Annotated in this window: 106 protein-coding genes (2 of these 106 cut by a window edge); 85 read left to right on the top strand and 21 right to left on the bottom strand. The window is 62.4% G+C overall.

What is annotated here, in order from left to right; translation table 11 throughout:
• Positions 1-1,035, top strand: the 3' portion of a protein-coding gene (locus tag GTP55_RS14035; RefSeq protein WP_161045547.1) for a methyl-accepting chemotaxis protein. Its footprint begins 441 nt before the window's first position; the window shows 1,035 of its 1,476 coding nt (coding positions 442-1,476); its start codon lies off the left edge, out of view; it ends in the stop codon at positions 1,033-1,035.
• A 73-nt stretch (positions 1,036-1,108) separates the two neighbouring features.
• Here GTP55_RS14035 and GTP55_RS14040 read toward each other — a convergent pair whose 3' ends face one another.
• The gene (locus GTP55_RS14040) at positions 1,109-1,921 is read right to left on the bottom strand and encodes a class I SAM-dependent methyltransferase (protein ID WP_161045548.1); all 813 of its coding nucleotides are present in this window, start codon (positions 1,919-1,921) and stop codon (positions 1,109-1,111) included.
• A gap of 313 nt (positions 1,922-2,234) precedes the next feature.
• Between GTP55_RS14040 and GTP55_RS14045 the strand changes: the two genes are divergently transcribed.
• The 13 genes from GTP55_RS14045 to GTP55_RS14105 all read left to right on the top strand — a co-directional run bounded on the left by GTP55_RS14045 (position 2,235) and on the right by GTP55_RS14105 (position 18,241).
• Positions 2,235-3,872: a TldD/PmbA family protein gene (locus GTP55_RS14045; protein WP_161045549.1), complete on the top strand. Its 1,638-nt coding sequence runs from the start codon at positions 2,235-2,237 to the stop codon at positions 3,870-3,872.
• Between the two features lie 18 nt (positions 3,873-3,890).
• Positions 3,891-5,228, top strand: a complete 1,338-nt coding sequence (locus tag GTP55_RS14050; protein WP_161045550.1) for a TldD/PmbA family protein — start codon at positions 3,891-3,893, stop codon at positions 5,226-5,228.
• Positions 5,229-5,333: 105 nt separating this feature from the next.
• Positions 5,334-6,971 carry a TldD/PmbA family protein gene (locus tag GTP55_RS14055; RefSeq protein ID WP_161045551.1) on the top strand — a complete coding sequence of 546 codons (1,638 nt, stop codon included), beginning with the start codon at positions 5,334-5,336 and terminating at the stop codon, positions 6,969-6,971.
• 3 nt (positions 6,972-6,974) lie between these two features.
• Positions 6,975-8,312, top strand: coding sequence for a TldD/PmbA family protein (locus GTP55_RS14060; protein ID WP_161045552.1), 1,338 nt, complete (start codon positions 6,975-6,977; stop codon positions 8,310-8,312).
• A gap of 8 nt (positions 8,313-8,320) precedes the next feature.
• Entirely contained in the window at positions 8,321-8,944 is a 624-nt protein-coding gene (locus tag GTP55_RS14065) for a DUF4159 domain-containing protein (RefSeq protein WP_161045553.1), read from the top strand.
• A gap of 5 nt (positions 8,945-8,949) precedes the next feature.
• Positions 8,950-9,951 (top strand): AAA family ATPase, encoded by a 1,002-nt coding sequence (locus GTP55_RS14070; RefSeq protein ID WP_110846353.1) that lies wholly within the window; start codon positions 8,950-8,952, stop codon positions 9,949-9,951.
• Positions 9,952-9,958: 7 nt separating this feature from the next.
• Positions 9,959-10,873 (top strand): DUF58 domain-containing protein, encoded by a 915-nt coding sequence (locus GTP55_RS14075; protein WP_161045554.1) that lies wholly within the window; start codon positions 9,959-9,961, stop codon positions 10,871-10,873.
• Positions 10,870-12,021 carry a BatA domain-containing protein gene (locus tag GTP55_RS14080; protein WP_202423708.1) on the top strand — a complete coding sequence of 384 codons (1,152 nt, stop codon included), beginning with the start codon at positions 10,870-10,872 and terminating at the stop codon, positions 12,019-12,021. Before GTP55_RS14075 ends, GTP55_RS14080 begins: the two co-directional genes overlap by 4 nt.
• Complete coding sequence (locus GTP55_RS14085; protein ID WP_161045555.1) at positions 12,005-14,035, top strand: DUF4175 family protein; 2,031 nt, start codon at positions 12,005-12,007, stop codon at positions 14,033-14,035. The genes GTP55_RS14080 and GTP55_RS14085 overlap by 17 nt, the downstream gene beginning before the upstream one ends.
• Positions 14,032-15,735: a hypothetical protein gene (locus tag GTP55_RS14090; protein WP_161045556.1), complete on the top strand. Its 1,704-nt coding sequence runs from the start codon at positions 14,032-14,034 to the stop codon at positions 15,733-15,735. Before GTP55_RS14085 ends, GTP55_RS14090 begins: the two co-directional genes overlap by 4 nt.
• A 34-nt stretch (positions 15,736-15,769) precedes the next feature.
• Positions 15,770-16,663, top strand: coding sequence for a dihydrodipicolinate synthase family protein (locus tag GTP55_RS14095; protein WP_161045557.1), 894 nt, complete (start codon positions 15,770-15,772; stop codon positions 16,661-16,663).
• A 96-nt stretch (positions 16,664-16,759) separates the two neighbouring features.
• Complete coding sequence (locus GTP55_RS14100; protein WP_161045558.1) at positions 16,760-17,587, top strand: helix-turn-helix transcriptional regulator; 828 nt, start codon at positions 16,760-16,762, stop codon at positions 17,585-17,587.
• A 12-nt stretch (positions 17,588-17,599) separates the two neighbouring features.
• Positions 17,600-18,241 carry a glutathione S-transferase family protein gene (locus tag GTP55_RS14105; protein WP_161045559.1) on the top strand — a complete coding sequence of 214 codons (642 nt, stop codon included), beginning with the start codon at positions 17,600-17,602 and terminating at the stop codon, positions 18,239-18,241.
• Positions 18,242-18,243: 2 nt separating this feature from the next.
• Here GTP55_RS14105 and GTP55_RS14110 read toward each other — a convergent pair whose 3' ends face one another.
• Positions 18,244-18,882 carry a pyridoxamine 5'-phosphate oxidase family protein gene (locus GTP55_RS14110; protein WP_161045560.1) on the bottom strand — a complete coding sequence of 213 codons (639 nt, stop codon included), beginning with the start codon at positions 18,880-18,882 and terminating at the stop codon, positions 18,244-18,246.
• A gap of 83 nt (positions 18,883-18,965) precedes the next feature.
• Between GTP55_RS14110 and pdxR the strand changes: the two genes are divergently transcribed.
• Entirely contained in the window at positions 18,966-20,498 is a 1,533-nt protein-coding gene (gene pdxR / locus GTP55_RS14115; RefSeq protein WP_161045561.1) for a MocR-like pyridoxine biosynthesis transcription factor PdxR, read from the top strand.
• Here pdxR and GTP55_RS14120 read toward each other — a convergent pair.
• The 8 genes from GTP55_RS14120 to GTP55_RS14155 form a co-directional block, all read right to left on the bottom strand.
• A complete protein-coding gene (locus GTP55_RS14120) occupies positions 20,446-22,878 on the bottom strand; it encodes a TonB-dependent receptor plug domain-containing protein (protein WP_161045562.1) in 2,433 nt (810 codons plus the stop codon). The genes pdxR and GTP55_RS14120 overlap by 53 nt on opposite strands.
• Positions 22,879-23,147: 269 nt before the next feature.
• A complete protein-coding gene (locus GTP55_RS14125; protein WP_161045563.1) occupies positions 23,148-23,924 on the bottom strand; it encodes a spermine/spermidine synthase domain-containing protein in 777 nt (258 codons plus the stop codon).
• A 12-nt stretch (positions 23,925-23,936) separates the two neighbouring features.
• Positions 23,937-25,262 (bottom strand): sensor histidine kinase, encoded by a 1,326-nt coding sequence (locus GTP55_RS14130; RefSeq protein WP_202423713.1) that lies wholly within the window; start codon positions 25,260-25,262, stop codon positions 23,937-23,939.
• Positions 25,263-25,408: 146 nt separating this feature from the next.
• The gene (locus GTP55_RS14135; protein ID WP_161045564.1) at positions 25,409-26,785 is read right to left on the bottom strand and encodes a sigma-54-dependent transcriptional regulator; all 1,377 of its coding nucleotides are present in this window, start codon (positions 26,783-26,785) and stop codon (positions 25,409-25,411) included.
• Between the two features lie 50 nt (positions 26,786-26,835).
• The gene (locus GTP55_RS14140; protein WP_161045565.1) at positions 26,836-28,071 is read right to left on the bottom strand and encodes an FtsX-like permease family protein; all 1,236 of its coding nucleotides are present in this window, start codon (positions 28,069-28,071) and stop codon (positions 26,836-26,838) included.
• 12 nt (positions 28,072-28,083) lie between these two features.
• On the bottom strand, positions 28,084-29,394 hold the full coding sequence (locus GTP55_RS14145; protein WP_161045566.1) for an ABC transporter permease: 1,311 nt from the start codon (positions 29,392-29,394) through the stop codon (positions 28,084-28,086).
• A gap of 10 nt (positions 29,395-29,404) precedes the next feature.
• Positions 29,405-30,118, bottom strand: a complete 714-nt coding sequence (locus tag GTP55_RS14150) for an ABC transporter ATP-binding protein (RefSeq protein ID WP_110846365.1) — start codon at positions 30,116-30,118, stop codon at positions 29,405-29,407.
• Positions 30,119-30,134: 16 nt separating this feature from the next.
• Positions 30,135-31,403 (bottom strand): efflux RND transporter periplasmic adaptor subunit, encoded by a 1,269-nt coding sequence (locus GTP55_RS14155; protein WP_161045567.1) that lies wholly within the window; start codon positions 31,401-31,403, stop codon positions 30,135-30,137.
• A 214-nt stretch (positions 31,404-31,617) separates the two neighbouring features.
• On the opposite strand from GTP55_RS14155, the gene GTP55_RS14160 reads away from it, so the two are divergent.
• The 5 genes from GTP55_RS14160 to GTP55_RS14180 all read left to right on the top strand — a co-directional run bounded on the left by GTP55_RS14160 (position 31,618) and on the right by GTP55_RS14180 (position 37,491).
• Positions 31,618-33,111, top strand: a complete 1,494-nt coding sequence (locus GTP55_RS14160; protein ID WP_161045568.1) for a MutS-related protein — start codon at positions 31,618-31,620, stop codon at positions 33,109-33,111.
• 42 nt (positions 33,112-33,153) lie between these two features.
• Positions 33,154-33,681, top strand: a complete 528-nt coding sequence (locus GTP55_RS14165; RefSeq protein ID WP_161045569.1) for a GbsR/MarR family transcriptional regulator — start codon at positions 33,154-33,156, stop codon at positions 33,679-33,681.
• Between the two features lie 52 nt (positions 33,682-33,733).
• The gene (locus GTP55_RS14170; protein ID WP_161045570.1) at positions 33,734-34,354 is read left to right on the top strand and encodes a DUF4166 domain-containing protein; all 621 of its coding nucleotides are present in this window, start codon (positions 33,734-33,736) and stop codon (positions 34,352-34,354) included.
• On the top strand, positions 34,351-35,799 hold the full coding sequence (locus tag GTP55_RS14175) for a TIGR01777 family oxidoreductase (protein ID WP_161045571.1): 1,449 nt from the start codon (positions 34,351-34,353) through the stop codon (positions 35,797-35,799). The genes GTP55_RS14170 and GTP55_RS14175 overlap by 4 nt, the downstream gene beginning before the upstream one ends.
• A gap of 90 nt (positions 35,800-35,889) precedes the next feature.
• Entirely contained in the window at positions 35,890-37,491 is a 1,602-nt protein-coding gene (locus GTP55_RS14180; protein WP_161045572.1) for a methyl-accepting chemotaxis protein, read from the top strand.
• Positions 37,492-37,569: 78 nt separating this feature from the next.
• Here the strand turns inward: GTP55_RS14180 and GTP55_RS14185 are convergent, their stop codons facing one another.
• Positions 37,570-39,438 (bottom strand): phosphoethanolamine transferase, encoded by a 1,869-nt coding sequence (locus GTP55_RS14185; RefSeq protein ID WP_161045573.1) that lies wholly within the window; start codon positions 39,436-39,438, stop codon positions 37,570-37,572.
• A gap of 295 nt (positions 39,439-39,733) precedes the next feature.
• Between GTP55_RS14185 and rpsL the strand changes: the two genes are divergently transcribed.
• The 6 genes from rpsL to GTP55_RS14215 all read left to right on the top strand — a co-directional run bounded on the left by rpsL (position 39,734) and on the right by GTP55_RS14215 (position 45,574).
• Positions 39,734-40,117 (top strand): 30S ribosomal protein S12, encoded by a 384-nt coding sequence (gene rpsL, locus GTP55_RS14190; RefSeq protein WP_092281397.1) that lies wholly within the window; start codon positions 39,734-39,736, stop codon positions 40,115-40,117.
• 106 nt (positions 40,118-40,223) lie between these two features.
• Positions 40,224-40,694, top strand: coding sequence for a 30S ribosomal protein S7 (gene rpsG, locus GTP55_RS14195; RefSeq protein ID WP_110846374.1), 471 nt, complete (start codon positions 40,224-40,226; stop codon positions 40,692-40,694).
• 114 nt (positions 40,695-40,808) lie between these two features.
• Complete coding sequence (gene fusA, locus GTP55_RS14200; RefSeq protein ID WP_161045574.1) at positions 40,809-42,914, top strand: elongation factor G; 2,106 nt, start codon at positions 40,809-40,811, stop codon at positions 42,912-42,914.
• 71 nt (positions 42,915-42,985) lie between these two features.
• Positions 42,986-44,176 carry an elongation factor Tu gene (tuf, locus tag GTP55_RS14205; RefSeq protein ID WP_154370132.1) on the top strand — a complete coding sequence of 397 codons (1,191 nt, stop codon included), beginning with the start codon at positions 42,986-42,988 and terminating at the stop codon, positions 44,174-44,176.
• A 125-nt stretch (positions 44,177-44,301) separates the two neighbouring features.
• A complete protein-coding gene (gene rpsJ, locus GTP55_RS14210; RefSeq protein WP_005663509.1) occupies positions 44,302-44,619 on the top strand; it encodes a 30S ribosomal protein S10 in 318 nt (105 codons plus the stop codon).
• A gap of 112 nt (positions 44,620-44,731) precedes the next feature.
• Entirely contained in the window at positions 44,732-45,574 is an 843-nt protein-coding gene (locus GTP55_RS14215; protein ID WP_161045575.1) for a DUF817 domain-containing protein, read from the top strand.
• A gap of 71 nt (positions 45,575-45,645) precedes the next feature.
• On the opposite strand, the gene GTP55_RS14220 is transcribed toward GTP55_RS14215, so the two are convergent.
• Positions 45,646-46,857, bottom strand: coding sequence for an ROK family transcriptional regulator (locus GTP55_RS14220; protein WP_161045576.1), 1,212 nt, complete (start codon positions 46,855-46,857; stop codon positions 45,646-45,648).
• Between the two features lie 236 nt (positions 46,858-47,093).
• Here GTP55_RS14220 and GTP55_RS14225 point away from each other — a divergent pair, with 236 nt between their 5' ends.
• The 35 genes from GTP55_RS14225 to GTP55_RS14390 all read left to right on the top strand — a co-directional run bounded on the left by GTP55_RS14225 (position 47,094) and on the right by GTP55_RS14390 (position 74,891).
• The gene (locus GTP55_RS14225; RefSeq protein ID WP_161045577.1) at positions 47,094-50,084 is read left to right on the top strand and encodes a TonB-dependent receptor; all 2,991 of its coding nucleotides are present in this window, start codon (positions 47,094-47,096) and stop codon (positions 50,082-50,084) included.
• A 53-nt stretch (positions 50,085-50,137) separates the two neighbouring features.
• Complete coding sequence (locus GTP55_RS14230; protein WP_229257932.1) at positions 50,138-51,148, top strand: cupin-like domain-containing protein; 1,011 nt, start codon at positions 50,138-50,140, stop codon at positions 51,146-51,148.
• Positions 51,149-51,400: 252 nt separating this feature from the next.
• Positions 51,401-54,178 carry a TonB-dependent receptor plug domain-containing protein gene (locus GTP55_RS14235; protein ID WP_161045578.1) on the top strand — a complete coding sequence of 926 codons (2,778 nt, stop codon included), beginning with the start codon at positions 51,401-51,403 and terminating at the stop codon, positions 54,176-54,178.
• A gap of 170 nt (positions 54,179-54,348) precedes the next feature.
• Positions 54,349-56,337, top strand: a complete 1,989-nt coding sequence (locus GTP55_RS14240; protein ID WP_371868351.1) for a TonB-dependent receptor plug domain-containing protein — start codon at positions 54,349-54,351, stop codon at positions 56,335-56,337.
• Positions 56,288-56,809: a TonB-dependent receptor domain-containing protein gene (locus GTP55_RS30060; RefSeq protein WP_371868356.1), complete on the top strand. Its 522-nt coding sequence runs from the start codon at positions 56,288-56,290 to the stop codon at positions 56,807-56,809. The genes GTP55_RS14240 and GTP55_RS30060 overlap by 50 nt, the downstream gene beginning before the upstream one ends.
• Before the next feature lie 356 nt (positions 56,810-57,165).
• On the top strand, positions 57,166-57,822 hold the full coding sequence (gene rplC, locus GTP55_RS14245) for a 50S ribosomal protein L3 (RefSeq protein WP_110846388.1): 657 nt from the start codon (positions 57,166-57,168) through the stop codon (positions 57,820-57,822).
• 3 nt (positions 57,823-57,825) lie between these two features.
• The gene (gene rplD, locus GTP55_RS14250) at positions 57,826-58,446 is read left to right on the top strand and encodes a 50S ribosomal protein L4 (RefSeq protein ID WP_090192447.1); all 621 of its coding nucleotides are present in this window, start codon (positions 57,826-57,828) and stop codon (positions 58,444-58,446) included.
• The gene (gene rplW, locus GTP55_RS14255) at positions 58,443-58,757 is read left to right on the top strand and encodes a 50S ribosomal protein L23 (RefSeq protein ID WP_110846389.1); all 315 of its coding nucleotides are present in this window, start codon (positions 58,443-58,445) and stop codon (positions 58,755-58,757) included. The genes rplD and rplW overlap by 4 nt, the downstream gene beginning before the upstream one ends.
• Entirely contained in the window at positions 58,757-59,587 is an 831-nt protein-coding gene (rplB, locus tag GTP55_RS14260) for a 50S ribosomal protein L2 (protein ID WP_110846390.1), read from the top strand. The genes rplW and rplB overlap by 1 nt, the downstream gene beginning before the upstream one ends.
• Positions 59,588-59,596: 9 nt before the next feature.
• Positions 59,597-59,872: a 30S ribosomal protein S19 gene (rpsS, locus tag GTP55_RS14265; protein ID WP_050409767.1), complete on the top strand. Its 276-nt coding sequence runs from the start codon at positions 59,597-59,599 to the stop codon at positions 59,870-59,872.
• Positions 59,869-60,201: a 50S ribosomal protein L22 gene (gene rplV, locus GTP55_RS14270; RefSeq protein ID WP_174864456.1), complete on the top strand. Its 333-nt coding sequence runs from the start codon at positions 59,869-59,871 to the stop codon at positions 60,199-60,201. The genes rpsS and rplV overlap by 4 nt, the downstream gene beginning before the upstream one ends.
• Before the next feature lie 9 nt (positions 60,202-60,210).
• Positions 60,211-60,990: a 30S ribosomal protein S3 gene (rpsC, locus tag GTP55_RS14275; protein WP_110846391.1), complete on the top strand. Its 780-nt coding sequence runs from the start codon at positions 60,211-60,213 to the stop codon at positions 60,988-60,990.
• A 2-nt stretch (positions 60,991-60,992) separates the two neighbouring features.
• Positions 60,993-61,412 carry a 50S ribosomal protein L16 gene (rplP, locus tag GTP55_RS14280; RefSeq protein ID WP_090192443.1) on the top strand — a complete coding sequence of 140 codons (420 nt, stop codon included), beginning with the start codon at positions 60,993-60,995 and terminating at the stop codon, positions 61,410-61,412.
• Between the two features lie 12 nt (positions 61,413-61,424).
• Complete coding sequence (gene rpmC / locus GTP55_RS14285; protein WP_092280170.1) at positions 61,425-61,616, top strand: 50S ribosomal protein L29; 192 nt, start codon at positions 61,425-61,427, stop codon at positions 61,614-61,616.
• Positions 61,613-61,879 (top strand): 30S ribosomal protein S17, encoded by a 267-nt coding sequence (gene rpsQ, locus GTP55_RS14290; RefSeq protein ID WP_055937633.1) that lies wholly within the window; start codon positions 61,613-61,615, stop codon positions 61,877-61,879. The genes rpmC and rpsQ overlap by 4 nt, the downstream gene beginning before the upstream one ends.
• A gap of 267 nt (positions 61,880-62,146) precedes the next feature.
• Positions 62,147-62,515, top strand: a complete 369-nt coding sequence (gene rplN, locus GTP55_RS14295) for a 50S ribosomal protein L14 (protein ID WP_008444317.1) — start codon at positions 62,147-62,149, stop codon at positions 62,513-62,515.
• Between the two features lie 10 nt (positions 62,516-62,525).
• Complete coding sequence (gene rplX, locus GTP55_RS14300) at positions 62,526-62,840, top strand: 50S ribosomal protein L24 (RefSeq protein ID WP_056151015.1); 315 nt, start codon at positions 62,526-62,528, stop codon at positions 62,838-62,840.
• A 6-nt stretch (positions 62,841-62,846) separates the two neighbouring features.
• Positions 62,847-63,386 carry a 50S ribosomal protein L5 gene (gene rplE, locus GTP55_RS14305; RefSeq protein ID WP_019923483.1) on the top strand — a complete coding sequence of 180 codons (540 nt, stop codon included), beginning with the start codon at positions 62,847-62,849 and terminating at the stop codon, positions 63,384-63,386.
• Positions 63,387-63,392: 6 nt separating this feature from the next.
• Entirely contained in the window at positions 63,393-63,698 is a 306-nt protein-coding gene (gene rpsN / locus GTP55_RS14310) for a 30S ribosomal protein S14 (protein WP_110846392.1), read from the top strand.
• 14 nt (positions 63,699-63,712) lie between these two features.
• A complete protein-coding gene (gene rpsH / locus GTP55_RS14315; protein WP_110846393.1) occupies positions 63,713-64,108 on the top strand; it encodes a 30S ribosomal protein S8 in 396 nt (131 codons plus the stop codon).
• Between the two features lie 10 nt (positions 64,109-64,118).
• Positions 64,119-64,652 carry a 50S ribosomal protein L6 gene (gene rplF, locus GTP55_RS14320; RefSeq protein ID WP_110846394.1) on the top strand — a complete coding sequence of 178 codons (534 nt, stop codon included), beginning with the start codon at positions 64,119-64,121 and terminating at the stop codon, positions 64,650-64,652.
• A gap of 13 nt (positions 64,653-64,665) precedes the next feature.
• Positions 64,666-65,028: a 50S ribosomal protein L18 gene (rplR, locus tag GTP55_RS14325; RefSeq protein WP_072786821.1), complete on the top strand. Its 363-nt coding sequence runs from the start codon at positions 64,666-64,668 to the stop codon at positions 65,026-65,028.
• A 9-nt stretch (positions 65,029-65,037) separates the two neighbouring features.
• On the top strand, positions 65,038-65,556 hold the full coding sequence (gene rpsE, locus GTP55_RS14330; protein ID WP_072786822.1) for a 30S ribosomal protein S5: 519 nt from the start codon (positions 65,038-65,040) through the stop codon (positions 65,554-65,556).
• Between the two features lie 10 nt (positions 65,557-65,566).
• Complete coding sequence (gene rpmD / locus GTP55_RS14335) at positions 65,567-65,749, top strand: 50S ribosomal protein L30 (RefSeq protein WP_110846687.1); 183 nt, start codon at positions 65,567-65,569, stop codon at positions 65,747-65,749.
• A 27-nt stretch (positions 65,750-65,776) separates the two neighbouring features.
• Positions 65,777-66,208, top strand: coding sequence for a 50S ribosomal protein L15 (rplO, locus tag GTP55_RS14340; RefSeq protein WP_161045579.1), 432 nt, complete (start codon positions 65,777-65,779; stop codon positions 66,206-66,208).
• Positions 66,209-66,238: 30 nt separating this feature from the next.
• Complete coding sequence (secY, locus tag GTP55_RS14345) at positions 66,239-67,573, top strand: preprotein translocase subunit SecY (RefSeq protein WP_110846396.1); 1,335 nt, start codon at positions 66,239-66,241, stop codon at positions 67,571-67,573.
• 21 nt (positions 67,574-67,594) lie between these two features.
• A complete protein-coding gene (gene infA, locus GTP55_RS14350; RefSeq protein WP_005663428.1) occupies positions 67,595-67,813 on the top strand; it encodes a translation initiation factor IF-1 in 219 nt (72 codons plus the stop codon).
• A 34-nt stretch (positions 67,814-67,847) separates the two neighbouring features.
• On the top strand, positions 67,848-67,961 hold the full coding sequence (gene rpmJ / locus GTP55_RS14355; protein WP_005663407.1) for a 50S ribosomal protein L36: 114 nt from the start codon (positions 67,848-67,850) through the stop codon (positions 67,959-67,961).
• 27 nt (positions 67,962-67,988) lie between these two features.
• Positions 67,989-68,354, top strand: a complete 366-nt coding sequence (gene rpsM, locus GTP55_RS14360) for a 30S ribosomal protein S13 (protein ID WP_090192434.1) — start codon at positions 67,989-67,991, stop codon at positions 68,352-68,354.
• A 14-nt stretch (positions 68,355-68,368) separates the two neighbouring features.
• A complete protein-coding gene (gene rpsK / locus GTP55_RS14365; protein ID WP_072786827.1) occupies positions 68,369-68,773 on the top strand; it encodes a 30S ribosomal protein S11 in 405 nt (134 codons plus the stop codon).
• A 190-nt stretch (positions 68,774-68,963) separates the two neighbouring features.
• A complete protein-coding gene (rpsD, locus tag GTP55_RS14370; RefSeq protein WP_110846397.1) occupies positions 68,964-69,587 on the top strand; it encodes a 30S ribosomal protein S4 in 624 nt (207 codons plus the stop codon).
• A gap of 138 nt (positions 69,588-69,725) precedes the next feature.
• Positions 69,726-70,703: a DNA-directed RNA polymerase subunit alpha gene (locus GTP55_RS14375; RefSeq protein WP_026637581.1), complete on the top strand. Its 978-nt coding sequence runs from the start codon at positions 69,726-69,728 to the stop codon at positions 70,701-70,703.
• A gap of 195 nt (positions 70,704-70,898) precedes the next feature.
• Positions 70,899-71,294 carry a 50S ribosomal protein L17 gene (rplQ, locus tag GTP55_RS14380; protein WP_110846398.1) on the top strand — a complete coding sequence of 132 codons (396 nt, stop codon included), beginning with the start codon at positions 70,899-70,901 and terminating at the stop codon, positions 71,292-71,294.
• 137 nt (positions 71,295-71,431) lie between these two features.
• Positions 71,432-73,600 (top strand): TonB-dependent siderophore receptor, encoded by a 2,169-nt coding sequence (locus GTP55_RS14385; RefSeq protein WP_161045580.1) that lies wholly within the window; start codon positions 71,432-71,434, stop codon positions 73,598-73,600.
• A 37-nt stretch (positions 73,601-73,637) separates the two neighbouring features.
• A complete protein-coding gene (locus tag GTP55_RS14390) occupies positions 73,638-74,891 on the top strand; it encodes a PepSY-associated TM helix domain-containing protein (RefSeq protein ID WP_229257933.1) in 1,254 nt (417 codons plus the stop codon).
• Positions 74,892-74,941: 50 nt separating this feature from the next.
• On the opposite strand, the gene GTP55_RS14395 is transcribed toward GTP55_RS14390, so the two are convergent.
• Positions 74,942-76,549 (bottom strand): M20/M25/M40 family metallo-hydrolase, encoded by a 1,608-nt coding sequence (locus GTP55_RS14395; RefSeq protein WP_229257934.1) that lies wholly within the window; start codon positions 76,547-76,549, stop codon positions 74,942-74,944.
• 181 nt (positions 76,550-76,730) lie between these two features.
• On the opposite strand from GTP55_RS14395, the gene dsbD reads away from it, so the two are divergent.
• Positions 76,731-78,722, top strand: a complete 1,992-nt coding sequence (gene dsbD / locus GTP55_RS14400; protein WP_161045581.1) for a protein-disulfide reductase DsbD — start codon at positions 76,731-76,733, stop codon at positions 78,720-78,722.
• On the opposite strand, the gene GTP55_RS14405 is transcribed toward dsbD, so the two are convergent.
• A complete protein-coding gene (locus GTP55_RS14405) occupies positions 78,723-79,271 on the bottom strand; it encodes a Spy/CpxP family protein refolding chaperone (RefSeq protein ID WP_161045582.1) in 549 nt (182 codons plus the stop codon).
• A gap of 193 nt (positions 79,272-79,464) precedes the next feature.
• Here GTP55_RS14405 and GTP55_RS14410 point away from each other — a divergent pair, with 193 nt between their 5' ends.
• The 6 genes from GTP55_RS14410 to GTP55_RS14435 all read left to right on the top strand — a co-directional run bounded on the left by GTP55_RS14410 (position 79,465) and on the right by GTP55_RS14435 (position 88,994).
• Entirely contained in the window at positions 79,465-80,193 is a 729-nt protein-coding gene (locus tag GTP55_RS14410; protein WP_110846404.1) for a response regulator, read from the top strand.
• Positions 80,190-81,548, top strand: coding sequence for an ATP-binding protein (locus GTP55_RS14415; protein WP_371868352.1), 1,359 nt, complete (start codon positions 80,190-80,192; stop codon positions 81,546-81,548). The genes GTP55_RS14410 and GTP55_RS14415 overlap by 4 nt, the downstream gene beginning before the upstream one ends.
• 126 nt (positions 81,549-81,674) lie before the next feature.
• Entirely contained in the window at positions 81,675-82,841 is a 1,167-nt protein-coding gene (locus GTP55_RS14420; protein WP_161045583.1) for an efflux RND transporter periplasmic adaptor subunit, read from the top strand.
• Between the two features lie 3 nt (positions 82,842-82,844).
• Positions 82,845-85,994, top strand: a complete 3,150-nt coding sequence (locus GTP55_RS14425; protein ID WP_161045584.1) for an efflux RND transporter permease subunit — start codon at positions 82,845-82,847, stop codon at positions 85,992-85,994.
• A 69-nt stretch (positions 85,995-86,063) separates the two neighbouring features.
• On the top strand, positions 86,064-87,935 hold the full coding sequence (locus GTP55_RS14430; protein ID WP_161045585.1) for an FAD/NAD(P)-binding protein: 1,872 nt from the start codon (positions 86,064-86,066) through the stop codon (positions 87,933-87,935).
• A gap of 147 nt (positions 87,936-88,082) precedes the next feature.
• The gene (locus GTP55_RS14435) at positions 88,083-88,994 is read left to right on the top strand and encodes a hypothetical protein (protein WP_161045586.1); all 912 of its coding nucleotides are present in this window, start codon (positions 88,083-88,085) and stop codon (positions 88,992-88,994) included.
• Positions 88,995-89,172: 178 nt separating this feature from the next.
• Here the strand turns inward: GTP55_RS14435 and hemB are convergent, their stop codons facing one another.
• The gene (gene hemB, locus GTP55_RS14440) at positions 89,173-90,186 is read right to left on the bottom strand and encodes a porphobilinogen synthase (protein WP_161045587.1); all 1,014 of its coding nucleotides are present in this window, start codon (positions 90,184-90,186) and stop codon (positions 89,173-89,175) included.
• On the bottom strand, positions 90,179-90,886 hold the full coding sequence (gene yihA / locus GTP55_RS14445) for a ribosome biogenesis GTP-binding protein YihA/YsxC (RefSeq protein WP_161045588.1): 708 nt from the start codon (positions 90,884-90,886) through the stop codon (positions 90,179-90,181). Before yihA ends, hemB begins: the two co-directional genes overlap by 8 nt.
• A 148-nt stretch (positions 90,887-91,034) precedes the next feature.
• Here yihA and GTP55_RS14450 point away from each other — a divergent pair, with 148 nt between their 5' ends.
• From GTP55_RS14450 to msrQ, 5 genes are all read left to right on the top strand, one after another.
• Positions 91,035-91,709: a c-type cytochrome gene (locus GTP55_RS14450; protein ID WP_161045589.1), complete on the top strand. Its 675-nt coding sequence runs from the start codon at positions 91,035-91,037 to the stop codon at positions 91,707-91,709.
• 125 nt (positions 91,710-91,834) lie between these two features.
• Positions 91,835-93,931 (top strand): cytochrome c biogenesis protein ResB, encoded by a 2,097-nt coding sequence (locus tag GTP55_RS14455; RefSeq protein WP_161045590.1) that lies wholly within the window; start codon positions 91,835-91,837, stop codon positions 93,929-93,931.
• Positions 93,932-93,940: 9 nt separating this feature from the next.
• The gene (ccsB, locus tag GTP55_RS14460; RefSeq protein ID WP_161045591.1) at positions 93,941-95,095 is read left to right on the top strand and encodes a c-type cytochrome biogenesis protein CcsB; all 1,155 of its coding nucleotides are present in this window, start codon (positions 93,941-93,943) and stop codon (positions 95,093-95,095) included.
• Between the two features lie 69 nt (positions 95,096-95,164).
• Positions 95,165-96,142 (top strand): protein-methionine-sulfoxide reductase catalytic subunit MsrP, encoded by a 978-nt coding sequence (gene msrP, locus GTP55_RS14465; RefSeq protein ID WP_161045592.1) that lies wholly within the window; start codon positions 95,165-95,167, stop codon positions 96,140-96,142.
• Positions 96,142-96,744: a protein-methionine-sulfoxide reductase heme-binding subunit MsrQ gene (gene msrQ / locus GTP55_RS14470; protein ID WP_161045593.1), complete on the top strand. Its 603-nt coding sequence runs from the start codon at positions 96,142-96,144 to the stop codon at positions 96,742-96,744. Before msrP ends, msrQ begins: the two co-directional genes overlap by 1 nt.
• A 36-nt stretch (positions 96,745-96,780) precedes the next feature.
• On the opposite strand, the gene lysA is transcribed toward msrQ, so the two are convergent.
• Together lysA and lptM are read right to left on the bottom strand one after the other, a co-directional pair.
• Positions 96,781-98,058 carry a diaminopimelate decarboxylase gene (gene lysA, locus GTP55_RS14475; protein ID WP_161045594.1) on the bottom strand — a complete coding sequence of 426 codons (1,278 nt, stop codon included), beginning with the start codon at positions 98,056-98,058 and terminating at the stop codon, positions 96,781-96,783.
• 5 nt (positions 98,059-98,063) lie between these two features.
• The gene (gene lptM / locus GTP55_RS14480; RefSeq protein ID WP_202423709.1) at positions 98,064-98,243 is read right to left on the bottom strand and encodes an LPS translocon maturation chaperone LptM; all 180 of its coding nucleotides are present in this window, start codon (positions 98,241-98,243) and stop codon (positions 98,064-98,066) included.
• Between the two features lie 43 nt (positions 98,244-98,286).
• On the opposite strand from lptM, the gene cyaY reads away from it, so the two are divergent.
• Together cyaY and GTP55_RS14490 are read left to right on the top strand one after the other, a co-directional pair.
• Positions 98,287-98,622: an iron donor protein CyaY gene (gene cyaY, locus GTP55_RS14485; RefSeq protein ID WP_161045595.1), complete on the top strand. Its 336-nt coding sequence runs from the start codon at positions 98,287-98,289 to the stop codon at positions 98,620-98,622.
• Between the two features lie 150 nt (positions 98,623-98,772).
• The gene (locus GTP55_RS14490) at positions 98,773-99,915 is read left to right on the top strand and encodes an acyltransferase family protein (protein WP_161045596.1); all 1,143 of its coding nucleotides are present in this window, start codon (positions 98,773-98,775) and stop codon (positions 99,913-99,915) included.
• A gap of 4 nt (positions 99,916-99,919) precedes the next feature.
• Here the strand turns inward: GTP55_RS14490 and GTP55_RS14495 are convergent, their stop codons facing one another.
• Positions 99,920-102,289: a penicillin-binding protein 1A gene (locus GTP55_RS14495; RefSeq protein ID WP_161045597.1), complete on the bottom strand. Its 2,370-nt coding sequence runs from the start codon at positions 102,287-102,289 to the stop codon at positions 99,920-99,922.
• Positions 102,290-102,616: 327 nt separating this feature from the next.
• Here GTP55_RS14495 and GTP55_RS14500 point away from each other — a divergent pair, with 327 nt between their 5' ends.
• From GTP55_RS14500 to GTP55_RS14545, 10 genes are all read left to right on the top strand, one after another.
• Positions 102,617-103,693 carry a pilus assembly protein PilM gene (locus GTP55_RS14500; RefSeq protein WP_161045598.1) on the top strand — a complete coding sequence of 359 codons (1,077 nt, stop codon included), beginning with the start codon at positions 102,617-102,619 and terminating at the stop codon, positions 103,691-103,693.
• Complete coding sequence (locus GTP55_RS14505) at positions 103,693-104,304, top strand: PilN domain-containing protein (protein ID WP_161045599.1); 612 nt, start codon at positions 103,693-103,695, stop codon at positions 104,302-104,304. The genes GTP55_RS14500 and GTP55_RS14505 overlap by 1 nt, the downstream gene beginning before the upstream one ends.
• Positions 104,304-104,984 (top strand): type IV pilus inner membrane component PilO, encoded by a 681-nt coding sequence (locus GTP55_RS14510; protein ID WP_161045600.1) that lies wholly within the window; start codon positions 104,304-104,306, stop codon positions 104,982-104,984. The genes GTP55_RS14505 and GTP55_RS14510 overlap by 1 nt, the downstream gene beginning before the upstream one ends.
• Complete coding sequence (locus tag GTP55_RS14515) at positions 104,981-105,517, top strand: pilus assembly protein PilP (protein ID WP_161045601.1); 537 nt, start codon at positions 104,981-104,983, stop codon at positions 105,515-105,517. The genes GTP55_RS14510 and GTP55_RS14515 overlap by 4 nt, the downstream gene beginning before the upstream one ends.
• Entirely contained in the window at positions 105,514-107,703 is a 2,190-nt protein-coding gene (locus GTP55_RS14520; RefSeq protein WP_161045602.1) for a type IV pilus secretin PilQ, read from the top strand. The genes GTP55_RS14515 and GTP55_RS14520 overlap by 4 nt, the downstream gene beginning before the upstream one ends.
• A gap of 34 nt (positions 107,704-107,737) precedes the next feature.
• Entirely contained in the window at positions 107,738-109,909 is a 2,172-nt protein-coding gene (locus GTP55_RS14525; protein WP_161045603.1) for a beta strand repeat-containing protein, read from the top strand.
• 12 nt (positions 109,910-109,921) lie between these two features.
• Positions 109,922-111,565, top strand: coding sequence for a bifunctional shikimate kinase/3-dehydroquinate synthase AroKB (aroKB, locus tag GTP55_RS14530; protein ID WP_161045604.1), 1,644 nt, complete (start codon positions 109,922-109,924; stop codon positions 111,563-111,565).
• A 2-nt stretch (positions 111,566-111,567) separates the two neighbouring features.
• The gene (locus GTP55_RS14535; protein ID WP_161045605.1) at positions 111,568-112,704 is read left to right on the top strand and encodes a deoxyguanosinetriphosphate triphosphohydrolase; all 1,137 of its coding nucleotides are present in this window, start codon (positions 111,568-111,570) and stop codon (positions 112,702-112,704) included.
• An 87-nt stretch (positions 112,705-112,791) separates the two neighbouring features.
• The gene (locus GTP55_RS14540) at positions 112,792-113,052 is read left to right on the top strand and encodes a hypothetical protein (RefSeq protein ID WP_161045606.1); all 261 of its coding nucleotides are present in this window, start codon (positions 112,792-112,794) and stop codon (positions 113,050-113,052) included.
• Between the two features lie 9 nt (positions 113,053-113,061).
• Entirely contained in the window at positions 113,062-113,229 is a 168-nt protein-coding gene (locus GTP55_RS14545; protein WP_161045607.1) for a hypothetical protein, read from the top strand.
• Here the strand turns inward: GTP55_RS14545 and mutY are convergent.
• Together mutY and GTP55_RS14555 are read right to left on the bottom strand one after the other, a co-directional pair.
• Positions 113,226-114,356 (bottom strand): A/G-specific adenine glycosylase, encoded by a 1,131-nt coding sequence (gene mutY, locus GTP55_RS14550; protein WP_161045608.1) that lies wholly within the window; start codon positions 114,354-114,356, stop codon positions 113,226-113,228. The genes GTP55_RS14545 and mutY overlap by 4 nt on opposite strands.
• 12 nt (positions 114,357-114,368) lie before the next feature.
• Positions 114,369-115,343, bottom strand: partial view of a dynamin family protein gene (locus tag GTP55_RS14555; RefSeq protein WP_161045696.1) — the 3' portion only. The gene runs 954 nt beyond the window's last position; the window shows 975 of its 1,929 coding nt (coding positions 955-1,929); its start codon lies beyond the right edge, outside the window; the stop codon is at positions 114,369-114,371.

Raw genomic sequence — 115,343 nt, forward strand, 5'->3', positions numbered from 1 at the left:
GACGAAGCCATCGCCGCCGCCTTCCGCAAGCTACTGAAGGTGAACGATGCGGAAACCCAGAAGGAATCGGCGGCCATGACGGACGTGACCAACTCCGCCAAGCAGATGATATTGGCGGTGGATGTGGTGATCGCCATTCTCGGTTGCGTGCTGGCGGTATGGCTGGCGCGCAGCCTGTCTTCGATTGTGCGGGATGTGCAGATGGTGGTTTCCGGATTGTCCGGTGCATCGCAGGAGGTCAGCGCGACGGCGCAGTCCCTGTCGCAGGCGGCCAGCGAGCAGGCCGCAGGCGTGGAAGAGACCAGCGCCTCGATCGAGCAGATGACGGCGTCGATTGCGCAGAATACCGAGAACGCCAAGATCACCGACGGCATCGCCACGCAGGCGGCGGTGGAAGCGGCGCGCGGCGGCGAGGTGGTGAAAGCCACCGCATCGGCCATGAAGCAAATCGCCGGCAAGATCGGCATCATCGACGATATCGCTTACCAGACCAATTTGCTGGCGCTGAACGCGGCGATTGAAGCGGCGCGCGCGGGCGAGCATGGCAAGGGCTTTGCGGTGGTGGCGGCCGAGGTGCGCAAGTTGGCCGAGCGCAGCCAGGTGGCGGCGCAGGAGATCAGCGCGGTGGCGGCGGACAGCGTCAAACTGGCGGAGCAGGCGGGCGAGATGTTCGATCACCTGGCGCCGAATATCCGCAAGACCTCGGAGCTGGTGCAGGAGATTACGGCGGCGTCGGAAGAGCAGTCGTCCGGCGTGCGGCAGATCAATAGCGCGGTCATCCAGCTGAGCGAGACCACGCAGGTGAATGCGGCCAGTTCGGAAGAGCTGGCGGCGACGGCGGAGGAGATGAGCGCACAGTCGGATCAGCTGCGGCGCCTGATGGCGGTGTTCAAGCAGTACGCAGTGGACGACGCGCCGCGCGTGGCGCTGCGGCGCCCGACGGTGTTGAAGAACGCCGCCGCCGCGAGGCCGGTGCGCACGGTCGGTTTGGTGTCCGACAGCACCCCGGACGAAACCAAATTCACGCGGTTCTGACTATTACCCCGCAGGTCGATCAGCGGCGGGGTCTGACCCCGTACGGGGTCAGACCCCTCTCACGCAGTGCGGGTTACGGCTTGACGAATTTGAGCGTCATGCGGTCGCTCTCGCCGATGGCCTGGTACTTGGCGCGATCCTCATCCTTATTGGCATAAGTCGGCGGCAGTGCCCACACGCCGCCCTTGTGATCGGCCGTATCCTTCGGGTTGGCGTTGACCTCCGACTTGCCAGCCAGCTTGAAGCCGGCCGCTTCCGCCAGCTTGATCACATACTGCTCATGCATATAGCCGCTGCTGGCCGTCGCATCCTGCGTCTTCGACGCTGGCAGGCGATGCTCTTCCACCCCCAGCACGCCGCCCGGTTTCAGCACCGTGTACAGGTTGCCGAACAAATCCTTCATCTTGTCCGGACCCAGCTCGATCCAGTTGTGGATATTGCGGAAGGTCAGCACCATGTCGACGCTGTTCGGCGGCGCCAGCTCGTATTTGCGGCCCGGCGAGAACACGCCGATCGCCACCTTGTTGTAGGCCTCCGGCTTGGCGTTCAGGCGCGCCATGAAGCGTTCGGCGCCACGGCGCTCGCCCTCGTTGGGCGACGCCATGTCATTGCCGCCGGTGATCAGCTTGCCGTGATCGCGCAGGTACGGCGCCAGGATCTCGGTATACCAGCCGCCGCCCGGCGCCAGCTCAACCACCGTCATGGTCGGCTTGATGCCGAAAAAGCTCAGCGTCTCGTACGGATGGCGATAGACATCGCGCTTGACGTTGTCCGGCGTGCGCGTTGGCGCGGCGATGGCGGCCTTCAGCGCGTCGTCGGCCTGCGCGGCGGTGTTCACGCCGACCAGCGTCATGGTGGCGACAGCCGCCAGGATAAATCGTTTCATGCACAGTCTCCTGATGTGTGGTGGTGAGCGCGATCATCGGCCAAGCACGCAAACAGGTCAAGCGAAACGACATATCCGCACCGCCCCGGTGCGCGGACAAGCCTCGGACACTCTGCGGACACTTCGCGGACACTGTGCGGACACTTCGTCGGCCACGCAACACTAATAAAACAGACACTTGCACAACACTTGTCGATGGCATACATTTTGCAATCCGTGTTCTTAATCCGCCGCTAATATTGGCAAATCACTAGAACAGGCGACGGATATTTTGCCAAATGGGCGGCTGGCCCACAACAATGTTGGAGATACTATGGAACGACGTGCTTTCCTCAATATCAGTAGTCTGGCGCTGGGCACGATGCTGCTGCCCTCCTTTGGCCGCGCCATCGCTGCCGAAGAACTGCTGACGCAAGTGGATGTGAAGTTCAAAAAAGCCCTGGCCGACACCGCGATGACGGCCGCCACCCAGGCCGGCGCTTCCTACTGCGACGTGCGCGTGGGCCGCTACCTGAATCAGTTCATCACCACGCGGGACCTGAACGTGGAAAACGTCACCAACACCGAGTCGGCCGGCGTCGGCGTGCGCGTGATCTCCGGCGGCGCCTACGGCTTTGCCGCCACCAACGACATGACGCCGGACGGCGTGGCAGCCGCCGCGCGCCAGGCAGTCGCCATCGCCAAGGCCAACGCCAAGCTGCAAACCGAACCGCTGATCCTGGCGCCGGTCAAAGGCGTGGGCGAAGTGGCGTGGGCCACGCCGATCACCAAGGACTGGCGCACGGTGCCGATCAAGGAAAAGGCCGAGCTGCTGATCGCCGCCAACAAGGCCGGCATGGACGGCGGCGCCAGCTTCATGCAGTCCTTGCTGTTCCAGGTGAACCAGCAGAAGTACTTCGCATCGACCGACGGCTCCTACATCGACCAGGACGTGCACCGTTTGTGGGTGCCGTTCTTCGCCACCGCCGTCGACCAGAAAGAGAACAAGTTCCGTTCGCGCCAGGGCCTTTCGGCGCCGGTCGGCATGGGCTACGAATACCTGGACGCGCGTCCCGAGCACAAGCTGCAGGCGGCAGGAGGCGTGACCACGCTGTACACCAAATCCTACGACATCATTGAAGACGCGCGCCTGGCCGGCAAGCAGGCCAGGGCCAAGCTGAAAGCCAAGTCGGTGGAACCGGGCAAGTACGATCTGGTGCTGTCGCCGGAACACCTGTGGCTGACCATTCACGAATCGGTCGGCCACCCGACCGAACTGGATCGCGTGCTGGGCTACGAGGCCAATTACGCCGGTACCAGCTTCGCCACGCTGGATAAATGGCAGTCGAAGAAATTCAAATACGGTTCGGACCTGGTCAACATCGTGGCCGACAAGACCACGCCAGGTTCGCTCGGCGCGGTCGGCTACGACGACGAAGGCGTCAAGTGCAAGAACTGGGACATCATCAAGGACGGCATCCTGGTCAACTACCAGGCCACGCGCGACCAGGCCCACATCATCGGCGAGAAGGAATCGCACGGCTGCTCGTACGCTGACAACTGGGCCAATGTGCAGTTCCAGCGCATGCCGAACGTGTCGCTCAAGGCCGGCGCCAGGAAGCAGACGCCGGACGAAATGATCAAGGACGTCAAGAAGGGCATCTACATCGTCGGCGACGGCTCGTTCTCGATTGACCAGCAGCGCTACAACTTCCAGTTTGGCGGCCAGCTGTTCTACGAAATCAAGAACGGCAAGATCGGCCAGCAGCTGGAAGACGTGGCCTACCAGTCGAATACCCAGGAGTTCTGGAACGCCTGCGTGGGCATCTGCGACGAGCGCGATTGGCGCATGGGCGGCTCCTTCTTCGACGGCAAGGGCCAGCCGCCGCAAGTGTCCATCGTGTCGCACGGCGCGGCGACGACGCGCTTCAACGGCATCAACGTGATCAATACCGCCCGCAAGATCGGCTAAGTCCTGGAGAGAGACAAGATGAAATTCCTGAGTCAAGAAGAGACCAAGCGTATCAGCGATAAACTGCTGGCGCTGACCAAGGCCGACCAGTGCGAGGTCACCATCAACGGCAGCCGCAAGGGCAACATCCGCTATGCGCGCAACGCCGTTTCCACCGCCGGCCTGATTGAAGACACGCAGCTGGTGGTGTCCGTCGCCTTCGGCAAAAAACAGGGTACGGCTTCGGTCAATGAGTTCGACGACAAGTCGCTGGAAAAAGCCGTGCGCCGCGCGGAAGACCTGGCGCGCCTGGCGCCGGAAAATCCGGAGTTCATGCCGACGCCGACCAAGCAGGAGTACAAGGCGTCGCAGACCTTCTTCCAGAAGACCGCCGACATCGATCCTGAATTCCGCGCACAGGTGGCGGCCTACAGCATCGAGAACTCGCGCAAGAATAAGCTGGTGGCGGCGGGCTTCTTCACCGACGGTACGCAGTTCACCTCCATCGCCAACTCCAACGGCGTGTTCGGCTACCAGACCGATACGGGCCTGGACTTCACGCTGACGGTACGCACCGAAGATGGCCGCGGTTCCGGCTGGGTCAAGCGCAGCGTGGGCGATGCCAGCAAGTTCGATGCGCGTGCTGCCTCGGATGTCGCCATCGAAAAGGCTTTGCGTTCGGTCGATGCCAAGGCGCTGGAGCCGGGCCGCTACACGGTGATCCTGGAACCGGCCGCCACCTCCGACGTGCTGGCGTATATGTTCAACTCCTTCGACGCGCGTTCCGCCGACGAGGGCCGCAGCTTCCTGTCGAAAAAAGGCGGCGGCAATCGCCTGGGCGAAAAGCTGTTCGATGAGCAGGTCAATGTGTGGGCCGACCCGTGGGACAAGGACGTCGCCGTGCTGCCGTGGGATACCGGCAGCATGCTGGCGCGCGAACGCCAGGACATCATCAAGAATGGCCGCATCGCCAACCTGGATTATTCGCAGTACTGGGCCAAGAAGCAGGGCAAGCGCGCCATCGGCACGCCGGGCAATATCATCATGGCCGGCACCAACAAGTCGACCGAAGAGCTGATCGCCAATACCAAAAAGGGCATCCTGGTCACGCGTACCTGGTATATCCGCATGGTGGACCCGCAGTCGGTGCTGCTGACCGGCCTGACGCGCGACGGCACGTTCTACATCGAGAACGGCAAGATCAAGCATCCGATCAAGAACTTCCGCTTCAATGAAAGCCCGGTATCGATGCTGAACAATATCGACGAAATCGGCAAACCGGAGATTCTGTCGGGCGACGAGTCGCAGTTCCAGTTGCTGATTCCGGCGATGAAGGTTCGCGACTTTAACTTTACGTCGCTTTCGGACGCAGTGTAACCAACGTCACTCCCGCGCAGGCGGGAGTCTATACCGCGCGTCTGGATCGGCGTGGGATGGATCCCCGCCTTCGCGGGGAGGACGTGCGCAGGCCTGGAGAATTTTATGGAACGTCGTTCATTTTTAAAAGTAGGCGCGGTCGCTGGCGGCAGCCTGCTGGTGCCGGTCTTCGGTAACGCGATTGCAGCCGAGGAGCTGCTCAATCCCATGGCGGTGCAATTCAAGAAATCGCTGGCCGACGCCGCAATGAACGCCGCGACCAAGGCCGGTGCCTCGTACTGCGACGTACGCATCGGCCGCTATCTGAACCAGTTCATCACCACGCGTGACCTGAACGTGGAAAACATCGTCAACACCGAATCGTCCGGTGTCGGCGTGCGCGTGATCGCCGGCGGCGCTTACGGCTTCTGCTCGACCAACGTGATGACGCTGGACTCGGTGGCCGATGCGGCGCGCCAGGCGGTCGCCATCGCCAAAGCCAACGCCAGGCTGCAAACCGAGCCGGTGGTGCTGGCGCCCGTCAAAGGCGTGGGCGAAGTGGCGTGGGCCACGCCGTTCAAGAAGGACTGGCGCGCAGTGCCGATCAAGGACAAGGCAGACATGCTGCTGGCCGCGAACAAGGCCGGACTGGATGCGGGCGCCAGCTTCATGGCGGCCAACCTGTTCCAGGTGAACCAGCAGAAGTACTTTGCGTCCACCGACGGTTCGTATATCGACCAGGACATCCATCGTCTGTGGTCGCCGTTCACCGCCACCGCCGTCGATAAGGCCAGTGGCAAGTTCCGCACCCGCGACGGCCTGTCGTCGCCGGCCAGCATGGGCTTTGAATTCTTCGACTGCAAAGCGGAGAACCGCATCAAGGCGGCGGGTGGCGTCACCACGCTGTACAAGGGCGCTTACGATCTGATTGAAGATGCACGGGCGGCGGGCCGACAGGCGCGTGAAAAACTGACCGCAAAGACGGTCGATCCGGGCAAGTACGATCTGGTGCTGTCGCCGGAACACTTGTTCCTGACCATCCACGAATCGGTCGGCCACGCCACCGAACTGGATCGTGTGCTGGGTTACGAGGCCAATTACGCCGGTACCAGTTTCGCCACGCTGGACAAGTGGAAGTCGAAGAACTTCAAGTATGGCTCGGAGCTGGTCAACATCGTCGCCGACAAGACCACGCCGGCTTCGCTGGGCCTTGTAGGCTATGACGATGAAGGCGTCGCCTCCAAACGCTGGGACTTGATCCGCAACGGTATCCTGGTCAACTACCAGGCCACGCGCGACCAGGTAGCCATCATCGGCGAGAAGGAATCGCAAGGCTGCTCGTATGCGGACAGCTGGAGCAGCGTGCAGTTCCAGCGCATGCCCAACGTGTCGCTGGAAGCGGGCAAGAAGCAGCTGACGCCGGACGAGATGGTCAAGGACGTCAAGAAGGGCATCTACATTTTGGGCCGCGGTTCGTACTCGATCGACCAGCAGCGCTACAACTTCCAGTTTGGCGGCCAGCTGTATTTCGAAATCAAGAACGGCAAGATCGGCCAGCAGCTGGAAGACGTGGCCTACCAGTCGAACACGCAGGAGTTCTGGAACGCCTGCACCGCGCTGTGCGATGAACGCGACTGGCGCATGGGCGGCTCGTTCTTCGACGGCAAAGGCCAGCCTAGCCAGGTGAGCGCCGTGTCGCATGGTTCGCCAACGACGCGCTTCAACGGCATCAACGTAATCAACACCGCTCGCAAGATTGGATAACAGATGAAGATGCTGAATCAGGAAGAAGCAAAACGCGTTTGCGACAAGCTGATGTCGCTGTCCAAGGCAGACGAATGCCGGGTGCAGATCAGCGGCTCGCGCAACGGCAATATCCGCTATGCACGCAATGCGGTGTCGACGGCCGGCCTGGCGGAGAATACGCAGCTGACGGTGAGCGTCGCTTTCGGCAAGCGGCAGGGTACGGCCTCGATCAACGAGTTTGACGACAAATCGCTGGAAAAGGTGATCCGCCGCGCCGAAGATGTGGCGCGCCTGGCGCCGGAAAACCCGGAGTTTCAGCCGGCGGTGAAGAAGCAGGATTACAAATCGTCGGCCACCTTCAGCGAGGCCACTGCGGCCATCGATCCGGAGTATCGCGCCGAAGTGGCGGCGCTAAGCATCAACTCGGCGCGCAAGCACGGACTGGTGGCGGCGGGCTTCTTCAGCGATACCAGCGGCTTTGAAACGGTGGCCAACTCCAACGGCGTGTTCGGCTACCAGACCTTGAGTAACCTGGGCTTTACCGTCACCACCCGCACCGAAGATGGCCGTGGCTCCGGCTGGGTGACGCGCTCCGCCAACGATGCGCGCAAGTTCGATGCGCGCGAGGCCTCCGAGATCGCTATCGAAAAGGCGCTGAAATCGGTCGACGCGAAAGCGCTGGAGCCGGGCCGCTACACGGTGATCCTGGAGCCGGCGGCGACGTCGGAAATCATCGGCCGCATGTTCGGCGCCTTCGATGCGCGCCAGGCCGACGAAGGCCGCAGCTTCCTGTCGAAAAAGGGCGGCGGTAATCGCCTGGGCGAAAAGCTGTTCGATGAACAGGTCAATATCTGGGCCGATCCGTGGAATCCGGACGTGCCGGTGCTGCCGTGGGATGGCCAGGCCATGCTGGCGCGCGAGCGCGCGGACGTGGTCAAAGGCGGCAAGATCGCCTCGCTGGACTACACGCGCTACTGGGCCGAGAAACAGGGCCAGCGCGCCACCGGCCGTCATGGCAACATGATCATGGCGGGCGGCGGCAAGTCGACCGAAGAGCTGATTGCGTCGACCAAGAAGGGCATCCTCGTTACGCGCACCTGGTATATCCGCATGGTCGATCCGCAGTCGCTGCTGCTGACCGGCTTGACGCGCGATGGCACCTTCTACATCGAGAACGGCAAGATCAAGCACCCGGTGAAGAACTTCCGCTTCAACGAAAGCCCGGTGTCGATGCTGAACAATATCGATGAACTGGGCAAGCCGGTGGTGATTGGCGGCGACGAGGTGCGCTATCAGATGCTGATTCCGCCGATGAAGGTGCGCGACTTTAACTTCACGTCCTTGTCGGACGCGGTGTAAGGACGGCTGTGGCCTCGTACGATTTTTATTTCACCCGCCTGACCTACGAGTCGGGCGACTGGGATGTGGATGTCCGCATGCCCAGCAACGTGCTTAACTCGCTGGTGGAGTACACCACCTTGCGGGTCGATCCCGTTGAGCGCATCGTCGCGCTGTCCGATCCCAAGATGCTGGAGGCGCCGTTCTGCTATTTCGCCGGCCACAAGCTGGTGCAGTTCACGGCGGCCGAGCGCAAGAACCTGGAGCGCTATATCAAGGGCGGTGGCTTTTTGTTCGTGGACGACTGCAACCACGACATCGACGGGCTGTTTGCGAAATCGTTCGAGGCTGAAATCGGCCGCATCTTCGGGGCCAAGGCGCTGCACAAGATCCCCAACAACCATCCGATCTATTCGAGCTTCTTCAAGTTTGAAGACGGCCCGCCGAATACCGGCGTGGAGCTGAACGGCTGGGGCGACGATCTGGTGCACGACTATCTGAAGGCGATCGAGGTCGGCGGCCGCGTGCGGCTTTTGTACAGCAACAAGGACTACGGCTGCGAGTGGGACTATGACTTCCGCAACAAACGATTCCTCGCGGTCGACAATACCCGCTTTGCGGTCAATATCATTCAATATGCGTTGGGAGCGTAGTTATTATGGCTGATGGTGCAATCGCCTGGAGCGAAAATGAAATCGGCGCGCTGACCGCCAAGGTGAAGGCGCTCAAGGCCAGCATGGCGCGCGTGATCATCGGCCAGGAGAACGTGATCGATTCGCTGATCATCTGCCTGCTGGCCGGCGGCCATGCGCTGGTGGAGGGCGTGCCGGGACTGGGTAAGACGCTGCTGGTCAAGTCGCTGTCGCAGGCGACGGAGCTGGACTTCCATCGCGTGCAGTTCACGCCGGACCTGATGCCGTCGGATATCGTCGGCACCGAAATCCTGGAAGAAGACCATGCGACGCGCAAGCGCGAGTTCCGCTTCCAGCAAGGGCCGGTGTTCACGCAGGTGCTGCTGGCGGATGAAATCAACCGCGCGCCGCCGAAGACGCAATCGGCTTTGCTGGAAGCGATGCAGGAGCGCTCCGTCACCTTTGCCGGCCAGACGCACAAGCTGCCCAAGCCGTTCTTTGTGCTGGCGACGCAGAATCCGATCGAGCAGGCCGGCACTTATCCGCTGCCGGAGGCGCAGCTGGACCGCTTCCTGCTGCGCATCGATGTGGTGTATCCGACCGAGGCCGAGGAAATCGCCATGGTGTCGGCCACCACGCACGCCGGTCTGAAAGACGCCGAGCCGGTAATGGATGTCGCCACGCTGCTGCGCCTTCAGCAGCTGGTGCGCGATATCGAAATCGGCGAGCATCTGCTGGCGTATGCCACCCGCCTGGTACGGGCGACGCGGCCGGCGCTGACCACGGTGCCGGCGGTGAAAAAACATATCGCCTGGGGCGCAGGGCCGCGTGCCGGCCAGGCGCTTGTGCTGGCCTCCAAGGCGCGCGCGCTGATGCAGGGCCGTCTGGCGGTCACACGAGAAGACATCGCCGAGATGCTGCTGCCGGTGCTGGCGCACCGTGTGCTGCGCAACTTTGAAGCGGAAGCGGATGGTGTGGCAATCGCCGACATCCTGCAGGCGCTGCGCGAACATATCCGCCCGGACTAAACTGCCGATGCAATCGACCGCAACGCAGCCCGCTGGTGCAATGACCGCCATGCTGGCCCAGACCAGGGATCTGGATCTGGTGATCCGTCACGTGCTGGCTGGCCTGGGCCATGGCATCCATATTGGCCGCGAGCGCGGCGCCGGTGTTGAGTTCTCCGAGTACCGTGCCTACGCTCCCGGCGACGAATGGCGCCGCGTGGACTGGAAGCTGCTGGCGCGCGCCGACCGCTATTTCGTTCGCGAGGCCGAGCGCGACAGCCATGTCGCAGTCTGGCTCTGGCTCGACGCCACGGCATCAATGGCGGAGCCGAGCCGCGAGATCAACGGCATCGACAAGCTGTGGTTCGCGCGCACCGTGCTGGCCTGCGTGGCCGCTATCGCTCAGCGCCAGGGCGACGCTTTCGGGCTGGTGGTGTGCAGCGCGGGCAAGGTTAACTACATGCCGGCCGCGCGTGGACCGCGCCAGCTCCAGCGCGTGCTGGCGGCGCTGAACAGGGCGACGCCGCAGGGCGAACTGCCATCGGCCGAAACGCTGCGCGCCAGCCTGCACTTCGCGCGCGCGCCGGGCATGATCTTCGCTGCCAGCGATTTCCTCGACTGGCCGTCGCCGCTGAGCGAGGCCTTGCTCCGCTTGCGGAATATGCGGCACGACGTGCGCCTGCTCACGCTGCGCACGCAGGCGGAGGTGGACGCCAGCTTCAAATCCGGCGGAGGCTATCGCGATCCGGAGCGCGACGATGGTCTGCACCGCATGAGTAACGCCGACCGTGAACACTACAAGCAGCAAAGCCGCGCGCACTTCGGCAGCGTGGCGGCAAGCTGTCGCCAACATGATATCGTCCACTACGAGGCGCGCATCGAGCAGCCATTGACTGGCGTCTTGCGCAGCTGGTTGCAGCTGGCGGGAGCGCGGGCCAGATGATTTTGAGTTCTTATCCCTGGTGGTGGCTGGCGTTGCCGCTGTTATTGCTGCCGATCTGGTGGCATCGCCAGAAGCGCCAGCGCCTGAAAGCCGAACCGCTGGCCACTGCGCGTTTCCTGCCATCGGCGCCACCGGAACAACTGCGCGTCTGGCAGTGGCGCGACAAGTTGCTGCTGGTGGTGCGCTGTTTGCTGTTGGTGATATTGATCGCCTGGCTGGCCGCCACCATCTTCCCGTGGCGTGGCGACACCGTGCTGGTTGATGCCGGCGCTGACAAGGCGTGGGCCGAGCAGCAAATCTCCGCCGCAGGCTTTGCCGCCGCCGCGCGCATCGACCTGCCGCCAAACCCACTGGCATGGCTACGCGCCAACGAACGCGATTGGCGTCCGACCGCGCGACTGCTCATCGTCGCCCGCGCCGATCAAATCGCGATGCCGGCCCGCGTGCCGCAATTCAGCCACCAGCTAGAACTGCGTACAGCCAACGCGCCAGCCGCACCGCTCACGCCGACCACGTCAGTCGCACCTGTGACGCCATCCGTGCCACCTGCCGCGCAGCTGACCGCAACTACGCACCACATCGTACTGGCCGCACCAGCCGCCCGCACGCCAGCATGGCAATCACTGTTCGCCGCCTTCGACGTAGCAGGCAAAGCAGCCATACGCCACCAACTCGCCACCGAACAAGACGTCGGCACGACGCTGATCGTATGGGACACGCCCGCCACTGCGCCGCCCGCCAACTGGCACGCTCCACACTGGTGGATCGCGCCGTCCGCCGCCGCGACTGCGAGCGCCAACGCTACTGGCACAGCTGCCGCCAGCGCCGGCTTCCCCGAGTTGGCCTCTGCGACCAGGCTGACAATTAACGGCATTGCGCTGCGCTACGCCGACTCACCGCACGGCCGCCTATGGACGTCGGACGCTTTCCCGCCACGCGACGCCGACACTGCCCGTGCGCTGTACGAAGCCTGGCAATTGCTCTCCGCCTCGCCTGCGCCAGCCTACGCCACGCCATCCCAGACCTTCAGCGCCGCCCGCAGCGCGCTGCCCGCCATCACCAACGCCAAGCCCGCCTACTGGCTCGCCCTGGCGCTGCTGGCGCTCTTCATCCTTGAACGGACCCTCACGCATGCACGGCGAAACTGACCACCTGCGCCGCCGCCTCTGGACCGTCATCTGGCGCCGCCGCGGCCCGCAATGGCTGGCCGCACTCCTGCCAATGCTATTGGCCGGCTGGATGCTGCCCGCCATCCGCATCGCCATGGCAGCAACCATCACCCTCTGGGGAGTCTGCGCCATCGCCGACGGCTACCGCTGGAAGCAACGCATCGCCGCCCAATGGCAATCGTGGCTCAACGCCGCCATCCCCTCACTGGAAGACAGCAGCGAACTACTGACAAGCGACGCCAAAACGCCCATCGCCAGACTTCAGCAACAACGCCTGCAAGCCCGCCTTGCCGGCGCGCTCACAGACGCCGACTACCAGCGCATTGCCCGCACCCAGGCACGCTTCTCCATCTGGCCGCTGCTGCTCGCCACCCTCGCCGCCGGCGCAGCCATCGCATGGCAAGGCCAATCCGCACCGACGCCAACACCAGTGGCAGCGGCCGCCCACGCCAACAAACCTATCATCGACGGCGAGGTATACCTCAGCATCACACCGCCAGCCTACACCGGTATCAAACCCTTCGAGACCGGCGCGCGCGACCTCCAGATCCCGCAATACGCCGAGGTCCGCTGGTGCATCCGCAACGCCACCGGCGCCGAACCCACCGTCGAACTGGGCGACGGCCACACGCTCACCTTCGGCAAAGACTGCGCCACACTCCGGGTTGAAGACTCGCTGTTCTGGCGTGTACGCGGAACATCCGCCACCCGCTACAACATCCGCGTCACACCGGATCAGGCGCCGCAAGTCACCGTCAGCGAACCGACAGAACTGATCCACCTGCTGCAAAAAGACGCCAGGTCGGTACAAATCTCCGTCAGCGCTCGCGACGACTACGCCATCGTCCGCGCCAGCCTGCACATGACCCTCGCGCGCGGCAGTGGCGAAAACATTCGCTTCAGCGACAAGGAAGTGCCGCTGCCGCAATCCAGCGATCCCAAATCGCGCAGCTGGAAAAAACAATGGACGCTGGCGGAACTCGGCATGGAGCCGGGCGATGAACTCTACTTCTTCGTCCGCGCCACCGACAACGCGCCGGAGAACCCGCATACCGCCCAGTCGCCAACCTACACGCTACGCCTGCCCGGACCGGAAGCGGAAAACCTGGATTCCACAGCATTACCTTCCATGAGCAAACCGGAAAACCTGCGCAGCCAGCGCCAGATCATCATCGACACCGAACAACTGGTCGCCGACCTGAAAGCCAATCCCGGCATGCCGGCCGCCACCCAGCGCTCGCGCAGCGAAGGCATTGCCGCCGACCAGGCAGCGCTACGCCTGCGCTATGGCCAATTCCTCGGTGAAGAATCCAGCTTGTTCGGCGACGAAGAACATGAGCATGAACATCACGGCCAGGAAAAAGCCGGCAGCGAAATCAGCGTCATGAAGGAATTCGGCCATGCGCACGATGTGGAGGACAACGCCACCATCTTCGACCCGCAGACGAAAGCGGTCCTCAAACGAGCGCTGTCCGCGATGTGGGACGCGGAAAAGTCGCTGCGCGCGGTATCGCCCAAGACCGCGCTGCCGCCGGAATACAAGGCGCTGGACGCCATCAAGGAACTGCAGGCGGCGGAACGCGTCTATCTGCACCGCACCGCTTTTGTGCCGCCGGCGCTGAAGGAAGAAAAACGCATGACCGGGGACATCGTCGGCGCCATGAGCTACAAGCGTGCGCAAGGCGCGGCCAGCGACACGGTACCGGCCGAAGTGCGCGATCTGGTCCAGGCGCTGTCGCAGGATGGGGCGTTACCCGCCTTGTGGAGCAAGGCTGCGCGTGAGGCGATTGCCGCGCGCATCACCGATCAGGAACAGAAGCTGAGCGCACAGCGCGCCGTGCAGGATGTTCAGGATGGCTGCGTTCCATGCCGTGCCGAGTTGCGCGCATGGCTGCGCGGCACGCTGACCGATGCGCCGGTGCTGCTGCAAGCACACCCTTCGGCGGATACGCCGTTCCGCCAGGCGTGGAGCGGTAAGGAGCAGGTTAAATGATTATTTCTACTGACCTGGCGAATATTGCGCCACCGTTGGCCGCGCTGGCTGCTGGCTTGATCAGCGCCGTGCTGTATGGCCGCAAGCGCCGCTGGATCGACGCGGCGTTGGCTGGCGTGGCAGGCGCCACGTTGGCGGTGGCGCTTGCGGATGTGCGCTTGCCTGCTGGCGCGGCGGCGCCGTTGGCCGTCAGCACAGAAGCGGGCCGCATCAGTGCGTCCGATCTGTATGCGATTCCGGCGGCTTCCAGCATTGTGCTGAGCGGCGATGGCGTGCGGGAGGCGGAGTGGCGCGATTTGCCTGCGCGTCCGCTGCAATGGAAGCCGGCGGCGGCGGATCTATTGTGGCTGGATTTCCCTCGTTCGATGTCGGTGGGCCGCATCTTTACGCTGACTGTGCGGCGCTCATGGGCGCCGGGGCAGTGGCGCTTGCAACTGCTGGCTGAGAACAAGCAGGTGCTGGCGGATTCCGGCCTGGCGGCGGAGACGCAGTTGTCCGTGCAGTGGCTGCCGCCGGTGGCCGAGACCATGGTGCTGCAAGCCCGCTTGCTTGACAAGAACGGCAAAACGATTGCGCAGGGACCGGTTCCGTTGCAGGTGAAGGATGCGGTGCCGTTGCAGATTCAGGGGCGTTTCGATGCGCCGTCTTTTGATGCGCGGGCGTTGAATCAGTTGCTGTCCGATGGCGGTGCGGTATTGGACTGGAATGTCACGCTAGGCAAATCAATTACGCGCAGCGAGACGGCGCGCGCGCCACTGGTAGCGGCCAATGCGATGTTTGTCGATGCGGCGTATGTGGAGCATTTGACCGCCGTTGCGCGTGCGGCTTTGCTGGCGCAGGCTGGCAAGGGCGTGCCGCTCGTGGTCTTGGGCGGGAATGCTTCGGATGCCGGTATGTGGCAGCGGGATTTTGGTTTGTCGCTGCGCCAGCAATCGCCAACGACGGAGAAGGAGGATATGCGCCAGTTTGGTGCGTTGTCGCTGCCGCCGGCGCAGTTGAATCCGGCGGAGAGCGTCGCCGCGCCTTGGTCCGTGTTGGCGCGGGATGGCCGGAAGCAGCCGTGGTTGTGGCAGCGGGGCGTTGCTCGGGGACGCGTGGTGTGGGTAGGCGTGGCGGACTGGCATAAGTATGCGATCAGTGCGCCGCAGGCATTGGCGTTATGGTGGCAGTCAGCGATGGATTTGATTGTGCTGGATGGCGTGCAAAAAACGGTTTGGCAGATGAGTGATCCGCTGCCTGCGCCGGGATTGCGCAGTGAAGTATGCGCGCAGGGTGTAAAGGCGGGGACGGCGCTGGCGGCCGAAGGCTATGCGGCGATGGCACTGGCTGCGCGCGCGGACAAGGCGGATGCTGTGTGTGCGGCGTTTTGGCCGCAGAAGGCTGGCTGGGTGAAATTCAGCGCGGAAGGCATGGCGGAGCAGGGCGAGGAATACGTCTATGCCGCCGGCGATTGGCCCGCGTGGCAGAAGGCGCTGCGCCGTGACGCGACGTTGCAATATGCCGCCCGCTCCGCGCCAAGGGCCGCCGGCCAACGCGCCGACGCCACCGCCGCGATGGCCGAGCCCAACGCCTCCGCTGGCGTCGCGGATGGCGGCAACTGGCCGGGCGTGCGGGCGGCTGGCGTGTTGTTTGCGCTGATGCTGCTTGCTCTTTGGTGGCGCGAGCAGCGGCAGATCGGCGGCGCTGACGATAGGTTATGATATCCGGCACATCAGCCACGACGGAGTTGTCGCCATGTTTTCCGGACTCAGTGCATTCCCTTTAACGCCTATGAACGAAGACGGTATCGATACCGTCGCCTACGCGGCTCTGGTCCGGCGTCTTGCCGATGCCGGCGTTGACTCCATCGGCGCGCTTGGCTCTTCGGGCGGCTACGCTTACCTCTCACGCGACGAGCGCGCGCAGGTTGCGCGTATTGCGGTGGAAAACGCGGGTCCCGTTCCAGTCATGATCGGCATCGGCGCGCTGCGCACGCGCGATGTTTTACTGCTGGCGGAAGACGCGCAAAAGGCCGGCGCCAGCGCCGTCTTGTTGGCGCCTGTCTCGTACAACAAGCTAATCCCCGAAGAGGTGTACAGCCACTTTGAAGCGGTAACGCGCAATCTGTCGATTCCCCTCTGCGTTTACGACAACCCCGGAACCACCAATTTTCAGTTCACCGACGAACTCCATGGCCGCATCGCGCAACTGCCGAATGTCCGTTCGATCAAAATCCCCGGCATGCCTCTTGACCCGCAGGAGGCCAAGGCGCGTGTCGATCGTCTGCGTGCATTGATTCCCGCGCATGTATCGATCGGCGTCAGCGGCGACTGGTTTGGCGCCATCGGCTTGAATGCCGGTTGCGAAGTCTGGTATTCAGCCTGGGGCGGCCTGTTTCCGCGCACCCTGCTGGAGATCACGCGGGCGGCGCAACGTGGTGATGCGCAGGAAGCCAGTCAGCTGCTGGAGCGCCTGCGTCCATTGTGGGATCTGGTCGCCAGGCAGGGTGGTAGCCTGCGCGTAATGGCCGCCGCCGCCGAGTTGCTTGGACTGACGAAGTCACCCTGCCTGCCGTTGCCGCTGAAGGCAATCCATGGCCACGACCGCGCCATTCTTGCACAGCTGATCGCGTCGCTGGAGCTTCAATAACGTTTGAGCGGATCGGCACCGAATCCGACTGATACGGCACCGACGCGACACCGGGCGGCGGCTACACTATGCGTGTTCCCACTAACGGACGCTGATATGCAAGCTCCTTCCAATGCAGACCGCAATATCCACGCCATACCCGGCGTGGGCGCTGCCGCGCATGTCCTGCAGGGACGTGAGTTGGAGATACTGCGCGTCCACGTGCAGCAGCCTGCGCTGATCCTGGTTGACCGGGGTACCAAGACGGTACGCACCTCGCAGGGACTCAGCGTGCACGCGTGTCCAGCCCAGGCGCTGGTTCTTGGCGGCGGCCAGACAGTCGATTTCACAAATGCCGTGAGCGAGGGCGATCACTACGAGGCGCGCTGGCTGGTGTTCGATCCAGTGCTGCTGGACGATCCGTTTTATCGCGGCGAGGCTGTCGGCAAAGCCGTTCCGGCACGCGCGGTGACGAAGGTAGCAGATGGCCTGACCGATGCATTTGGTCGCGCCACTCAGGCATTGACGCACTGCCTGCCCGCAGCAGTGGCGCGCCAGCGCCTGCTGGAGGTGATGCACTGGCTGCTGGAGGCTGGCGTCGCGTTGTCCGCTCCAGCAGTAGCCGCCGACATCTCATGCAAGGTGCGCGCGCTGATCGGCGCGAGGCCGCAACAGGACTGGAACGCCGGTCGCGTGGCCAACGAGCTAGCTGTGTCGCAGGCCACGCTGCGCCGCCGCCTTGCCGCCGAAGGCAACTCGCTGACAGAACTGTTGGTGGATATCCGCATGGCGACTGCACTCACGCTGCTGCAGGCCACCACGCAGCCTGTCTCCCACATCGCGCTCTCGGTGGGCTATGAATCTCCATCGCGCTTTGCTGTACGGTTTCGCCAACGTTTCGGCTTTGCGCCGACGGCGGTGCGGGGCCACGAGCGCACATTATGAAAGCAGTCAGCCATGATCAAAATCCACCACCTCGGCCATGCCCAATCTGAACGCGTCGTCTGGCTCTGCGAAGAGCTGGATGTGCCGTATGAGATTGAGCACTACACGCGCGATCCGGTCACGATGCTGTCGCCGCCGGAACTGAAAGCGCTCCATCCGCTCGGCGCTGCGCCGGTAATTGAAGACGGCGACTTGATGCTGGCGGAATCGGCTGCCATCGTCGAGTACATCATTGTCAAGCATGGCGGCGGGCGGCTCAAGCCTGGGCCGGAGCGCCCGGACTATGCGGACTTTCTTTACTGGTTCCACTTCGCGAACGGGAACCTGCAACCGGCGATCGGCAGGGTTCTGTTCATGCGGCGCACCGGTCTGCCGCCGGACCATCCGGCGCTGGCGGCGGTGCAGGCACGCATGGACCGTGTTCTGGCATTGATGGAGGCGCGGCTTGGAGAAGCCGCTTGCCTTGCTGGTAGCGAGTTCTCCGCAGCAGACATCATGACCGTTTTTTCATTGACCACCATGCGTATGTTCCAGCCGTTTGACCTGACGCCGTATCCGCACATCAGGGCTTACCTGCAGCGCATCGGCGCGCGTCCTGCTTATCGCCGCGCCATGAGCAAGAGCGATCCGGACCTGACGCCGATGCTGGACTGACGTCAGCCCTGCTGCCAGCGCTGCACGTAGTCCGGCGCCGGGAGCGTGCAGGCGGGATCGGTGATCGGCGCCTGTTGGGTGCGGGCGAAGGGCAGCACGCCGGCCCATGCCGGCCAGCTCAGGTCTTCTTCATCGTCGCCGGGCAGGCCGCTGCGGATCTTGCAGGCTGCTTCTGTCAGCGGGATGCGCATGACGGTGGTGGCGGCGTATTCCTTGTCCGAGCCGGGACGAATCTCCGCCTGCCGGCCAGGCACCAGTTTTTCCATGAAGGCTTCCATTGCATGCCGCGCGCCGGCTGCGTCAACCACCTCAAAGCGCCCGTAGATCATGGCCGAGCGGTAGTTCATCGAATGATTGAACGCCGATCGCGCCAGCACCAGGCCGTCCAGATGCGTGATGGTCACGCAGCATTCGCCGTCCATCAGGCGCTTGAGCATGCGGCTGCCGTTGGAGCCGTGGATGTACAGGTAGTCGCCCTCGCGCCAGCAGGCCGTGGGGATGCAGTGCGCGCCTTTGGCGTCGCCGAAGGCGATGTGGCACAGGTAGGCGTCGTCAATGATGGCGTGCAGCGTGGCGGCGTCGTAGTGGCCGTTGGTGGCAATGCGGCGGATGCGGGTGCGGTCGGTCGGTGCTTCGTTCATGGTTCTCCTCGTAAAAATACCAATATAATGAAACGCTGGCTCCATAAGTAGAGCCATGCATAACTATTTTGATGGAGCCACGAATGGATCTAGCCCTGTTGATCAACGACTACGCGGAACAGCATCGCGATCAGGGCTGGCCGCGTCAGCGCATGCTGCACGAATGTCTGCGGTCGGCGATTCGCAGCGGCACGCTGGCCGCAGGCGCACGGCTGGCCGCCTCGCGCGCGCTGGCGGAGGAGTTGGGCGTGGCACGCAATACGGTGCTGTATGCGTACGAGCAGCTGACCAGCGAAGGCTTTGTGGTGACGGACCGGCGCGGCACGGTCGTCGCGGCGCTGGCCGCAGAACACAAGCCAGCCAGACGCGCGCCGGCTGTGCAGGAAGCCGGCTTGTCGCAGCGCGTGCGGAATCTGCGCGCGGTGCCGGGGCCGGCGGACCGCATGGGCGCTTTCGTGCCCGGGGTGCCGGCGCTGGAGCAGTTCCCGATGGCGCTGTGGCGGCGCATGATGGAACGCGCACTGCGTACGATAACGGTGGAGCAGCTGAACTACGGCGAGGCGGCCGGCGAACCGCAGCTGCGCGAGGCGATTGCCGACCATCTGCGCGCCTCGCGCGGCGTAGTGTGCGAAGCGGCGCAGGTGTTCATCACGGACGGCACGCAGAGCAGCCTGGATATTTGCATGCATGCGCTGGCCGACGTGGGCGACACGGTGTGGATCGAGAATCCCGGCTACGGCGGCGCGCTGGCTGCGGCCCGTGGCGCCGGCCTCGCGGTAGCCGGTATTGACGTCGATGACGATGGCATGTCGCCCACGCCGGAAGACTGGCTGTTGCGGCCACCGCGCCTGATCTACACCACGCCATCGCACCAGTACCCGGTGGGCAGCGTATTGAGTTTGCGCCGGCGGCTGGCGTTGATCGAGTCTGCGCGCGCGGCCGGCGCCTTGATCATCGAGGACGATTACGACAGCGAGTTCCGGCATGACGGCGCGCCGCTGCACGCCATGCAGGGCCTGGCGGCGAATGCGCCGGTGGTCTATCTCGGCACCTTCAGCAAGACCATGTTCCCGTCGCTGCGCATCGGCTTTGTGGTGGTGCCGGCATCGCTGGCCGAGGCGTTTTTGCAGATGCGCGAACAGTCGTCGGCGCGCGGGCGCGTGGCCGAGCAGTTGGCGCTGGCCGAGTTCCTGCGCAGCGGCCAGTTCGCGCTGCACCTGCGGCGCATGCGGCGACTATACCGGCAGCGGCGCGATGCGCTGGTAGGGGCGCTGCGGCAGCATCTGGGATCGGTGGCGACGGTGCACGGCGGTTCGGCCGGCATGCATCTGTCGTTGCGCTTCAACGATGCGGCCATTGATGACGAGGCCATCGTGGCGCAGGCGCTGGAGCGCGGCATTGCGGTCAATGCGCTGAGCGCGCATGATACGCAAGGCGAGTCTGGCTGGAAGGGACTGATGCTCGGCTACGCACAAGTGCCGGCCGAGCAGATGGAAGGATTGGTGAAACAGCTGGCGGCGCTGGTGCACCTTGCGGCGTATGCCGCCAACTGCTCCAGGACGTTTAAAACGCCGTATCCGCCCGCACGTAGAACGAGCGGCCGTTCACGCCGATAGGGCAGGTTTCCCAGCAGCGGGTGAAGCCCAGTTTCGGGAAGTCGCCGCCGTTGGCCCACAGGTTAGGCAGCTGGTTGAAGGCGTTGTTGACGCCCGCACTGAGGAAGGTGCGTTTGCTGAAGCCATAACGTACCGTCGCATCCACCAGCCAGCGCGCATCCCATTTTTGCAGAGGGCTGAAGTTGGAAGCCTCCACCGGGCCGTAGTAGTTGGCGCGGGTGTTCAGGTTCCACGGGCCCATGGTGTAGTCAGCGGCCACCACGTGGTGTTTGCGCGGCTGGCCATGTTCGATCAGGGTGACCTGCGACTGGTCGAACAGCTTCTCGCCGCTCAGCACCGTGGACGTCGAATGACGCTTGGTCACTTCGGTTTTGTTGAAGCCCAGTTGGCCCGACAGTACCAGCGTGGACGCATCAAATTTGGTGGTGTTCTCGGCCACCACGTCCAGGCCACGGGTGCGGGTGTCCACCGCATTGGTGAAGAACTGCGCCTGGCCCACGCCCAGCGGTTTGAGGATGTTGGCGATCGGGCCGCCGCCGGATTCCGGTGCGATCTCGCTGGAGAACACAATGCGATCCTTGATCTTGATCTCGTACACATCGGCCGTCAGCGAGAAGTTCTTCACCGGACGCAGCACCACGCCCATGCTGCCGTTGGTGGAGGTTTCCTCCTTCAGCGGCTTGATGCCGAAGGCCTGGGTCACGGTGCTGCCCTGGCGCGCGGTCAGCGTTTCGGTCAGCACGCCGTTATTCAGGTTGGTGGAGACGGAGCTGTAGAACTCCTGCTGCACGCTTGGCGCGCGGAAGCCGGTGGACAGGCTGGCGCGGAAGCCGACTTCCTTGGTCGGGTCGAAGCGGCCACTCAGCTTGCCGGTGACGGTGCTGCCGAAGTCCGAGTATTTTTCGTAGCGCACCGCGCCGCCCAGCGTCAGCGTGTCGACCGGCTTGGTCTCGGCGTCGAGGAACAGGGCGATGTTGTGGCGGCCCGAATCCACCGCTGTTCCCGGCGTATAGCCAGGGAAGCCCTGGATGCCGGCGGCAGCGGTGGCGCCGCTTGGCGTGGTGATGGCGATGGCCGGGTTGTTGGTGCGGCCGTACTGGTAGGAGACCGGATCGCCGGCGATGATCTGGTAGTTGTCCTGGCGGTACTCGAAGCCGGTGGCCAGCGAGACCACGGTGTTGCCCAGCGTGACCGGGCCTTTGACGTCGGCGTTGAAGGTCAGCTGCGAGAACTTCAGCGTGCCGGTGTCGGCTTCGCGCGGCGAGTCGGCGTAGATGCCGCCGCCCGGTTTCGGTTCGTACCAGTAGGAGACGTTCAAGCTGTTCGACTCGTGGAACGCCAGTTCGCTCTGGCCGTAGTTGATGCTGATGTCGGCCTTCCAGTCGCGCGGCAGGTCGCGGCGGTACCCGAAGGCGAACGAGGCGTCCTTGATGTCGGTGCTGATCGCCGGCAGGAAGCCGTTGGGATACACGGCCGGCACGGTGCGATCGTCGCCGGCGGAACGGAAGAAGCCATACGAATCGCTCTTACGCTTGGAGACGCCGCCGAAGGCGTAGATCTCGCTCTCTTTATCGATCGGCAGCGCGCCGTTCCACCAGAAGTAGCCGTCCTTGGTGTTGCTGTCGCCGATGTGCTGCGTCACGCGCGGCGGATTGACGCGCAATGAATCGGGTCCGGCGCGGTTGGTTTCGCCGCGCTTGCGGCCTTCCAGCGTCAGGTTGATGTAGCCGCCGTTTTCGCCCAGCGCGAAGCCGCGGTTGGCGCTGGCCGAGTACAGGTCGCCGTCGCCTTCGGAGGTGGTACCCAGCTGGCCGCTCAGCGACGTCTCGCCGGTGTTGGACTTGAGGACGATGTTGATCACGCCTGCAATCGCATCCGAGCCGTATTGGGCCGCCGCGCCATCGCGCAGCACTTCGATGTGGTGGATGGCGGCCAGCGGAATGGCGTTGATGTCGGTACCGGCCGAGCCACGGCCAATGGTCTGCTGCACGTTGACCAGCGCCTGCTGGTGGCGGCGTTTGCCGTTGATCAGCACCAGCACCTGGTCCGGACCCAGCGAACGCAGGGTGGCCGGGCGGATCGAGTCGGTGCCGTCGCTGATGAAGGTGCTGGAGAAGTTGAACGACGGGTCCAGCGTTTGCAGCAGCTTGCCCAGTTCCAGCGGGCCGGCGGTTTGCAGGTCCTTGAGGCCGATCAGGCCGACCGGCGACGAGGTGTCCAGCGCCGTCTTGGCCACCGAGCGCGAGCCCAGTACCACCACGGTTTGTTCGTCTGCCTTGGCGCCGCTGTCGGTAGACGTTTGCGCGCTGGCGGTTTGTGCCGCCAGCAGCAGGATAGCGCTGGCAAGCATGGTGCGTTTGAATTGCGGAGCTCTTGTCATTGTTCTCTCTCGTGGTATTTTCCAAAGACGGCCCGCGGGGGGTAAGGCCGTTGGAAAAATACTAATGGGAGGAGTCGTGTAACGACAACGCGGCACGCACCACAATGTTGCGAATTATGCACATTTGCACATACTTCGTGCACTGTAACGTAATGTATCGTAAGCTGGCCGGCGACCCGGCACGTGTCTGCGCAATGCAGGTGCAAAAGTGTGGCGCGCGCGCATCGGTATGATGCGCTTGCATATCGATAGACGGAAACCGGCGCGGCTTATTGCTGGTCGCGCATCCACTCTTTCAGGCCGTTGACCCATGACTTTGCCGGCAGATTAAGCGTTTTCTTGATCTCGCCGGCGCGCTCATACAGCACGCTGAAATCCAGCGATGGCGCATTCTTGAAGGCGATGACGACGATGTTTGCGTCGTGCACTTCCGGCAGCCACACCACGGCGTCGAACACCATTTCCATGGTTTGCAGGTTCTTGTCGTAGTTGGAGAAGTCGTCGCCGAAGACGTTGGTGGTCATGATGCCGCCGTCGCGCAGCACGTCGGCGCAGCCCTGGTAGAACTCCGGCGAGTCCAGCACCGGGCCGCGCGCTTCTTCGTCGTACAGGTCCACTTGCAGGATGTCGACGGTGTTGCGGTTGGCCGGATCGAGCACGAAATCCATGGCGTTCATCTCGCGCACGTCCAGCCGCTCGTCATTGGACGGCAGGGCAAACTGCGCCTGGCACATGGCGATCACGTTGGGATTGAGTTCGATGGCGGTCACGCGCGCCTGCGGCAGGCGGCGGTAGCAGAACTTGGTCAGCGCGGCGCTGCCCAGGCCCAGTTGCACGATGTGCTGCGGGTTCTCGTTGAAGAGTAACCACATCATCATCATCTGGATGTATTCCAGCTCGATGTTATCGGGTTTGGCGATGCGCATCGCACCCTGCACCCAGGAGGTGCCAAGGTGCAGGCTGCGCACGCCCTGGAATTCGGTGACGGTGGCGGGCGGGTGGCCAGGTTGATCGAAGCGGGGGGAGGGGGATGGAGACTTGGACATCCCGCTAGTTTATCAGGCCAGCGGCAAAATGATGGTCACGGTCAGGCCGCCGCCTTCGCGGTTGGTGAGGGTGATGCGGCCGCCGTGCGCTTCGGCGATTTCGCGCGCCAGCGCCAGACCGAGGCCGGTGCCGCTGCGTTTGGTGGAGTAGAACGGCACCAGCGCGTTGGTCAACACCGCTTCGCTCATGCCGGGGCCACGGTCCAGCACATCGATGCGCACGGCGTCGTGCAGGCGGCGTATCTCCAGGCTGACTTCATCCGTGGGCGAGCCGGATTCGTGGGCGTTCTTCAGCAGGTTTAGCAAGGCTTGCTCCAGCTGCGCCGGATCGAAGGCGCACGGCTCGGCCGGCGGCTCGCCCACTAGCTTGAACATGACCTGCTCACCCAGCTGCGTCAGGAAGCCTTGCCAGTGCTGGGTTTCCAGCCGTGGCGTCGGCAGCTTGGCGAAGCGCGCGTAGCCGAGGATGAAGTTTTCCAGGTGGCGGGTGCGCTCTTCGATGGTGCCCAGGATTTGCGGCAGGCGCTCGGTCTGCCCACGCCGCACCAGCTCCGCGCCGGAGTGGGCCAGCGAGGTCAGTGGCGCCAGTGAGTTATTCAGTTCGTGGCTGATCACGCGGATGACTTTTTTCCATGTCTGCACTTCCTGGCGGCGCAGTTCCATCGTCAGTTGGCGCAGCAGCAGCAGTTCGTGTCTACGGCCATTCAGTTTGAAGCTGCGGCGCGCCAGGTGGTAGACATCTTCTTCGTCGATGTCGGTATTGGCGCCGGTGGCTTTGGTGGTGAACAGGCCGTCGCCGCCGCGTGCCAGTGCTTCCAGCAGCGCCGGCGAGGCGTGGGCCAGGATGTCTTCGAGCTGATGGCCTTCCAGCCGGCGGCCCTGGTTCAGCAGCTGGCGCGCGGCGAGGTTGGCGTAGACGATAGGGCCGGCGTCGCTGACCAGCAGCATGGCCACCGGCGTGTTTTGCACCATGGTGTCCAGCAGCAGTTCGCGCTGTACCAGGTCGAGGCGCTGTTTGCGCAGCACGGCGCCGAGCGCGTTGTGGGCGGCTACCAGGTCGCTCAGTTCATCGTTTTGCGGCCAGTGCAGGCTGAAGGAAAAGTCGCCGTCCTGGTAGCTGGTGACGGTGCCGGTCAGCGCGCGGAACAGCGATAGCATGCGCTCCAGCTCCGCGCGGATGGTGATGATGGAGATAGGCAGCACGCACAGCAGGCAGATCGCCAGCACCAGGCTGGAATTGTCTGGGAAGACGCGGGTGAGTTCGAGCGCGATCAGGATGCCGACGGTGAGCAGCGTACCAATCAGCGCGGTCCAGCGGGTAAGCAGCGAGAGGCGCAGGCCGCGCCGTGGTTGCGCCGCGCCGGCGGCGGCAGGCTCGCGGTCGCGTGATGTCTGCCCGGCGGCTTTGCCGGACCCCGCCGGCGCCTCGGCCGCATTTCCTGCCGCGGCGTCGGCTTCGCGATCAGTGTTGTCGCGGTGCCCGGTCACGGCCGCACGATGCCCAGCCGCTCCATGCGCCGGTACAGCGCCTGGCGTGACAGGCCCAGTTCCGCCGCCGCTTGCGCCACCACGCCGCCGGCCCGGCTCAGCGCCAGGCTGATGGCGTCGCGGTCCGGTTCACGGTTGCCTTCATCGGCGCTGGCCGCTGCTGTGCCGACCGATGCCGACATCGCTGCCGAAGCGGACGCCGGCGGCAGGCCCAGGTCGGCCACTTTGATGACGTCGCCGCTGGCCAACAGGCCGGCGCGCATCATGACGTTTTTCAGTTCGCGTACGTTGCCCGGCCACGCATGCGCCAGCAGCGCCGCCTGCGCATCGGCATGCAGTTGTTTGCCGGCGCCGAGGAAGTGCATCGCCAACGGCAGGATGTCCAGCGGCCGCGCCGCCAGCGGCGGCAGCCGCAGTTCGATCACGTTGAGGCGATAGAACAGATCTTCGCGGAAGGTGCCGGCCTTGATCATGGCCTGCAGGTCGGCATTGGTGGCGCTGATCACGCGCACCTTGACCTGGCGCTCGCGGTTGGAGCCGAGACGTTCGAAGCGGCCGGTCTCCAGCACCCGCAGCAGTTTCATTTGTCCGGCCAGCGGCAGGTTGCCGATTTCGTCGAGGAACAGCGTGCCGCCGTCGGCCGCTTCAAACTTGCCCTCGCGCGCCTTGGAGGCGCCGGTGTAGGCGCCGGCATCGGCGCCGAACAGCTCCGCCTCAATCAGCTCGGACGGGATGGCGCCGCAGTTCAGCACCACGAATGGTCCACCGCGCACGGCGGAATTGGCCTGGATGATTTCTGCGATGCGTTCCTTGCCGGTGCCATTCGGGCCGGAGATCAGCACCGGCACGTCGGCGCGCGCCACCTGGCAGGCCAGATGGATCACGCGTTCGGTGGCCTGGTCCTGAAACACCATGCCGCGCAGGTCGTGGCCGTTTTCCAGTTCGCGCCGCTGGCGCAGGTCGGCCTGCACGCGCTGCTGCAAGGCGCGCTTGGCCTGTCCCAGTTCGATCAGGTTGTTGACAGTGGCGATCAGCTTGTTGTCGTCCCACGGCTTGGCCAGATAGTCGGCGGCGCCGGCCTTGATCAGGTCCACCGCCGCATTCAGGTGGGTCCAGGCGGTCAGCAGGATCACCGGCAGGTCCGGATGGCGGGCGCGGATGGCGCCGAACAGCGCCGTGCCTTCCTCGCCGGAAGTGGTGTCGGCGCTGAAGTTCATGTCCTGCAACACCAGGTCCACGCTGTGCTGCTCCAGCAGCGCCAGGCCGGCTTCGGGCGAGGCGGCGCGCAGCGCCTCGATGTCGTGCAGTGAAAACAGCACTTCCAGGGCCACCGAAACGGCGGCGTTATCGTCGATGATGAGTACAGTAGGCATGCCGCAAGCATAACATTGTCGCGGCATGCCTTGGGCTCCGGTTGCCGTCATTACGCGGTGCGGGTGGCAGTGGCCGGCGAGATGCTGGCCGCGCGCCATGCCGGGCCGTAGACGGCGAACACGCCCAGCGCCAGGAATACGCCGGAACCGATCAACAGGTAGCTGGCCGGCAGCCGCGCCATTTCCAGCTTGCTGACCAACAGCTGGTTCAGCCCCAGTGCCAGCAGCACGCCGGCGGCGACGCCGGCACTCGTAATCAGTACGTTCTCGGTGATGAAGTAGCGCAGGATATCGACCCGGCGCGCACCCAGTGCGCGGCGCACGCCGATCTGCTTGCGGCGCTGCGTGACCCACAGGCTGGCCATGCCGACGATGCCGCTGGCGGTGATCAGCAGCAGCAGCACGCTGACCGTCACCAGCATCCACGCCAGCGCCAGGTCGGCGCGATAGCGCAGCTTGCGGAATTCCGACAGGGTCTTGGTCTTGATGATCAGCGGTTCCGGCGAGGCGGCGCGCAGCGCCGCTTCGATTTCCTTGGTCACCCGGTCCCGCTGGCCCGCCTCGGCGCGCACCGTGTAGCCGTAGCCGGCATCGCCGGTGGTGCGCACCGGCACGATGAACGATTGCTCGCCTTTGGCGCCGATTTGCGCATTCGGCGTCTGCAGCTTTTCAACCACGCCAACGATGCGCAACGGGTTGGCGTCGCTGCCGGTACCGTTCAGCATCTGTTTGCCGACAAAGCTGGTGGCGCCGGGCCACAGCTTTTCGCCCAGCACCCGCGTGATGATGGCCACCTTGGGGAATTCCTTGCTGGTGTTGCCGTCGATTTCCAGCAGCTCGTTGGACAGGAAATCGCGGCCCTCCACCAGTTGCAGCCCCCAGGTTTTCACCAGCGATTCGGCGGATTGGTAGGTCGAGCCCAGCGTGGTCGAGGTGACCTGCTTGTAGTCGGTGGCCAGGCCGGTGGTATTGCCGGAGCGGCTAAGCGGATTCTGGCTGACCTGGGCCACCGAGGTGACGCCGGGCACCGCGCGGATGGTGGCGATTTCGGCGTGCTGGCTGGCCAGGCTGGCCTCGTGCGGCAGCGTCTTCAGATGGCGCACCTGGACGCTGACGATCTGCTCTTCGTTGGCGACGCCGCTGGCGCGCGCCGACATGGCCTGGCGGTCCTTGACGATGTAGATGGCGTTGGACAGGATCGCCAGGCTGAGGGCGACCTGCACCGCCACCAGCAGCGGGCCGGTTTTATTGCGCAGCAGCGCGGACAGGATAGGACGGATTTCCATGATGGACCTCGCTTATTGGGATTTGAGTTGCAGCGCCGGCGTCACCTGGCAGGCGCGCCAGGTCGGCAGCAGGCCGGCCAGCACCGCCGCCAGCACCGCCAGCGCAAAGGTGGTGAGCAGCATGATCCAGTCCATCTGCGCCACCACCGACAGCGTCTTCGATTGCATGGCGATCAGCGACAGCGCGCCGAACGCCAGCAGCAGGCCCAGCACGCCGCCGACCAGGCCGACCACCGTGGTCTCGATCAGGAACTGGGTGAAGATCTCGCGGCGCGAGGCGCCCAGCGCGCGGCGGATGCCCACTTCGGCGGCGCGCACCGAAAACTTGGCCAGCAGCAGGCCGATGGTGTTGACCAGGCAAATCAGCAGGAAGCCGGACGACAGCCACACCGACAGCTTGTTGTCGTTGTCGACCACCTTGTTAAACTCCAGCCATTCCATCACGTTATACAGCTTGTTGGGCGAGTGGCGCAGCAGGCGGCCGAGCTTGCGCTGCTCGGCGGTGTAGCTATCCAGGTAGCTTTGCAGCGCCGCGCGGTCGGCGCTGGCGGTCTCGAACCAGAACTGGATCCAGGTGCACTCGGAATCGAGAAAGCCCTGGTAGCCCGGCTCCACGTTGCCCTGGCAGCCGGTGCTGCCGTTGCGGTCCACCTGGTGGCGCACCGCGGTGGCGAAGGGCACATACATATCGTCCTCGTCGCCGAAGGCGCCGTCGGCGCTGTCGAGGTGCTGGTAGCGCGGCACCACGCTCCAGGTATCGAGCACGCCGACGATCTGGTAATCGAAGCCGCCCATGCGCACGCGGCGGCCGACCGGATCGGCGTCGCCGTACAGTTTCTCCGACAGCTTGCGGCTGATGACGACCACGTCGTCGCCGCGCTGGTCGGCGGCCGGCGCCCAGCCCTGGCCGTGCAGGAACGGGGTTTCGAACATGTTGAAGTAATCGCCGCCGGTGGCGATGCCGCGCACGATGAACACCGCCATGTCCTTACGCTCCGGCTCCAGCGGCATGCCGATGCCAAACAGCGCGGTGCGCCGCTCGCCGGCCTTGCCGGCCATGAGATTGACGGCGTCGCGGTAGCTCATTTGCTGGTCGTTGGCGCGGTCGCCGGGCTTGTAGCTTTCCAGCGGACCGTTGTCGAACTGCGGCACGAACAGGCGGTCGCTCTTGTGCGGGATCGGATTCCCGGACATCACGTGCAGGATAGTCAGCGTCGACACGCTGGCCGCCACGCCGATGGCCAGCGTCAGCACCATCAGCGCGGTCAGGGCCGGATTGCGGCGCAGGCTGCGCACGCCCAGCAAAAAGTAGTATTGGAACATGCTGCGCTCCTTACGCTTGGGCGGCGTGGCCGACGGTGCTCAGCGACGGCGACTTGCGCACCAGGTCGGACACCTGGCCGTCGATGATGTGGACATTGCGCTGGGTGCGCACCGCCAGTTCGGGATCGTGGGTCACCATCAGGATGGTGGTGCCGGCGGCGTTGATCTCTTCCAGCAGCTCCATCACACCGCGCGCCATTTGCGTATCCAGGTTACCGGTCGGTTCATCGGCCAGCAGCAGCTTGGGCGAGCCGGCCAGCGCGCGGGCGATCGCCACCCGCTGCTGCTGGCCGCCGGACAGTTCGGCCGGATAGTGCTTCATGCGCGAGGCCAGGCCGACCTTGGCCAGCGCGTCCTCGATGCGCTCCTTGCGCTCGGCCGCGTTGAAGCCGCGATAGCGCAGCGGCACGTCGACGTTATCGAACAGCGACAGGTCGGGAATCAGGTTGAAGCCCTGGAAGATGAAGCCCAGCTTTTCATTGCGCAGGCGCGAGCGGGCATTGTCGTCCATGCCGCGCACGTTGACGCCGTCCAGCACATACTCGCCGTCAGTGAATTCTTCCAGCAGGCCGGCGATGTTGAGGAAGCTGGTCTTGCCGGAGCCGGACGGGCCGGTAACGGTGACGAATTCGCCTTGCTTGACGTCGATCTCGAAACCGCGCAGCGCGTGGGTTTCGATCATGTGGGTGCGATACACTTTGCTCAGGTTTTTCATGCGCAGCATAGGAGCCTCTCAGAGTTTAGTTATTGATCGAGACGCGTTCGGCGTTCTCAAAGGTTTCGGTACCGGAGATCACAATCTTGTCGCCTTGTTTCAGGCCGCCGAGGATTTCCACGGCGGAGACGCTGGTGGCGCCCAGCTTGATCGGCGTGCGGATGGCGACGCCGTCGCGCACCACGTAGGCATAGCGGCCGCCTTCCGATTCGACGAACGGGCCGCGCTGCACCATCAGCGCGTCGTGCTTCTCGTCGATCAGCAGGCGCGCGGTGATGCGCTGGCTCTGGCGCAGGCCGGCCGGCTGCTCGCCGTTGAAGCGCACCCGCGCCAGCACCTGGTTCTTCACCACTTCCGGCGACAGCGCCGACAGCTTGCCGTTGGCGATGCCAGTGCCGTAGTTGACTTCCGCCGTCATGCCCAGGCCCAGGTCGGACACATAGGTCTCCGGCACTTCCAGCTCGACTTCAAGGCGCGACAGGTCCACCAGCGTCATCAGCGGCGTGTTGGCCGGCACCACGCTGCGGTTGGCCACCGACAGCGTGCCGATGAAGCCATCGACCGGGGCCCGCACCGTCAGTTCATCGACCCGGCGCTGGGCGTTGGACAGCGTGCTGCGTTGCTGCTCCAGCTGCTTGATCTTGGACTGCAGCTCCAGCGCCACGTTGTCGCTCTCCAGCGCCGAGGCCTGATCGGCGTGTTTGGCGCGGATGGCGGCGGAGTTCAGCGCGTCCTTGGCCTTCTGGTATTCGATCTTGGCGATGATGCCTTCGTTGGAGACGGCGTCGTAGCGCTCCAGCGTGCGTTGCGCCGACAGGCGGTCGATTTCGGCAGTGTCGGCGTCGCGCTGCGCCAGCAGCTTCTGTTTGCGGGCCAGGATGCGCTGGCGGGCCACATCGGCTTCGATCTGCGCGTAGGCCGCCTGTTCCTTCTTCAGCGCGTCGGACAGGTCGGGCGATTCCAGCACGGCCAGCACGTCGCCCTTCTTGACGGTATCGCCGGCGTGGGTCTGCAGCGTGACGGTGGCCAGCGACGGCGCGTACAGCGTCGGGCTGACGGCGGCGACGATGCGGCCGTTGACGGCGGCGTCGCGGATCAGGGTGCCGCGGCCCACTTCGGCGATGCGCAGGCGCGACATGTTGACCGAGTGGTCGGTGTTGCGCCAGTTGTGGAACAGGTACCAGCCGACTGCCAGCAGCACCACGGCGCTGCCGGCGATGATCAGGCGGCGCCTGGTGGCCTGGCTTTTGGGCGCGGCGATTACGGCGTCTTGGGAGGAGGTGTCACGTATCATGATGGTCGTATGGTGTCTGGATAGTCAACATTATGCAGAAAGCGTGCCAGCGGCTAAGTCATTGATTTACATGGTATATCCAGTGGCGTGTCCGCTGTCCGCACGCGTCCGATAACGTCCGGGAACGTCCGTGATGTCCGCGTTGCCCGGCCGGGCTTGAAAATCTGTCAATTGTGCTCAATCTGGCGCAGTGTTGCCACCTGATAAGCATTTCATGACCGATTACCCGTTTGTGCCGAGCGATGTTGCGCTCTACCGCCGTACCCTGTCCGACGCGGACACCCTGCTGGACAGCGCGACCTGGGACGATCTGCTGCTGTATGACTACAGCGCCCAACTGGCGCGCGAGACCAGCATCTTCGGCCAGCAGGAATTGCACCGGCGGCTGCATGCGGAGGAGGATGTGTCCACCTCGGCCGTCCGCGTCCGCGCACTGGTGGCGGACGATGGACTGCGGACGCGCCTGACGTCCGCCAGCGCCGGCCTGCGTCAGGCCGACCGCGAGATCAGCGAGACGGTGTTTGGCGCGCCGCTGCCATCAACGCCGCGCTGGGTGCCGGTGCTGGGCTGGTTGCCGTGGGCGTTCCTGCTGTCGGTCGGGCTGGCGCTGGGCATGAACTGGCTGTGGATGTGGCTCGTGACGCTGGCGCTGTTCCTGGCGCTGTGCGCGATCCAGGCGGGCTATCACGACGCAGTGCAGGAGTGGACCAGCATTCTCAATTCGATGCAGCAGATGCTGCGCGCGCATGGACTGCTGGCGCAAATCGACGATCCGGCGACGGCGCCGTTGCGCGATGATGGCGCGGAGGCGTCGCGCCTGAACCGGGGCCTCGGCCGTTCGCTGCTGGCCTACCTGCCGGGTGCGCGCGATTACGCCGACTGGATGTTCCTGGAAAATGTGCGGCACTACTTCCGCAGCCGCGAGGTGGTGGGTGAGCACATCGACTTCCTGCGTTCCTGCTTTGCACGGGTGGCGGCGCTGGAGGCGGACCTGGCGCTGGCGCGCCATCTGTCGCAGGTGCCGGCGTTCTGCTGGGCGGAGCAGGGCGACGAGGTGGCGCTGGACGATGTGGTGCATCCGCTGCTGGCTGACGCGGCGGCGCTGTCGTTCGGCATGGCGCGGCAGGGCGTGTTCATCTCGGGCCAGAACGGCATCGGCAAGAGCACCTTGCTGCGCACGATAGGCCTGAACCTGATCACCGCGCGGGCGTTCGGCTTCTGCTACGCGACGCGCGCGGTTACGCCGCTGCAGCCGGTGTACACCAGCATGCAGAACGACGACGCGATGGACAACGGCGAGAGCTTCTATATGGCTGAGCTGCGGCGCGGGCAGGAACTGCTGGCGGTGGCGGCGCAGCGGCGCGCGATCTTCCTGATCGACGAAATCTTCCGCGGCACCAACTATCTGGAATCGGTATCGGCGGCCGGCGCGGTGCTGCACACGCTGGCGCAGCAGGGGCGGGTGGTGGTGGCGTCGCACCATCTGGTGCTGGCGTCGCTGCTGGCCGACAGCCTGCGGCCGTGGTGTGTCGGCCGCGAAAACGGACGCTGGCAGCTCAAGCCCGGCCTGCTGCAAGCGACTAACGGCATCGCCCTGCTGACCGCGCGCGGCTTCGACGCCGCCATCACCGCCAAAGCCGACCGCATCCACGCCTGGCTCAGCGACTACATGGCGCATCCAGCTGAAAAGTCTTTGACTTTGGGTTGAGCGAGGCATACTATTTCTGTGTTGACAGAAATTAGAGAAATCATGGACCTTTCGCCGACCATTCAGAAGTACATCCTCCACTGGGGCGAAATGGGTGCGCGGTGGGGCGTGAACCGGACCGTGGCGCAGATTCATGCGCTGCTGTTCCTGGTCAACCAGCCGCTGAACGCCGAGCAGATCGCCGAGACGCTGAATGTGGCGCGCTCGAATGTCAGCAATAGCCTGAAAGAGCTGCAAAGCTGGGGGCTGGTGCGCATCAGCCACGTGGCGGGCGACCGGCGCGATCACTTCCTGGCCTTGCAGGATGTGTGGGCGATCTTCCGCGTCATCGTGGAAGAGCGCAAGAAGCGCGAGATCGATCCGACCTTGACCGTGCTGCGCGCCTGCGCCGTCGAGGCGGACAGTGATCCGCTGCTGGAGCAGGCCACCAAGGTCAAAATGGAACAGGTGCTGGAGTTCCTCGAAATGCTCAGCGTGACCTATGACGATTACAAGCACCTGCCGCCGGCCACCATGCAGCGCTTCCTGAAAATGGGTGGCAAGGTGGCGCGCCTGCTCGGCAGCGACTAAAAATTTCACTCATAATTTCTGTATTTACAGAAATAACAGACGGCGGCTAAGCATGATGATTCCATCCGAAGGTGAGCTGTTCAAGAAAATCCTCGGCCCGACCTGGCGCAAGCTGCACCCCGATATCCAGGCGCGCTTCGACAAGAATCCGCTGCCGGGCAAGCCGCTGTACTACACCGGCACCTTGTCGGAGCTGAGCTGCTCGCGCGTGGGGCGCTTGCTGGGCTACCTTAGCATGCCGTTCGTCAAAGGTGCATTGATGCCATATAACGACGCGGATTTCCCGGTCGATATCCAGGTCTACTCCCGCGATAATTGCGCCTGGATTTTCAAGGAGCGCACTTACCGCCTGCACGCGCGCAAGCCAGTGATGTTCACTTCCTACATGGCGGAGAGCCCGCAGGGCGACGTGCTGGAATACGTCGGCATGGGACTGGGCATGAAGCTGGTGCTGGCGGTCCGCGACGGCAATCTGCATTTTGAAAGCGATGGCTATTTCTGGCAGCTGTTCGGGCTGCGCATTCCCTTGCCGGATGTGCTCACGCCGGGCAAGACCTTTCTCCGGCATCGCAACAACAGCGCCAACCAGTTCGATATCCACATCGAGATCCGCCATCCGCTGTTTGGCACGACCTTTACGCAAGCAGGTATCTTCAGGGAGGTGACGGTATGAACACGCATACACTGGCGTTGCAATTGATGGCGGCGCAGGGATGTCTCGGCGCCTTCGATACGCTCTACCATCATGAACTGACCGAGGCGCTGCCCGGCCGGCCCACGGCGCGGCGCGAGTTGTCCATTCACGCCTTGCGCGCGCTGATCTACAGCGCCTTGTTCATCGGCTTGTCGTCGTGGGCCTTCCATGGCTGGTGGGCGCTGGCGCTGCTGCTGGTGTTCAGCGTTGAAATTGTGTTGACGCTGTGGGATTTCGTGGTCGAGGACCGTACCCGCCTGCTGCCGCCGACCGAGCGCGTCACCCATACCGTGCTGGCGATGAACGGCGGCGCCTTCATCGCGCTGCTGGCGCTGGACGCGCCTGCCATGCTGGCCTTGCCCACCGCACTGGTGTGGGAGCCGCATGGCGCGCTCGGCGTGTTCCTGGCGCTGTGCGGCGTCGGCGTCGGCGTGTCCGGTTTGCGCGACGCCTGGGCGGCGCGCAGCATCGGCCGCATGGCGCAGCGCGATGCCGCCGCGCCCCGGGTAAGCTTTGCCGAGGGTGAGCGCAGTTTTCTGGTGACCGGCGCCACCGGCTTTATCGGCCAGCGCGTGGTGCGCGCTTTGCTGCGCGACGGGCACCGCGTCACCGTGCTGACACGGCAGCCGCGCCAGGCGGCGTGGCTGTTCGACGGCCGCGCCGAGTGCGTCGCCGGCATGGCGCAGTTGCCGCCGACACGACGCTTCGATGTGGTGATCAATCTGGCCGGCGCGCGCATCCTCGGCTGGCGCTGGAGCGCCAAACGGCGCGCGGTGCTGCGGCAAAGCCGCATCGGCCTGACCGACGCCGTGGTGCGCTGGATCGGCGCCGCCGACCACAAGCCGGCGCTGTTGCTGTCGGCATCGGCGATCGGGTACTACGGCGTGCAGCCGCGCGGCGACGCCACCGTGCTGACGGAACAACATGGGCCGCAGCCGATCTTCATGTCCGACCTGTGCCGCGAGTGGGAGCAAGCGGCCGGCGGCGCCGCAGCGCATGGCGTGCGCGTTGCCTGCATGCGCTTCGGCCTGGTGCTGGGCACGCAGGGCGCGCTGCCGATGATGCTGTTGCCGGTCAAGCTGGGACTGGGCGGGCCGCTCGGTGGCGGCACGCAGTGGCTGTCGTGGATCCATGTGGATGACCTGATCGGCGCCATGGCCCACCTATGCCGCAGCGGCGGCAGCGGCAGCTACAACTTCACCGCGCCGGAAAGCCTGACGCAGGCGCAGTTCAACCGGGTGGCGGCGTCGGTGTTGCATCGACCATACGGTATGCCGACGCCGGGCTGGCCGATGCGGCTGGCCCTGGGCGAACAGGCCGACCTGCTGCTCGAAGGGCAGCGCGTAGCGCCGGCGCGCTTGCTCGACAGCGGTTTTGTTTTCACCTATCCGCAACTGCGGCAGGCCTTGCGCAATCTGTTGTAGCGGCACCTCCGGAATAGTTATTTCCAAGGTCACAAAACTTCAAAATTTGGTATAGTGTTTCTAGTTAGAAATATCAAATTTGGAGGCGGGATGAATAAGGTTACAGTGCGGGCAAGCTTGCTTGGCGTATTAGTTCTATTTACGGCAATGTTGCTGGCGGGGGCTGCGCTGGGCATCGTCGCCTTGCAGCAGTCCAATCGGTCGATCGCGGAAGTGCACACCATTTCCAGTCAGATCATTACCATCAACGATGCGTACAAGGACACCACCCGCACCCGCTCGGCCCTGACGCGCGGCTATGCGGCGCTGAAGGAGGGCGACGACAAGGCCACCCGCGATTCCGCGCTGGGCAGCGCCAAGAAATCCTACCAGCGCACGCTGGACTTCCTCGACAAGTTCGAGAAAGCGCCGGAGTTTCCGGGCCAGGATGCGCAGCTGAAAAAAGAACTGGTGGACTCGGGCCGCAAGCTGTCGGCGGTGCTGGACCGCGCCTCCGACGCACTGGCCAAGGATGATCCGGGCACGTATTCGACCATCAATTCGAAAGAGCTGACGCCGGTGGGCGCCGCCTTCTCGGCCGCGCTGGAAAAATTCCAGAAGCTGGGCGATGAGCAGATCACCGCGCTGACCGAGAAGCGCGCCAGTGAATATTCGATCGTGATGTGGCTGGTGGTACTGGGACTGCTGATCGCGCTGGGCGTGGTGTTCGGCACACACCTGATGCTGCGCTCGACGGTGCTGCTGCCGCTGGCCGGCGCGGTCGATCAGCTGGACCGGGTGGCCAGCGGCGATCTGACCGCCAATATCGAAGCCGATGGCGACAACGAGATCCAGCGCCTGCTGAAAGCGATCCAGCGCATGCAGGGCGACCTGCTGTCGACCGTGTCGCGGGTGCGCCAGGGCGCGGACATCATCAGCACCGGCTCGCAGGAACTGGCGGCCGGCAATATGGAACTGTCCTCGCGCACCGAGACCCAGGCCAGCTCGCTGGAAGAGACGGCGGCGTCGATCGAGGAACTGACCAGCACGGTGAAGCAGAACTCGGAGAATGCGCAGCACGCGCGCACGCTGGTGGAAGGGGCGTCCGACACGGCGGCGCAGGGCGGCGAAGTGATGACGCAAGTGGTCAGCACCATGAACGCCATCAACGATGCGTCGCGCAAGATTGTCGACATCACCGGTGTGATCGACGGCATCGCCTTCCAGACCAACATCCTGGCGCTGAACGCGGCAGTGGAAGCGGCGCGTGCCGGCGAACAGGGCCGCGGTTTCGCGGTGGTGGCGACCGAGGTGCGCAATCTGGCGCAGCGTTCGGCGGCCGCCGCCAAGGAGATCAAGGTACTGATCGACGATTCGGTGCAGAAGATCCAGCTCGGCACCACGCTGGTCGAGCAGGCCGGCACCACCATGACTGCGCTGGTGGGCAACGTGCACCAGGTCACGCAGATCGTCGGCGAAATCGCCGTCGCCAGCCGCGAGCAGAGCGAGGGCATCGACCAGGTCAACCAGGCCGTGGCGCAGATGGATACGGTGACGCAGCAGAATGCCGCGCTGGTGGAAGAAGCCGCCGCCGCCACGCAATCGCTGCAGGACCAGGCCAGCGAATTGCAGCTGACCGTCAGTGTTTTCAAGATCAACGAAAGCGCCGTCGGCGCCGCCCGCCGTCCCGGCACCCAGCTGGCGTTGCGCTGATCTTTTCCGGCGGCCGTTTCAGGTCGCCGTCTTCACTGGCACGGCGCGGCCGTGCCAGCCGTTCAGCGGCGATGCGCATTATTTGTCTTGTTTGATGGGCTTGCTTTTGTCGATTACTTCGCGGCAGTCGCCCTTGAAGTCGGCATTGTCGTAGTTGGTCCAGCCGTAGCTGTCCACGTAGCGCTTGTGCTGCTTGAATTGCTGGTTGAGGAAGCTCCACTCCAGTTTTTCATCGCCGTATTCGATGTCGCCCAGGTCCAGCAGTGTGTGGAACATGTTCTCGGTGGCCAGCCGCGCCTTGCGGTGCTTCAGCAACTGGCTGACCTTGTCCGGATAGCGTTCCTTGTATTGGTCCGAATACCAGACCATGGCCGGCACGTGGAATTCATATTGGGTGTTGTGGCCGTGGAAGGCCAGCTTGCACGTGCCGTCATACAGTGTCTGGCCGTGGTCGGCCACGTAGACCATCGAGGTCAGTTGCTGCGTGTCCTTCAATTGATGGATCACCTGTGACAGGAACCAGTCGGTATAGAGGATGGAGTTGTCGTAGCTGTTGTTGAGCTGTGGCTTGATCTTGAGGTCGGTGTACACCGGCTTGTCGACGCCGAACAGCGACGGCTGCCACTTGTCGAAGTCCTTCGGATAGCGCTGGCTGTAGTTCCAGTGGTTGCCCAGCGTGTGCAGCACGATCAGCTTTTTCGGCGCCGCGTCGGCGATGGCGTGTTGCAGCGGTTCCAGCAAAATCTGGTCGAAGTTGGAGTTGTTGGTAAAGCCGCCCAGGTTCATGAACTGGATCACGTCGGCCTCCTTGGCGAACACCGACACCGGCGTGTCGAACTGGCCGAACGAGATCTGGTTCGACAGCCAGAAGGTCTTGAAGCCGGCCTCCTTATAGGCGGTGAGGAAGGATTTTTCCGAGAAACCGTCCTTCAGGCTTTGCGTGGCCGGCTTGCGCGAGATGATCACCGGCACCGACAGCCGCGTCGCCGAGACGGCGGTGATGACGTCCGGCAGCGTAACCAGGTTGGCTTCCTTGCCCAGCAGCGGGGTGGTGTCGCGCGCGTAGCCGTTGATGCCCCAGCGGTCGTAGCGCGACGATTCGCCGATCACCATGATGACGATTTCCGGCGTGTCGTTTTTGGCCGGCTGGTGCGCGTGGAAGCTGAAGTTGCGGCTGCGCTGGCCGAGGTCGGCCAGGTATGCACGCTCTTTCCAGAAATCGATGCCGCGCGCGGTCAGGCCGAACGGCCACGACGAAGCGAAGTCGCTGAATCTCAGCGGCGAGCGCAGCCGCCATGGCAGCGGGCCGAATTTCCAGTCCAGCCGGTGCTCGCCGGCGATGGCGGCGCGTTCCGGATCGCTGGCTTCTTCCGCTGCGTCTTCCTCGCTGGCGGCGGATTCGGAGGCTGACGCCGACGCGCTGGCGCTGCTGTGCACCAACGGCGCGGCGTGCACGCCGAATTCGCGGCCATACAGGCCCAGCGCGGCCAGCGCGATTAATATAGCCAGCACCGTCTTGCGGCTGGCGCCGCGCCAGTTCAGCGCCGGACTGCGGCGGGCCGCCATTTGCACCGCGATCCACCAGCCGATCACGCCGACCAGCACGGCCGCCATCAGCCACACCTTACGGCCGAGGAATTCCATCGCCTCCTTGGGGCTGGTCTCGGCGATGATGCCCAGGTGATGGGTGGAGATGCCCTGGCCGTAATAAATGAACAAGTAAATCTCGGTCGGCAGCGCCAGGAAGGCCGGGATCAGCAGCCAGTGGAACCACGCCGGGCGGCCCACCACGCCCCACACCACCAGCCAGGCCAGCAGTTCCACCAGCAGCACATGGCCCAGTTCCGGCACTGGCCGGCCCAATAGCAGGGGCACGCAGGGCACCAGCGTCAGCAACAGGTAACTGGTCAGCACGAACAGCGGGGCGGGGCGCAACGGGAATCGCATTGAGGGCTAGCAGGATGGGAATTATTTGCTATTATCAAGCGTTTTCAGACCTTTCTGCTAGTGGCGGCTTTCCCGCTGCAAGCCGCCATCCGCCGCGAAATTGATTGACTGAGCTACCGTTCACGTCTATACTCGCGAGTTCTCAATTTATTCTGCACATCGTATACGTTGAATCCGGCTGCTCCATGAGAGTGGCTGTTTGCGCCTCCTTTGGCCCAATAGATCGAGAGAAGGTTTTTTGTCCCCGGCATTTTGACCGGGTTGTTAATGTTGTTATTTAGTTGGGTTTAGAACGATGCCAACCATCAATCAACTGATTCGCCAACCACGCACCAAACTGGTCGTGAAGAGCAAATCGCCGGCGCTGGAAAACAGCCCGCAAAAACGTGGCGTGTGCACCCGTGTGTATACCACCACTCCTAAGAAGCCTAACTCGGCACTGCGTAAAGTTGCCAAAGTGCGTCTGACCAACGGTTTCGAAGTGATTTCGTACATCGGCGGTGAAGGCCACAATCTGCAAGAGCACAGCGTTGTTCTGCTGCGCGGCGGTCGTGTCAAAGACTTGCCAGGTGTGCGTTACCACATGGTTCGCGGTGCACTGGATACCCAGGGCGTTAAAGACCGTAAACAAGCTCGCTCGAAATACGGTGCCAAGCGCGCCAAGCAAGCTAAGAAGTAATCATTATTAATTGAGTTGAGCCGGTCGCGAGACCGAGTAAGTGGCTGGCTATGATGGCCGCCGCGAGTGACCGCAAGGCACTCAACTGAAGAGAAAAGGAAATGACATGCCACGTCGTCGTGAAGTACCCAAGCGCGAGATCCTGCCGGATCCAAAATTCGGCAACACCGATGTCGCCAAATTCGTGAACGTTCTGATGCTGTCCGGTAAAAAATCGGTCGCAGAAAACATCATTTACGGTGCTTTCGAGCACATCTCGGAGAAATCCGGTAAAGACCCGCTGGAAGTGTTCGCTACCGCGATCAACAACGCCAAGCCGCTGGTTGAAGTGAAATCCCGTCGCGTTGGTGGTGCCAACTACCAGGTGCCGGTTGAAGTCCGCCCAGTGCGTCGTATGGCGCTGTCGATGCGTTGGCTGCGTGAAGCTGCCAACAAGCGCAGCGAAAAATCGATGCCACAGCGTCTGGCGGGCGAGCTGATGGAAGCCGCTGAAGGCCGTGGCGGTGCGATGAAGAAGCGTGACGAAGTTCACCGCATGGCTGAAGCGAACAAGGCGTTCTCGCACTTCCGCTTCTAATAAAATCGGCCAGATCCTGCGTGATCTGGCTGTCATCTGTTGTTCGAGGCCGGGCTCATTTTTTCTCCAAAAAATGGCGCTCGGTTTTGTCCATTCAAAGATTTAGGATTAATTATGGCCCGCAAGACCCCCATCGAGCGCTACCGCAACATCGGTATCTCCGCTCACATCGATGCAGGTAAGACCACCACCACCGAACGCGTTCTGTTCTACACGGGCGTGAACCACAAGATCGGTGAAGTTCACGATGGCGCCGCCACCATGGACTGGATGGAGCAGGAGCAGGAACGCGGTATTACCATTACCTCGGCTGCGACCACGTGCTTCTGGAAAGGCATGGCGAACAACTTCCCAGAACACCACATCAACATCATCGACACCCCAGGCCACGTTGACTTCACCATTGAAGTGGAACGTTCGATGCGCGTGCTGGATGGCGCTTGCATGGTTTACTGCGCAGTGGGCGGTGTTCAGCCACAGTCGGAAACCGTCTGGCGTCAGGCCAACAAGTACAAAGTGCCACGTCTGGCCTTCGTCAACAAGATGGACCGCACCGGCGCGAACTTCTTCAAAGTGTACGAGCAGATGCGCGCACGCCTGAAGGCCAACCCAGTCCTGATCCAGATCCCGATCGGCGCCGAAGACAACTTCAAAGGCGTGATCGATCTGGTCAAGATGAAAGCGATCCTGTGGGACGACGCTTCGCAAGGCATGAAATTCGACTACGTCGATATCCCTGCCGAGCTGGCTGATTCGGCTGCCGAGTGGCGCGAGAAGATGGTTGAAGCCGCTGCTGAAGCGAACGAAGACCTGATGAACAAGTACCTGGAAGAAGGCGACCTGACCGAAGCCGAGATCAAGAAAGCGCTGCGCGATCGCACCATCGCTTCCGAAATCGTTCCTATGCTGTGCGGCACCGCGTTCAAAAACAAGGGCGTACAAGCCATGTTGGACGCCGTGATCGAGTACCTGCCATCGCCAATCGACATCGCTGACGTTAAAGGCACCGACGAAGACGAAGCGCCGACCACCCGCAAGGCGTCGGACGACGAGAAATTCTCGGCACTGGCCTTCAAGATCATGACCGACCCGTTCGTCGGCCAGCTGGCCTTCTTCCGCGTGTACTCGGGCGCCATCAATTCGGGCGACACCGTGTACAACTCGGTCAAAGGCCGTAAAGAGCGTCTGGGTCGTATTCTGCAGATGCACGCCAACCAGCGCGAAGAGATCAAAGAAGTGCGCGCCGGCGACATCGCTGCGGCAGTGGGTCTGAAAGACGTGACCACCGGTGAAACCCTGTGCGATCCATCGTCGATCATCATCCTGGAACGCATGGTGTTCCCAGAGCCAGTGATTCAACAGGCGGTGGAACCAAAAACCAAGGCCGACCAGGAAAAAATGGGCCTGGCGCTGAACCGCCTGGCACAGGAAGATCCGTCGTTCCGCGTGAAAACCGACGAAGAGTCGGGCCAGACCATCATCGGTGGTATGGGCGAGCTGCACCTGGAAATTATCGTTGACCGCATGAAGCGCGAATTCGGCGTGGAAGCGACCGTGGGCAAACCACAGGTTGCATACCGCGAAACCGTCCGCAAATCGGTAAGCGATGTGGAAGGCAAGTTCGTCAAGCAGTCGGGTGGTCGTGGTCAATACGGTCACGCCGTGCTGACCCTGGAACCACAGGAACAAGGCAAAGGCTTCGAGTTCATCGACGCAATTAAAGGCGGTGTGATTCCACGCGAATTCATCCCTGCGGTTGAAAAAGGTGTGCGCGAAACCCTGAACACCGGTGTTCTGGCGGGCTACCCAGTGGTCGACGTCAAAGTCACCCTGACCTTCGGTTCGTACCACGATGTTGACTCGAACGAAAATGCATTCCGCATGGCCGGTTCGATGGCATTCAAAGAAGCTTGCCGTCGCGCCAGCCCAGTCATCCTGGAACCAATGATGGCTGTGGAAGTTGAAACGCCGGAAGACTACGCCGGTACCGTGATGGGCGATCTGTCGTCCCGCCGCGGTATGGTGCAGGGCATGGACGAAATCCCAGGCGGCGGCGGCAAGATCATCAAAGCCGAAGTACCGCTGTCGGAAATGTTCGGTTACTCGACCACCCTGCGTTCCGCAACGCAAGGTCGTGCGACCTACACCATGGAGTTCAAGCACTACTCCGAGGCGCCTAAGCACGTTATCGACGCGATCGTTACCGCGAAAGCTAAGTAATTCTGTAATTTTTGCGGCCGGGTAGATCACCTGGCCGCACATTTAAAACTTTGTTCTGAGGAAGAATCAAAATGGCAAAAGAAAAGTTCGAGCGGACTAAACCGCACGTCAACGTAGGCACCATCGGTCACGTCGACCACGGCAAAACCACCCTGACCGCTGCGATCGCGACCGTTCTGTCGAAAAAATTCGGCGGCGAAGCTAAAGCTTACGACCAGATCGATGCAGCACCAGAAGAAAAAGCCCGCGGCATTACCATCAACACCGCGCACGTCGAGTACGAAACCGCCGGCCGTCACTACGCTCACGTTGACTGCCCAGGCCACGCCGACTACATCAAGAACATGATTACCGGTGCAGCGCAGATGGACGGCGCGATCCTGGTTTGCTCCGCAGCGGACGGCCCAATGCCACAGACCCGCGAGCACATCCTGCTGGCCCGTCAGGTTGGCGTGCCATACATCGTCGTGTTCCTGAACAAATGCGATCTGGTGGATGACGAAGAGCTGCTGGAACTGGTTGAAATGGAAGTGCGTGAGTTGCTTTCGAAATACGAGTTCCCAGGCGACGACCTGCCAATCATCAAAGGTTCGGCACGTAAAGCACTGGACGGCGACACCGGTCCGCTGGGCGAGCAAGCCATCATGGCCCTGGCCGACGCACTGGACAGCTACATCCCTACGCCAGAGCGCGCAGTGGACGGCGCCTTCCTGATGCCAGTGGAAGACGTGTTCTCGATCTCGGGTCGCGGCACCGTGGTGACCGGTCGTGTTGAGCGCGGCATCATCAAAGTCGGCGAAGAGATCGAAATCGTTGGTATCACCGACACCGTGAAAACCACCTGCACCGGCGTGGAAATGTTCCGCAAGCTGCTGGACCAGGGTCAGGCCGGCGACAACGTTGGTCTGCTGCTGCGCGGCACCAAGCGTGAAGACGTGCAACGTGGTCAAGTGCTGGCAAAACCAGGCTCGATCAAGCCGCACAACCACTTCACCGGCGAGATCTACGTGCTGTCGAAAGACGAAGGCGGTCGTCACACCCCGTTCTTCAACAACTATCGTCCACAGTTCTACTTCCGTACGACTGACGTCACCGGTTCGATCGAACTGCCGCACGACAAAGAAATGGTTATGCCAGGCGATAACGTGTCGATCACCGTCAAGCTGATCAACCCGATCGCGATGGAAGAAGGTCTGCGCTTCGCAATCCGCGAAGGCGGCCGTACCGTCGGCGCCGGCGTTGTAGCAAAAATCCTGGCCTAATTTTTAGCCTGGATTGAAACAGGGGCGGGATGGTGTGATACCATCTCGCCCTTGCGTATCAAACTCGTTCTTTTAAACATTGCTGGCGCTACAAAGTTGCCAGTTCGCTCTTTTGAGGAATTATCATGTCCGCACCAAACCAAAAAATCCGTATCCGTCTGAAAGCTTTCGACTACAAGCTGATCGACCAGTCCGCACTGGAAATCGTTGACACCGCTAAGCGCACCGGCGCCGTTGTCAAGGGCCCAGTCCCACTGCCAACCCGCATTCAACGTTTCGACGTTCTGCGTTCGCCACACGTCAACAAGACCTCGCGCGACCAGTTCGAGATCCGTACCCACCAGCGCCTGATGGACATCGTCGACCCAACCGACAAGACCGTTGACGCACTGATGAAGCTGGACCTGCCAGCTGGCGTTGATGTCGAAATCAAACTGCAATAATCGTATTGAAGCCGGTGGCGCTGCCTAGCGCTTGCCAGCTGATGATGGGGCCGGACGTGCAAACGTCCGGCCCCATTGTTTTTTATGGCTGAAACCGCTAGAGTCTGACGCCATGCTGGCCATCCTCGACACCCATCTGCTCGCCGCCACCACCCGCCACGGTCTGCGCGGCTGGCAGCGTTTTCTGCTGGAATTCCTCTACTTCGGCATCAAGAACGCCCGCGCCTGTCTGTTCGTGGCGCTGTTCTTCGCCAGTGTGCTGCTGGCGCCGCGCGCCGGGCTGTTCGGCCTGCCGCGCTACGACGTGCTGCTGCTGGCCGCCATCGCCATCCAGGTCTGGATGTTGTGGGCCGGGCTGGAAACCTGGGATGAGCTGAAGGCGGTGTGCCTGTTCCACCTGGTCGGCTTTGCGCTGGAAGCGTTCAAGGTTTCGGGCAGCATCCAGTCGTGGAGCTATCCGGACTTTGCCTACACCAAGCTGTTCGGCGTGCCGCTGTTTTCCGGCTTTATGTACGCGGCGGTGGGCAGCTATGTGATCCAGGCCTGGCGCCTGTTCGACCTGCGCATCCGCCACCACCCGCCGTACTGGATGGCGGTGACGATCGCGCTGCTGATCTATGCCAATTTCTTCACCCATCACTACATCGGCGATTTCCGCTGGTATCTGGCGGCCTGCGCGCTGGGTTTGTACGCCCGCACCACGGTGGTGTTCCGGCCGCTCGACCGCGACCGGCAGATGCCGCTGCTGCTGTCCTTCGTGCTGATCGGCTTTTTCATCTGGTTGGCGGAAAACATCAGCACGTTCTGGGGCGTGTGGCGCTATCCCAACCAGCTGGGCGCGTGGTCGGCGGTGCACGTCAGCAAATGGAGTTCGTGGTCGCTGCTGGTGGTGATGACCTTTACCATCGTCGCCCACCTCAAGCACATCAAGGCCCGCATCCACGTGCCGGACTAAAATCTCCGCGCGCTTGTCCCAGCTGCACAGCACGGCGTATGGGGCCACCGGCAAGAGCGGAATGGACTAACTCAGGCGGTGCCCAGGCCGTGCTCGGCGAACGGACGCATCAGGTAGTGGCGCGCCATGGCGGCGCCGCCGATGGCGATGGTGTTGGCGCCGAACTGCGGCGTGCGGATCACCGGCGCCGTCAGCGAGGTGGCGCTGGCGTAGTCGTGCAGCACCTGCCGCGCCGGCGTGACCAGGTGGTCGCCCAGCCGCAGCGCGGCGCCGCCCAGCACGATGCACATCGGATCGAACGCCACCCACAGATTGTTCAGCAGCACGCCCAGATGGCGGCCGGAGGCTTGCACCGCCTGCAGCGCCGGGCCGTCGCCGGCGTCGGCGGCGGTGACGAGTTGTTGCAGCTGCTCCGGCGTCGACGGCGCCTGTTTGCCGTACACGGTGTCCAGCATGGCTTGCAGACCGATCAGCGCATCGGCACAGCCGCGCCGGCCGCAGGAGCAGGGCGGTCCGCCCTGTTGCAGGATAGTGTGGCCGACCTCGCCCGCGAAGCCATACAGCCCGGTCAGCAGGCGGCCGTTGACGATGATGCCGGCGCCCACGCCGTAACCAATACTGACATAAATCAGCGGGTCGGCGCCGTGCTGGCCGGAGAATTCCACCTCGGCCAGCGCCGCCACGTTCGCTTCGTTCTGGGCGAACAGCGGCAGCGCCGCCAGCGCCGAACCGGCCAGCCCATCGCGCAGCAGGCCGGTCACGTCGATGTTGCGCCAGCCGAGGTGGGGCGCGATGTGCAGCAGGCCGGTGGCCTCGTCCACCGCGCCGGGCAGGCCGACGCCGGCCCCCAGCATGGTGCGGCCCGCCAGTTCGGCGCTGGCGCTCAGCTGGATCAGCGCCTGCGCGGTCTGGGCGATGCAGGCGGCGGCGTCTTGCGCATCGGCATACGCCAGTTCGCGCTCGGCCAGCACCTCGCCCAGCAGGTTGGTGGCGACGATGCGCAGCGCGTCAATGCCGAGGTCGGCGCCCAGCAGGGCCAGCCGTCCGCCGTCCAGGTGCAGCGGGGTGGCGCGCCGTCCCAGCGCGCCGGTGGTGCGCAAGGCGCTTTCGGTCAGCCAGCCTTCGTCCATCAGTTCCCGCACCAGCAGGCTGACAGTGGATTTGGTCAGGCCCACGGTTTCCGACAGCCCGGCGCGCGACATGCCGGGCTCGCTGCACAGCTGGCGCACCAGGGCCATGCGATTGATTTGTTTCAGTAATTGCTGGTCACCGGCGACGATCATGGGTCCTGTTCCAAGGGGATGTCGAGCGATGATACACCGTGCATGCCGTTAGCACATTATTACAACATTACGCCGTTACGTAACGGGGAAAAACACCCGGGATGAAGCGCATCAATTGACGGATGGAAGCGTTTCTCCTATCCTTAAGTTGCCGAATTTGTCACATCAATGAACTAATTCAGGTGCGTGCCGGTCGATGTTGCGCCCCCGGCATAAATCATAAATAAGGAGACAAAATGCAACGTACTTTGAAAACGATTTCAAGGGTGCCGGCCCGCCGCCGCCTGATCGCCATGGCCGTCGCCGGCGCCTGCGCCACCTTGTCGGTCGCCCAGGCGCAGGACGCCGCCAACCCCACCGACAGCACCACCAGCGCGCCGACGGTGGTGGTGACCGGCATCCGCGCCAGCATGCAATCGACGCTGAACATGAAGCGCAATTCCGACGGCATCGTCGACGGCATCGTCGCCGATGACATCGGCAAATTCCCCGACACCAACCTGGCCGAGTCGCTGCAGCGCATTTCCGGCGTGTCGATCGACCGCAGCAACGGCGAAGGGCAGAAGGTCACCGTGCGCGGCCTCGGTCCGGACTTCAACCTGGTGCTGCTGAACGGCCGCCAGATGCCGACCACCGACCTGAGCGATTTGTCGGGCCGCTCGTTCGACTTCTCCAACCTGGCGTCGGAAGCGATCTCGCAGCTGCAGGTCTACAAGACCGGCCGCGCCGACAGCCCCACCGGCGGCATCGGCGCCACCATCAATGTGATGACCGCGCGCCCGCTGGACAATCCGGGCATGCGCGCCAGCATCGGCGCCAAGGCGGTCAAGGACAGCTCCAACGACCACCTGCCGGGCATGCTGAAGGGCGACAGCGTCACCCCGGAAGTCTCGGGCATCTACAGCAACACCAGCGCCGACGGCCGCTTCGGCGTGGCGGTCAGCGCCAGCTACCAGAAGCGCGATTCCGGCTTCAACCGCGCCGGCCTGGCCAACGGCTACCAGGGGCCGTATCTGGGCTCGGCCACCACCGACGGCGTGACGCTGCCGCAGCCCGGCCAGCCGGGTTCGCAGAACATCACCAACCGTCCCGGCCCGACCGATCTGTACTCGATCCCGCAGAACTTCGGCTACAGCGTCAACGCCATCCAGCGGCAGCGCACCAACGGCCAGCTGGTGCTGCAATTCCGCCCGGTCAAGGAACTCACCACCACGCTCGACCTGACCTACTCGGAACAGAAGATCCAGACCAAGCGTAACGAACTGAGCGTGTGGTTCGGCCAGACGCCGACCTCGACCAGCAGCTGGCCGGGCGGCCATGTGCAAGCGCCGCTGACCTACGAGGAAACCTACAAGACGCCGCAGGACATCTCGGTGGTGGGCGGCGACTACGCCACCAAGACCAAGAACCAGTCGATCGGCTTTAACACCGTGTGGAAAGCCACGCCGACCCTGCGCGTCGAGTTCGATGCCCACCATTCCACCGCCGAGTCCGGCGCCGACAGCCCGTTCGGCAGCGAGAACAACCTGTCCAACGCCAGCTTTAGCCGCGGCAACACCAAGATCGACTTCACCCACGAACTGCCAGTGCTGAGCATGCCGGCGGCCGACCTGGTGAACCAGCCGATCCAGGCCGCCGGGTCGTGGTTCCACAACAGCTGGGAGAAAGCCACTATCAACCAGGCCCAGGCCAAGGGCAACCTGAAGCTGCTGGAGGCGTCCGAGCTCAATTTCGGCGTCGGCTATACCGACGCCAGCAACCGCTCGACCTATTCCAACGTGCAGAACAACACCTGGGGCGGCGCCACCAAGGCCTCGGACTACCCGGGCAGCATCTTCCAGGCCAATCCGCTGGGCTCGTATTTCCAGCAGCTGGGCGGGCATGACGCGCCACAGCTGTTCGGCACGCTGTACACCTTCGACTTTGCCACGCTGCGCGCGCTGACCGCCAAGGCCACCGGCAACGCCGCCGGCTACCTGCCGAATTTCGCCAGCGCCGACACCGACCGCGAGCTGAAGGAAAAAACCAGTTCCGGCTACCTGTCGTTCGGCACCGACTGGGACACTGCGATCCCGTTCCACTCGGCGCTCGGGGTGCGCGTCGAACGCACCAAGGTGACTTCGCGCGCCCAGATCCTGCCGGGCACCGGCATTTCGTGGGAATCGCAGAACGAGTTGCCGCTCAAGTTCGCCGGCGCCGCCTACAGCAACCAGGACGCGTCGTACACCAATGTGCTGCCGAGTCTGAACCTGGACTTCGACCTGCGGCCCGACATGAAGCTGCGCGCCAGCGCCGGCAGCACCATCGGCCGGCCGCGTTACGACCAGATGCAGGGCGGCCTGACGCTGGGCACCATCGCCAACGTCTTCACCGGCGGCACCGCCTCGGTCGGCAATCCGGCCCTGAAGCCGGTCAAGTCGAAGAACCTGGACTTGTCGTGGGAGTGGTACTATGACCAGCAGAGCGTGCTGTCGCTGGCGCTGTTCCACAAGAAGATGGACAACTACGCCGGCCAGACCGTCACCTCGCAGTCGCTGTACAACCTGCACACGCCGATCGGCGGCGCCTACTACAACGCCGCCATCGCCTCGGGCTGTACGGCGGCCGACACCAACTGCCTGCGCAACTACATCCTCAGCACCTTCGACGGCCAGCCGGGCGTGACCAAGACCGGCGTCAAGTCGGACGGCAACCTGAACGGCACCATCGTCGGCCAGCCGACCGATCCGCTGGCCAACTTCCTGGTGACCAGCTACGCCAACCAGAAGTCGGCCACCGTCAAGGGCGCCGAGCTCAACGTGCAGCACATGTTCGGCCGCAGCGGTTTCGGCGTCCAGGCCAACTACACCTACGTCAGCTCGCCGACCAAGTACGACAACGCCAACACCAACGACCAGTTCGCGATTCTCGGCCTCAGCAACTCGGCCAACTTGGTCGGCATCTACGAAGACCAGAAATGGTCGGTGCGGATCGCCTACAACTGGCGCGACAAGTTCCTGGCGGCGACGGTCGATGGCAACGGCCGCGCAGCGCCGGTGTACACTGACACCTACGGCCAGACCGACGTCAGCGTGGGCTACAACTTCAACGACCGGCTGAGCTTCCAGGCCGAGGTGATCAACCTGACCAACGCCACCCAGCGCCAGTTCGGCCGCACCGAAGCGGCGACCCTGAACGTGACGCAAGCCGGACCGCGTTACATGCTGGGCGCGCGCTACAAGTTCTGATCGGCAGCGTCTGACCGTGCCGCAGGCCGCCGTTGTCCAGGCGGCCTTTTTTCATGAGAGTCAACCCGTCCAGCATGCAACCGATTGCCGAAATAGATTGCCAGCGCAGCCGCCAGCTGCGCGCCGACCCCAGCCAGCCGCTGCCGGACCAGATCCTGCAGTCGCCAGTGCCGCTGGTGCTGCGCGGCCTGGTGGCCGACTGGCCACTGGTGCAGGCCGCGCGCCGTTCGCCGCAGGCGGCCGACGCCTACCTGCGCCGCTTCTACCGCGACGCCACCGTGCTGGCCAGCCACGCGCCGCCGGAAACGGGCGGGCGGATCTTCTATAACGACGACCTCAGCGGCTTCAATTTCCAGTCGCAGATGGTGCGCTTCGACCAGGTGCTGGACGCCTTGCGCGCCCACCTCGACCATCCGGCGCCGCCGACCCTGTACGTCGGCTCGACCAGCATCGACACCTGCCTGCCGGGCCTGCGCGCTGAAAACGATGTCAACTTCGGCGCGCGCGATCCGCTGGCCAGCATCTGGATCGGCAACCGCACCCGCATTCCGGCCCACTACGACGTGCCCGACAACCTGGCCTGCGTGGCGGCCGGGCGGCGCCGCTTCACGCTGTTCCCGCCGGAGCAGCTGGCCAACCTGTATGTCGGCCCGCTGGACTTCACGCCGGCCGGCCAGTCGGTCAGCCTGGTCGATCTGCACCAGCCCGACCTGGCGCGCCACCCGCGCTTTGCCGAGGCGCTGGCGCACGCCCAGTCGGCCGAGCTGGACGCGGGCGACGCCCTGTTCCTTCCGAGCATGTGGTGGCACCACGTCGAAGGGCTGACGCCGTTCAACATCTTGCTCAATTACTGGTGGCGGCAGTCGCCGGACTGGATGGATACGCCGTTCAACACCTTGCTGCTGGGATTGATGACGGTGCGCGACCTGCCGCCGGCCCAGCGCGCCGCCTGGCGCCAGCACTTCGATCACCACGTGTTCGATCGCGCCGACGGCGCCGCGCCGCTCGGCGCCGATGGCGCCCGCGCGCTGCGCGCGCAGTTACTGCGGCGGTTGCGGGGCTAAGCCCGCATTTAATTTGGGACTATTGCTTTAGGGATACAGTATATCCGGCTCTGAGTGATACCAGAAAACAACAAAAACCAGCCAATTCATTAACAATTGCACCACTATTGCGCATTTTTGCTTTGTGACACCGGCAATATTGTGCGAAATTGTTACCCACAACGTGAAGGTGACATCTGTCATAGAACAGCTGCGCCAAGAAGCGAATTAAAAGTATTTTCATCACTTCAGGGAGTAGTCTTGAAACACACCATGAAAAAAAGCGCCATTGCGATGGCGTTGGGCGTAGCATTTTCGCAATATTCGGTCGCACAGGAAGCGCCAGCCGCTGACGACACCAAACTGCAGCGCGTCACCATCACCGGTTCCAGCATCAAGCGCACCGAAGCCGAAGCCGCCGGCTCGGTGCAGGTCCTGACCCGCGAAGACATCGCGCGCACCGGCCAGACCACCGCCCTGGGCATTCTGAATTCGTCGTCCGCCGTCAGCACCGACATCAGCTCGGCATCGAGCAGCTCGGGCAGCTTCGCCACCGGTTCGTCCGGCGTGGGCCTGCGCGGCCTGGGCAAAGTGGCAACCCTGATCCTGGTCAACGGCCAGCGCATCGCCGAATACGGCCTGGCCGACGGCGCCCAGCAAAACTTCACCAACCTGGACGCAATTCCAGCCGGCGCCATCGACCACATCGAGATCCTGAAAGACGGCGCATCGGCCATCTACGGTTCCGACGCCATCGCTGGCGTGATCAACATCATCCTGCTGAAGGATTTCGAAGGCGCGAAACTGACCGCCAACTACAAAGAATCGGAAAAATTCAAGGACCAGCGTAACCGCAGCATTGCCGGCATCATCGGCTGGGGCGACATCGACACCAACGGTTTCAATACCTACCTGACCTATGAAGGCTACAAGAGCGACGGCTACAGCACCGGCGACCTGCAGAGCAACTACCCGGACTGGCACCGCCTGACCCCGGGCCGCTCGACCTGGGATGCGCCAAGCGTTTACTCGCCAACCGGTAATCTGTTCCTGAATACCAATAACTACGTGGCGGCACCGGGTTGCCCGGCGGATGCGATCGATCCGAAAGACAAGCTGTGCAAATATAACGTCCTGCCAGGCACCGGCCTGACCACCAACGCCAAGCGTTACGCACTGGCCAGCAACACCCACTTCCGCATTGGCAAATCGATCGACGCCAACCTGGAAATCACCAACGCTGCCGCCAGCAACGATTACATCGTCGCGCCGTTCGCCGTGCAGCCGACCACCTCGCCGAACACCTGGTATAACGCCATCGGCGGCAAGATCGTGGGCCCGTACTACTATCCGAAACTGCCGGTCGGCCACCCGAACAATCCGTACACCGTACCGGTTGAATTCCGCGCCCGCTTTGCCGATACCGGCAACGGCTTCAACTTCAACCGCACCGAATCGGAACAGTCGCGCGTCATGCTGAGCCTGAACGGCGACGTCGCCGGCTGGGACTGGAAATCGGCGGTTGGCTACATGAACTCGGAAGCGACCAAGGCCACCCGCGCCGCCAGCGCCACCGGTTACACCAACGCCATCGTCAACGGCACCTACAAGTTCGGCGGCCAGAACAGCTACACGCTGCTGGACTCGATGTTCCCGGTCCGTACCACCATCGGCAAATCGCGTACCTCGTTCGCCAACGGCACCGTGTCGGGCGAAGTGATGCAACTGCCGGCCGGTCCGCTGAACATGGCGTTCGGCGCCGACATCCGTCGCGAACACTATGAAATGGCCAGCTCGGACAACGTGCTGCGCGGTGACCTGATCGGTATCGCCGGTCTGCAAGTCAACGACAACATGGACCACTACGCACTGTTCACCGAAGCCACCATTCCGGTGATCAAGCGGGTGGAACTGAGCGCGGCCGTGCGTGCCGACAAGTCGACCAACAGCGACGTGCACTACTCGCCGAAACTGGGCCTGCGCATCAACGCCACCGACAGCCTGCTGCTGCGGGCGACCGTCTCGGGCGGCTTCCGCGCACCCAACATCGTAGAGACCGGTAACGGCCTGGGCCGTAGCTCGTTCCAGAACAACACCAGCGATCCACGTCGTTGCTCGACCGCCAGCGCGCTGAACAAGCTGGTCCAGAATGCACCGGGCGTCACTGCGGCCGACAAGGCCCAGGGCAACACCCTGCAAGATGCCGACTGCAAGGCGGGTGTCCCGACCTTCGTGTCCGCCAACAAGGACCTGAAGCCGGAAACCTCGCGTTCGATCACCGCCGGTGCGGTGTGGGAACCGATCAAGAACTGGAACCTGGCGCTGGATTACTTCCACATCGAGCGCAAGGATGAAATCGGCACCCGCTCGACGTCGGATATCCTGCGCGGCGAAGCCGGCCTGCCAGCTGGCCAGCTGATCCGTGTCGACAACACCGCATCGGACAACCTGTTCTACGCGCTGGTCAACAAATACGCACCAGGCAACACGTTGAACTTCGGCGGCGTGGGCGCCATCGGCCTGCTGTACAACCCATACGTCAACAGTGGCAAGACCCGTGCTTCGGGCTTCGACTTCGACGCCTCGGGCCGCTTCAACACCGCGCTGGGCCAGGTACGCCTGAAACTGGAAGGTACCTACCTGTGGAAGTACCAGGAATTCAGCGTGACGGACAATGCCTATGACACCAACATGGCCGGTACTTACGACCTGGGTGGCCGCCTGAACACCAAGCTGCGCGCCAGCCTGAAGAACGGTGCTTTCGACCACGGCATGACGATCAACTACAACAGTGGTTACAGCAACAACAGCCTGTCGTCGCCGACCTACTGCGCCACCAACAACGTTGCAGCGGCGTATGCCGACACCTGCGGCCACGTTGGCAGCAACACCACAGTCGACTACAACCTGGCCTACACCGGCGTGAAGAACACCACGCTGGCCCTGTACATCGACAACCTGCTGTCGAAGGATGCACCGGTCCAGTGGCGTGATGGCTACCAGCCACAGTTCCGCCGCATCGGCCTGACCGCCAGCTACAAGTTCTTCTAATGTAGCGATGCTCGCCCGGCGCTGCCGGGGGATGCCTTCGAATGCCGCGCAGTGCAAACTGCGCGGCATTTTTTTTGAGCGTAAAAGAAACCATGTAGCCGCTTCCACCCGGTGAGAGCTGGTTTTTGTGTTGTAAAAGACGGTCTTTGTATCGGACAGATACAAAGACCGTGGTCGAGCTGCTGGCCAAGCTGCCCTCCGTCAGCGTGGCGCTCGACGGCAACAGCTACAACTCGTTTGCCGGCGGCGCCAGCTCGGTGTCGCTGCGCGGCCTGGACGCCAAGTACACGCTGATCCTGCTGAACGGCCGTCGCCTGGCCAACTACGGCTTTGCCAACGGCGCCGAAAACAGCTTCGTCGACCTCAACAACATCCCGCTGGCGGCGCTGGAGTCGGTCGAGATTCTGCGCGACGGCGCCTCGGCCATTTACGGCTCCGACGCGGTGGCCGGCGTGATCAACTTCAAGACCCGCAGCAACTACCAGGGCATGGAAGCCAGCGCCAACCTCGGCGCCAACGTCAAGGGCGACGGCAGCAGCGGCGACGCCAGTCTGACCAAGGGCTGGGGCGACCTCGACAAGGACGGCTACAACGTCCTGATGACGATTGACCTGATGCGCCGCAATTCCCTGCGCAGCGATAAGCACGACGCCTTCGCGGTGCCGGACTACCGCAAGTACGGCGGCACCGACGGCCGCACCACCACCCAGTTCCAGGGCTATGTGCGCGACTACGACAACGGCGAGCCCGGCTACGCCATCCCGGGCTGCAAGGGCACGGTCGGCATCGCCGAAGGCACCGGCGACCAGGTCTGCTTCACCAACCCGGCCACCCAGCTGACGCCGTCGCTGTCGCGCGCCGGCATCTCGACCATCGTCACCAAGCGCCTTAACGGCGGCGACGAACTGTTCCTGGAACTCGGCCTGAACCACAACAAGTCGACCTACCAGCAGGGCTATCCGATCTTTGACAGCGCCACGCTGGTGCCGACCGACGGCACCACCAATCCGGGCGTGCTGGGCTTGCCCGGACCGACCGATGACACCTACGGCTTCACCCCGGGCGACCGCCTGCAGGTGTTCCATTCGATCACCGAAGCGGGCCATCAGGTCGAGACCATCACCAACAACACGGTGCGCGTGGTGACCGGCTGGCGCGGCAAGATCCAGGGCTGGGACAGCGAATTTGCGCTCAACCTCAACCACAGCAAGCTGAAGGACGACACCACCAACGCGCTGCTGAAGGACGTCTCCAACCAGCTGCTCACGCAGGGCATCGCCGGCACCGGCGGCTATGATCCGTTCAACCCGGCCAACCCGCTGAGCGTGGTGTCGCCGATGATGTACACCATGCACCACAACGCCACCTCCGAACTGGGCGTGGCCGAGTGGAAGATGAGCACGGCCGAGCTGTTCAGCTGGCAGGGCCGTCCGGTCGGCTTCGCCTGGGGCGCACAGGGCAGCCACGAGTCGATCGACGACGTGGCCGACCCGCAAACCGAGCTGGGTAACGTGGTCAACTACGGCGCCACCAGCAGCAAGGCCTCGCGCAACCTGTACTCGGTCTACGGCGAACTGGCGGTGCTGGTGCTGGCCAACCTGGATGCCCAAGTGGCGCTGCGCGGTGACCATTACAGCGACTTCGGCACCACCTGGAATCCGAAGCTGGCGCTGGCCTGGCGGCCGAGCGACAAGGTGCTGCTGCGCGGTTCGGCCACCACCTCGTTCAAGGCGCCGACCTTGCCGGAAATCGGCTCGATCACCACCGCCTACACCACCGTGGCCGACTGGGCCCGTTGCGGCCCGCTCGGCTATGTCGGCGCGCAATGTTCGTACAGCCCGAAAGACTACCTGAAGGGCAATCCGGACCTGAAGGCGGAAAAAGCCAGCAACTATTCGGCCGGCATCGTGCTGCAACCGGTCAAGGACCTGGTGGCGTCGCTGGACTGGTATGGCATCCATCAGCGCGACCATCCAGGCGCTGGACGCGCAGTACATCGTCGACAACGAGGACATCATCCCCGGCTTCGCCGCGCTGATCGGCCGCGACCCGCGCAACGCGGCGCTGGAAGCCACCCATCCGGGCCTGAACAAGGGCCGCATCAACAGCGTGACCACGCCGTTCAGCAACGTCGGCAAGACCATCATCTCCGGCTTTGACCTCGACGTGCGCTACGACCTGGCGCTGGGCAACTACGGCAAGCTGCATTTCCGGGAGGTCAACAACCACACGCTGAAATACGACCAGAGCATCGCGCCGGGCCAAGAGCCGACCAGCCGTCTGGGCGGCGTCTACCATCCGCGCTGGAACAACTCGTTCCGTACGTCGTATGAGTATGGCGTCAGCGAGTTCGCCATGACCGCGCGCACCGCCGCCGGCACGCTGAACATCGGCGACCCGACCTATGAGCAGGATCCGGCCGTGACCAACGCGCGCATCGGTTCCTACACGGTGTGGGACCTGAACTACACGCTGAAGGCGAATGCCAAGCTGACGCTGAACATGGGCGTCAACAACGTGTTCGACAAAGGCCTGGTGTACGCCAACAGCGCCTACGTCAATACCTATGTGCAGGGCTTGTCGGACGCCGTCGGCCGCTACGCCTACGTGAACGCGCGCTACGCCTTCTAGGCTGCCGTGGTCCTGAAGCCGCCGCCGCGCTCGCCGCCGCGGCGGTTTTTTTTGCGCTGTCGCGTAGGACCGGCCCGAACGCCGCCGATCTGCCCGGCGCAGCCACAGTTACAGGGCGGTTTTACGGCGGCGGACAGCCCGCCAGCCCGCATGACGGCTGGCTTTGGCGGGCATTGACCGGGTGCTGCCGGCAATGCTGCGCAAAAACTGACATACCTCGTACTAAGTTGTTGCGTCAAGCCCCAAATCACGCTACACTAGCCGGCTTCGGTATGGATTCGACTTTTTATTGGTCCGTACTAATTTTAGTAGTTCAACATATCCCCGCCCAATCGTAGGTGGGAATTGGAGAAAAAATGAGCCTTGGCCTCCTCGGTCGCAAGGTTGGTATGATGCGCATCTTCACCGATGACGGGGACTCGATCCCAGTCACCGTGGTTGACGTATCGAACAACCGTGTTGCGCAAATCAAAACCCCTGAAACTGATGGTTATACCGCGGTTCAGGTCGCATATGGTCAACGTCGCGCGTCCCGCGTGACCAAAGCTGTTGCGGGTCACCACGCTAAAGCGGGTGTCGAAGCTGGTACTCTGTTGAAAGAGTTCCGCGTTGACGCTGCTAAAGCCGCCGAACTGAAAGCTGGCGAAGTTGTCGCCGTTTCGCTGTTCGAAGTTGGTCAAAAAGTCGACGTTCAAGGTGTGTCGATTGGTAAAGGCTACGCCGGTACCATCAAGCGTCACAACTTTGCTTCGGGCCGTGCTACCCACGGTAACTCGCGTTCGCACAACGTGCCAGGTTCGATTGGTATGGCGCAAGATCCAGGCCGCGTGTTCCCTGGTAAACGCATGACCGGTCACATGGGTGATGTCACCACGACCGTGCAGAACCTCGAAATCGCCCGTATCGATGCCGACCGCCAGCTGCTGCTGGTCAAAGGTGCGATCCCTGGCGCCAAAAACGGCCAGGTAGTGGTTTCGCCTGCTGTCAAAGTTAAAGCAAAGAAGGGAGCTTAAACGATGGAACTCAAGCTCTTGAACGCCCAAGGTCAAGCCGCCTCTAACGTTGCTGCCGCCGATACCGTCTTCGGCCGTGACTACAACGAAGCCCTGATCCACCAGATCGTCGTTGCTTACCAAGCCAATGCGCGCAGCGGCAACCGTAAACAAAAAGACCGTGAAGAAGTCCACCACACGACCAAGAAGCCATGGCGCCAAAAAGGTACCGGCCGTGCTCGTGCTGGTATGTCGTCGTCGCCACTGTGGCGCGGCGGTGGTCGCATCTTCCCGAACTCGCCTGACGAGAACTTCACCCACAAAGTGAACAAGAAGATGTACCGCGCTGGTATCTGCTCGATCCTGTCGCAACTGGCCCGCGAAGAGCGCCTGGTTGTGGTGGAAGATTTCGCGATCGAAGCACCAAAAACCAAGCTGCTGTCGCAAAAGCTGACCGGCATGGGCTTTGATTCGGTACTGATCATCACCGATGTTGCCAACGAAAACCTGGAACTGGCTTCGCGCAATCTGCCGAACGTCCTGGTGGTTGAGCCACGTCACGCAGATCCAATGTCCCTGGTGTTCTACAAGAAGATCGTGGTCACCAAAGCTGCATTGGCCAAGATTGAGGAGATGCTGGCATGAGCGCATTGAAATTTAGCGAAGAACGCCTGCTGAAGGTACTGGTTGCTCCAGTGATTTCCGAGAAGGCCACCATGGTCGCGGAAAAGAACGAGCAGATCGTGTTCCGTGTTACCACCGACGCGACCAAGCCAGAAATCAAGGCTGCCGTTGAACTGCTGTTTAAAGTCGAAGTGGCGTCGGTGCAAACCGTCAACCGCGAAGGCAAACAAAAGCGTTCGGGCGCCCACATCGGCCGCCGCAACCACACCAAGCGTGCTTTCGTGTGCCTGAAGCCAGGCCAGGAAATCAATTTCACCGAGGAGGCTAAATAATGGCACTCGTTAAGATGAAGCCAACCTCCCCAGGCCGTCGCGGCATGGTGAAAGTTGTGAACTCCGACCTGTTCAAGGGTCGTCCGTTCGCAGCGCTGGTTGAGAAAAAATCGAAAACTGCTGGCCGTAACAACAACGGTCACATCACCACCCGTCACATCGGTGGTGGTCACAAGCAGCACTACCGCGTGATCGACTTCAAGCGTAACAGCAAGGATGGCATCCCGGCGAAAGTGGAACGTATCGAATACGATCCAAACCGCACCGCGCACATCGCGCTGCTGTGCTACGCCGATGGCGCCCGCACCTACATCATCGCCACCAAAGGCATGGCCGTAGGCGACAGCGTCATGACCGGTTCGGAAGCGCCGATCAAGTCGGGCAACTGCCTGCCGATCCGCAACATCCCAGTCGGCACCGTCATGAACTGCGTCGAAATGCTGCCAGGTAAGGGTGCCCAAATGGCCCGTACCGCCGGCGCCGGCGTCGTGCTGATGGCCCGTGAAGGTACCTACGCGCAAGTGCGTCTGCGTTCGGGCGAAGTCCGTCGCGTGCACATCGAGTGCCGTGCTACCGTGGGCGAAGTCGGCAATGCCGAACACAGCCTGCGCAAGATCGGTAAAGCTGGTGCGATGCGCTGGCGCGGTGTTCGTCCTACCGTTCGCGGTGTGGTCATGAACCCGGTCGATCACCCGCACGGTGGTGGTGAAGGTAAAACCGCAGCTGGTCGTCACCCTGTTTCGCCATGGGGCCAACAGACCAAGGGTAAGAAGACTCGCAGCAACAAGCGTACTTCTTCGATGATCGTCTCGCGCCGCGGCAAGAAATAAGGATAAATCATGACTCGTTCATTGAAAAAAGGGCCGTTCTGTGACGCCCACCTGGTGAAAAAAGTCGAAGCCGCGCAAGCGACCAAAGACAAAAAGCCAATCAAAACCTGGTCCCGTCGCTCGACCATCATGCCGGACTTCATCGGCCTGACGATCGCTGTGCACAACGGCAAGCTGCACGTGCCAGTGTATGTCTCCGAGAACATGGTTGGTCACAAGCTCGGCGAATTCGCGCTGACCCGCACGTTCAAAGGCCATGCCGCTGACAAGAAGGCGAAGAAATAATGGAAACCAAAGCTATCCTCAAAGGCGTGCGCCTGTCGGACCAAAAGGGCCGCCTGGTTGCTGACCTGATCCGTGGCAAGAAAGTTGACGCCGCGCTGAACATTCTGCAGTTCAGCCCGAAAAAAGGCGCCACCATCATCAAGAAAGTGCTGGAGTCGGCCATCGCCAACGCCGAGCACAACGATGGTGCCGACATCGACGAACTGTTCGTGAAAACGATCTACGTTGAAAAGGGTCCGATCCTGAAGCGCTTCACCGCGCGTGCAAAAGGTCGTGGCGATCGTATCTCGAAACAATCGTGTCACATTTATGTGACCGTAGGCAACTAAGGAGCCAAGATGGGTCAGAAAATTCATCCAACTGGTTTCCGCCTGGCGGTTACCCGTAACTGGGCTTCGCGTTGGTATGCTGGCAATGGCAACTTTGCCGCCATGCTGAACGAAGACTTGAAAGCACGTGCTTACCTGAAAACCAAGCTGAAGAACGCTTCGGTCGGCCGCATCGTGATCGAGCGTCCCGCCAAGAACGCGCGTTTCACCATCTACAGCTCGCGTCCAGGTGTGGTTATCGGTAAAAAAGGCGAAGACATCGAAGTACTGAAGTCGGCGCTGGCGAAGATCATGGGCGTGCCAGTGCACGTCAATATCGAAGAAATCCGCAAGCCGGAAATCGATTCGCAGCTGATCGCTGATTCGATCGCGCAACAGCTGGAAAAACGCATCATGTTCCGCCGCGCCATGAAACGCGCGATGCAGAACGCCATGCGTCTGGGCGCCCTGGGCATCAAGATCATGTCCTCGGGTCGTCTGAACGGCATCGAGATCGCCCGTACCGAATGGTATCGCGAAGGCCGTGTGCCACTGCACACCCTGCGCGCTGACATCGACTACGGCACTTCGGAAGCTTCGACCACCTACGGCATTATCGGTGTCAAGGTGTGGGTATACAAAGGTGACCGCGCGCCAAACGGCGATGCACCAGTCATCGATACCCCGCCGGACGAGAAAAAGCCGCGTGGCCCACGTCGTGAAGACGGCAAACCAGCTGGCCGTCCGCGCCCAGCCGGTGCTGGTGGCGCCCGCCGCGCTGCCAAGCCAGCCGAGAAAGCAGGAGAATAATCATGCTGCAACCAGCACGCAGAAAGTATCGTAAAGAGCAGAAAGGCCGTAACACCGGCATTTCGCACAGCGCCGGCACCAATGTGTCGTTCGGCGAATTCGGTCTGAAGGCAGTGGCCCGTGGTCGTATCACGGCCCGCCAAATCGAGGCAGCACGTCGCGCCATGACCCGTCACATCAAACGTGGCGGTCGTATCTGGATCCGCGTGTTCCCGGACAAACCGATCTCGAACAAGCCGGCCGAAGTCCGTATGGGTAACGGTAAGGGTAACCCAGAGTACTACGTCGCTGAAATCCGTCCGGGCAAAGTCCTGTACGAAATGGATGGCGTAGGCGAAGAACTGGCGCGCGAAGCATTCCGCCTGGCCGCTGCCAAACTGCCACTGGCGACCACGTTTGTGGTCCGTCAAGTTGGTCAATAACAGGAGTGAACTATGAAAGCATCTGAACTCCGCGGCAAAGACCAGGTAGCTCTGCAAAAAGAGCTGAATGACCTGTTGAAGGCACAATTCGGCCTGCGTATGCAAACCGCGACGCAACAGCTGAGCAACACTTCGCAGCTCAAAAAGGTACGTCGCGATATCGCACGCGTAAAAACGGTATTGAACACGAAGGAAGCAAAATGACCGAGCAAGTAAAGCTGAAGCGTACGCTGATCGGTAAAGTTGTGTCCGACAAGATGGACAAGACCGTTACCGTTCTGATCGAACGTCACGTGAAACACCCTCTGTATGGCAAGATCATCGTCCGTTCGGCAAAGTACCACGCCCACGACGAGACCAACCAGGTGAAAGCCGGTGACACGGTGGAAATCGTGGAAGGTCGTCCGATCTCCAAAACGAAGGCATGGACCGTGACCCGTGTGGTGCAAGCCGCACAAATCGTTTAATTGAAGCGGATGCCGGCCAGACTTCGGTCTGGACGGCATTTTTCAATTAGTTCTTGCAAGCCCGCGAGTTGTATGTAATACTCGTGGGCTTCGTTCATGTAACGCCGCAAAGTGTCTGGCCACAGACGCTGAACCGTGCGGTCAGTATGCAGTACGAAGGTCAAGCACCCAAGCAGTGAGGCCAGCAGGTCTCATTGGCGGGACCAAGACTGACCGTTAGGTCCGCATTGTGTGGATTCTTCGGCTTAAGTTGGGAAAGAGAATATTATGATTCAAACTGAAAGCCGGCTCGAAGTAGCCGACAACACCGGTGCCAAGGAAGTCATGTGCATCAAGGTGTTGGGCGGTTCCAAGCGCCGTTATGCTGGCATTGGCGACGTGATCAAAGTAACCGTCAAGGTTGCTGCGCCACGCGGCCGTGTCAAAAAAGGTGAAATTTATAACGCCGTGGTAGTGCGCACCGCTAAAGGTGTACGCCGCCAGGACGGTTCCCTGGTCAAGTTCGACGGCAATGCCGCCGTTCTGTTGAACGCCAAGCTGGAACCGATCGGTACCCGTATCTTCGGACCAGTGACGCGCGAGCTGCGCACTGAAAAGTTCATGAAGATCGTGTCCCTGGCACCTGAAGTACTGTAAGGAGTCAGCAATGGATAAGATTCGTAAAAACGACGAAGTCATCGTTCTGGCCGGTAAAGACAAGGGCAAACGCGGTGTCGTTTCGCGTCGCGTAGACGCAGAACACGTTGTGGTTGAAGGCGTCAACGTTGCTAAAAAAGCGACCAAGCCGAACCCAATGACTGGCGTTCAAGGTGGTATCGTCGACAAGACTATGCCGATTCACGTGTCCAACGTTGCATTGTTCAATGCAGCGACTGGCAAGGCAGACCGGGTAGGTTTCAAAGATGTCGACGGCAAAAAAGTCCGCGTCTTCAAATCGTCCGGCGAAGTAGTGAAGGCTTAAGAAATCATGGCACGTCTCCAAGAGTTCTATAAAGAAAAAGTCGTCGCTGACCTGACCGAGAAATTCGGCTACAAGTCGGTGATGGAAGTACCACGTCTGACCAAGATCACCCTGAACATGGGTGTCGGTGAAGCGATTGCTGACAAGAAAGTGCTGGAGCACGCTGTCGGCGACCTGACCAAGATCGCCGGTCAGAAACCAGTGACCACCAAGTCGCGTAAGGCCATTGCGGGTTTCAAGATCCGTGAAGGCTACCCGATCGGTACCATGGTCACCCTGCGTGGCGCCCGCATGTACGAGTTCCTCGACCGCTTCATCACCGTGGCCCTGCCGCGCGTGCGTGACTTCCGCGGTGTGAATGGCCGCTCGTTCGATGGCCGTGGCAACTACAACATCGGTGTGAAAGAGCAGATCATCTTCCCGGAAATCGAGTACGACAAGATCGATGCGCTGCGTGGTATGAACATTTCGATCACCACCACCGCTAAGACCGACGACGAAGCGAAAGCTCTGCTCGCCGCCTTCAAATTCCCGTTCAGGAACTAAGAGATCATGGCAAAACTCGCACTGATTAACCGTGAAGCAAAACGCGTGGCCCTGGCGAACAAATTCGCCGGCAAACGCGCCGCGCTCAAGGCCATCATCGATGACCAGTCGAAATCGGAAGAAGAACGTTACGAAGCGCGCCTGAAACTGCAAGCGCTGCCACGTAACTCGGCTCCGACCCGCCAGCGTAACCGCTGCGCGATCACTGGTCGTCCACGCGGCACCTTCCGTAAATTCGGTCTGGGCCGTATCAAGCTCCGTGAATTCGCCATGCGTGGTGAGATTCCGGGTATGACTAAAGCTAGCTGGTAATAGGAGAATATGCAATGAGTATGAGCGATCCTATCGCCGATATGCTGACCCGCATTCGTAACGCCCAGGGCGTGCAAAAAACGACCGTGGCCATGCCATCGTCGAAAGTCAAAATTGCGATTGCCAACGTCCTCAAGGACGAGGGTTACATTGAAGATTTCGCAGTCGCTGTAGATGGCGGCAAGTCGGAACTGAAAATCGGTTTGAAATATTATGTCGGCCGTCCCGTCATCGAGCGCCTGGAGCGCGTGTCCCGTCCGGGTCTGCGCGTCTACAAAGGCAAAGACGAGATCCCTTCGGTAATGAATGGTCTGGGTGTGGCGATTGTATCGACCCCACAAGGCGTCATGACCGACCGTAAAGCACGCGCAACCGGTGTCGGCGGCGAAGTGATTTGCTACGTGGCCTAAGGAGTAAGACATGTCCCGAGTAGCTAAAATGCCAATCGCTGTGCCAGCTGGCGCTGATGTCGCCATCTCCGCACAAGCGATCACCGTCAAGGGCCCGCTGGGCGTCCTGACCCAGAACCTGAATGGCCTGGTTAAAGTAGAAAACAACGCTGGTACCCTGAGCTTTGAGCCGTCGAATGACAGCCGCGAAGCCAACGCCATGTCCGGTACGCTGCGCGCACTGGTCAACAACATGGTAAACGGTGTGACCAAGGGCTTCGAGAAAAAGCTGAACCTGGTGGGCGTGGGCTACAAAGCCCAGGCCGCCGGCGACAAGCTGAACCTGTCGCTGGGTTTCTCGCACCCGGTCGTGCACGCCATGCCAGAAGGCGTGACCGTGACCACCGCCACCCCGACCGAGATCGTCATCAAAGGCATCGATCGTCAAAAGGTGGGTCAGGTTGCTGCAGAAGTTCGTGCTTACCGCGCTCCGGAGCCTTACAAAGGCAAGGGCGTCCGTTATTCGGACGAAGTGGTTAAGATCAAAGAAACTAAGAAGAAGTAATTAGGGGCTGACGATGGATAAAAAAGAATCTCGTCTGCGTCGCGGACGTCAAACCCGGATCAAGATCGCACAACTGAAAGTGAACCGCCTGTCGGTGCACCGCACTAACCTGCACATTTATGCGAACCTGATCAGCCCGGAAGCCAAAGTACTGGTTTCGGCATCGACCGTTGAAGCGGAAGTACGCGCTGAACTGGCCGGCCAATCGGGCAAGGGCGGCAACGCCGCTGCCGCCGCACTGGTGGGCAAGCGCGTAGCAGAAAAAGCACTGAAAGCCGGTATCACCGAAGTCGCCTTCGACCGTTCCGGTTTCCGTTATCACGGCCGTGTGAAGGCGCTGGCAGAAGCCGCGCGTGAAGCCGGTCTGAAGTTCTAAGGAACGATCATGGCAAAAATGCAAGCAAAAATGGCAAGCGACAAGCCGGACGATGGCATGCGCGAAAAAATGATCGCGATCAACCGCGTGACCAAAGTGGTCAAGGGTGGTCGTATCATGGGCTTCGCCGCGCTGACCGTAGTAGGTGACGGCGATGGCCGCATCGGCATGGGCAAGGGCAAGTCGAAAGAGGTACCGGTTGGTGTGCAGAAGGCAATGGAAGAAGCCCGTCGCAACCTGATCAAAGTACCGCTGAAAAACGGCACGCTGCACCACACCGTCCTGGGTCGCCACGGCGCCTCGAAAGTAATGATGTCGCCTGCCAAACCAGGTACCGGCGTCATTGCAGGCGGCGCGATGCGCGCAATCTTCGAAGTCATGGGTGTTACCGACGTGGTCGCGAAATCGACCGGTTCGAGCAACCCGTACAACCTGGTTCGCGCCACGCTGGACGGCCTGGCTAAACTGAGCACTCCTGCTGACATCGCTGCGAAACGCGGCAAGTCGGTAGAAGAGATCCTGGGTTAAGGTGAACGACATGACTACGAAAACCGTCAAAGTACAACTGGTCAAGGGCCTGATTGGCACTCGTCAAGATCACCGTGCCACCGTTCGCGGTCTGGGCCTGCGTCGCGTCAACTCGGTTTCCGAGCTGCAAGACACCCCATCCGTACGCGGCATGATCAACAAAGTGTCGTATCTCGTTAAAGTAGTTGCGTAAGCCTTAGGGCTTACTCACGGAGAAATCATGGAACTGAATACCATTCAACCAGCCGATGGCGCCAAGCACTACAAGCGTCGCGTCGGCCGCGGTATCGGCTCTGGCCTGGGTAAAACCGCAGGCCGTGGCCACAAGGGTCAGAAATCGCGTTCGGGCGGCTTCCACAAAGTCGGCTTCGAAGGCGGTCAGATGCCTCTGCAACGTCGTCTGCCTAAGCGCGGTTTCAAGTCGCTCAACGCCACCTTCAAAGCTGAAGTGCGTCTGTCCGACCTGAACCACCTGGCCGTCGGCGATGTCGACATCCTGGTGCTGAAACAAGCTGGCGTACTGGGCGTGCTGGCACGTGATGTACGCGTCATTCTGTCCGGCGAGATCACCAAAGCGGTGAACCTCAAAGGCTTGAAAGTGACCGCTGGCGCGAAAGCCGCCATCGAAGCAGCCGGCGGCTCGGTAGCCTGAGCCCCGCGAACAGCTTGATCGGAGCGAAAATTGGCGACTAATCCACAATTGGCTAAAAGTGCAGCAGCTGGTTTCCCCTGGGGCCGGCTCTGGTTCCTGCTTGGCGCATTGGTGGTTTATCGTATCGGCGCTCACATCCCGGTTCCCGGGATCGATCCGGTACAATTGGCCGCGCTGTTCAAGTCGCAAGAGGGCGGCATCCTGGGCATGTTGAACATGTTCAGCGGTGGCGCGCTCGCGCGCTTTACGGTGTTTGCGCTGGGTATCACGCCGTACATCTCGGCCTCGATCATCATGCAGTTGGTGTCGATCGTCTCGCCGCAGATGGAAGCGTTGAAGAAGGAAGGCGAAGCTGGCCGACGCAAGATCACCCAGTACACCCGGTATTTCACGGTGCTGCTGGCGGGGTTCCAGGCGTTGGGCATTGCGGTTGCCTTGGAGTCGCAAGCTGGTCTGGTGCTGGATCCAGGCTATGCATTCCGTTTCGTGACGGTCGTGACGCTGTTGACCGGCACCATGTTCGTGATGTGGTTGGGCGAGCAAATTACCGAGCGTGGTCTCGGTAATGGCATCTCGATCATCATTTTCGCTGGTATCGCGGCCGGTCTGCCGGGCGCACTGGGTGGCCTCGGCCAGTCGGTGAGCAACGGTTCGATCGGTGCCTTGTCGGCGATCATCATCATGATCCTGGTGGTGGCGGTGACGTTCCTGGTGGTGTTTGTGGAACGTGGCCAACGCAAGATTCTGGTCAATTATGCGAAACGCCAGGTGGGTAACAAGATTTACGGTGGACAAACGTCGCACCTGCCACTGAAGTTGAATATGGCCGGCGTGATCCCACCGATCTTCGCTTCGTCGATTATCTTGTTCCCGGCAACGATCGTGGGCTGGTTTACCACGGGCGCCGATACGGCCAACCCGGCGGTCCGGTTCCTGAAAGATTTGGCAGCATCGATGGGGCCAGGCGAGCCCATCCACGCACTGTTGTACGCCATCGCGATCGTGTTTTTCTGTTTCTTCTATACAGCGCTGGTCTTCAACAGCAAGGAAACAGCGGATAACTTGAAGAAGAGCGGGGCCTTTGTGCCAGGGATTCGTCCCGGTGAGCAGACTGCCCGTTACATCGACAAGATCCTGACGCGATTGACACTGGCTGGCGCCATCTACATCACTTTGGTGTGTTTGTTGCCGGAATTCATGCAAGCCGAGTGGAAGGTACCATTCTATTTTGGCGGTACTTCGTTGTTGATTATTGTGGTTGTTACCATGGATTTCATGGCGCAAGTACAAAACTACGTGATGTCGCAGCAATATGAATCGCTGCTGCGCAAAGCAAACTTCAAAGGCGGAATTCCGACGCGATAAGCGCGGTTTCAAACATACCGAATGGCAAAAGACGACGTCATACAGATGCAGGGCGAGATCCTAGAAAATCTCCCTAATGCAACATTTCGAGTAAAGCTGGAAAACGGGCACGTGGTGCTGGGACATATTTCAGGTAAAATGCGGATGAACTATATCCGCATCCTGCCTGGCGATAAGGTGACGGTTGAACTGACACCTTACGACCTGTCCCGCGCCCGCATCGTGTTCCGGACCAAGTAAATTTAGATAATCGAACCTTAGAAGAGAGTTCATAATGAAAGTTAACGCCTCAGTCAAGCGGATCTGCCGCAACTGCAAGATCATCAAGCGCAAAGGCGTTGTTCGCGTAATCTGCGTCGAACCACGTCATAAACAGCGTCAAGGTTAATAACCGTTATTTATCGAGGAATAACGAATGGCACGTATTGCAGGGGTTAATATCCCAAATCACCAGCACACCGTTATCGGCCTGACGGCCATCTACGGTGTAGGCCGCCCACGCGCGAAGTTCATCTGCGCGCAAACGGGCATCGCGACCAATAAAAAGGTCAAGGATCTGGACGACAGCGAACTGGAAAAACTGCGCGATGAAGTAGGTAAATTCATCGTCGAAGGCGATCTGCGTCGCGAACTGTCCATGAACATCAAGCGTTTGATGGATCTGGGTTGCTACCGTGGTATGCGTCACCGTAAGGGCCTGCCGGTCCGCGGTCAACGCACCCGCACCAATGCACGTACCCGCAAGGGCCCGCGCAAAGCCGCTCAATCGCTCAAGAAATAATCTAGGGAAATCACATGGCTAAGCAACAAAGCAGCGCAGCAGCAGCGCGCGTACGCAAGAAGGTCAAGAAGAACGTCGCCGAAGGTATCGCGCACGTTCACGCTTCCTTCAACAATACCATCATCACCATCACCGACCGTCAGGGCAATGCGCTGTCGTGGGCGACCTCTGGTGGTGCTGGCTTCAAGGGTTCGCGCAAATCGACCCCGTTCGCAGCGCAGGTTGCTGCTGAGGCCGCTGGTAAAGTCGCGATCGAATGCGGCGTGAAAAACCTGGAAGTGCGTATCAAGGGCCCAGGCCCAGGCCGTGAATCGGCTGTGCGCGCGCTGAACAACCTGGGCATCAAGATCACCGAGATCCAGGACGTGACGCCAGTGCCACACAACGGCTGCCGCCCTCCAAAGCGTCGTCGTATCTAATGGCCTAGCCGACCTGGTCGGCTACGCTGTTACACAATTCAGCTGGTGCAGGCAACCGGTAACGGTTATACTGCCCGGCTATTGTCGTCTGCCGCTTGCGGCGGACTTAAGCCACGTCTGGCTCACCCGCAGACCAGACTAGCGTTCAGCCCGTGCGGTTGGAACGTCATTATTTAAAAAAGGAAATACCGTGGCACGTTATATCGGACCTAAAGCAAAACTGTCCCGCCGTGAAGGCACTGATCTGTTCCTGAAGAGCGCCCGTCGCTCGCTGGACAGCAAATGCAAACTGGATGTCAAACCAGGTCAGCACGGCGTCAAGTCGGGCGCTCGCACCTCGGACTACGGCAACCAGCTGCGCGAAAAACAAAAAGTCAAACGTATGTACGGCGTGCTGGAACGTCAGTTCCGTCGCTACTTCGCAGAAGCCGACCGCCGCAAAGGCAACACCGGCGAAACCCTGCTGAAGCTGCTGGAAGCCCGTCTGGACAACGTCGCCTACCGCATGGGCTTCGGCTCGACCCGCGCTGAAGCACGTCAGCTGGTCTCCCACAAAGCGTTCACCGTGAACGGCCAAGTGGTGAACATCGCTTCGTACTCGGTCAAAGTCGGCGACGTCGTGGCTGTGCGCGAAAAAGCCAAGAAACAAGTGCGTATCGTTGAAGCGCTGTCGCTGGCGGAACAAGTCGGCATGCCAGCCTGGGTGTCGGTTGACGCCAAGAAAATGGAAGGCACCTTCAAGTCCCTGCCAGAGCGCAACGAAATCGCTAACGACGTCAACGAATCGCTGATCGTCGAGCTGTACTCGCGTTAATTGACGGTGTAACCGTCACCCCCGCGCAGGCGGGGGCCCAATTTGTCGTAAGCCCGCCCGCTTATTCAAGCGGGCGTTTTCACTAATGCCATCAGCCTTATCGGCTTAACGCGCCGAGGGTATTGAAGAGGACATTTCATGCAAAACAGTTTGTTGAAACCACGTATTATCGATGTAGAAGCGCTGGGCGCCGGTCACGCTAAAGTTGTGATGGAGCCATTCGAACGCGGCTACGGCCACACCCTGGGCAACGCGCTGCGTCGCGTGCTGTTGTCGTCGATGGTGGGCTACGCGCCGACCGAAGTGACCATCGCTGGCGTGGTGCACGAGTACTCGTCGCTGGACGGCGTGCAAGAAGACGTGGTTGACCTGCTGCTGAACCTGAAGGGCGTTGTGTTCAAAGTGCACAACCGTGACTCCGTCACCCTGACCCTGAAAAAGGAAGGCGAAGGCGCCGTGCTGGCTTCGGACATCGATCTGCCACACGATGTGGAACTGATCAACCCGGACCACGTGATTGCGCACCTGACCGCCGGCGGCAAACTGGACATGCAGATCAAGGTCGAAAAAGGCCGTGGCTATGTGCCAGGTAACGTCCGTCGCCTGTCGGAAGACACCAACAAGACCATCGGCCGCATCATTCTGGACGCGTCGTTCTCGCCAGTGCGCCGTGTGTCGTACTTCGTGGAATCGGCCCGTGTTGAACAGCGTACCGACCTGGACAAGCTGATCATCAACATCGAAACCAACGGCGTGATTTCGCCGGAAGAAGCGATCCGTCAATCGGCCCGCGTGCTGGTCGATCAACTGAACGTGTTCGCTGCCCTGGAAGGCACCGAAGCGGCTGCTGAAGCCCCTTCGCGCGCACCGCTGGTCGATCCGATCCTGCTGCGTCCAGTGGACGATCTGGAACTGACCGTGCGTTCGGCCAACTGCCTGAAAGCAGAAAACATCTACTACATCGGCGACCTGATCCAGCGTTCGGAAAACGAACTGCTGAAGACCCCGAATCTGGGCCGCAAGTCGCTGAACGAGATCAAGGAAGTCCTGGCTTCCCGTGGTCTGACCCTGGGCATGAAGCTGGAAAACTGGCCGCCTGCTGGTCTGGAGAAGTAATTTTTGACTCGTCACTCCCGCGCAGGCGGGAGTCCATGCCGAGCATGCTCAGTAATGGATCCCGGCCTCCGCCGGGATGACGGGCTTGCAGTACCGCTCTGGCATGTTGCTGGAGCGTTAATCATTAAAAACCGGTCCGCGCTCATGTTGAGCGATCGAAGAACTCGGATTTAAACATCATCGAAAGGAAGTACCATGCGTCACCGTCACGGCCTCCGTAAACTGAACCGTACCTCGTCCCACCGTCTGGCAATGCTGCGCAACATGACCGTTTCCCTGCTGCGTCATGAAGCCATCAAAACCACGCTGCCAAAAGCTAAAGAGCTGCGCCGCGTTGTTGAGCCAATCCTGACCCTGGGCAAGACCGACACCCTGGCTAACAAGCGTCTGGCATTTGCCCGTCTGCGCGACCGCGAAATCGTAGGCAAACTGTTCTCGGAACTGGGCCCACGTTACGCTGCACGTAACGGCGGCTACCTGCGCATCCTGAAAATGGGTTTCCGCGTTGGCGACAACGCTCCAATGGCTTACGTTGAGCTGCTGGACCGTCCAGAAGTCACCGCGATCGAAGACGCACCAACCGCTGAGTAATCTGCCGGTTGCAAGCAACACTGAAAAGCCAGGCTTTGCCTGGCTTTTTTTTCGTCCTTTTACATCCCAAACGATTGACTTTGAAATGAGAATCGTTATCATTCCTGTTTCGATAAAAATGTCAAAACGGGGAAGTGATGGATAAGCAATTCAAGATGAAGCGTCTGGCGGTACTGGTTGGCCTGGCGCTGCCGCTGCTGGCGCAGGCGCAAGCGGGGGGCGACGACGGCGCGGCGGTGATGCCGACCGTGCAGGTCTCGTCGCAGAAGCTCGGCGACGCCTCGTACACCGTCGGCAAGGCCAAGGGCGGCACGCCGCTCGACCTGTCGCTGCGCGACACGCCGCAATCGGTCAGTGTGGTGACCCAGCAGCGCATCGAAGACCAGGGCTTGCAAACCGTCACCGACGTCGTCAACAACGTGGTCGGCATCTCGGTCAACCAGTATGAAACCAACCGCGCCGGCTTCACCGCGCGCGGCTTCGACATCGACAACCTGCAGATCGACGGCGTGCCGACCACCTGGGAACAGTCGTGGTCCTCCGGCGAAGTCGCCAGCAGCCTGGCCATCTACGACCGGGTGGAAGTGGTGCGCGGCGCCACCGGCCTGATGACCGGCGCCGGCAATCCATCGGCCGCCATCAACCTGGTGCGCAAGCGCGCCACCTCGAAGGAACTGACCGGTTCAGCCGAGATCGGTATCGGCAACTGGAGCGCCCGCCGCGCTCAGGCCGACGTCTCGACGCCGCTGACCCAGGATGGTTCGGTGCGCGCCCGCGTGGTGGGCGAGTACACCGACGCCGACAGCTGGGTCGACCTGCTGAGCAACAAGAGCAAAACCATCTACGCCACCGTGGAAGCCGACCTGACGCCGTTCACCGTGCTGGACGTCGGCTTCAGCCGCCAGGAAAACAACGTCAAGGGCCCGATGTGGGGCGGCCTGTCGTACTGGTACACCAACGGCAGCCAGACCAACTGGGACGTCTCCAAGACAGCAGCGGCCGGCTGGACCCGTTGGGACAACTCGTACAACAACGCCTTCGCCAATCTGCGCCACACCTTCGACAACGGCTGGAAGCTGGATACCAGCGTCACGCGCGGCGACCGCCGCGGCGATTCGCAGCTGCTGTACCTGTACGGCTACCCTGACGCGACCACCGGCACCGGCCTGTTCCCGTTCGCCGGCGCCTACCTGACCCGCACCAAGCAGACTAACGCCAACCTTCAGCTCTCCGGCGCGTTTGAACTGGCCGGCCGCAAGCATGAAGCGGCGTTCGGCTATATGTACTCCAAGGCCGACTTTACCTCGGACCGCCGGCCGGAAGGCACGCTGGCCGACCTCGGCAACTACAACAACTGGAACGGCGCCGCCTATCCAGAGCCGACCTGGGGCGGGGCCACCTTCTACGAACAAAGCGTGACCAAGCAGGAAGCACTGTATGGCGTGGCGCGTTTCTCGCTGGCCGATCCGCTGAAACTGATCGTCGGCGCCCGCGTGACCAACTACAAGAAAACCGGCCAGCTGGTCGACAGCGCCGCGTATGAAGTGAAGAACGACAACGAAATCACGCCGTATGCCGGCGTGGTCTACGACGTCAACAACACCTACTCGCTGTATGCCAGCTACACCAGCATCTTCCAGCCGCAGAACTACAAGGACCGCAGTGGCCGGACGCTGGACCCGATCCGTGGCAAGGCCGCCGAAACCGGCATCAAGGGCGAGTTTCTGGATGGCCGCGTGAACGCGTCTCTGGCCGTGTTCCACATCAAGCAGGATAATCTGGCGCAGGCTGACGGCCTGGCGCCTGCAACGGGTGGCGGTGTGCCTCAGCCGGTCTATGTGGGCGCGGACGGCGCCACCAGCCGTGGCGTGGAGATGGAAGTCAACGGCGAACTGGCGCGCGGCTGGAACGCCAGCGCCGGGTACAGCATCTTCCGCGCCAAAGACGCCACCGGCGCCGACTTCAACAGCATCTACCCGCGCAAACTGTTCCGCGTGTTCACCACCTACAACCTGCCCGGCGAGCTGAGCAAGCTGACCGTCGGCGGCGGCGTCAACTATGAAGGCCGCACCTACACCGTCGACCCGACCGCGCCTGGCTTCGCCACCAATGGCGGCGTGATCCAGCAGGATGCCTTCACGCTGGTCAACCTGATGGCGCGGTACGACATCAGCAAAAACCTGTCGGCCCAGCTGAACGTCAACAACGTCACCGATAAAAAGCACTTCGGCATGTTTGCCGCGTACGGCGCCATCACCTACGCCGCACCGCGCACCACGTCGCTGACCTTGAAATACAAGTTCTGATCTTGTCAGCCGGGGCCTGCGCGGCCCCGGCTTTTTTATGGGGATCGCCATCATGCGAGGCTTTTGGACTTTAGTACACCGATACGCCGGCCTGCTCACTGCGGGCTTTTTGTTTATTAGCGGTTTCACCGGCGCCATCATTTCGTGGGATCACGAGCTGGACGACCTGCTCAATCCGCACCTGATGGAGGCCCACACGCCGGGCACCCCGCAGTCGGCGCTGGCGTTGGCGCAGCAAGTCGAGGCGCGTTATCCGCAGATCCAGGTGTCCTTCGTGCCGATCCAGGTGGAGAAGGGCGAGGCAATTGCGTTCGGCGTGTCGCCGCGCGTCGACCCGGTAACGCAGAAACTCTACCAGCCGGGCTTTAATCAAGTGTTTGTGGACCCGGTCAGCGGCGTTGAATTGGGCAAGCGGGAATGGGGCGCGGTCTGGCCGATCACCAAGGAGACTTTCGTTTCCTTCTTATATCGCCTGCATTACACGCTGCATATTCCAGAAATGTGGGGTATCGATCGTTGGGGTTTATGGCTAATGGGCGGCATCGCCATGATTTGGGTGGTGGATAGTTTTGTTGGTTTTTATTTGACCTTGCCGCTGCGTCGCCAGAATGCCGCCAAATCCTGGGGGCAGCGCTGGAAACCGGCCTGGAAAGTCCGCTGGAAAGGCGGTAGCAATAAACTGAATTTCGATTTGCATCGCGCCTTCAGTTTATGGACGTGGGCTTTGTTGATTATTCTGTCCTTCACCGCATTTTCGCTGAATCTGTACAGTGAAGTATTTTATCCGGTGATGAGCAAAATATCCAAAGTTACGCCAACGCCGTTTGATACGCGTCCCATGGCCGATATTCACAAACCATTTACGCCAAAAGTCGAATATGCAGCAGTTATTGAAAAAGCGGCGACAGAGGCGAAACAGCGTAATTGGTCGGAACCGGTAGGCAGCGTGTTTTATACCAATGCATTCGATGTCTACGGCGTAAGCTTTTATAAACCCGGAGATGATCACGGTTCGGGCGGCGTAGGCCCAGCGTATTTATATTACGACGGCGCCGGCAAGCTGCTGGGCCAACGTCTGCCATGGAAAGGCACGGCGGCGGATATCTTCGTCCAGGCGCAATTCCCGCTGCACTCCGGCCGCATTCTCGGCCTGCCGGGCCGCATCCTGATTTCCTTCATGGGGATCGTGGTGGCGATGCTGAGTGTGACCGGCGTCATCATCTGGTGGCGCAAACGCGCGTCTCGCGCTGTGACGGCGGCGCGCCGAACCGGTGATCTCGTCGAAGCTTGATGCTTGATCATGCCGGAAGTTGGCATGATCAAGTCAGTTTCCAGCGTGAACTACTTCAAACGGCGGTCGCCGGCGGCCTTGAATTCGGAGCCGGCATTCCAGGTTGGCGTGGCGCCTTGGGCGATTGCCAGGCCAACCTGGAACAGTAACTGGATGTCCTGTACGCCGCCGCTGAAGTCCCAGTCGTTACGTACACCGTCCGTCACCTGATGATAGTCGTGCGTGAAATAGTTATTGACGACTTTCGTCGCGTAATCATCTGGCTTATTCAAATAGCCACTGCGCGCTTTGGTATAAAGTACCGGGACACCAGCGCGCGCAAATTCCAGCTGGTCGGCACGATAAAAACTTCCCAATTCTGGACGCGAGTCTTTTTCCATTAGTCGGCCTTGGGCCTTTGCATATTGCTCCAGTAATCCATCAATATTGGAATGGCCGGACGTGACGTTTTCAATCTGTCCCGTCTTCCCCCAGGCATTGATGCCGTCGATATTAATATTGGCGACCGTATTTTTTAAAGGGTATAGCGGATGGCTGGCGTAGTATTTTGCGCCGAGCAAACCACGCTCTTCGGCTGTGGTGGCAATAAACAGAATCGAGCGTTTCGGCGCTTCCGGTAGCGCTTTATAGGCTTTGGCTAACTCCAGCAGCGCTGCCACGCCGGATGCATTATCCAGCGCGCCGTAATAGATTTTGCCAGTGGTGGCATCCACGCCCAAATGATCCCAGTGCGCGCTATAAATGACATATTCGTCTTTCAGCTTGGGGTCGCTGCCTTCGATTTTCGCCACCACATTATTGGAGGTAATCGTGCGGGCGCTATTTTCGATATGGAAATCAGCGGTGGCTTTCAGGCTGACCGGGCGGAAGTCTTTGGTCAGCGCCTGTTTTTTCAGCGTGTCGAAATCGTAGCCGCCTGCGGCCATCAGCGCTTTGGCTTTATCCAGCTGGATCCATCCCGGCACCGGCGGCGCGTCGGGATCATCGCCTTCGCGCAGCAAGCTGAACTGCTCGGCGTTGCCGCCGCTGCGCACCACGTCCCACGGATAGGCGGCCGGGATTGTTTCGTGAATGATAATGGCGGCGGCTGCGCCCAGCTTGGCGGCGATCTCATACTTGTAGGTCCAGCGGCCGTAATAGGTCATGGCTTTGCCCTTGAACATATTTGGGTCCAGCTCGGCCGGATTGTCAGGATCGGGAATGGCCGGGTCGTTAATCAGCATCAGGATGGTCTTGCCGCGCACGTCCACGCCCTTGTAATCGTCCCAGCCGTATTCAGGCGCCTGCACGCCGTAGCCGACAAAGACGATTTCCGACTTGTTCACGTTGACAATGGCCGGCTGGCTGGTTGAATGCGCAATGTAGTCGTTGGGGAAATTCAGTGCGACTTTGCGGCCGTTGATGGTGTAGCTGAAACTAGGTGTTGGCTTCTGGCCGCGCATCGGCACGGCTTGCACCCAACTGCCGTCCGGGTTGCCGGCTTGCAGGCCCAGCCTGCGGAATTCGCTCTGGATGTAGGCGACAGAATTCGCTTCACCCGGCGTGCCGGGCGCGCGGCCTTCAAATTCCTCGGAGGCCAAAGTGCGGATGTGGGCCAGCAGGTCTTGCTCGGTGATGGCGTTCAGGGCTTGGGCCGGGGCTTGCGCCAGTGCGGGCATGGCGCTCATGGCGAGCGCGGACCACAACAGGGTGCGGAGAGGGGACATGAAGTACTCCAATGCGAAGGGAAAGAGCTAGTTTCGCATAGAGCAATGTTTTAAGCCCGCATTCAGGCGTGAAAAACGTCACCGGTGTACTATGCTGTTGCTCCAATGACCAGTGCCCCTGAGAGAAGGTTTTATGTCCCGTTTTGTCCGCTTTGTCGCGCCCCTTCTGGCGCTGATCGCGCTGCTGATGCAGCCTGCCCGTGCTGAAGACTTCCTCGATCCATCGGAGGCGTTCAAGTTTTCGGCGCGCATGGTGGATGGGCATACCGTTGCGGTGACTTTCCAGATTGCCGACGGCTATTACATGTATCGCGAGCGCTTCAAGTTCAGCGCCGCCGGCGCGCAACTTGGTGCGCCGCAGATCCCGCCGGGTAAAGTGCACTATGACGAGACGTTTGCCAAGGACGTGGAGACGTATCGCAAGAGCGTGACCATCACTATTCCGGTCAACGCCAGCGGCGCGTTCACGCTGTTGGCCGGCGGCCAGGGATGTTCGGAAAAAGGACTGTGCTATGCGCCGCAGGATTACAAGGCTGCGCTGACCGGCAGCGGCTCGGTGCCATTGCCGGCCGCAGCCGCGCCAGCCACACCGGCAGCCACATTGGCAGCCACCCCGGCCGCAGCGCCGGCCAGCGTGGCCACGCAGCGCGCCTCGACGACCGCAGTCCCGACCGCAACGACGACTGCGACGGACGCCGCCACGCCAGGCGCTGCAGGGCAGGGCGCGGTCAACATCGGCGTCGACGGCGGCAAGCCTGCCGCAGCCGGTCCCGGCGTCAAGATCTATACCATCCCCAATCCTACCGCTGTCGACATCGTGCCACCGGCGCCAGCGCAGCAAGCCGCCGCACCTGTCGCCCCGGTCAATGACGCCGGCCATCTGGAAGCCGCACTGAAGAGCGGCAAGCTGCTGGTGATCCTGCCGCTGTTTGCGCTGCTGGGCCTGGGCCTGTCGTTCACGCCATGCGTGCTGCCGATGGTGCCGATCCTGTCCTCCATCATCGTCGGCGAGGGCGAGAACACCACCCGCAGCCGCGCACTGGCGCTGTCGGTCACCTACGCGCTGGGCATGGCGCTGGTCTACACCGCGCTGGGCGTGGCCGCCGGCCTGGCTGGCGAAGGTTTGGCCAGTACCTTGCAGAATCCGTGGGTGCTGGGCGCGTTTGCCCTCTTGATGGCGCTGCTGTCGCTGTCGATGTTCGGTTTCTACGAACTGCAAGTCCCGGCCGCGCTACAGAGCAAGCTGAGCACAGTTTCCAACCGCCAGTCGTCGGGCAAGCTGGCCGGCGTGTTCGTCATGGGTGCGATTTCCGCGCTGATCGTCGGCCCTTGCGTGGCCGCGCCATTGGCCGCCGCGCTGGTCTACATCAGCCAGTCGCGGGACGTCGTCATTGGCGGCAGCGCGCTGTTTGCGATGGCGGTCGGCATGAGTGTGCCGCTGATCCTGGTAGGCGTATCGGCCGGCACGCTGCTGCCGAAAGCCGGCATGTGGATGGACGCGGTCAAACGCTTCTTCGGCGTGCTGATGCTGGCGGTCGGCTGGTGGCTGGTGTCGCCGGTGCTGCCAGGCGCCGTTCAAATGATGGGCTGGGCCGCGCTGTTGGTCGGCTACGGCATGTATCTGCTACTGAACAGCGGCCAATGGATCGCTAAATCGCTGGCTGTCATTGTGATAGTGCTGGGCGTGGCGCAACTGGTGGGCGTGGTCAGCGGTAGCCGCGATCCGCTGGCGCCGCTGGCACACCTGACTGGCAAGGGCCACGATACGCCGCTGGCCTTCCAGCGCGTCAAGAACGTGCAGCAATTGGACGCCATCCTCGCGCAAACCGGCGGCAAAACCGCCATCCTGGACTTCTATGCCGACTGGTGCGTGTCCTGCAAGGAGATGGAAAAACTGACCTTCGTCGATAAGGCCGTGCGCGCCAGGCTGGCCAACACCGTGCTGCTGCAAGTGGACGTGACCGCCAACGATGACGACGATAAAGCCATGCTGAAACGCTTCGGCCTGTTCGGCCCGCCGGGCATCATCCTGTTCGACAAACAGGGCAAGGAAATCCCGAACGCGCGCGTGATCGGCTTCCAGGATGCGGCGAAATTCACCGCATCCCTGTCCGCCTTGAACTAATCAACCACGCTGTGGGCCAGGACCGCCCCAGCCTTCGTGCTGTTCGCCGCCATGGCCCCAGCCGCCGCGCTGGCCATGGTGACCACGACCCCAGCGGCCATGACGGCCGCTACGCTCGCCACCCAGGCCGTGCTCATCAAAAAGCGTCTGCTGCGCCGGGTTCAGCTGGCCGTAGAAAGCGGTGACGGCTTTCACGCGGGTTTCCAGGAACGCTTCACGTTTCTTGGTCATGTCCAGCGCCAGCGTCAGGCGTTCCGGCGCGGTCAGCTTGTCGAATGGCTTGTGCTCTGCGCGCTTGCCGTCAAACGCTGGCGGTTTGATCGCAGCCTGATAGTTGGCCCAGGCCGATTCCTGTTGCGCGGTCAGCTTCAGCAAGTCATGCAGGCGCGCCTGGCGCTTGGCATACATATCGGCCATCTTGGCCTGCATTTGCTCCTTGCTCGGATGGGCGTCGTGCTGCGTCGGCGCCGGCTTGGCTTCCTGGGCCTGCGCTGCGGCCATGCCCAGTACGGTGAAACCGATCAGTATGCTTTTGCGTAAGATGTTCATGGTTGTTCCTTCATGGTGACGAGTTAAATAATTCGCGTTGTTTTCGCGCTTGGTGCCATCTTGGTCGCCCAAGGTTGCGCTTACGTTTCGCTGCCCGAAGTTTTTGTATCCAGATGTTTCGCCTCCAAGTACCCCCTACGGACTTATACAAGACGATACAATTGGTATCTGGTCTTGCATGGATAATGGGCGCATGGAACCGACATCTACAATTTTGATCGTTGACGACGATCGCGACATCCGCACGCTGCTGGCGGATTACCTTGAATCAAACGGCTATCGCGCCTTGTGCGCGGCCGATGGCACAGCCATGTGGAAGCTATTGGACGAAGCCCGTCCGGAACTGGTGGTGCTGGACTTGAACCTGCCCGGCGACGACGGCCTGACGCTATGCCGCAAGCTGCGCGCCCACTCGACGCTGCCGGTGATCATGCTGACCGCCCGCAACGAACCGCTGGACCGCATCCTGGGCCTGGAAATGGGCGCCGACGATTACCTGCCGAAACCGTTCGAGCCGCGCGAGCTGCTGGCGCGCATCCGCAGCGTTCTGCGCCGCAGCAACGCCATGCCGGTCGGCTCCGGCACCGACAAGGCGCAGCAGATGAAATTCTCCGGCTGGACGCTGGACCTGACCGCGCGCCACCTGCTCAATCCGGACGGCATCGTCATCATGCTGTCGGGCGCCGAGTTCCGCCTGCTCAAGGTCTTCCTCGAGCATCCGAACCGCGTGCTCAACCGCGACCAGCTGCTGAACCTGACCCAGGGCCGCGACGCCGATCCGTTCGACCGCTCGATCGACATCCAGATCAGCCGTCTGCGCCAGAAGCTGGGCGAAGACGCGCGCATGCCGCAAATCATCAAAACCGTCCGCAACGGCGGTTATGTGCTGGCGGGCCAGGTCGCGGTGGAGCCGCAAGCGTGAAAGCCTTCCTCGGGTCGATGACCGGCCGCGTGTTCCTGGTGCTGTTGTTGGGCATCGTGGCGTCAGCGGCGCTGACCCAGTGGCTGGCCGTCAACGAACGGTCGCGCGCGCTGCAGCGCTACCGCGACTTCCACGCGCTGGAGCGCGCCGAACAACTGATCACCACCGCCGACGCCATGCCGGACAGCGCCCGCCCGACCTTTCTGGTGGCGGCCGCGCGCGGCACCGTGCGGCTGGAGCTGAGCGACGCACCACAGGCGCAAACGCTGGCGCCGACCGAATTCTCGACTGCGCTGCAACAGCGCCTGGGCGCTGGCTTCAAGCTGGGGCCGCTGGCCGAACACCTGGCCGCCTGCGACCAGCCGCGCCAGCCCACCAGCATCTTCGCCTCCAGCCAGTGGAAGGGCACCTGCGAAGCCATCAACATTTACCTGCATGACGGCCAGGTGCTCAAGCTGTCGGTGCTGCCGCCGCGCGCGCCGCCGGCCGCCTCCACCAACAGCGAACTGGTGTCGCTGCTGCCGTTCCTGCTGAGCATTGCCTTCCTGGCCTACCTGGTGGCGCGCATGTCGATGCGCCCGCTGAAGCAGCTGGCGCAGGCCGCCAAGGACCTGGGCAACGACATCAACCACCCGCCAGTGGTGCTGAGCGGCGCGGCCGAAATCCGCCAGGCCAGCGCCGCCTTCAACGCCATGCAGGCGCGCATCCGCCAGCACATCACCCAGCGCACGCAGATGCTGGCCGCCATCACCCACGACTTGCAGACGCCGCTGACGCGCCTGCGCCTGCGGCTGGAGAAGGTCGGCGACAAGGAACTGCAGCAACGCCTGATCGACGACCTGTCGGCCATGCAGCAAATGGTCAAGGAAGGGCTGGACCTGGCGCGCAGCATGGACTCGACCGAAACCATGCAGGCGCTGGACCTCGACGCGCTGCTCGACAGCGTGTGCAGCGACGCCACCGACACCGGCCAGCAGGTCGCGTTGCGCGGACGCGCGGCGATGGCGCTGATGGGCCGGCCGCTGGCGATCCGCCGCTGCCTGGTCAACCTGATCGACAACGCCGTCAAATACGGCCAGTACGCCAACGTGACCGTGGAGCGGCTGGTGGGCTCGTCGCGTATCAGCATCCGCGACGGCGGTCCCGGCATTGCGCCGGACCAGATGGCGCGCGTGTTTGAACCGTTTTACCGTATCGAAACCTCGCGTTCGCGCGAGTCTGGCGGCACAGGTCTGGGACTGACCATTGCCCGCAATATCGCCGAGCAGCACGGCGCCAATGTCACGCTGGCCAACCATCAGGACGGCGGACTGGAAGTCACGCTGGTGCTGCCCGAGTATTACGTCGGCAACTAACCAACACGGCGCACAAAAAAGCGTCTTGCAGTAATACTGGTGCAGTTTTTCTGGTCGATACTATGCGACAATATTCCGCCTTGTGCTTGGCGGCAATGTTTTTCGACGTGAAAATTATTATTAAAAATGAAAAAATCTTCCCTGGCGTTTCTGGTCGGCGCAATCGTGGTAGTGGGTGGCGGCATCTGGTATATGACGCATCATAGTGCGCAGCCGGCCTCCGGTAACAAGCTGAACGGCAACGGTCCGCAGGGGCCGACCACCGTCAGCATCATCGCGCCAAAGCGTCAGGACGTGCCGGTGGTGCTCCAGGCCAATGGCACGGTGACGCCGATCAGCACCGTCGACCTGCATCCGCAAACCACCAGCACCATTGCCAAGGTGCACATCAAGGAAGGCCAGTTCGTCAAATCCGGCCAATTGATGTTCACGCTGGACGACCGCACCGAGCGCGCCAACATCGACAAGGCCCAGGCCCAGGTCGAACGCGACCGCGCCGCGCTGGCCGACTACGAGCGCCAGTACAAGCGCTCGATGGACTTGCTGGCGCAGAAATTCATCGCCCAGGGCGCCGTCGATACGCTCAAGAGCCAGGTCGATTCCGCCCGCGCCGTGCTGCAGGCCGACATAGCCGCCGTGCGCGGCGCCAACGTGGACGCCAGCTACACCGCGATCCGCGCGCCGATGAACGGCCGGGTCGGCGCCATCAACGTCTATCCGGGCAGCCTGGTGCAGATGACCACGCTGCTGACTTCGGTCACGCAGCTGGACCCGATCACCGTCGCCTTCACCTTGCCGGAAACCTCGCTGAGTGGCCTGATGGCGGCGCAGCGCGAAGGCGCGGTGCCGGTGCAGGTAACGCTGGACAACTCGACGCTGGCCGTCAACGGCAAGCTCAGCTTTATCGACAACACGGTCGATCCGGTGGCCGGCGTGATCCGCGTCAAGGCCCAGTTCGATAACAGGGACACCGCGCTGTGGCCGGGCCAGTACGTCAACACCAAGCTGATTTCGCACGTCTTGAAAGACGCGACGGTGATTCCGCAAAACGCTATCATTAGCAACACCCGCGGCACCTTTGTCTACGCGGTGGACAAGGACCAGTCGGCCAAGGTGGTCAACATCAAGCGCCTGTATGCATTTGGCGAAAACGCCGCCGTCTCCGGTCTGGCCGGCGACGAACAAGTGATTGTCGACGGCAAGCAAAACCTGCGGCCGGGCGGCAAAGTCCGCGTCGCCTCGGCCGACAAGCCGGTCGATACCAAGGTTGATGATAGCAAGCAGAAGGGCTAAGCGATGAACCTTTCCGAGTTGTGCATCCGCCGTCCGGTGATGGTGGTGCTGTTGTCGGCCACCCTGATCCTGGCCGGCGTGCTGGCGTACTTCTACATCCCGGTGGCGGCGCTGCCGAGCTACAACACACCGGTGATCAACGTCTCGGCCGACCTGCCGGGCGCCTCGCCGGACACCATGGCGTCGTCGGTGGCGCTGCCGCTGGAGAAGCAGTTCTCCACCATCGCCGGCCTTAGTCTCATCACCTCCACCAACACGCTGGGCAATTCCTCGCTGACCCTGGAGTTTGACCCGAGCATCAACGTCAACGAAGCGGCGGTCGATGTGCAGGCGGCGCTGCTGCGCGCGCAACGCCAGCTGCCGATCGAGATGACCGACCTGCCGTCCTACCGCAAGGTCAACCCGGCCGACGCGCCGGTGCTGTTCATGACCATGAACTCGCCGTCGCTGACCTTGTCCGAGCTGAACGACTACGCCGAAAACCTGATCGCGCCATCGCTGTCCACGCTGCCTGGCGTGGCGCAGGTGACGGTCAACGGCCAGAAACGCTTTGCCGTGCGGGTGCGCGCCAAGTCCGACCTGATGAACGCGCGCAACCTGACGCTGGACGAACTGCAGCAGGCGATCAAATCTGCCAACGCCAACACGCCGCTGGGTATTCTCGACGGCCCGAGCCAGACGCTGACCATCACCGGCAACGCCCAGCTGATGAAAGCCGCCGACTACGCCGAGCTGATCATCGCGCAGCGCAACGGCCAGCCGGTGCGCCTGAAGGACGTGGCCGACGTGCAGGACAGTTTCCAGTCGACCAAGGCGGCCGGCAGCTACAACGGCGAGCGCTCGATCGTGCTGCTGGTGCAGCGCCAGCCGGACGCCAACACCGTGCAAGTGGTGGACGGCGTGCGCCGCCTGCTGCCGCAGTTCAAGGCGCAATTGCCGGCCTCGATCAACATCAACCTGGTCAACGACCGTTCGGTGTCGATCCGCGAAGCGATCCACGACGTCAACCTGACGCTGCTGCTGACCATCGGCCTGGTGGTGATGGTGATCTTCCTGTTCCTGCGCCGCGCCGCCGCCACCTTTATTCCGGCCATCACCATGCCGATCTCGCTGCTCGGTGCGCTGGCCTTGCTGTACGCCTTCGGCTACTCGCTGGACAACGTCTCGCTGCTCGGCATTACGCTGGCAGTCGGCCTGGTGGTCGATGACGCCATCGTGGTGCTGGAAAACATCGTGCGTCACATTGAGATGGGCAAGCGGCCGCTGGAAGCGTCGCTGATCGGCGCCAAGGAGATGGGCTTCACCATCATCTCGATTTCCGTGTCGCTGGTGGCGGTGTTCATTCCGATCTTTTTCATGCCGGGCGTGATCGGCCTGATGTTCCACGAATTCGCCGTGGTGGTGGCACTGTCGGTGCTGGTGTCGGCGGCGGTGTCGCTGATGCTGGTGCCGATGCTGGCCAGCCGCCTGCTGCCGGCCGACGCCATCGATCCGGAACACGACAAAGGCAACTTCATCGGCCGCTGGTTTGAAGCCGGTTTCGGCGCGCTGCGCGACTTTTACGCGCGCACGCTGGACGTGGCGCTGCACCACCGCTACATCGTGCTGGCGGCCGCGCTGGGTACCTTCGCGCTGACGGCGGTGCTGTACATCACCACGCCGAAAGGCTTCTTCCCGGAGGAAGACCTGGGCCAGATCCGCGTCAACACCGAAGCCTCGGAAGACATCTCGTCGTCCTCGCTGATGGAGCTGCAGGAAAAAGTCGCGGCCGTGATCAAGGCCGATCCGAACGTGCAGGACGTAACCTCCTTCGTTGGCGGCGGCAACACCGGCCGCATGTTCCTGGTGCTCAAGCCGCGCAGCGAACGCAAGCGCATGCCAGAAGTGCTGGACAGCCTGCGCAAGGCCACCAAGCAGGTGCCCGGCATCGCCGTCTACCTGAGCCCGGTGCAGAACTTGCAGCTGGGCGGACGCCAGTCCAAGTCGCGCTACCAGTACACGCTGCAATCGGTCAGTCCGGGCGCGCTGAACGACTGGGCCGAAAAATACATGGACCGCATGCGTGCCGACTCCGACTTCCGCGACGTCACCAGCGACTCGCAGAACAAGGGCCTGCAAGCCTCGCTGAAGATCGACCGCGACAAGGCCAACAACCTCGGCGTGGCGATCGGCGACGTCCGCACCGCGCTGTACCTGGCCTTCGGTGAGCGCCAGGTGTCGACGATCTACTCGCCGGCCGCCAGCTACTACGTGATCCTGGAGGCGGCCGACGCCGACCGCCAGTTCGATAGCGCGCTGACCAAGATTTCGGTGCGCAACAAGACCGGCCAGCTGGTGCAGCTGTCCAGCTTTGCCACGGTGGAGCGCACCATCGGCCCGACTGCCGTCAACCACCAGGGCCAGCTGCAGGCGATTACGCTGTCGTTCAACCTGGCGCCGGACGTGCCGCTGGGCGTGGCCACCGCCAAGATCGACCAGTGGGCCGCTGACATGCGCCTGCCGCCATCGATCATCACCAACTACGGCGGCGATGCGGCCGTGTTCCAGAGCTCGCAAGGTAGCCAGCTGATCCTGATCGTCGCCGCGCTGGGCGTGATCTACGTGCTGCTGGGCGTGCTGTACGAGAGCTACATTCACCCGCTGACGATTCTGGCCGGCCTGCCGTCGGCGGCGGTCGGTGCGCTGCTGACGCTGCGCCTGTTCAACCTCGACCTGACCATGATCGCCATCATCGGCATCCTGATGCTGATCGGTATCGTCAAGAAGAACGCCATCATGATGATCGACTTTGCGCTGCACGCGCAGCGTAACGAGGGGCTGACGCCGGCCGTGGCGATCCGCCAGGCCTGTATCCTGCGCTTCCGTCCGATCATGATGACCACCATGGCGGCGCTGATGGGCGCGTTGCCGATCGCGCTGGGCCTGGGCGCCGGCGCCGAATTGCGCCAGCCGCTGGGCTTGGCCGTGGTCGGCGGCCTGATCTTCTCGCAAGTGATCACGCTGTACATCACGCCGGTGATTTACCTGTTCCTCGACAAGTACAGCGGCACCGGCCCGATGCTGGACCACGAAATCGCCGCCGACGCCGCCATTCCGCCGGCCGAACGCGAAGCGGTGCACGCCGTTCCGCTGAAGGCCGTGAACAAGCATTGAGCAGTGACAAGTTGATGTAAAGATCGTCTCTTTATCATGGGCTTTTGGCCCGGATAAAGAGGCGATCGGATGAAACGCACCAGCATCACCATCATCGGCATGGGCCCGCGCGGGCTCAGCGTGTTTGAGCGCCTCGCCGCCCTGGCGCTTCACCGCCAGTTTTTCCTCGACTTGATTCTGATCGAACCCGGCGAATGCGGGCCGGGCGTGCACGTCGCGCGCCAGCCGCAGCATTTGCTGATCAACACGCTCGCCAGCCAGGTCACCATGTTCCCGGCCGCTGGAGCCGTCAGACACGCGCCAGTGTGCGCAACGCCGTCGCTGACGGCATGGGCCAGGGAGATGGGCTATCGGCGCGTAGGCGACCGCTATTACCGTCTGGGCGGCAGTGGCGGGCATGACATCGGCGAGGCGGACTATCTGCCGCGCAGTTTGCTGGGGGAATATCTGGCCTGGGTCTACCAGCAGGTGGCGGCGGCGCTGCCGGCCGGGGTGACGGTCACGCATCACCGGCAGCGCGCGGTGGACCTGTCGCAGCGGCCGGACGGCAGCAGCGTGATCGAACTGGAGAGCGGGTATGTGGTGAGCAGCGATTTTGTGTTTCTCACCACCGGGCATGGCAGCAATCTGCCCAGCGATCTGGATGCGTGGCTGGGCAAGTTTGCCCAGGACCATGCGCGCTACAACAGCCGGCTGGGCTTTGTGCGGCAGGTGTACCCGATCGAACAGCTGTCGCGCATCAGCGCCGGCGCCCGGGTGGCGATCCAGGGGCTGGGGCTGAGCGCGCATGATGTGATCGCCGAGCTGACGGTGGGGCGGGGCGGCGAGTTTGTGGCGGGACCCGAGGGCTTGCGCTATCTGCCGTCGGGACGCGAACCGCAGTTGACGCTGTGTTCGCGCAACTGCCTGCCGTACGCGGCGCGCGGCGTCAACCAGAAGGGGCTGGACGGCCGCCATCAGGCGCGCCACTTTACGGTAGATGCGGTGGAGGCGCTGCGTCGCCAGGCGTTGATCGCGCGCGGCAGCAGCCAGCTGGACTTCGACCGCGAACTGCTGCCCCTGCTCAAGCGCGAGATGGCCGACGCCTACCAAACCGCAGCCGGCACGCTCGACGCCGTTGACGAGGACGCCTTGCTGGGCGAACTGCTGTTTCCACTGCAAGACCGCCAATTCGCCAATCTGGCCGAGTTCCGCCGTTACTTCCGCGACTGGCTGCAAGCCGACCTGGCCGCAGCCCGCCGGGGCAACCTTGCCAGCCCCACCAAAGCCGCCACCGACGTGCTGCGCGATGTGCGCGCCACCTTGCAGTCGGCCATCGAGCACGGCGGCCTGACGCCGGCCTCGCACCGCAAATTCCTCAACGTCTATCATCCCGCCATCAACCGCGCCGCCTTCGGCCCGCCGCTGCGCCGCAACCAGGAACTGCTGGCGCTGCTGGACGCCGGCGTCATCACCCTGCAAGCCGGTCCCGGCAGCCGCATCGACATCGACGAAACCGAATCCACCTACCTGCTCACCACCAAATTTGCCAGCGGCGCCGAACAGCACCCGGTCGACGTGGTCGTCATAGCAAGGTTGGAGCCGTTTGTGCCGGAAACCGACACATCCTTACTGATCCGTAATATGTTAAAACGCGGCCTGGTGCGACCCTACTACAACGGCGTGTTCCACCCGGGCGGCATCGACATCAACCGCGCCGGCCAGCCGCTGGACGCAGGCGGCGCCGCGCTGGCCAATATCTGGGCACTGGGTTACCTGACCGAAGGCGCGCACTACTACACGCATGCCTTGCCGCGTCCGCAACTGAGGTCCCGCCAGGTGTGGGATGCCGAACAATGCGTCATGGCCCTGGCCGCTAAAATGGTTGAGAACCAAGGTCGCAGCCCGCGCAAACGGCCGGCGGCGAGCGCTCAAAAACATGACACTTTGCAAAGCAATTGATACATACAGTAACACCCATCAAGAGCCGAAACTTGTAAAGTAGACAGTCTGGTGCCCTACATGGCATTTGGAGCGGTTCCCAAAAGAGCGGGACTCTGGCACTATGGCCCCATTTTGACGACTTCTGCGTTCCACAAGGTTTGTATCTTGCACCACGACTCCCATATCCTCTCCGCGCATTCGGAATACTGCGAGACTTGCGGCCAACGCCTGCCGTCGGCGCAGGATAGCTTTGCCACGTGGGACCGCAAGTCCAAGAACAAGCGCATCGGCATCGCGATCTCGATCGCGCTGCACCTGGCGGGCGTGCTGTACTACCTGTTGGTGCCGTCGCCCAAGCCGACCAAGTCGGCGCCGCCGAAGGGCGGGCACATGGTCTACATCCAGCCGATGGAAAAAGTGGTGCCGAAGCCGATCACCAAGCCCTCGCCGGCCCCCTCCAAGCCAGCCACCAAGCCGCCGCCGCCGCGCAAGCAGCAGGTGGTGACCAAGGAAGCCCCGGTCGCGACCAAGCCCAAGCTGGAAACCTTCGTGCCGCCGGTGCAGGCGACCATGACGCCGCCGCCGGTCGAGGACATGTCGGAAATGATCGCCAAGAAGCGCGCCGCGCGTGAATCGCTGAATCCGCCTGCACCACCGGCGCCGGCCGCCGAGAGCGAAGCGGACCGTGCCAAGCGCGTGGCGCTGGCCAACATCGCGCGCGCCAACGGCGCCGGCCAGAGCAGCGGCGCCGACCGTGACGACACCGGCGGCGTGTTCCAGGTCGACAAGAGCTTCCACAGCGCCGAAGTCAAGTTCCGCGGCTGGAACACCAATTTCAAGCGCAACTGGCTGCAGCAGATTCACGTCGAGCAGGGCGCGGAGCAGGATATCGAAACGGCGGTGGTCAAGGAAATGATCAAGATCATCCGCAAAGAGAAGCCGGGCGACTTCCAGTGGGAATCGCGTCGCCTGGGCAAAGTGGTCAACCTGAGCGCGCGCAAGGAAGACGAGAAAGAACTGTCGGCCTTCCTGATGAAGGAAATGTTCCCCGAATATACGCGCGGGGCGTCACGATAAGTAAAAACCGGGATGGCGTTCAGTCAAGCGTTAAGGTCACATCGTCATTCCCGCGCAAGCGGGAATCCATAGCACGTCTGCTGGGCAAATGCGGCATGGGTTCCCGCTTTCGCGGGAACGACGTCGCTTAACTGAACGGCATCACGGGCCAGCCCGGCTTTTGCAGAATGCTGCGTGCTTATTTGCCTTGCAGCTTGCGCGCGATGTCCAGCGCGAAGTAGGTCAGCACGGCATCGGCGCCGGCGCGCTTGAAGGCCAGCATCGATTCCATCATCACCTTGTCGTGATCCAGCCAGCCGTTTTGCGCGGCCGCCTTGAGCATCGCGTACTCGCCGCTCACCTGGTAGGCAAAGGTCGGCACCTTGAATTCATCCTTTACGCGGCGCACGATGTCCAGGTACGGCATGCCCGGCTTGACCATCACCATGTCGGCGCCTTCGGCCAGGTCCAGGCCCACTTCGCGCAGCGCTTCGTCGCTGTTGGCCGGGTCCATCTGGTACTGGTTCTTGTCGCCCTTGCCCAGGTTGGCCGACGAGCCGACCGCGTCGCGGAACGGGCCGTAGAACGCCGAGGCGTACTTGGCCGAATACGCCATGATGCGGGTATGGATATGGCCGCCCGCTTCCAGCGCCGCGCGGATTGCGCCGATGCGGCCGTCCATCATGTCCGACGGCGCCACCACGTCAACGCCAGCTTCCGCGTGGCACAGCGCCTGGCGGATCAGCATGTCGGTGGTGATGTCGTTGATGACGTAGCCGTTCTCGTCGATCAGGCCGTCCTGGCCGTGGCTGGTGTACGGGTCGAGCGCGACGTCGGTCAGGATGCCCAGCTCAGGGAAGGCTTGCTTCAGGGCGCGCACCGCGCGCGGCACCAGACCGTCCGGATTGGTGGCTTCAACGCCGTCTTCGGTTTTTTTCGACGCATCGATCACCGGGAACAGCGCCAGCACCGGAATGCCCAGCGACACGCATTCTTCCGCCACCTTCAGCAGCAGGTCCACCGACACGCGCTCCACGCCCGGCATCGACGCTACCACCTCGCGCTGGTGCGTGCCTTCCAGGATGAACACCGGGTAGATCAGGTCGGCCGGGGTGACGACGTTTTCGCGCATCAACGCGCGCGAGAACGGATCACGGCGCATGCGGCGCATGCGGATGGCGGGAAATTGGGCTGCAGCTGCTGACTTACTCATTGCTATCGCTTCCTAAATCTGGGGTGGGTTCTTCATCCTCCAGCAGGCCGGCCAGTTCAAGAATCTTGTCGTTGGCTTCGTCGATGCCGATGCGGTTCTGCGCGGAGAACAGTTGCACGGTGAAGGGGAAGCCTTCGCCGTCTTCGTCAACGTAGCTGTCGAGCTTGGCCTTGGCCTGGCGCAGCACGTTGATCGAGTCGTTGCGGTTGAGCTTGTCAACCTTGGTCAGGATGCAATGGATCGGCTTGCCCGTCGGGGCGAACCATTCCAGCATCTGCACGTCGAGGTCGGTGAACGGGCGGCGCGAATCCATGATCAGGATCAGCGCGGCCAGCTGTTCGCGGCGCTGCACGTAGTCGCCCAGCAGGCGCTGCCAGTGTAGCTTGGCCGAGCCGGACACTTCCGCGTAGCCGTAGCCGGGCAAGTCGACCAGCAGCGCTTCGATTTCCTCGACGATGGTCGGGTCCTTGCGGTGCTGCGCCACATGCGCGCCACCGATGGAGAAATAGTTGATGTGCTGGGTACGGCCAGGGGTCTTGGAGGCGAAAGCCAGGCCCTTCTGGTTGCACAAAATATTGATGGCAGTGGATTTACCTGCATTGGAGCGACCAGCAAAAGCGATCTCCGGCACCTGGGTGTCGGGGAGGTCGCGTAATTGGTTAACGGTCGTAAAGAAGCGGGCTTGCCAGAGTTTGGACATGGGGATTGGGGAAAAAGCAACAGGTTAAAGCAGGGAATTTTTTAAGCTATTGTACAATGAGTAGATACCCGGTGCCCCCTGGCAGGTATCAGTGCCTCCGTGGACACCCCTGGTTTAAAACTTTTTAGACTCCTCCTAGGGTGCTTGAATGAATAGTGTGAATCTGTTTTCACCGATTGTAAAATCCCTGCTTGTTGCCTTGCTGGCCGTTACGGCCACGGCCCACGCCGAAGACAAAAAGCCCGCCCCGCCTGCCCCACCAAAGATCGATGCTGCCAAAGGCGCAACCCTGTTTACCGACGGCGACGCCGCGCGCGGCCTGCCGGCCTGCGTGTCCTGCCACGGCGCCGGTGGCAATTCCACCATCAGCGTCAACCCCAAGCTGGCCGGCCAGCATGAGGGCTATCTTTACAAGCAACTGGTGAACTTTACGACGGCGCAACGGAATCAACCGGTGATGACGACCTACGCCAAACTGCTGACCGACGACGAAAAGCACAATATCGCCGCCTGGCTGGCGACCCAGAAGCAGACCCCGGGCGCCGCCAAGAACAAGGATACGGTTGAGCTGGGCAAGAAGATTTATCGCGGCGGCATCGCCGAGAAGAATGTGCCGGCCTGTGCCAGCTGCCACGGCGCCACCGGCTCGGGCATTCCGATCCAGTATCCGCGCATCGCCGGCCAGCACCAGGACTACACCTTCGCCGAGCTGGGCCTGTTCAAGACCGGCGCCCGCAAAGGCGTCGAAATGGACGCGATTGCCAAGCGCATGTCGGACGAAGAGATGAAGGCCGTGGCCGATTACGTAGCAGGCCTGAAATAAAGTTGATGAATCCGCATTTTTCCAGTGCGGACTCACCCAAAAGAAGAGGGCGGCAGCGTAAGCATGCCGCCCTTTTTGTTGGTATGCTGCCGCCTGACCACTTTTATTAAAGAAGCAGAACCCGCATGACTAGCCCCAGTACCACCGGCATCGAGCTGAAAACCCGCCGCCCCATCATTGGCGAAATCGTTGAACTGATTTCCTCGATGCGCTTCGCCATCGCCTTGCTGGCGATGATTGCGATCGCCGCCGTCATCGGCACCGTGATGAAGCAGGGCGAGGCCTCGACCAATTACATCAACCAGTTCGGCCCGTTCTGGTATGAGATCTTCCGCAAGATCGGCCTGTACACCGTGTACTCGGCCTGGTGGTTCCTGCTGCTGATGACGGCGCTGGTCACCTCGACCACATTGTGCATCGTGCGCAACGCCCCCAAGATGATGAAGGACATGCGCAGCTGGCGCGAGAACGTGCGCGAGCAGTCGCTGCTGAACTTCCACCACAAGATGCAGTGGCAGGCGCCGTTGTCGCGCGCGGCGCTGGCGCAGCAGAGCGCCGCCCGCCTGAAGGACGCCGGCTACCAGGTCAAACTGGTGGAGAAAGAGCACGGCACGCTGGTGGCGGCCAAGCAGGGCGCGGCCAACAAGTTCGGCTACATCTTCGCGCACGCGTCGATCGTCATCATCTGCATCGGCGGCCTGCTGGATTCGGACGTGCCGATCCGCATGCAGGAATGGTTCTTCGGCAAGACGCCGTTCAACGGCAGCGGCCTGATTTCGCAAGTGCCGCCGCAGCACCGTCTGGGCGTCGGCAATCCCACCTTCCGCGGCAACACTATGATTCCGGAAGGGCAGAACAGCAACACCGCCATCCTGGCCCGTCCGGACGGCGTGCTGATCCAGGAACTGCCGTTCACCATCAGCCTGAAAAAATTCACCATCGATTTCTACAGCACCGGCATGCCCAAGCTGTTTGCCAGCGACGTCGAAGTGCGCGACAACCAGACCGGCGAAACGGTCAAGGGCACCATCGAAGTCAACCATCCGTTGACCTTCCACGGCGTGTCGATCTACCAGTCCAGCTTTGAAGACGGCGGCAGCAAGCTCAAACTGAGCGGCTTCCCGATGAGCGGCAACGGCGCCGAGCGCTTCGAGATCGCCGGCGAAGTCGGCGGCACCACGCCGCTGAACCAGGACACCACGGTGGAATGGTCGGGCTTCCGTCCGTTCAACGTCGAAAACGTCGGCCCCACCGATGACCCGCGCGCCGTCAAGCAGGGCAAGAGCCTGGAAGAAGAACTGGCGCAAAGCCTGGACAAGCACACCGGCTCGGCCGGCAAGAACGCCGTCAACAAGAACCTGAAAAACGTCGGTCCGAGCGTCAGCTACAAGCTGCGCGACAAGACCGGCCAGGCGCGCGAATACCAGAACTACATGCAGCCGGTCACGGTCGATGGCGCCACCGTGTTCCTGGCCGGCGTGCGCGCCAATCCGTCGGACAACTTCAGCTACCTGCGCATTCCGGCCGACGACGGCCACAGCGTGACCGAATGGATGCGCCTGCGCGCCGCACTGCAAGACCCGGCCCTGCGCGCCGCCGCCGCCCAGCGCTACGCCGAACGCGCGACGCCCAATTCCGCCGCCGGCGACGCGCTGCGCGCGCAGTTGCAGGCTTCGGCCGACAAGAGCCTGGGCATCTTTGCCGGCAGCGACAAACCGGGCGGCTTCATGGCCATTTCGCAGTTCCTGGAAAAAGTCCCGGCCGCCGAGCAGGAGAAGGCCGCCGATGTCTTCATGAAGATCCTCAACGGCAGCCTGTGGGACCTGTGGCAAGTGGCCCGCGCCAAGGACAAGCTGGCGCCGGTGAGCGAAGACGAAACCCACGCCCGCTTCCTGCAATTGGCCACCAACGCGCTGTCGGATGCGTTCTTCTACGGCGCGCCGGTCTACCTGCAACTGGACGACTACAACGAAATCAAGGCTTCGGTATTCCAGGTGACGCGCTCGCCGGGCAAGAACGTGGTCTACCTCGGCTGCCTGTTCCTGGTGCTGGGCGTGTTCGCCATGTTCTACATCCGCGAACGGCGCCTGTGGATCTGGATCAAGGACGACGCCAGCGGCGCCAGCGACGCGCTGATGGCCATGAGCACCCAGCGCAAAACGCTGGATTTTGAACGCGAATTTGAAATACTGAAGGAAAAGCTGCCGCAGTCGGCAGCATAGGAGCAGACCATGGAAATGACCCAATCCCAGCAAACCTATCAGCAGGCGCCAGGCTATTTCAAGCGCCTCAACGTGGCCGACTGGCTGTTTGCGCTGGCGCTGCTGGCCGGCGCGCTGTTCGGCCTGAGCCGCTACGGCGCGTTCATGAATTATTACGAGCAGGTGATCCTGCTGGCGGCGGTGCCGGTGTTCGCCACGCTGGGCTGGCACTGGAAGGCGGTGCGCTGGCTGATGCCGCTGATCGCGCTGCTGTCGCTGTGGGCGATCTCGATGTACGCCGGCGACCTCGATAACGGCACCAAGAAATTCTGGCTGCGCATGATGCTGTCGAGCCAGTCGGCGGTGCTGTGGATGAGCGTGATGTTCGTCATCGCCACCGTGTTCTACTGGATCGGCTTTATCGGCCGCTCGGCCGCCGCCTCCAGCATCGGCTCCAAGCTTTGCTGGGCCGCCGTGGTGCTGGGCTGGACCGCGATGATGGTGCGCTGGTACGAGTCCTACCTGATCGGCGCCGACGTCGGCCACATTCCGGTCTCCAACCTGTACGAAGTGTTCATCCTGTTCTCGCTGATCACCGCCATGTTCTACCTGTACTTCGAGCAGCGCTACGCTACCCGCCAGATGGGCCCGTTCGTGCTGCTGGTTATCAGCGCCGCGATCGGCTTCCTGATGTGGTACACCACCTCGCGCAACGCTGCCGACATCCAGCCGCTGCTGCCGGCGCTGCAAAGCTGGTGGATGAAGATCCACGTGCCGGCCAACTTCATCGGCTACGGCAACTTCGCGCTGGCCGCCATGGTGGCCGCCGCCTACCTGCTGAAAACCTCCGGCTACCTGAAGGACCGGCTGCCGTCGGAAGAAGTGCTGGACGACGTCATGTACAAGGCGATCTCGGCCGGCTTCGCCTTCTTCACGATCGCCACCATTCTCGGCGCGCTGTGGGCGGCGGAAGCGTGGGGCGGCTACTGGTCGTGGGATCCGAAGGAAACCTGGGCGCTGATCGTCTGGCTCAATTACGCGGCCTGGCTGCACATGCGCCTGATGACCGGCCTGCGCGGGCGTCCGGCGGCGTGGTGGGCGCTGGTGGGCCTGCTGGTGACGACTTTTGCTTTCCTGGGCGTCAACATGTTCCTGTCCGGCCTGCACTCCTACGGCAAGTTGTAAACGGAAGTTTAAGTTTGATTCCGGGAGTTTGGTGTAAGGTTGAGCCTCACACCGCTTCCGGAGCCCACCATGTTGATCAAGCGTCCCCCAAATGGCATAGACCTGCCGTTTTCCTCTGAAATCACGCCGCGCGAACTGTACGAATCGCGCCGCAGCTTCATGAAGCAGATCGCCATGGGCGCGGTCGGCGGCGCGGCCTTGCTGGAAATGGCGCAGCGCGAAGCCTTCGCGCAGGGCGCCGGCGCCAAGCTGGCCGCCAAGCTCAATCCGGCTTATTCGGTGCTCGACAAGCAGACGCCGTACAAAGACGCCACCACCTACAACAACTTCTACGAATTCGGCACCGACAAGAGCGAACCGGCGATGTACGCAGGCACGCTGAAGACGCGGCCGTGGACCATCTCCATCGAAGGCGAAGTCAAGAAGCCGATGACGCTCGACATCGATGCGCTGCTGAAGCTGGCGCCGATGGAAGAGCGCGTCTACCGCTTGCGCTGCGTCGAAGGCTGGTCGATGGTGATTCCGTGGATCGGCTACTCGCTCTCCGAGCTCATCAAAAAGGTAGAGCCCACTGGCAATGCCAAGTATGTAGAATTTGTCTCATTGGCGGACAAGAAGCAGATGCCGGGCGTGGGCAGCCGCGTGCTGCAGTGGCCGTACACCGAAGGCTTGCGCATCGACGAAGCCAATCACCCGCTGGCGCTGCTGGCCTTCGGCATGTACGGCGAAGTGCTGCCGAACCAGAACGGCGCGCCGGTGCGCATGGTGCTGCCGTGGAAGTACGGCTTCAAGTCGGCCAAGTCGATCGTCAAGATCCGCTTCGTGAAAGACCAGCCGCGCACCTCGTGGAATCTGTCGGCGGCGAACGAGTACGGCTTCTACTCGAACGTCAATCCGGATGTCGATCACCCGCGCTGGTCGCAGGCGTCCGAGCGCCGCATCGGCGAAGACGGCTTCCTGTCGCGCAAGCGCAAGACGTTGATGTTCAACGGCTATAACGATGTCGCTCCGCTGTACGCGGGCATGGACCTGAAAAAATTCTACTGATGCCGACGACGAAACAAATCAGCTGGATCAAGGGCGCCGTGTTTGTCGCGGCGCTGATTCCCCTGGCGCGCATGGCGTATCTGACGCTGACCGGGCAACTGGTCGATCCGCTGGAATTCATCACGCGCGGCACCGGCGACTGGACCTTGTATTTTCTGACCATCACGCTGGCGGTGACGCCGCTGCGCAAGCTGAGCGGATGGAACTGGCTGATCAAGCTGCGCCGCATGGTGGGGCTGTACACCTTCTTCTACGGCTTTTTGCACTTCATGACCTTCCTGTGGTTCGACCACTTCTTCGACCTGGCCGAAATGTGGAAGGATGTGCTGAAGCGGCCGTTCATCACTGTGGGCTTCATCGCCTTCGTGCTGCTGATCCCGCTGGCGCTGACCAGCACCAACGGCATGATCAAGCGCCTGGGCGGCAAGCGCTGGCAATGGCTGCACCGGCTGATCTACGTGATCGCGCCGCTGGCGCTGCTGCACTTCTGGTGGATGAAAGCCGGCAAACACAACTTCAACCAGCCGATCCTGTTCATCGTCATCATCGGATCGCTGCTGCTGATGCGCGTCTGGTGGGCGACGCGCAAAGCGGCGCAATGAAAAAAGCCGCCGGCGGGAGCGGGCGGCTTTGGGTGCTTACTTGATCACCGATTCCAGCGCGAACAAGTCTTCCGGCTTCTCGCGCTGGCGCACCAGATGCACAGTGCCGCCGTCGACGATGACCTCCGCCGCGCGGCCGCGGGTGTTGTAGTTGGAGGCCATGGTCATGCCGTAGGCGCCGGCTGTGTGCATCACCAGCAGGTCGCCGGCTTCCACCGTCAGCGCACGGTCGCGCGCCAGCCAGTCGCCGGATTCGCAGATCGGTCCCACCACATCAAAATTGGCCGCAGCGGCGCTGCCTTTCAGCACCGGCTGCATGTCCATCCACGCCTGGTACAGCGCCGGACGCGCCATGTCGTTCATCGCCGCGTCGACGATGCAATAATTCTTCTCTTCGCCATGCTTGAGGAACTCGACCCTGGTCAGCAGCACGCCGGTGTCGCCGACGATCGACCGGCCCGGTTCAAAGATCACCTTGATCGGCTTGCCGTTGTGGCGCTCGGCGCGCCAGGCGTCGATGCGCGCGAACACGCGCGCCACGTAGGTGCCGGCCGGCACCGGCGCCGCGTCGTCGGCGTCGCGGTAGTCGATGCCGATGCCGCCGCCCATGTCCAGATGGTGCAGCTCGATGCCTTCGGCGCCCAGCTGGTCAATCACCTCGATCAGACGGTCCAGCGCTTCGAGCAGTGGCGCGTCGTCCAGCAGCTGCGAGCCGATATGGCAGTCGATGCCGGCCACTTCCAGGTGCGGCAGCTGGGCGGCGGTGCGGTAGGTGGCCAGCGCGTCGTCGAACGCCACGCCGAACTTGCTGGCCTTGAGGCCGGTGGCAATGTAAGGGTGGGTCTTGGGATCGACGTTCGGGTTCACGCGCAGCGAGATACGCGCCTTCTTGCCCATCGATCCGGCCACCTCGTTCAGGCGGTGCAGCTCGGGAATCGATTCGACGTTGAAGCACAGGATGTCGTGCGACAGCGCCAGGCGCATTTCGTCCACGCTCTTGCCGACGCCGGAGAAAATCACCTTGCGCGGATCGCCGCCGGCTGCCAGCACGCGCAGCAGTTCGCCGCCGGAGACGATGTCGAAACCGGCGCCCTGGCGCGCCAGCAGGTCGAGGATGGCTAGGTTGGAATTGGCCTTCATGGCGTAGCACACCAGCGCGTCGCGGCCGGCGCAGGCGTCGGCATAGGCGGCGAAGTTGGCCAGCAGGGCGGCCTTGGAGTACACATAGGTTGGCGTGCCGAACTGGTCGGCAATGGCGGTCAGCGACGCGCCTTCGGCGTGCAGCACGCCGTCTTTATACGAGAATTGCGACATAGACTTTACTGTTGAGGCGCGACAGGCGCCGGCGAGGTGGTAGGCGCAACGGCGCCGCTCTTGGCGGTGGGCTTGGCTGCAGGAGGCTTGGGCAGGTACAGCGGGCCGGGTTGGCCGCAGGCGCTCAGCAAGGTGGTCAGGCACAGGATAGATGTGCCGATAATCAAACGGAAAGTGGACTTCACGATAGAATCATGGATTATTTAGATGCAGATACTGGAGTGTAGCATGGGCGAATCAGAATTCCTGGCGCAAGCCGAAGCCACCCTCAACGCCATCGAGGCCGCGCTGGACCGTTTAAACGACGCCGACATGACCGACGTCGAATGCAGCCGCAGCGGCAACGTGCTGGAGATTGAGTTTATCGACAACGGTTCCAAGATCATCGTCAACAGCCAGGCGGCGATGTCCGAGCTGTGGGTGGCCTCGCGGTCCGGCGGCTACCACTACAAGCAAAAAGACGGCAAGTGGCTCAATACCCGCGACGGCTCCGAGCTGTTCGCCACCCTGTCGGAAGAAGTCACCAAGCAGGGCGGTAGCCCGGTGGTGCTGACTGCAGCGTAATAAATATCGCAAGTTTGTAACAAACATTCTTTCTGGATACTCTTGCTGATATAGTAACGGCTTGTCAATAGCCTTTACCTGATTTTACGTGATGCAACAAATACCCGCGTCACGGAATTCAGATCTCATATGAGTATCCAAGCTGAATCGTTGCAGTCGCCCGCTGCGGCACCCTCATTCCTTCCCGAGCTGGAGTCGCTGCGGGGGCTAGCCGCCTTTGCGGTCGTGGTGGAGCATTGCTTTGTTTACGGCGATGCACCCACGCTCGGCTGGCTGGAGCGGCACAACACCTTCTCCGGCATCATGCTCTGGCTGATCCATTTTGTGTTCAATGGCCGTGCCGCCGTGGTGCTGTTTTTCGTGATCAGCGGTTTCGTCCTGGCGCGTCAGCTGGATGGCGTGTTTGCCGGGCCCTATCCGCGCCTGCAGTCATATTTCATCCGGCGCTTCTTCCGTATTGTTCCTCCCATGTGGGTGGCGATCTTGTTCGGCTATGTGGTCGCGCTGTATTTCCGGCCCGACTTGACGGTGACGCCCACGCTGCTATGGCGTACCTTGGTGCTGCAAGACATCGTACTTGATATTCCCTTGTGGAGCCTTCAGGTGGAGATCGGCTGCTGCGTGGTGTTTCCTCTGCTGTACCTGTTCAGCCTGGATGCGAGCCGGCGCGCAGCCTTCAGCCTGGTACTGATGCTCGCCTTGCTGCTGTTGCTGCCAATCGGCCTGACCTTCGGCGGTGCGATGCGCTATCTGGTGTTTTTCCAGTTGGGTATCCTGGTTGGCAGCCATGGCGCCAGCGTCGTCAATGCCGTCAGCCGCGTCTGGCGGCGGCCCCTGTTTCTGCTGAGCTGCGGCATGTTGTCGCTGGCGTTTTTGCTGTGGCCCTTCTTTGACGCCTTCACGTTCTTCAACGACACCAATTCCATGCTGATGGCGATTCCGTTCGCGTTCGTGGTGCTGGCGTACGTAGTACATGGCAACGATCGCGTGGTGCAATGGGTTTTGCGTTCCCGTCCCGCCCGCTTTTTGGGCAAAATTTCGTTCAGCCTGTATCTGCTGCATTACGTGATTTCGAATACGATGTGGCCGATCTATGCCCTGTCGCCGAAATTCGTGTTCACGTGGACGTCGCCGCTGGGACAAGCCGGGCTGTTCTTCGTGTTCGTGCTGGCGCTGGCGCTGCCGTTGGCGACGCTGATGTATCACTGCATCGAAATGCCATTCAGTAACGTGGGCCGTCGCCTGAGCCGCTATCTGCCGCTGGCAAAAAAACAGGCGGCTAGCGCCGCCTGAGTTCCTAAAATAATTCGTTCTTCACGGCATCCTTGGCTTTTTCCTCGGCCGGGGTGCCATGCCCCGGCGCGTCGAGGTTGTTGACCCCGGTGCCCGGCGGATTTTCCGTGTAGTAGTACTCATCTCCCACCAGCATCACGCCGTCCGGCACCGCGCGTTCCTCGATCGGAATGCTCTTCAGCGCTTTCTGCATGTAGTTGATCCAGATCGGCAGCGCCAGGCCGCCGCCGGTTTCGCGGTTGCCCAGGTTCTTCGGCTGGTCGTAGCCGATCCAGGCGATGCCCACCAGCTTCGGCTGGTAGCCGGCGAACCAGGCGTCGATCGAATCATTGGTGGTGCCGGTCTTGCCGGCGATGTCGCGCCGGCCCAGCACATTGGCCTTGGCGGCGGTGCCGAAGCGCACCACGTCCTTCAGCATCGAATCCATCAGGAAGGCATTGCGCTCGTCGATCACGCGGTTCTTCTCGTCGCCGGCCAGGTCCGGATGCGCCTGCGACAGGATCTTGCCGTCGGCGTCGGTCACCTTGGAAATCAGGTACGGGCTGACCTTGTAGCCGCCGTTGGCAAACACCGCGTAGGCGCCGGCCATCTGCAGCGGCGTGACGTTGCCGGCGCCCAGTGCCAGCGTCAGGTAGGGCGGGTTCTTGTCGGCGTCAAAGCCGAAGCGGGTCGCGTATTCCTGACCGTACTTGGCGCCGATGCGGTGCAGGATGCGGATCGAGATCATGTTCTTGGACTTGGTCAGGCCCTTGCGCATGGTCATCGGTCCTTCGTACTTGCCGTCGTAGTTCTTCGGTTCCCACGCCTGGCCGCCGGTCTGGCCGGCGTCGAACGAAATCGGCGCATCGTTGATGATGGTGGCCGGCGACAGGCCGCGCTCCAGCGAGGCCGAATAGATGAACGGCTTGAACGACGAGCCCGGCTGACGCCAGGCCTGGGTCACGTGGTTGAACTTGTTGCGGTTGTAGTCGAAGCCGCCCACCATGGCCTTGATCGCGCCATCCTGGGTGCTGGCCGCCACAAAGGCCGATTCGATTTCCGGCATCTGCGCCACCAGCCAGTCTTTGCCCTCCTGCAGCACGCGGATCACCGCGCCACGGCGGATACGCTTGTTCGGCGGATTCTTGTCCGACAGCCACGAACGGCCTTGTTCCAGGCCGGCGCCGCTGATCTTGATTTCATCGCCCGAGGCGGTCACGGCGGTAATCAGCTGCGGCGTGGCCGACAGCACCACGGCGGCGATCAGGTCGTCGTTGTCGGGATGCTCGGCCAGCACGGTTTCGATGGCGTCGTCGGCTTCTTCCTTCCTGGCCGGGATGTCGATGTACGCTTCCGGACCGCGATAGGCGTGGCGGCGCTCGTAATCCATCACGCCCTTGCGCAGCGCCAGGTAGGCGGCGTCCTGGTCGGCCTTGGTGATGGTGGTAAACACGTTCAGGCCGCGGGTGTAGGTGTCTTCCTTGAATTGTTCGTATACCAGCTGGCGCGCCAGCTCGGCCACGTACTCGGCGTGCACGCCGAACTCGCTGCTGTCGGTCTTGACCTTCAGCTCTTCGGCCTTGGCGGTCTCGAATTGCTTGTCGCTGATATAACCCAACTCATGCATGCGTTGCAGGATGTACTGTTGCCGGGTGCGTGCGCGCTTTGGATTGACGACCGGATTGTAGGCCGACGGCGCTTTCGGCAGGCCGGCCAGCATGGCCGCTTCGGCAATGCTGATGTCGCGCAGGTTTTTGCCGAAATAGATCTGTGCGGCCGACGAGAAACCATAGGCGCGCTGGCCCAGGTAGATCTGGTTCATGTAGACCTCCAGGATCTGGTCCTTGCTGAGGTTCTTCTCGATCTTCCAGGCCAGCAGCATTTCGTAGACTTTGCGCTTGATCGTCTGTTCGCTCGACAGGAAGAAGTTGCGCGCCACCTGCTGGGTAATGGTCGAGGCGCCTTGCTTGCCGCCGCTGCCGAGGGCATTGTGCAGGCCGGCGCGCAGGATGCCGGTGTAGTCGACGCCGCCGTGTTCGTAGAAGCGGTCGTCTTCGATGGCCAGCACGGCCTTCTTCATGACGTCCGGGATGTCCTTGATGCGCACCAGGTTGCGGCGCTCTTCGCCGAACTCGCCGATCAGCACGTTATCGGCGGAGAAGATCCGCAGCGGCATCTTCGGCCGGTAGTCGGTCAGCGTGTCGAGCTCGGGCAGGTTGGGATAGGCCATCGCCAGGCCGAACACCACCAGCAGCACGCCCGTGACGCCCAGGCCGAGCACGGACAGCCCGGCCAGCAGGAAGAAGCGCGACGAGCGTGACGGTCCCTTGCGCGCTGGCTTGCCGGTCTGGTCAGGCGGGTTGGTTGGTGGCGGTGCCGAATTGGAAGAAGCCATGCAGTGCAATCTCTTGGTTATTTGTGCGGACCATTATAAGCGAGCGGCAGGGCCGTTCCATATGACAGGAATATTTCTGCGTGAGCAACAAAACAATTCAGTTGTTTTTGCGGCCACGAAGGCAAAAATAAGTGTGGCGAAACCCTCACACCCGGTCAATTGTGCACAGTAGAAATACCTTTACACTTAAATAGCCGCGATTTAATGTACAGGCTGATATAAGCAGTCTAAACGCTGGTTTTCAAACGAGTTCTTTATGCAAACTGTTCGACAGCAGGTTCGGATGCACTGCCGTGCAGGCGTCAGCCATGGCGCCGGGGGCCTGGTATGATCGACCTCAAGGGCTTGCTGGGGCAGGGCAATCCGCCGCTGGTGGGCATCGACATTAGCACCTCCAGCGTGCGGCTGGTGGAGCTGGCGCAGGGCGCCAAGGGCGACATCCGGCTGGAGCGCTACGCCGCCGAGCCGCTGCCGCGCAATGCCGTCACCGACGGCAATATCGAGAACATGGACCAGGTGGTGGAAGCGGTGCGCCGGGTCTGGAAGAAAAGCGGCACGCGCGCGCGCCACGCGGCGCTGGGCATGCCGCCGGCCTCCGTCATCACCAAGAAAATCATCCTGCCGGCCGGCATGTCGGAAGACCAGCTGGAAGTGCAGGTCGAATCCGAAGCCAGCCAGTACATCCCGTTTGCGCTGGACGAAGTCAGCCTGGATTTCGACGTCATCGGCCCGGCCGCCAATTCCACCGACGATATCGAAGTCATGCTGGCCGCGTCGCGCCGCGAAAAGGTCGAGGACCGGGTGGCGATCGCCGAAGCATCCGGCCTCAAGGCTACCGTGATGGACATCGAATCGTACGCCGCCCGCGCCGCGCTGGACCGCGTGGTGGCGCAGCTGCCGGACGCTGGCATCGGCCAGGTGATCGCGCTGTTCCAGATCGGCGCCCAGGTCACGCATATTTCCGTGATGCTGGACGGCGTCACCGTCTACGAGCGCGAGCAGCCGTTCGGCGGCAACACGCTGACCCAGGACATCGTGCGCGGCTATGGCCTGTCGTTCGAGGAAGCCGAGGCGCGCAAGAAGACCGGCGACCTGCCGGACAACTACCACGCCGAACTGCTGACGCCATTCCTGGAAAGCGCGGCGCTGGAAATCACGCGCGCGGTCCAGTTCTTCTACACCTCCACGCCCTACACCCGGGTCGACCAGCTGTACCTGGCCGGCGGCTGCGCGCTGATTCCCGGCCTGCTGGACCTGGTGGCCAGCCGCACGCGCATCGCCAGCGCGGTGATCTCGCCGTTCAAGGGCATGCAGATCGGTTCGGCGGTGCGCGAGTCGCAGCTGCGGCTGGACGCGCCGGCTTACCTGGTGGCCTGCGGCCTGGCGTTGCGGAGGTTCGGCTGATGATACGGATCAACCTGCTGCCGCACCGCGAAGAAAAACGCAAGCAGAAGAAGCAGGCCTTCTTTGCGCTGCTGGCGCTGGGTGGCGTGATCGGCATCGGCATCGTGCTGGTGGTCGGCGCCTATAATGCGCGCGCCATCTCGGTCCAGGAGGCGCGCAACCAGGAACTGAAAACCGCCATCAGCGGCCTCGACAAAAAAATCGCCGAGATCGCCACGCTGAAGCAGGACATCGAAGCGCTGAAGGCGCGCCAGCAGGCGGTGGAGGATTTGCAGGGCGACCGCAACCAGCCGGTCTACCTGCTCGATGAACTGGTGAGCCAGACGCCGGCCGGCGTCTACCTCAAATCGTTCCGGCAGGAGGGCCAGAAGGTGGCCGTCAACGGCTACGCGCAATCGCAGGAGCGCGTCTCGGAACTGCTGCGCAACCTGGCCGGCGCCTCGCCGTGGCTGGAGCGGCCGGACCTGATTGAAGTGAAATCCACCGGTCTCGGCCAGGGCAAGAGCGCCAAGAAAGTGGTGGAGTTCAACCTCAACGTGTTCATCAAGCGCCCGCGCGACAAGGACCAGCCGCAAGATGGCGCCAAGGCCAAGCCACCGGAGCGCACCTGATGGCCGCCAAGCTCAACATCAATCTCAATGCATGGCTGGCCGATCTGGCCGACCAGTTCCGCGACCTCCAGGGCCGCCATCCGGGCCAGTGGCCGCTGGCGCCGCGCGTGCTGTGCGCCATCGGCGTGACGGCGGCGGTGTGCGTGGCCGGCTACTTCGGTTACTGGAGTTCGCAGTTCGACGAGCAGGACGCCGGCCTGATGACCGAGACCCGGCTGCGCGACGAGTACAAGATCAAGACCGCACAGGCGATCAACCTGGAGGCGCTGCGGGCGCAAAAAGCCCAGGTCGACCAATACGTCGAGCGCTTGCAGAAACAGCTGCCGAGCAAGGCCGAAATGGCCGCGCTGCTGACCGACATCAACCAGGCCGGTTCCGGCCGCGGCTTGCAGTTCGACCTGTTCAAGCCGCAGCAGGTGGTGATCAAGGATTACTACGCCGAACTGCCGATCGACATCAAGATCACAGGCAACTACCACGACATCGGCGCCTTCACCGGCGATATCGCCAACCTGCCGCGCATCGTCACGCTCAACAACCTGGCGCTCAGCACCGGCAAGGATGGCGTGCTGACGCTGGAAGCGGTAGCCAAGACCTTCCGTTATCTCGATCCGGAAGAGGTGGCAGCGCAGCGCAAGGCCGCCGCCGACAAGAAAAAGAAAGCGGCCAAGTCATCATGAAAACGCTGCTTTCCCTGTTGATGGCAATGGTGGTGCTGGCCGGCTGCGGCGACAGCGACGTGCAGGAAGTGCGCACCTGGATGAAACAGATCGATGCGCAAACCCAGGTCCGCGTGCCGCCGCTGGCCGAGCCCAAGGTGTTCGTGCCGTTCGCCTACGCGCGCAAGGACGAGCTCGATCCGTTCAATCCGAACAAATTACTGGCCGAGCTGGCCAAGCAGGCCGCCACCGCCGGCGGCGGCCTGAAGCCGGATATGGCGCGCCGCAAGGAATTGCTGGAGAGTTATCCGCTCGACACCATCAAGATGGTCGGCACCATTGAAAAGAAAGGCGTGGTGCACGCCGTGCTGCAAGTCGACCGCGCCGTGCACCAGGTGGTGGTGGGCCAGCATCTGGGCGAGAACTACGGCCGCATCACCGGCATCAGCGACAACACCGTCACCATCAAGGAAATCGTCCAGGACGCCACTGGCGACTGGGTCGAGCGCCAGTCCCGGTTGGAACTGCAGGAAAGCAAGGAGAACGCCAAATGAACGCTCATCTCACGGCCCGCCGCGTCCTGGCCGCCGCCACTTGGGCAGCCATGGCGCTGACCCTGCAACTTGCCGGCCTGGCGCAGGCGCAGACCGCCGATGCGGCGGTCAGCAATGTCAGCGCCGCCAACGCCATCGAAGCGATTACCGCCCGCCAGCAGGGCGCCAACGTGGTGGTCAAGATCGCGCTGCGGCGCGCGCCGGACAAGTTGCCGCTCAATTTCGCGATTTCCAATCCGGCCCGCATTGCGCTCGACTTCGGCGCCACCGTCAACGCCACCGGCAAGAATCTGCTGGAACTGAACCAGGGCGACCTGCGTGGCGTGAACCTGGTGCAGGCCGGGGAGCGCTCGCGCCTGGTGTTCAACCTCAAGCGCTCGCTCAACTACGCCACCGCCATCGACGGCAACGCCATCATCCTGACCATCGACGGTTCCGGCGGCCTCGCCACCGCCGTCGACAGTACCGGCCTGCCGGTGGCCAAGCCGGCCGTCCCGGCCGGCAAGCAGGCCTTGCGCGACCTCGACTTCCGCCGCGGCGCCAACGGCGAAGGCCGGGTGGTGGTCGACTTGCCCAACAACCAGGTGGCGGTCGATGTGCGCCAGACGCCGACCGGCGTCGTCGTCGATTTCCTCAAGACCGGCGTGCCGGATACGCTGCGCCGCAAGCTCGACGTGGGCGACTTCGGCACGCCGGTGTGGCAGATCACCACCGTGCCGCAGGGCGAGAACACGCGCCTGACCATCGAGGCGCGCGGCCTGTGGGAGCAGACTGTCTACCAGAGCGACACCCAGCTGGTGGTCGACATCAAGCCGATCAAGGAAGATCCGAACAAGCTGACGCAGGGTTCGCAAGGCTATCGCGGCGAGAAGCTGTCGTTCAATTTCCAGAATGTGGAAGTGCGCGCGGCGCTGCAGGCGATCGCCGATATCTCCGGCCTCAACATCATCACCAGCGACAGCGTGGCCGGCAACCTGACCCTGCGCCTGAAGGAAGTGCCGTGGGACCAGGCGCTGGACGTGATCCTGCAAGCCAAGGGCCTGGACATGCGCAAGAACGGCAACGTGCTGTGGATCGCGCCCAAGGAAGAATTGCTGACCAAGGAAAAGCTGGAGCTGGAACAGAAAGCCCAGATCGCCGACCTGGAACCGCTGAAGTCGGAAATCTTCCAGCTCAATTACCAGAAGGCGGAAGCGTTCAAGCTGGTGTTCGGGCTGGATGGCGGCGCCGACAGCAAGAACCGCATCCTGTCCAAGCGCGGCAGCGCCATCATCGAGCCGCGCACCAACCAGGTGTTCGTCACCGATATTCCCTCCAAGCTGGAGGACGTGCGCCGGCTGATCGCCAAGACCGACGTCGCCACCAAGCAGGTGCTGATCGAAGCGCGCATTGTCGAAGCCAGCGACACCTTCACCCGCAACCTCGGCGCCAAGCTGGGCTTCACCGACCTGCGCACCCAGCGCGGCGGCGATTCCGGCTATCAGATCGGCAGCAGCAACACCCGCATCGGCATTGGCGGCAACATCACCGGCGTCGGCGAATCCACCGGCCAGGTGGCGGTCGGCACCAGCAGCTACGCCAACAGCCAGTTCGTCAACCTGCCGGCTTCCAGCATCAACGGCGCCCAGGCCGGCAGCCTGGCGGTCAGCCTGTTCTCGTCGGCCGCCAACCGCTTCCTCAACCTGGAGCTGTCGGCGCTGGAAGAGGACGGCACCGGCAAGATCATCTCCAGCCCGCGCGTGATCACCTCCGACAAATCGGTGGCGCTGATCGAGCAGGGCATCGAACTGCCGTACCAGGTGGCCACCAGCAGCGGCGCCACCTCGATCCAGTTCCGCAAGGCCAACCTGCGGCTGGAAGTGACGCCGCAGATCACGCCGGACGGCAACGTCGTCATTGACGTCGATGTCAACAAGGACAGCGTCGGCCAGGAAACCCGCTCCGGCTTCGCCATCGACACCAAGCACGTCAAGACCCAGGTGATGGTCGATAACGGCGGCACCGTGGTGCTGGGCGGCATCTACCAGTTGACCGAGCGCAGCACCACCGACAAAGTCCCGCTGCTGGGCGACGTGCCGGTGCTGGGCTATCTGTTCCGCAGCAATACCCGCACCAATGACAAGACGGAGCTGCTGGTGTTCATTACACCAAAAATCGTGGCGGAGAAGCTGCCGTCCACGCGCTGATTAATTCACTTCATCAACGTTAATGGGATGTGTCATGAATAAATTCACAGGATGGCTGGCAACGCTTGCCTGCGCAAGCTTGCTGGCCGCTTGCGGCGGCGGCGGCGGCTCGCCCGGCACCAACAGTAACGGCGTGGCGCCGTCCAGGGCCGCCAGCGTGACGCTGACGGCGGACGCCACCACCATCGCCTCATCCGGCCTGGACGGCACGGAAGTGACGCTGACGGCCATCGTCAAGGACAGCGGCGGCAATGCGCTGGTCGGCGAGACGGTCAGCTTCAGCGCCAGTTCCGGCACCATCACCAGCACCAACCGCGTCACCAACACCTCCGGCCAGGTGGTTGAGAAACTCAGCGTCAAGGGCGACTCGTCGTTGCGCACCATCACCATTACCGCCAGCGCCGGCAACGCCAAATCGAGCGCCATCACGGTGCAGGTGGTCAACGCCGTGCCGACGCTGACGCTGACCGCCGATTCCGGCACGCTGCCGTCCGGCGGCACCAAGGATGTCATCGTCACCGCGCTGGTGCGCGACGCCAACAACAACGTCGTGCCGAATGTCGCGGTGAGCCTGAAGTCCGACTCCGGCAGCCTGAGCGTGACCAATGCGGTGACCAACGCGCAGGGCGTGGTGACCGGCACGCTGGGCATCGGCGGCGACGCCACCTCGCGCGACATCAAGGTCAGCGCCAGCGTCACCGGCGCGGCCGCCACGCCGATCGTGGTGCGCGTCAGCGGCAATGTGCTGACCATCAGCGCCGCGCCGAGCATCAGCGCCGGCGCCAGCACCGACGTCACGGTCAAGCTGGTCGATTCGGCCGGCAATCCGCTGGTCGGCAAGCCGGTCACCTACAGCTCCAACGCCAACTCGCTGACGGTCAAGGGGGGCGGCGCGGCGGTCACCAATTCCGGCGGCCAACTGGTGTTGAGCTATGCGGCCAGCGGCGGCAGCGCCGACGTCATCAGCTTCAAGGCCATGGGCGAACTGGCCTCGACTGACATCGCCATCAACTCCTCGACCTTTGCCGTGCGTGTGCTCGACGGCAGCGGCAACGTCGCCGCCTCGGCCGCCATTGGTGGCTGCCAGCAGGTGGCGGTGACCAATGCGCCGGGCAGTAGCGTCACTATCAGCACCTCGCGCGGCACGGTGTACAGCAACGCTTCCTGCTCGGCGGTACTGGGCGGTGCGCTGGGCTTGTCGGGCGGCGCCGCCACCGCGTATGTCAACGCCACCGGTCCGGGCGTGGCCACGCTGACTGCCAGCGCCGGCGGCCAGACCACCCAGACCGCGCTGGAGTTCTATGCGCCGGTGACGGCGGTGTCGACCATCACGCTGCAGGTCGATCCGGCCACCATCGGCACCAACACCGCCGGCGGGACCAGCGAGCAGGCCACGCTGCGCGCCGTGGTGCGCGACGGCACCGCCCAGAACAATCTGGTCAGGAACGCCACGGTGGCGTTCTCCATCCTGAGCGATCCGAGCGGCGGCAAACTGACCGAGCCGTCGGTGGTGACCACGGGCGCCGATGGCGCCGCCAGCACCAGCTTCATTGCCGGCACTTCGGTGACCCCGACCGACGGCGTGCGCATCCAGGCACGCCTGGTCGGCGGCTCCAACGCGGCCGCCACCGCCACCCTGACGGTGGCGCAGAAGTCGCTGTTCATCAGCGCCGGCACCGGCAACACCGTGCTGACGCCGACCAGCACCACCTACCAGATGGACTACGCGGTGATCGTCACTGACGCCGCCGGCAATGCAGTGAAGAACGTCAATCTGACGGCCTCGGTGCTGCCGACCTTCTACTACAAGGGCGCTCTGGCCTACACCGCGCCGACCGGTCCATGGGAGCCGGTGTCGCGCACCGCCTGCGCCAATGAGGACGCCAACAACAACGGCATCCTCGACGCCGGCGAGGATTTCAACGGCAACGGCGTGCTCGATCCGGGCATTCCGGTCACCGTGACGCCGAACGTGACTACCGACAGCACCGGCCGCGCTACCGTCTCGCTGGTCTACCCGCGCGACCGCGTGTACTGGCTCGATGTCAACCTGACCATCCGCGGCCAGGCCAGCGGCACGGAGTCCCGCTACACCTCTCTGGTACACTTGATAGGATTGAGCGGCGATTATTCTTCACAAAACGTCCGCCCGCCCGGCGCGACCAGTCCTTACGGGGTGTCGACGACGTGCAGTAACCCGCAATAACCTGGACCGTGCATGCAAAATGTGTTTTTAGTCGGCCTGATGGGGGCAGGAAAGACCACCATCGGCCGCATCCTGGCTCGCAAGCTGGGGCTGAAGTTTATTGATTCGGACCACGAGATCGAGGCGCGCACCGGCGCCTCGATCCCGTGGATCTTTGAAATCGAGGGCGAGGCCAGCTTCCGCCGGCGCGAGGCGGACGTGATCCGCGACCTGTGCGGCCAGCAAGGGCTGGTGCTGGCCACCGGCGGCGGCGCCGTGCTCAACGCCGACAGCCGCGCCCTGCTGCAGGCGCGCGGCACCGTGGTCTACCTGCGTGCCAGCGTCAACAGCATCCTGCAACGCACCGCGCACGACAAGAACCGGCCGCTGCTGCAAACCGCCGATCCGCGCAAAAAACTCGAAGAATTGATGGCGGTCCGTGATCCTTTGTACACGGAAATTGCCGATCTGGTCATCGATACCGGCCGTCCTAACGTACAATCGATGGTTCAGACCATCCTGACCCAGCTGGATACCATGGCCTGCGAGGCCTCGCCCAACTGCGTCACCCAAGCCGAACCATCGATGAACGAACAATCCAACATCCTGTTAAACGTAGAACTGGGCGAGCGCAGCTACCCGATTTCCATCGGTCCGTCGCTGCTGGACGACAGCGCGCTGCTGGCGCGCCATGTGCACGGCAACAAGGTTGCCATCGTCAGCAACACCACCGTCGCGCCGCTGTATCTGGCGCGGGTAGAAAGCGGCTTGCGCGCTGCCGGCAAGGATGTCACGTCGGTGATCCTGCCGGATGGCGAAGAGTTCAAGAACTGGTCCAGCCTGATGCAGATCTTCGACGCGCTGCTCCAAAGCAAGGCCGACCGCAAGACCACGCTGGTCGCCCTCGGCGGCGGCGTCATCGGCGACCTGACCGGCTATGCGGCGGCCAGCTATATGCGCGGCGTCGACTTCATCCAGATGCCGACCACCTTGCTGTCGCAGGTCGATTCGTCGGTGGGCGGCAAGACCGGCATCAACCACCCGCTGGGCAAGAACATGATCGGCGCCTTCTACCAGCCGCGCGCGGTGATCGCCGATACCGCCACGCTGGAAACCCTGCCGGAACGCGAGCTGTCGGCCGGCCTGGCGGAAGTGATCAAGTACGGCGCCGTGATCGACCTGGCGTTCTTCGAGTGGATCGAAGCCAATATCGGCAAGCTGATGGCGCGCGACAAGGGCGCGCTGGCCTATGCGATCGCCCGCTCGTGCGAAATCAAGGCCGACGTGGTGCGCCAGGATGAGCGCGAAGGCGGCCTGCGCGCGATCCTGAATTTCGGCCATACCTTTGGCCACGCCATCGAAGCCGGCATGGGCTACGGCGCCTGGCTGCACGGCGAGGCGGTCGGTTGCGGCATGGTGATGGCGGCCGATCTGTCGCATCGCATGGGCCTGATCGACGCGGCCACGGTCGAGCGCGTGCGCGCGCTGGTGGCGGCCGCCGGCCTGCCGGTCAAGGCGCCCGACCTGGGCGTGGACAAATGGCTGGAAGCGATGGAAGTCGACAAGAAGAACGAAGGCGGCGCCATCAAGTTTATTCTGATGAATCCGCTGGGCGGCTCAAAGATCAGCAACGCACCGCAGGAATTGCTGCTGGCGACGCTGGCGGCCTGCGTTTAGCCATGTCGCCGGAAGCCTACCTCGCTCCCTACGCGGCCCATTCGGAAGGCGGCATCGGCCGCCGCTATCCGGAAACCGCGCACGCCTCGCGCAGCCAGTTCCAGCGCGACCGCGACCGCATCATCCATTCGTCGGCCTTCCGCCGGCTGGAGTACAAGACCCAGGTGTTCCTCAACCACGAAGGCGACCTGTTCCGCACCCGGCTGACGCACAGCCTGGAGGTGGCGCAGATCGGCCGCTCGCTGGCGCGCAACCTGCGGCTGAACGAGGATCTGGTGGAGGCGATTTCGCTGGCACATGATTTGGGCCACACGCCGTTCGGTCACGTCGGCCAGGATGTGCTGAACGAGTGCATGCACGACTACGGCGGCTTCGAGCACAATCTGCAAAGCCTGCGCGTGGTCGATGAGCTGGAGGAGCACTACGGCGCGTATGACGGCCTGAACCTGATGTTCGAAACGCGCGAGGGCATTCTCAAGCACTGTTCGCTGAACAATGCCAAGCTGCTGGGGCCGGTGGCGCAGCGCTTCATCGACCGCCAGCAGCCGTCGCTGGAAGCGCAGCTGACCAATCTTGCGGATGAGATCGCTTACAACAGCCATGACATCGATGACGGCCTGCGTTCCGGCCTGATTTCGATCGAGCAGCTGGAGCAGGTGGACTTCTTTGCGCGGCTATGGCGCGATGTGCAGCTGGCGTTTCCCGGCCTGTCGGGCCGGCGCGCGATCTATGAAACCTTGCGCCGTTTGATTACGGCGCTGGCCGATGACTTGATCGAAACGTCCAGCGCGCGCATTGCCGAGTTCGCCCCGCAGCATATCGATGACGTGCGCGCGGCGCCGCCGCTGATCCGTTTTTCCGACGGCATGCGCAAGGATGCTACCGAGCTGAAGCGTTTCCTGTACGCCAATCTTTACCGTCACTACAAGGTCAACCGCATGCGGGTGAAAGCCAGCCGCATCGTGCGTGAACTGTTCGAGTCGTTCATGGCCGAGCCGGTGCTGTTGCCGCCGGATTACCAGGACAAGTCGGGCGATGTGAACAAGCAGGCGCGCAAGATCGCCGACTACATCGCCGGCATGACCGACCGCTACGCCATCCGCGAACACCGCCGGCTGTTCTCGCTGGACGAGCTCTGATCTGCCTCAAGCAGCGCAGGTGTTCAGCTTGACCTGAACGCTTGCGCGGCCGATGATGAAGTACGCTGTGCTTCGTTGGGAGCCGTCATGGAGATGCAGGAACAAATCGAAAAATACTGCGCTACCAAGGTCGAGCTGATGGCCTTTCGGGAAGAGGTGGCCGTCCAGTTCGGTAAAGTGCATACGGCCATTGAGAGCACGCACGTCGAGATCGCCAAGACCCATACCGAGATCGCCAGGCTGGAAGGCCGCATGTCCGCCATGGAAACCCGGCTCATCAAGTGGTTTATCACCATCATCATCGCCAACGCGACGATCTCGCTGGCGATCGCCCGCTATCTTTCGTAGAGGTGAATCATGAACGACTTGAGCAACGAAGTCCGCGTCAATTTCGCTCAACTTGATGCGAAGTTTGCCAACATCGAGGTCAAAATCGACAGAATGGTGCGCGTTTTAGCAATTGGCTGGTTCGCAACGCAGTTGTCCGCTGCCGCGTTGGTGGTGGCTGCGGTCAAATGTCTCTAAAACATCCGCTGCTGCGCGTCGCGGCGGTCGCCTAGCAGTTCCAGCAGCAGCTTCTTGATTGGCGCCGGCAGGGCGGCGTCGGCGATGTGGGCGGCGTCCAGCCAGACGTGCCCGGACTCGGCCACCATCGGAAAGCGCCGCGCCAGCGTCACTCGGTACGGCGCAATGTGCAGCTTGTAGTGCGTGAACACATGCGTCACCGTCGACAGCCGGTCACACGATTCCATCTCGCCGAACTTGGCCACTACCCGCAGCAATGCGTCATCATTGGGCGGCGCGATCTCGTCATAGTCCGCCGCCACATGCCCCTCCAGTTCCGGCAGCGACAGCAGCCCGCCCCAGATGCCCGTTGGCGGCCGCTGCTCGAGCAGCACCTGGTCGTTGTCGATAATCGCCAGCATCTCGGCCTGCTTTTCCGGCGTCGCCTTCTTCGGCTTGCGCACCGGCAGATCCCTGGTGCGGCCGGTGGCGAACGCCACGCAGCGCGGCTGCATCGGACAGCGCTCGCACGCCGGGCTGCTGCGCGTGCACACGGTCGCCCCCAGATCCATCAAGCCCTGCGTGTACGACTCGATGCCCACTTCCGGCAACAGCGCCTCGGCGCGCAGCCACATGGCTTGCTCGGTCTTCTTCTCGCCCGGATAGGTGTCGATGCCGAACACCCGCGCAAACACGCGCTTGACGTTGCCATCCATGATGGCCGCGCGCCGGCCGCTGGAAAACGCCGCAATCGCCGCCGCCGTCGAACGGCCGATGCCCGGCAACTCCGCCAGCAGCAACGGGTCGGACGGGAACACGCCGTCATACTCGGCCACCACGCGTTGCGCGCACTTGTGCAGATTGCGCGCCCGCGTGTAGTAGCCCAGGCCGCTCCACTGCGCCATCACATCCTCCACCGGCGCCGCCGCCAACTCGCGCAGGGTAGGGAAGCGTTCCAGGAAGCGTGCGTAATAGCCCAGCACCGCCGACACCTGGGTCTGCTGCAACATGATTTCCGACAGCCAGATCAGGTACGCATCGCGGGTGTTTTGCCAGGGCAGCACATGGCGTCCATGCACTTTTTGCCAGCCGATCAGATCGGCCGAGAAACTGGGGTCTGCATAATTCTCTACTGCTACAACTTTCATTCTGTTCCTAAATCAGGCTGCGGCGTCCAACGCCACAAAGTCCGCATGGATGGCGATGCCGATCGCATTCGCCAGTTCGTTCAGACGCGTCTTCTGCGCTTCGAGCTCCTGCTGGCTGCGCTCGAACGCGTCGATTTTCTGTTCCAGGCTGTCGGTCGCATCGTGGATGCGCTGGATCGAGCCCAGCCGGTGTTTCAGCTGATCCTTGTGCTGGCGGATCTGCGCTTCCAGCGGCGCCATGATCACCTTCAGCCACGCTTCGGCATCGTTGTTGGCGGAGCGGAAGCAGCCGCGCACGCGCGAGGCGATGGTGTCGAAGAACTTCTCCATCAATGTCACGCGGCTGGTGGTCAGCAGCGTCGCCGTGCCGAAGGTCTTGTAATAGATCGCCTCGATGCTGGCCAGTTCGTCGCGATAACGGTCCAGCGAAAACGGCATCGGCAGCGCCAGCGTCAGCCCGTGTTCGGTCGAGAAGCGGCGGTACATTACGCCCATCATCTCGCTGATCTCCAGCGTCTTGCGTTCGGCCGCGTCGAGGTTGGCGCGGGTGCGTTCAAAATAGCCGCGGACCGCTTCGCGCACGCCGGTGAAAAAGCGGCTGCGCTGCATTTCGTGGCGCACCAGTTCGATATCGTCGCGGACGATGTCCATGCCCATGCAGGTGTACAGCTCGGTCGACAGCCGCGTGAACACCGCGCGCGTGGCCTGTAACTTGAACAGGCTGGCGTCGAATTCCTTCTTCTCCACATCGATGCGGCGCATCATGTGCGAGATCACATTCTGGTTCTTGCCGCGCAGGCTGCGCAGCTCGTGCAGCTGCTCGACGATACCGCGGCTGCGCGCCTGCAGCATGGCCATCTGCGCCGTGTTCAGCGCCTGCAATTCCTCCACCAGCTGCCTGCGCACGATGTCCTTCTTGGCCGGGATCAGTTCGTTGAACAGCGCGCCTTCCAGCGCGTGCAGCCGGCTGCGCGCCTGCAGTTCGAC

Origin of the sequence: Duganella margarita (genome assembly GCF_009857535.1) — a bacterium.
Lineage (GTDB): Bacteria > Pseudomonadota > Gammaproteobacteria > Burkholderiales > Burkholderiaceae_D > Rugamonas > Rugamonas margarita.

Excerpts from the sequence above, each read along its gene's own strand:
- GTP55_RS14160 (WP_161045568.1), top strand. The coding sequence starts at position 31,618 with ATGACCGATTACCCGTTTGTGCCGAGCGATGTTGCGCTCTACCGCCGT.
- infA (WP_005663428.1), top strand. The coding sequence starts at position 67,595 with ATGGCAAAAGACGACGTCATACAGATGCAGGGCGAGATCCTAGAAAAT.
- GTP55_RS14110 (WP_161045560.1), bottom strand. The coding sequence starts at position 18,882 with ATGAACGAAGCACCGACCGACCGCACCCGCATCCGCCGCATTGCCACC.
- rpsS (WP_050409767.1), top strand. The coding sequence starts at position 59,597 with ATGACTCGTTCATTGAAAAAAGGGCCGTTCTGTGACGCCCACCTGGTG.
- GTP55_RS14170 (WP_161045570.1), top strand. The coding sequence starts at position 33,734 with ATGATGATTCCATCCGAAGGTGAGCTGTTCAAGAAAATCCTCGGCCCG.
- rpsQ (WP_055937633.1), top strand. The coding sequence starts at position 61,613 with ATGACCGAGCAAGTAAAGCTGAAGCGTACGCTGATCGGTAAAGTTGTG.
- rplE (WP_019923483.1), top strand. The coding sequence starts at position 62,847 with ATGGCACGTCTCCAAGAGTTCTATAAAGAAAAAGTCGTCGCTGACCTG.
- GTP55_RS14180 (WP_161045572.1), top strand. The coding sequence starts at position 35,890 with ATGAATAAGGTTACAGTGCGGGCAAGCTTGCTTGGCGTATTAGTTCTA.
- GTP55_RS14225 (WP_161045577.1), top strand. The coding sequence starts at position 47,094 with ATGCAACGTACTTTGAAAACGATTTCAAGGGTGCCGGCCCGCCGCCGC.
- GTP55_RS14420 (WP_161045583.1), top strand. The coding sequence starts at position 81,675 with ATGAAAAAATCTTCCCTGGCGTTTCTGGTCGGCGCAATCGTGGTAGTG.
- GTP55_RS14455 (WP_161045590.1), top strand. The coding sequence starts at position 91,835 with ATGACTAGCCCCAGTACCACCGGCATCGAGCTGAAAACCCGCCGCCCC.
- GTP55_RS14145 (WP_161045566.1), bottom strand. The coding sequence starts at position 29,394 with ATGTTCCAATACTACTTTTTGCTGGGCGTGCGCAGCCTGCGCCGCAAT.
- rpsH (WP_110846393.1), top strand. The coding sequence starts at position 63,713 with ATGAGTATGAGCGATCCTATCGCCGATATGCTGACCCGCATTCGTAAC.
- GTP55_RS14135 (WP_161045564.1), bottom strand. The coding sequence starts at position 26,785 with ATGCCTACTGTACTCATCATCGACGATAACGCCGCCGTTTCGGTGGCC.
- GTP55_RS14040 (WP_161045548.1), bottom strand. The coding sequence starts at position 1,921 with ATGAAACGATTTATCCTGGCGGCTGTCGCCACCATGACGCTGGTCGGC.
- mutY (WP_161045608.1), bottom strand. The coding sequence starts at position 114,356 with ATGAAAGTTGTAGCAGTAGAGAATTATGCAGACCCCAGTTTCTCGGCC.
- GTP55_RS14395 (WP_229257934.1), bottom strand. The coding sequence starts at position 76,549 with ATGCCCGCACTGGCGCAAGCCCCGGCCCAAGCCCTGAACGCCATCACC.
- rpsL (WP_092281397.1), top strand. The coding sequence starts at position 39,734 with ATGCCAACCATCAATCAACTGATTCGCCAACCACGCACCAAACTGGTC.
- tuf (WP_154370132.1), top strand. The coding sequence starts at position 42,986 with ATGGCAAAAGAAAAGTTCGAGCGGACTAAACCGCACGTCAACGTAGGC.
- GTP55_RS14120 (WP_161045562.1), bottom strand. The coding sequence starts at position 22,878 with ATGACAAGAGCTCCGCAATTCAAACGCACCATGCTTGCCAGCGCTATC.
- GTP55_RS14075 (WP_161045554.1), top strand. The coding sequence starts at position 9,959 with ATGCAATCGACCGCAACGCAGCCCGCTGGTGCAATGACCGCCATGCTG.
- GTP55_RS14045 (WP_161045549.1), top strand. The coding sequence starts at position 2,235 with ATGGAACGACGTGCTTTCCTCAATATCAGTAGTCTGGCGCTGGGCACG.
- GTP55_RS14390 (WP_229257933.1), top strand. The coding sequence starts at position 73,638 with ATGGGGATCGCCATCATGCGAGGCTTTTGGACTTTAGTACACCGATAC.
- GTP55_RS14185 (WP_161045573.1), bottom strand. The coding sequence starts at position 39,438 with ATGCGATTCCCGTTGCGCCCCGCCCCGCTGTTCGTGCTGACCAGTTAC.
- rplB (WP_110846390.1), top strand. The coding sequence starts at position 58,757 with ATGGCACTCGTTAAGATGAAGCCAACCTCCCCAGGCCGTCGCGGCATG.
- msrQ (WP_161045593.1), top strand. The coding sequence starts at position 96,142 with ATGCCGACGACGAAACAAATCAGCTGGATCAAGGGCGCCGTGTTTGTC.
- GTP55_RS14525 (WP_161045603.1), top strand. The coding sequence starts at position 107,738 with ATGAATAAATTCACAGGATGGCTGGCAACGCTTGCCTGCGCAAGCTTG.
- GTP55_RS14410 (WP_110846404.1), top strand. The coding sequence starts at position 79,465 with ATGGAACCGACATCTACAATTTTGATCGTTGACGACGATCGCGACATC.
- GTP55_RS14515 (WP_161045601.1), top strand. The coding sequence starts at position 104,981 with ATGAAAACGCTGCTTTCCCTGTTGATGGCAATGGTGGTGCTGGCCGGC.
- GTP55_RS14520 (WP_161045602.1), top strand. The coding sequence starts at position 105,514 with ATGAACGCTCATCTCACGGCCCGCCGCGTCCTGGCCGCCGCCACTTGG.
- rplD (WP_090192447.1), top strand. The coding sequence starts at position 57,826 with ATGGAACTCAAGCTCTTGAACGCCCAAGGTCAAGCCGCCTCTAACGTT.
- GTP55_RS14505 (WP_161045599.1), top strand. The coding sequence starts at position 103,693 with ATGATACGGATCAACCTGCTGCCGCACCGCGAAGAAAAACGCAAGCAG.
- rpsJ (WP_005663509.1), top strand. The coding sequence starts at position 44,302 with ATGTCCGCACCAAACCAAAAAATCCGTATCCGTCTGAAAGCTTTCGAC.
- dsbD (WP_161045581.1), top strand. The coding sequence starts at position 76,731 with ATGTCCCGTTTTGTCCGCTTTGTCGCGCCCCTTCTGGCGCTGATCGCG.
- GTP55_RS14230 (WP_229257932.1), top strand. The coding sequence starts at position 50,138 with ATGAGAGTCAACCCGTCCAGCATGCAACCGATTGCCGAAATAGATTGC.
- pdxR (WP_161045561.1), top strand. The coding sequence starts at position 18,966 with ATGGATCTAGCCCTGTTGATCAACGACTACGCGGAACAGCATCGCGAT.
- GTP55_RS14090 (WP_161045556.1), top strand. The coding sequence starts at position 14,032 with ATGATTATTTCTACTGACCTGGCGAATATTGCGCCACCGTTGGCCGCG.
- rplN (WP_008444317.1), top strand. The coding sequence starts at position 62,147 with ATGATTCAAACTGAAAGCCGGCTCGAAGTAGCCGACAACACCGGTGCC.
- rpmD (WP_110846687.1), top strand. The coding sequence starts at position 65,567 with ATGACTACGAAAACCGTCAAAGTACAACTGGTCAAGGGCCTGATTGGC.
- rpsN (WP_110846392.1), top strand. The coding sequence starts at position 63,393 with ATGGCAAAACTCGCACTGATTAACCGTGAAGCAAAACGCGTGGCCCTG.
- GTP55_RS14545 (WP_161045607.1), top strand. The coding sequence starts at position 113,062 with ATGAACGACTTGAGCAACGAAGTCCGCGTCAATTTCGCTCAACTTGAT.
- GTP55_RS14060 (WP_161045552.1), top strand. The coding sequence starts at position 6,975 with ATGAAGATGCTGAATCAGGAAGAAGCAAAACGCGTTTGCGACAAGCTG.
- GTP55_RS14085 (WP_161045555.1), top strand. The coding sequence starts at position 12,005 with ATGCACGGCGAAACTGACCACCTGCGCCGCCGCCTCTGGACCGTCATC.
- rplP (WP_090192443.1), top strand. The coding sequence starts at position 60,993 with ATGCTGCAACCAGCACGCAGAAAGTATCGTAAAGAGCAGAAAGGCCGT.
- GTP55_RS14155 (WP_161045567.1), bottom strand. The coding sequence starts at position 31,403 with ATGATACGTGACACCTCCTCCCAAGACGCCGTAATCGCCGCGCCCAAA.
- GTP55_RS14430 (WP_161045585.1), top strand. The coding sequence starts at position 86,064 with ATGAAACGCACCAGCATCACCATCATCGGCATGGGCCCGCGCGGGCTC.
- rpsE (WP_072786822.1), top strand. The coding sequence starts at position 65,038 with ATGGCAAAAATGCAAGCAAAAATGGCAAGCGACAAGCCGGACGATGGC.
- rpsC (WP_110846391.1), top strand. The coding sequence starts at position 60,211 with ATGGGTCAGAAAATTCATCCAACTGGTTTCCGCCTGGCGGTTACCCGT.
- cyaY (WP_161045595.1), top strand. The coding sequence starts at position 98,287 with ATGGGCGAATCAGAATTCCTGGCGCAAGCCGAAGCCACCCTCAACGCC.
- GTP55_RS14540 (WP_161045606.1), top strand. The coding sequence starts at position 112,792 with ATGGAGATGCAGGAACAAATCGAAAAATACTGCGCTACCAAGGTCGAG.
- GTP55_RS14405 (WP_161045582.1), bottom strand. The coding sequence starts at position 79,271 with ATGAACATCTTACGCAAAAGCATACTGATCGGTTTCACCGTACTGGGC.
- rpmC (WP_092280170.1), top strand. The coding sequence starts at position 61,425 with ATGAAAGCATCTGAACTCCGCGGCAAAGACCAGGTAGCTCTGCAAAAA.
- GTP55_RS14220 (WP_161045576.1), bottom strand. The coding sequence starts at position 46,857 with ATGATCGTCGCCGGTGACCAGCAATTACTGAAACAAATCAATCGCATG.
- GTP55_RS14140 (WP_161045565.1), bottom strand. The coding sequence starts at position 28,071 with ATGGAAATCCGTCCTATCCTGTCCGCGCTGCTGCGCAATAAAACCGGC.
- yihA (WP_161045588.1), bottom strand. The coding sequence starts at position 90,886 with ATGTCCAAACTCTGGCAAGCCCGCTTCTTTACGACCGTTAACCAATTA.
- GTP55_RS14450 (WP_161045589.1), top strand. The coding sequence starts at position 91,035 with ATGAATAGTGTGAATCTGTTTTCACCGATTGTAAAATCCCTGCTTGTT.
- GTP55_RS14125 (WP_161045563.1), bottom strand. The coding sequence starts at position 23,924 with ATGTCCAAGTCTCCATCCCCCTCCCCCCGCTTCGATCAACCTGGCCAC.
- GTP55_RS14165 (WP_161045569.1), top strand. The coding sequence starts at position 33,154 with ATGGACCTTTCGCCGACCATTCAGAAGTACATCCTCCACTGGGGCGAA.
- aroKB (WP_161045604.1), top strand. The coding sequence starts at position 109,922 with ATGCAAAATGTGTTTTTAGTCGGCCTGATGGGGGCAGGAAAGACCACC.
- fusA (WP_161045574.1), top strand. The coding sequence starts at position 40,809 with ATGGCCCGCAAGACCCCCATCGAGCGCTACCGCAACATCGGTATCTCC.
- GTP55_RS14215 (WP_161045575.1), top strand. The coding sequence starts at position 44,732 with ATGCTGGCCATCCTCGACACCCATCTGCTCGCCGCCACCACCCGCCAC.
- rplO (WP_161045579.1), top strand. The coding sequence starts at position 65,777 with ATGGAACTGAATACCATTCAACCAGCCGATGGCGCCAAGCACTACAAG.
- GTP55_RS14535 (WP_161045605.1), top strand. The coding sequence starts at position 111,568 with ATGTCGCCGGAAGCCTACCTCGCTCCCTACGCGGCCCATTCGGAAGGC.
- GTP55_RS14175 (WP_161045571.1), top strand. The coding sequence starts at position 34,351 with ATGAACACGCATACACTGGCGTTGCAATTGATGGCGGCGCAGGGATGT.
- GTP55_RS14070 (WP_110846353.1), top strand. The coding sequence starts at position 8,950 with ATGGCTGATGGTGCAATCGCCTGGAGCGAAAATGAAATCGGCGCGCTG.
- hemB (WP_161045587.1), bottom strand. The coding sequence starts at position 90,186 with ATGAGTAAGTCAGCAGCTGCAGCCCAATTTCCCGCCATCCGCATGCGC.
- rplR (WP_072786821.1), top strand. The coding sequence starts at position 64,666 with ATGGATAAAAAAGAATCTCGTCTGCGTCGCGGACGTCAAACCCGGATC.
- GTP55_RS14055 (WP_161045551.1), top strand. The coding sequence starts at position 5,334 with ATGGAACGTCGTTCATTTTTAAAAGTAGGCGCGGTCGCTGGCGGCAGC.
- GTP55_RS14425 (WP_161045584.1), top strand. The coding sequence starts at position 82,845 with ATGAACCTTTCCGAGTTGTGCATCCGCCGTCCGGTGATGGTGGTGCTG.
- rplX (WP_056151015.1), top strand. The coding sequence starts at position 62,526 with ATGGATAAGATTCGTAAAAACGACGAAGTCATCGTTCTGGCCGGTAAA.
- GTP55_RS14080 (WP_202423708.1), top strand. The coding sequence starts at position 10,870 with ATGATTTTGAGTTCTTATCCCTGGTGGTGGCTGGCGTTGCCGCTGTTA.
- rplF (WP_110846394.1), top strand. The coding sequence starts at position 64,119 with ATGTCCCGAGTAGCTAAAATGCCAATCGCTGTGCCAGCTGGCGCTGAT.
- GTP55_RS14375 (WP_026637581.1), top strand. The coding sequence starts at position 69,726 with ATGCAAAACAGTTTGTTGAAACCACGTATTATCGATGTAGAAGCGCTG.
- rpmJ (WP_005663407.1), top strand. The coding sequence starts at position 67,848 with ATGAAAGTTAACGCCTCAGTCAAGCGGATCTGCCGCAACTGCAAGATC.
- GTP55_RS14050 (WP_161045550.1), top strand. The coding sequence starts at position 3,891 with ATGAAATTCCTGAGTCAAGAAGAGACCAAGCGTATCAGCGATAAACTG.
- msrP (WP_161045592.1), top strand. The coding sequence starts at position 95,165 with ATGTTGATCAAGCGTCCCCCAAATGGCATAGACCTGCCGTTTTCCTCT.
- GTP55_RS14100 (WP_161045558.1), top strand. The coding sequence starts at position 16,760 with ATGCAAGCTCCTTCCAATGCAGACCGCAATATCCACGCCATACCCGGC.
- rpsG (WP_110846374.1), top strand. The coding sequence starts at position 40,224 with ATGCCACGTCGTCGTGAAGTACCCAAGCGCGAGATCCTGCCGGATCCA.
- GTP55_RS14095 (WP_161045557.1), top strand. The coding sequence starts at position 15,770 with ATGTTTTCCGGACTCAGTGCATTCCCTTTAACGCCTATGAACGAAGAC.
- GTP55_RS14500 (WP_161045598.1), top strand. The coding sequence starts at position 102,617 with ATGATCGACCTCAAGGGCTTGCTGGGGCAGGGCAATCCGCCGCTGGTG.
- rpsM (WP_090192434.1), top strand. The coding sequence starts at position 67,989 with ATGGCACGTATTGCAGGGGTTAATATCCCAAATCACCAGCACACCGTT.
- GTP55_RS14385 (WP_161045580.1), top strand. The coding sequence starts at position 71,432 with ATGGATAAGCAATTCAAGATGAAGCGTCTGGCGGTACTGGTTGGCCTG.
- GTP55_RS14150 (WP_110846365.1), bottom strand. The coding sequence starts at position 30,118 with ATGCTGCGCATGAAAAACCTGAGCAAAGTGTATCGCACCCACATGATC.
- lysA (WP_161045594.1), bottom strand. The coding sequence starts at position 98,058 with ATGTCGCAATTCTCGTATAAAGACGGCGTGCTGCACGCCGAAGGCGCG.
- GTP55_RS14235 (WP_161045578.1), top strand. The coding sequence starts at position 51,401 with ATGAAAAAAAGCGCCATTGCGATGGCGTTGGGCGTAGCATTTTCGCAA.
- GTP55_RS14105 (WP_161045559.1), top strand. The coding sequence starts at position 17,600 with ATGATCAAAATCCACCACCTCGGCCATGCCCAATCTGAACGCGTCGTC.
- rplW (WP_110846389.1), top strand. The coding sequence starts at position 58,443 with ATGAGCGCATTGAAATTTAGCGAAGAACGCCTGCTGAAGGTACTGGTT.
- GTP55_RS14510 (WP_161045600.1), top strand. The coding sequence starts at position 104,304 with ATGGCCGCCAAGCTCAACATCAATCTCAATGCATGGCTGGCCGATCTG.
- ccsB (WP_161045591.1), top strand. The coding sequence starts at position 93,941 with ATGGAAATGACCCAATCCCAGCAAACCTATCAGCAGGCGCCAGGCTAT.
- GTP55_RS14495 (WP_161045597.1), bottom strand. The coding sequence starts at position 102,289 with ATGGCTTCTTCCAATTCGGCACCGCCACCAACCAACCCGCCTGACCAG.
- rplC (WP_110846388.1), top strand. The coding sequence starts at position 57,166 with ATGAGCCTTGGCCTCCTCGGTCGCAAGGTTGGTATGATGCGCATCTTC.
- rplQ (WP_110846398.1), top strand. The coding sequence starts at position 70,899 with ATGCGTCACCGTCACGGCCTCCGTAAACTGAACCGTACCTCGTCCCAC.
- rpsK (WP_072786827.1), top strand. The coding sequence starts at position 68,369 with ATGGCTAAGCAACAAAGCAGCGCAGCAGCAGCGCGCGTACGCAAGAAG.